Genomic DNA, 113,258 nt, shown 5'->3' on the forward strand with positions numbered 1-113,258 from the left:
ATCACGGCATGGATTCCTCGCTCGTTGAGCGCGCGGACCAGAAGCGTCGACGTCGTGCGCTTGCCGATCGCGCCGTCGGTGCCGAGAACCGTGATGCGCGGGCAGGTGACGTCGAAGATCCGTCCGGAGAACAGATGCAGATCCTTCTTCTCCTTGGGGCGGCGGATGTCGGTGATCGTCACGCCGGCGAGAAGGCTCGCGGCGACGAACTCGGCATCATCGGTGAGGAACTCGTGGAGTCCGTTGATGATGTGCATCCCTCGCGAGATCCCATCGAGCAGCACCGTGCGCTGGTCGGCCGAGAGCAGGCCGTCGGCGGGGGCGACGCCGCAGATCAGGTAGTCGGGAACGTACCCGGCGTGGGCGATGGCAGAGGCGAGTCCGTCGAGGATCGGGATGCCCTTCGAGGCGCCGTCGAGCACCATACCGGCGTCCGCGCCGGCGTGCGTCGTGTCGATGACACTGAGGATCTCGTACTTCTCCGAGTGCCGGACGAGGCCGTTGGCGGTCTTGCCGTCCTGCTCGCCGAACTGGCCTTCGCAGTACACGATGGCCGAGGTGCCGAGGGGGAGCGCGATCGGCGCAGCCCACTCACGTGCGGCAGGGTCGATCGAACGGGGTATGGATGACACGGGCAGGACGCTCCTCGCACTCGCACAGAGGAGGCGACGGAGAACGAAATGGCCGAAAGGCCCGTTGGTCGACAAGAAGTCTTCCCTGACGTCGGCACGCTGCCGACATGCCCACCGTAGCAGTGCCGCCTGGGACTGCGCCGCGAGTCGTGCGGCGCAGCCCTCGACCCACGCTCAGCTGCTCTGGAAGGTGAGGACGCGGTCGATCACGACATCGGGCTTCTTCTCCCCGGCGAGCACCTCGAAGTCCAGATGGTTCTGGCTCGGGGGGAGCGGGCACGTCACGAAGTTCGTGAAAGCGCAGGGGAGAGCGGTCAGGTAGTTGAAATCGATGTGGTCGATGCGCTCGCCCGACTCGTCGCTGAACTGCAGCTCGACGACGCGTCCGGCCCCGTACGTGGTCTTCGCGCTCGTGAGGTCGCGGATGTGCGCCACGGGCTGCACGCCGTAGGACGCATCCTTGCCGATCAGCGCGAGCTCGTACGTGCGTCCGGCATGCTCGAAGGTCAGAGTCCCGATGCGCGCCGTCGTCTCACGCACGCCGGTCTCGACGGTCACCTGCTCCACGTCTTCGCGGACGGCGGGGGTGAAACGAGCGGGGATGCGCCAGGCCGGGTCGTACTCGTACGCGGTGAGGCCCGAGAAGTCCTTGCGGGCGGATTCGCGGGGGTCGCGCACGCGGACGGCGAAGATGCGGTCGCCGTCGTCAGTCGTGCGGGGGATCGTCTCGACCTCGCTCACACCGAAGTAGACCGGAACGCTGCGTCCGTGTCCGTAGGTCTGATTACGACCGGGGACGATCTCGACGGTCGCGGTGGCGTACTCCCCGTCGACCACCAGGTTTGGGCCCTCGGCCGGTGGCGTGTACAGGACCTTGCCGTCCGCGACGCCCCAGGTGCCGGGCAGGCCTTCGAGCACGAGGCCGGTGTCGCCGTCGCGGAGCCAGTGCTGGGCGACGAGTGCCGTCCACCCGTAGGGACGCGTCAGCTCTGCGACCCGGGCATGACGCCACTCCCGCCACTGGCCTTCGAGGTGCTCGTTCGCGGGCATGACTACCGTCCTTCTGCTCGGGGGATGTCGCGACCGTCGGCGGATGCCTGGACGGCCGTGCGGTGGATGAAAGCGCAGACCTGTTCGAACGAATCGGCGCTGGCGGCAGCGATGCCGCGCGGCGTTCCGCCGTTCGAGTAGTGCACGCCGGAGACGGGATGCGTGCGCTCGATGTCGGTGCTGGGCAGGTGGGGGAGCGCGATGCCGTGACCCGCGTCCTCGTAGTCGAGGTGGAGCCGCTCGGCGGAGTGGCCGTGTCGCTCCAGGGTGTCGAGGACGATGCGGGAGGCCATGCTGGACGGCCAGGCGCGATCATCCAGTCCCGACACGCAGAGCACCGGCCCCGCGAAGTTCTCGATCGGGATACGCGACGCGCGTGCCAACCGTCGGTCGTGCAGACCGTCGATGTAGACGTCACGGTGGCGCGTGGGTGGCGGTTCGTCGTTCCACGGTTGCCATGTCACGCCGGAGTTGCCGTTCCAGAGGTGCTCGAGCGGCTCGCCGCCGAGGGTCCAGGTCGGGCCGCTCCAGCCCTCGGTCGGGTCCGCTGCGCCCTGGGCGCCGAAGACGAATGCCCCCGGCACGAACGGCACGCTTGCGAGCACGAGTTCGGGATAGGTCGCGGCGAGCAGCAGCGAGAGCTCTCCGCCGCGGGACTGTCCGCTGACGACGGCGCGCCCGCCCGCAGGGTCGAGTGTGGTCGCGACGTACCTCAGCGCCCGTTCGAAGTACTCCAAGGGTGTGCGGGAGATGTGGTCCGACAGGCCGGGAGCGCGGAAGTATCCGAGAGCGAAAGCCTGTATGCCGCGAGAGGCATACTGCGCAGCCCGCGCCTCGTTGATCCCTCCGCCAGAGCCGTTCAGGACGATCACCGTCGGCAGAGAGCCGGGGAGTGCGGGGCGGAAGAGCGTGCCGACGAGTCCGTCGTGGCGGATCTCCGTGCGCGAGACTCCCTCGCCGCGGAGCCACTGCACGACCTCCACACTGTCCTGAGAGGCCACCGCGCCTTCGTCGTCGACATCGAGATGGCCGGTACCAGGCTCGCTCCACGCGGTCACGGTGGTGCGCAGGGGCGCATCGACGTCGGACGGCTCTGCGGAGCCGGTCGTCCCCGGCTCGCGTCGCTGCGACCAGAACAGCCCCATCGCATCGACGACGCGGTAGTCCCCGGAGACGGGAGCCTGGGTGGATGCATCCACGGACCCGTCGCGGTCGGCCAGGAACGTCGCCTGCGCGGCCCAGTCGCCCCCGTCGCGGCGGGTGACGGCGCGCACGGTGACCAGAGAGCCGGGAGCTGCGCCGCTCACGCTGATCGTGCGGCGCTCCGACAGGGGACCGACCTCAGGGGTGACGTCCAGAGAGCGGGACCGCAGGACACCGCTCATGCGCGGGGCATCCTGGCGACGCGGGCAGACAGCCACGTGGCAGCGGTGTCGTCGATGTCGAGCGCGCCGGGCAGCTCTTCGGGCCCGTCTCCGAGCACGTCGAAGCGCGCGGGGAGGTGTCCTCCGGCCGCACGCCAGTCGCGGTCGAGAGCGGCCGCGGACGCTGCCGTATCGGTGCCCCCCGCACGGGCAGGATCGAAGGCGATGATCACGGCACCACGGCTCATCGGCGCGTCCGGATCGCTGACGCGTCCTCCTACCGCGACGCCGGCCAGCAGTTCGACGACCAATCCGGTCAGCGAGCCCACGAGTCCGGCGGGGAGCACGGCGGCGACCGCGGCAGGATCGACGGTCGGCTCGCCGGCGGCATCCAGCGCGACCCCTTCGGCGAGTTGCGCACCGGAGCGGCGGGCTTCGTGCACGGCGGCGAGGGTGAGCGACGACGTCGCGTAGTCGACGACCAGCGGAGCAGCATCCGCGCGCGGAACGGCGATCGCGAGGGGATTCGTGCCGATCGCGGCGATCCGCGCGCCCCACGGGGCCACGGATGCGGGGGATTGCGCAGCGATGAAGGCGACAGCACCCCGTGACGCGAGCGACCGCGCGGCGACGCCGAGAATGCCGAGGGCGCCCGCCCCTCGGATCCCGATGAGAGCCACACCGTGCGCATCGACACCGACTGCCGCGCGCCGGACTGCCGCTGCCAGCGCGACCACGCCGGGGACGGCCGTGGCGTCGACCGAGCCGATCGGGGCGCCGTCGGCGAGGTTTCTCGCCAGGGTGCCGCCGTCTTCGCGGAGTCGGTCGAGCTCCCGGACGAGCATCCGGATCCCGAACTCGCCGAGACCGAGCTGCTCGGCCTGGACGACCCAGAACGCCGCGAGCGCGACGTCCTCCGGAGCAGCTGCGGGCGCGGCGTCCTGCAGCGTCTGACGCAGATCGGCGAGGAGCTGCGCAGTGGTGACCCTCATGATGCTCCGTTCAGTACTTCACCCAGGGCACGACACGACGCTCGAGGAGTGCCCACAGCCACGTGGCCGCGTAGCCGAGCACGGAGATCGTGACGATGCCGACATACATCTTCGACACGGCGAAGGTGCCCCAGGAACTCCAGATCATGTAGCCGAGGCCGCTGTTCGCGCCGACGAACTCGGACGCCGCGATGATGACGAACGCTCCACCGGTCGCCAGCTTGATGCCGGTGAAGATGGACGGCAACGCGTACGGGAAGGACACGGTCATCCATCGCTGCAGCCGGGTGGCGCCGTTCGCGTTGGCGACGTCGTTGAGAAGCGGTGGGGTCTGCATGACGCCACTGAGCGTGTTGAACAGCAGATAGAAGAACACGCCGATGGCGACGATGACGTACTTGCTGGTCTCGCCGAGTCCGAAGATCAACAGCAGCAGAGGGAAGATCGCCACCTTCGGCACGGGCAGCAGGCTGGAGAAGATCGGATCCAGCAGCAGGCGCAGCGTGCGGACCGATCCGAGCAGCACACCCAGGATGATCCCGGGAATCGCACCCATCACGAAGCCGATCGCGATGCGCGACAGCGTGATGCTGATGTTCTCGAGGAGCACGCCGGAGGCCAGCAGCTCGAAGAACGTCTCCACGATCGAGCTCGGAGCCGGGAAGAAGCGCGCATCGAGCACACCGGTCCGGCTGCAGATCTCCCACACCACCAGGATGAGGAGCGGCGTGTACGGCCCCAGGCGACGGACCCAGACCGAGCCGCGCTCGGCCTTGACCGCATCCTTGAGCTGTCGTTCGATGGCGGGGTCGGCGATCGTGGTCACGAGGCCACCTCCTGTTCCGTTCCGCGCTCCAGCAGTGTCCATAGACGCTCCGTGATCTCGCCGTAGCGCGGATCCCTGCGCAGCCCCGCGATGTCGCGCGGACGCCCGAACGGGACCGCGATGTCGTCGATGATGCGCCCGGGGCGATGTGACATCACGACCACGCGGTCGGCGAGCATGAGCGCTTCGTCGACGCTGTGGGTGATGAACATCACGGCCTTCGACGTGCGTTCCCAGATCTGCAGAAGCTCCTGCTGGAGGGCGACGCGCGTCTGCTCGTCGAGAGCACCGAACGGCTCGTCCATGAGCAGGAGATCACCGTCGTCCGCGAGAGCACGCGCCACCGAGGTGCGCTGGCGCATGCCGCCGGAGATCTGGGCGGGGAAGTAGCCGCCGAACTCCGACAGGCCGACGAGCTCGAGGAGCTGCTCCACGCGCTCGTTCCGTTGCGCACGCGACAGGCCGCGCAGCTTGAGCGGGTAGCCGATGTTCTGCGCCACCGTCAGCCAGGGGAAAACTCCGTGCTCCTGGAACACGACAGAGGGACGGCTCGAGGTCTCGATCGTTCCGAGGCTCGGTTTCTCGAGTCCGGCGGCGATGCGGAGTAGCGTGCTCTTTCCGCAGCCGGAGGGGCCGAGGACGCAGACGAACTCGTTGTCGGCGATCTCCAGATCGATGTCCTCGAGTGCCACCAGGAGCTCATCCTTGCGATCCGCGTTCGGATACGCCTTCCAGAGCCCCCGGACGCTGAGGCCGCTCATTTCCCGGCGGGTGCCAGGTCGCCGCTCTCGACCAGAGCGATCGCGTCGCTCAGGATGTCGTCGCGGTAGATGTCCTGGATGCCGGAGTCGCCGTCGAACTCGAGGGCGTCGCGGTCGCGGAAGAACTGCTCCTGACGGGCGACGTCCATCCAGTCGATCGCGCCGCTCGGGTCCTGCGTGGTGAGTGCGATCGAGGTCAGGGTCTCGACAGGGAGATCGGTGTACTCCGCGATGATCTCCTGCGTGGCGGGATCCTGCCATCCGCCGTCCTCGAGCTCCTTCACGGCCTTGAGGTAGGCCGCGGTGAAGGCGGTCACGGCGGCCGGGTGCTTGTCGACGTACTCGGTGTTGAACACCATCGCGCCGAGCTCGACGCCGGCCTGGTAGTCGATGTCGAGCAGTTCGTGGCCGATGCCCTGCGCGATGACGGCGGAGGAGATGGGCTCGATGGACCAGCTGGCCTCGACGGAGCCGTTCGCGAGCGCGGCAGGGATGTCGCCGGGGCTGAGGTTCACCAGCTCGACGTCCTCGACGGAGAGCCCGACGGACTCCAGTGCCAGGGCGACGGAGTAGATGCCGAAGCCGCCGTCGCCGGGGATGCCGATCTTCTTGCCCTTGAGGTCGGCGGCGTCGGTGATACCCGAGGCGTCGGAGGCGAGAAGGGGGGACGGGTTCGGTCCGGACTCCGGGATGCGCGAGACGCTCGCGATGACGGAGATCGATGCGCCCGACTTGGTGGCGTTGAACAGACCGGCGCCCCAGGTCGCGCCGCCGGCGGTGATGTTGCCCGTGCTCACCTGCTGGTACGTCTCGCCCGAGCTGCCGCCCTTGGCGACGAGCTCCACGTCGACGCCGGCATCTTCGAAGTAGCCCTTCTCCTCGGCGAGGAAGAACGGGGCGTAGTCCGCGTAGGGGGAGTAGAGGAAGGTGATGGGCGGAGCGTCTTCGGCCGTGTCGGTCGCTTCACCGGCGCCGGTGGAGGTGCAGGCGGAGACCAGCAGCGTGCTGGCGAGGAGGAGGGATGCGCCCGCGAGGGCACGGCGGCGAGAGGACATGTCTTGCTCCTGAGGTCGGGTGTCGTGCGCGGGTAAGCACGGGTACCTCGAACCTATCGATCCGCCGATATTTTGGGATACCACGGCGTCACACTGTGACATGACTGTGAGGAGAGGGGGCTTCCGGTTCTCGATGAGCGCGCTCCCGCGCGTCCCGGCAATCCGTTTCGCGGCGGGCGCCGAACCATCGTTGAGCCGCAACCGCGGCGAAGCACAAGGAGGAATCATGCGTTTCATCCCCACCAAGGTCCACGGTGCACTCGACTACATCGTGGGTATCGCGCTCATCGCCGCACCGTGGCTTTTCGGCTTCGCCGGCATGGGCGGTCCCGCCGTCGTGATCCCGATCGTCCTGGGCGTCGGCCTCATCGTCTACAGCCTCTTCACGAAGTACGAATGGGGCCCCTTCGGGTTCATCCCGATGCCCGTCCACCTCGTGTTCGACATCGTCGCGAGCCTCTTCCTGGCGCTGTCGCCGTGGATCTTCGGCTTCTCCGGTGAGGCCCTGAACGTCTGGTTGCCCCACGTCGTCGTCGGCGCCGCCGTGATCGTCGTCGTGATCTTCTCGCAGCCGCAGCCGGCGCCGTCGCGTCACAAGGTCGCCACCGCGTGATCTGCACCCCGGGAGCTCACGCTGTCTCGTGAGCTGCCTCTGATCCTGTGATGACATGAGTCGGGCCGCTGTTCTCCTCGAGAGCAGCGGCCCGACGCTGTCGTATCCGGCACCCGTCACTCGGTGTGCTGCAGCGCCTGGCTGAGCCAACGTGCGTAGAGATGCCACGGCTCTCCCGCGGCGCGGACGGTGGCGATGTGCTCTTGCAAGGGGGAGGTCAAGGTGAACCATTCGCCGCCTTCCCTCAGGGCCGAGAACTCGACGTGTCGACGCTGCTCGACCGTCCTGTCCCCGCGTTCGAATCCGAGCAGTTCGTCATGGCGGATGCGGGCGAGACGTTGACGAGGCCTCCGGCTCGTGCCGATCTTCACCCGTCGATCGAAGCGCAGGTAGTACACGACGTCGATGCGGGGGAGCGGGAGGTCTGCGTCGGGTACGTCGCCGTAGCGCCATCCGCAGACCGCGCACACCCACGCTCGATCGATCAGCGCGCCGGTCGCGCCGCCGCACAGCAGGCAGGGGCCGGGGAGAGCATCGATCGCATCCACGGCGCGAACCTACGGGTCACCACCGACATCGTGGGACGAGAGAAGCCCCCGACGAATCGAGGGCTTCTGATCTGTGGGCGATACCGGACTCGAACCGATGACCTCTTCCGTGTGAAGGAAGCGCGCTACCAACTGCGCCAATCGCCCATGAGCTGTGAGGCTCGACAACCGATACTACCCGACCCGAAGTCGGCCCGATGACCATCCGGCGAGACACGCGCGAGATTCGCTTCGGGTTTGGACACCGGGGAATCATCGGCTAATGTTTCATGAGTGCCCGGGACAACCGGGAACGAAATGCGGATGTAGCGCAGTTGGTAGCGCACAACCTTGCCAAGGTTGGGGTCGCGAGTTCGAGTCTCGTCATCCGCTCGAGTGTAGAGGGTCTTCTTCGGAAGGCTCTTTACGCGTGGGGTCAATCCACACGGTGGCGTGGCCGAGCGGCTAGGCACCGGCCTGCAAAGCCGTTTACACGGGTTCGAATCCCGTCGCCACCTCGTCACACAACTGAATAGCCTTTTTAGGCGCGATTGGCGCAGCGGTAGCGCGCTTCCCTGACACGGAAGAGGTCACTGGTTCGATCCCAGTATCGCGCACAGACAAACCCCCGGTTCTCCGGGGGTTTTTTCGTGTCCTGGCTGATCATCGCGGCTGGTGACATGTCGCGTTCGAACGGCCGGCGGCTCGGCACGTGGATGGCATATCGCCTCCGTCCCTCCTCGGCGCCGGTTCCTTGAAGTCAGACGTTACGTCGCTGTCGCGCGAACACGAGGTCGCCCGCTGTCGCGAGGCCCGCACCCAGCGCGTACGCGATCAGGTCGAGTGGGTCGAAACCGGCGCCGAGGACCAACCGCGCCGGCCAGAAGGAGTCGGCCCACAGGGCGGGAAGCCCGGTCAGCTGGAAGAGCTCGACACACGTGCACAACGCCAGGGCGCATGCTCCGATGACGAGCGCTCCCGACCGCGGGAGCAGGAAAGCCAAGACGAGGTAGACCATGACGGCGTAAAGGGCATCACCGAGCAGGCCGGCGACGGGACCGCTCCCTACGAGGTGCGTGGTCCGGCCGGCGGCGATGACCGCGGCCGCGGCGCCGACAAGCCACACGCGACGGGCACGAACACTCCCGCGCGTTGTTGTCTCCTGCATCCGCTCAGCCTAATCACGAAACCCGCGGAGCTTCTGTGTGCTCCTGCTATGCCATCTGATCGATCAACAGCTCGCCGTGGGCGTTCAAGCTCTCCATCATGCGAGCGATCCGCGCGGCATCGATCCGGGCGACCTTCGGCTCATCGAACGCGAGGATGAGCGGAATGCTCGGGTGGACCCAGGCGGTGAGACGGCCGACGGGGTTCTTGTCGCTGGGAAGCCACGTCATCATGAAGCTCTCCTGCCGCCGCAGCTTGGTGGCGATCACGATCTTCAAGTGCGCCAGAGTCACATCATCGATCTCGATCGGCGGACGAGAGCTGTTGTACTCGAGTTTTCCCATGATGAGCACACTATGAGCGCACGCCAGGCGCGGACAGGGGCTTGACGGGAGCGCAGGCGCTTGCCTAGACGGAAACGGACTCCGCAGGCACGTCGAGTACCTCGTCGACGAGGAGGATCCCTCCGGTGGAGTTCGCCGAGTGCATCAGCTCCTCGATCCACTTCACGTTGATCTCCGGGGGCTCCGGATCGTCGAAGGTGAAGCGCAGAGGAATCGACGGGTGCACCCAGATGGTCGAACGGCCGGGTGCATCCCCCTCAGGATGCTTCCACGAGAGCGTGAAGCTCTCGTTGCGACGCAGTTTGGTGGCGATGACGATCTTCAGGTGCGCGAGCGCGCGATCTTCGATGTGAATGGGCTCAGTGCCGACGCCGTAATTCAATGTGCCCATATGCGTAACCATAGTGTCCTCCGCGGTCCTCGGATGACCGTTCCGAGATCTGCAGGGAGACATGTGGTGGATGATCCCGCCGAATCTGCAACGGCCGTCGCGCGTCATAGTACGTCTGCGCAGCCCGCAGGTCGAGGGGCGTACGGATACCGGTGGACGAGAACAGCATGAGCGGACACTAGACACATACCGTCTGCGGAGGCACCTCATGTATTTCCATGTCCAGGAGTTCATCAACGAGATCGCCCAAGACGACCCGGATCCCGCCGCCGCGAACGCGCTCCAGGAAGGGCTGGGCGGGCAGTTCGGTGAGATGCGCACGATGATGCAGTACCTGTTCCAGAGCATCAACTTCCGCGGACCCGAAGGCAAGCCGTACAAGGATCTGATCCAGGGCATCGGCACCGAGGAGATCAGCCATGTGGAGCTGATCGGCACGACCATCTCTCGACTGCTCGACGGTTCGCCGCAGTACCAGGGAAAGCCCACCGATCCCGTGGACGAGCCGGGAGCCGGGGGCACGACACCGCTGCGCATCGCCGCCGACACCGGCAACATCCACCACTATCTGGTCGGGGCGCAGGGCGCGCTGCCCGTGGATGCCGTGGGCAATCCGTGGTCCGGCAGCTATGTGTACAACTCCGGCAACCTCGTGCTCGATCTGCTCTACAACCTGATGCTCGAGTCTACCGGCCGACTGCAGAAGTGCCGTCTGTACGAGATCACCGACAACAAGATGGCGCGCAGCACGATCTCGTACCTCATCGTCCGTGATCAGGCGCACGAGAACGCCTATGCCAAATCGCTCGAGACGCTCGGAGTGAACTGGCGCACGTCATTGCCGATTCCGAAGACGAACGCGGAGCAGTTCCCGGAGGTGAAGAAACTCCTCGATCTCGGGCTGCAGAGCAAGCAGTACTCGTTCGACCTCACGGCGCAGTCCGAGGCGGGGAAGATCTTCCAGGGCGCGTCGCCGTCGAACGATGGGACCGAGCTCGATGCCAGTGAGCAGGCACCGGCGGGGTCGCCGATGACGATCTCGCCTGAGCGCTTCGAGGAGTTCTCTCCTGGCGCGGATGATGAACTGCGCGCGCTGATCGAGGCGACGGCCGCGATGGAGATGGCCGACATCGACGCGACGTTCGGGCGGATGACGTGACCTCCGGGTGCTGGTCCTGATGGCGACGAACACACGACACTTGAACTGCCGCCCGGCGGACGTCTTCGCGATCCTGGCAGATGGCTGGCTCTACCCGTCCTGGGTCGTCGGCGCGACGCGGATGCGAGAGGTGGATGCGGAGTGGCCGCATCCACAGGCCGAGCTCCACCACTCGGTCGGCGTCTGGCCGTTCGTCCTCGACGACACGACGCGCAGCGTCGAGTGGGTGCCGATGGGACGCGCGGTGATGATCGCCCGAGGGTGGCCTTTCGGCGAGGCCGAGGTCACCATCCGCGTGCGCACCGAGGACGGGGGCTGCGTCGTCCGGATCGATGAGGAACCGTTGAGCGGGCCCGCGCGTCTCATCCCGCGCTTCCTCGCGACGCCGCTGCTCCGCGTGCGCAACACGGAGACGTTGCGCCGCCTCGCGTACCTGGCAGAAGGACGGCACCGGCTGAGCTGACGCGGCGCGCGGGAGCAGTCACTCCTGGCCGCGCGGGGTCCTCTTGACCACGTCATAGGCGGCGAGCGCGGCCTTGCGCGTCTCGCCGAGGTCGACGATCGGTTCCTGAGCGAGCTGGTCTCCGGTCCACTGCGTCACGTAGAGACCCTGCGGGTCGAACTTCTTCGCCTGCAGTTCCGGGTTGAAGATGCGGAAGTAGGGCGCGGCGTCCGCGCCGGAGCCGGCGACCCACTGCCAGTTGAAGGGGTTGCTCGCGCCGTCGGCGTCCACGAGTGTGTCCCAGAACCACTCCTCCCCGCGCCGCCAATCGATCATCAGATTCTTGATGAGGAACGACGCGGTGACCATCCGCACGCGATTGTGCATGAAGCCCGTGCGCCAGAGCTCGCGCATTCCCGCGTCGACGAGTCGGACCCCCGTGTCGCCGCGCTGCCAGGCCTCGAGGTGAGCGGACTCCACGCGGGGCCAGGGGAAGGCGTCGAACTCGCGTCGCAGGTTCTTCGTCGCGAGGTCCGGGAAGTGGAAGAGCGTGTGCCAGGCGAACTCCCGCCACCCGATCTCCGAGAGGAACCCACCCGCGCCATCGGTGTCGACAGCCTCCGCCCAGACCGTGAACGGGCTGATCTCTCCCCAACGGAGACGCGGCGAGAGCAGCGAGGTCGCCCCGGCCGATGGCTCGTCGCGGGCGCGGTCATACGCCGCAAGGTCTTCGTGGAGGAAGGTCCGCAGACGGCGACGCGCTGCAGGCTCTCCGGGCTCCCAGGTCTCACGGAGTCCGGCGGCCCAGTCCGGGCGCGACGGCAGCAGCCCCCAGTCGTCCAGGTCGTCGGATGCCGGAGATGTCCGCGCTCCGTCGATCGTCTGCGGCTCGGCCAGGGGGGCCCGCGGTGACGGCAATGCGAGGCAGGCGCGCCAGAACGGTGTGAACACCGAGTAGTGGGTGCCGCTGCCGGTGGTGACCGTCCAGGGCTCGTGCAGAAGCGACGCCGCGAAGGATCTGACTTCGCGTCCGTCGGCGCGCAGCGTGCTCTTCAGCGCGGCGTCGACCTCACGCTCGGCGCCGCCGTACCGACGATTCCAGAACACTGCACCGGCATCGAGCTCCTGCACCGCCTCGCGCACGACTCGTCCGGCCGGGCCGCGACGGAGCACGAGGGTCGCGCCGCGTTCGCGCAGCCGCTCACCCAGCGAGGTGAGCGAGTGATGCAGCCACCACCGCGCGGCGCCGCCGTGCGGTCGGATCCCTGCCGATTCCTCGTCGAGCACGAACAGCGCGATCACGGGTTCGCCTCGATCGATCGCCGCCGTCAACGCCGGGTTGTCGGCGATTCTGAGGTCGTCGCGGAACCAGACGATCGTGGGAGAGGACATGGCACCATTCTCGTGCAGAGCGGACGGCCTCGTACCGATCAGCGTCGGCGACGAGTGCTCTTTCGGGCCGGCTCACCGGTCGCCCAGATCGCCCAGGCGACCAGCAGGGGCTGCAGGAACAGACGACCGAACCGCCGGGCGTCGGTGTCGAGACCGGGTGTGGAACGACGTGTGCGCCACTGGTGGATGTTCCCGGGTAGCACGGCGACGAAGAAGGCGGCTGTCGCCCACCCGACCCGCTGCCGTTCCTTCGGAAGGGCGATGAGTCCCGCGGCGAGCGCGATCTCTGCCGCACCGGACGCGATCACGATGTCGTTCTTGTCCAACCGGGTGATCCGAGTCGCCCAATCGGGCACCACCACCCGGAAACCGCGCGTGCCGACGAAGTGAAGAACGCCGATCGCGCCGAGAGCGAGGGCGAGGATCCACCGTGCGATTGCTCTGCTCATCCGCTCACGCTACCTCGCGACAGTCCGGAACGAAGTCGCGCGCCCCGGACCGATCGATGGTCCGAGGCGCACGTCATCCGTCCTCTACTCGTTCGCAGGCGCGTGATTCCGTTCCCAGGCGCGGAATCCCTCGGCGATCTCGGGGGAGTGGGTGTGGTGCAGGTAGTGTTCGCCGTCGAGCGGCACGACCGTTCCGTCGTCGACCGCCGCGGCCTGGCGTTCGTGCAGCGCGAGCCAGTCAGGATTGTTCGGGTTGTCGGCGACCACGAAGAGCAGGAGCGGCAGGTCCTCCGGGAACGCGGTGCCGATCGCGTCGGCGAAGTTCGTGCGGATGTGCGCCATCTCGTCCAGGTACGTCGGGCTGAAGGAGTTCCGGTTGCTGATCAGGCCGATCTGCTCGCGCGCCTCATCGGTGTAGGCGGGATCGTCGTAGCCGACGCCCCCGACCGCAGTGAGCACTCGCACCAGACCGAGATTCTTCGCGGCCGCCATGAGTCCGATCGGGAACTCCGTGTCCATATGAGGTTGACCGGGGGCGCTGGTGTCGATGCCGACGAACGCGCTCACCTCATCGGGGTAGCGCTGTGCGAACTCGATGCCGTAGATCCCGGCGATCGAGTGCCCCATCAGCACGTAACGGTCGACGTCCAGGGCCTGCAGAGCCGCGTGCACCTCGCTGACGATGTTCTCGGTGGTGCGCTCAGCCTCGGTGCCGTCGCTGAGGCCATAGCCGAAGGGTTCGATCACGATCACTCGGTGATCCGCGGCCAGATCGTCGACGAGCGGTGCGAAGTCCCACACCGGCGAGGCGGTTCCGAAGCCGGGGAGCAGCACGATGTCCTCCGGCCCGTCACCTGCGATGGAGACGTTCATCTCGTGGCCGTCCACCGTCACGGTCTCGCCGTAGGGTTCGATGCGCTCCTGCTCGACGTTGCTCGCCACGGCGTTCACGACGGTCGTGGTGGCAAGCCCGACCGCCAGTACCGTGCCGATCGCGGCCACGGTGATGAGCGCTCTCTTGGCGAACTTGTTCATCGGTCCCTCTCCCGGAGCACGCGGTGCGCTCCCGTACTCCAGCGTCCCGTGCAGCCGCTGCGCACACATCAACCCGGCGCAGACACCCGCGTACTGCGATCGCGGTACAGGCGTGTCATCCCGGTGGGGGATTCGCGGCCGCGGCAGCGAGGGAATACTGGACTCATGTCGTCGCTCCGCCCCCCGGGAATCGCTGCGCCGTTGAGCGACGCCATCGCCGTGGCGGTCGTCGTGGTCTTCGCGGTGCTGCCGTTCCCTGAGCAGATCTATCGGGCGGGCGGTCTGCTCCTCATCCCCGCGCTCATCCCCGCCGCCGCGATGCTCTTTCGACGGCGTCGGCCTCTCGTCGCACTCGGGGTGAGCCTCGTGTGCGCGGTAGGGCTGGCAGCGGCCGGCGTCGTGGCGCCCAGCGCCCTGCTCGCCGCGGCCATCAGCTGCTACTCGGTGATCGATCGACACGGGCGTCTGATCGGAATCGTGAGCGTGACGGCAGCGGCCGTCGTGGTGTTCTTCTCGAACGGCATCGCCCTCTCCGGCGACCTCTTCGAGTCGACCGCGTTGCAGTTCGTGCTGTTCGTCCTGCTCGGGGGCGCGCTGGGAGATGCCGCGCGCTCACGCCGTGAGTTCGCCCTGGCCATGACCGAGCGCGCGGAGCGCGCAGAGCAGGGGCGCGACGAAGAGGCACGTCGTCGCGTCGCGGAGGAGCGGGTACGCATAGCCCGCGATCTGCACGATGTCGTCGCGCACCAGATCTCGGTGATCAGTCTGAACGCCGGGGTCGCCTCGTCAGCGCTGGAGACGAGACCGGAACGCGCGCGCGAGGCTCTGACGACCATCCGCAGTGCGTCGCGTACGGTGCTGGCCGACATCGGCGGGCTCATGGCGCTGCTCCGCTCGGACGATGCAGAGGACGTGCGGTCGCTGCACCCGCAGAGCGGTCTGGCGAGTCTGGATGCTCTCGTCGAGCGCTTCGCCGAGGTCGGGCTGCAGATCGACCTTGAGCGTGCGGAGCCAGTGGCCGCGCTCTCTCCGGCGAGTGATCACGTCGCCTACCTGGCGGTGCTCGAAGGGCTCACGAATGCGCACAAACACGGCGCGGACGCCACCGTGGCCGTGTCGATCCGGGCGGAGGACGACCATCTCGTCCTGACTCTGAGCAACACCCTCCGCGCGGAATCCTCCGGCGCGACGCTGAGCGGTCACGGACTTCGAGGGCTCCGCGAGCGGGTCACCGCGGTGCGCGGGCAGGTCTCGACCGCCGACACGGACGGGCGCTTCGTCCTCTCCGTGAGCATCCCCACCACCGGAAGCAGCACCTGATGTCGATCTCCATCCTCGTCGTCGACGACCAGCCCCTCGTTCGCCAGGCCGTGCGCGACATCCTGACAGACGGCGGGATCCGCGTCGTCGGCGAAGCGTCGAACGGGCGGGAAGCTGTGGCTCTGGTCACGGAAGAGCGCCCGGACGTGGTGTTGATGGACATCCGGATGCCCGAGATGGACGGTATCGCCGCGACCGCGTCGATCTGCGCAGAACACCGCGGCGGCCAGGTGCGCGTGCTGATCCTGACCACGTTCGAAGAGGACGAGTACGTGGTGGCGGCACTGCGGGCCGGGGCGAGCGGCTTCATCGGCAAGGGCGCGGAGCCCGAAGAGATCGTGCATGCCGTGCGGACGATCCACGCGGGGGAGTCGCTGTTGTCGTCCGCCGCGACGCGAGCGCTCATCCAGCGGTCGGTGCAGGGCGCTGCGCCGACGACGTCTCGGAGGCAGAATGAACTCCTCACACGCCTCACCGCCCGTGAGCGGGAGGTGCTCCTCCTCGTCGCGGCCGGGCGGACGAATCAGGAGATCGCCGCCGAGCTCACGATCTCGCCGCACACGGCGAAGACGCATGTGAACCGGATCATGTCGAAGGTCGAAGCCCGAGACCGCGCACAGCTCGTGATCCTCGCGTATGAGTCCGGGCTCGTCGTCGCCGGGGCCTGACGGCTCGTACCGAGGGGTGAGAGCGGTTCGATACCGCGGTAGCTGTTCGGCAGCCCAGGGGCTGCGTAGCGTGAAGGGCATGCGCTCACCTCTGCCGGCCCTCTCCGCCGCCGTCATCCTGCTGGCCGCGGGATTGACCGGCTGCAGCTCTTTCGATCCCGGTGCCGTGGTCGCGGAGAACCGTGCGGTGACCGATGTGCGAGCAGTCGAACTCGACACCTCCGGTGACCTCACGGTGACGCGAGGCGACGTCCCTTCTCTGAAGGTGATCGCCGGATCCCGCATCATCGAGCAGCTGACCACCGACATCGACGATGGCGTGCTGCGCCTCGGGATGGCGGGTGGGACGCCGGTGCGCACGGGTGCGATCCGATACGAACTGACGGTGAGCGCACTCGCATCGTTGACCGTGCGGGGATCGGGGGATGCCTCCGCCGACTTCACCGGTGCGGATGATGCAGCGATCTCCGTGCGAGGCTCCGGCGATGTCGAGGCACAGGGGATCGACGGGCGGGCCGCCACGCTGACCGTCGACGGTTCGGGCGAGATCACGGTCGAGGATGCGAGGGTCGACAGCATCACCGTCCGTCTCGACGGATCGGGTGCGGTCGCGATCAGCGGCGATACGCAGACCCAGGACGTCGAGATCAGCGGCGACGGCGACTACGAGGCGGGAGACCTGCACAGCGCCGACGCCGTGGTCACGATCCATGGAGCCGGAGATGCCTTGATCACCGCGTCGCGCACGCTCGATGCGCGGATCGACGGGAGCGGCAGCATCTCATACGACGGGGATGCGCAGGTGACGAAGGAGATCTCCGGTTCGGGAGACCTCCTGCGCCGCTGAGACAGCGCCACAACGGTCAGGACCGCCCGGGCATGCGAGTAGCCTAGATCCAGACCCAGATGGAGTGATCAGTGCCTGAAAACGCCCAGCCGACAGACGGCTTCGCCCTGTTCTCTGACCGATCCGTCGTCGCCATGCGCGTCAACGGCATCCTCAAGGACCTCGCGACCACAGTGACCGACACCGACGAGGTCGAGGCGGTCACGATCGACAGCCCCGACGGACTGAGCATCCTGCGCCACTCCACGGCGCACGTCCTGGCGCAGGCCGTGCAGCGGATCAACCCGCAGGCGAACCTGGGCATCGGTCCGCCCATCACCGACGGGTTCTACTACGACTTCGGCGTCGAATCGCCGTTCACGCCGGAAGACCTCAAGGCGATCACCAAGGAGATGCAGCGCATCGTCCGTGAGGGACAGCGCTTCGTGCGCCGTGTCGTCTCGGATGACGAAGCACGCGTCGAGCTCGCCGACGAGCCGTTCAAGCTCGAGCTGATCGGACTCAAGGGCGGGAAGGAAGCGGCCGAGGGGGCATCCGTCGAGGTCGGCGAGGGCGAGCTGACGATCTACGACAACACCACCCGCGACGGCGAGGTCGTCTGGAAGGATCTCTGCCGCGGACCGCACCTGCCCAACACGCGCATGATCGGCAACGGCTGGGACCTCACCCGCATCGCTGCCGCCTATTGGCGCGGCAGCGAGAAGAATCCGCAGCTGCAGCGCATCTACGGCACGGCCTGGCCGACCAAGGACGAGCTGCGCGCCTACCAGCATCGGCTCGAAGAGGCGGCCAAGCGCGATCACCGCCGGCTCGGCAAGGAGCTCGACCTGTTCTCATTCCCCGAGGAGATCGGCTCCGGGTTGTCGGTCTGGCATCCCCGCGGCGGCATGATCCGCGGCGAGATGGAGCAGCACGCGCGCAAGCGCCACATCGAGGGCGGCTACACCTACGTGTACACGCCGCACATCTCGAAGGAGGACCTGTTCCTCACCTCGAACCACCTCGTCACCTACAAGGACGGCATGTTCCCGCCGATCGTCATGGACGAGGAGCGCGACGACGAGGGCAACATCACCAAGCAGGGTCAGGACTACTACCTGAAGCCCATGAACTGCCCGATGCACATCCTGATCTACAAGGAGCGCGCGCGCAGCTACCGGGACCTGCCGCTGCGCTTGGCAGAGAACGGCACGGTCTACCGCAACGAGCTCTCGGGCGCGCTGCACGGCCTGACCCGCGTGCGCGGCTTCACCCAGGACGATTCGCACCTGTTCGTGACGCCGGACCAGCTGGAGGCGGAAGTCGCCAAGGTCCTGGAGTTCATCCTCTCGATGCTCCGCGATTTCGGGCTCACCGACTTCGAGCTCGAACTCTCGATGAAGGACGACGAGAAGTCGAAGTGGATCGGCTCCGACGAGTTCTGGGAGTCGTCGACCGACGCCCTGCGCCGCGTCGCCGTGGCCTCCGGACTCAAGCTCACCGAGGTGCCGGGTGAGGCTGCCTTCTACGGCCCCAAGATCGACCTGAAGACGCGCGACGCGATCGGCCGTACCTGGCAGCTGTCGACCGTGCAGGTCGACCCCAACCTGCCGGAGCGCTTCGATCTCGAGTTCATGGACAAGGACGGGCAGAAGAAGCGTCCGATCATGATCCACCGCGCGCTGTTCGGCTCGATCGAGCGCTTCTTCGCGATCCTGCTCGAGCACTACGCCGGTGATTTCCCGGTCTGGCTGTCGCCCGTGCAGGTCGTCGGAATCCCGGTCGCCGACGATTTCGCCGACTACCTCGGCGACGTGATCCGCACGCTGCGGGACTCCGGTGTACGCGCCGAGCTCGACGCCTCGGATGATCGGATGCAGAAGAAGATCCGCACCCACACGACCGGCAAGGTCCCGCTGCTGCTGATCGCGGGGGAGAAGGACCGCGACGCCGGCACCGTCTCGTTCCGCTACCGTGACGGCACGCAGGAGAACGGCGTGCCGATCGCGGATGCCGTGGCCCGCATCCGTGCGGCGATCGACACGCATGCGCTTGTGCAGACAGCAGGAGATCTGGCGTGAGCCCCCTGCGCGCTGCTCTTCCCGCTCGCGGGCACTCCGGTGTCTGACGTGGAGGACGGCCGGGACTTCGCCGGCGTGCCGGACGAGTTCCAGCGGCTCTGGACCCCGCACCGGATGGCGTACATCCAGGCGGGGCCCGAGCCGCTGCGCGAGGAGTGCCCGTTCTGCGAGGCCCCGAAGCATCCGGACGCCGAGCGTCTGATCGTCGCGCGCGGCGAGACGGCGTATGTGCTGCTTAACCTCTTCCCGTACAACTCGGGTCACCTGCTCGTGTGTCCGTATCGGCACATCGCCACGTACGATCAGGCGACGCCGGAGGAGGTCGCCGAGATCGGCGCGCTCACCCAGATCGGCATGCGCGTGCTGCGCGAGGTGTCGCGCTGCGACGGCTTCAACCTGGGCATGAACCAGGGTGCCGTGGCCGGCGCCGGCGTCGACGGTCACCTGCACCAGCACATCGTGCCGCGGTGGACGTCGGACGCGAACTTCTTCCCGATCATCGCGAAGACCAAGGCGCTCCCGCAGCTCCTCGGTGAGGTGCGGGAGGCCGTGGCCGGCGCCTGGCCTAGCGGACCTGACGCGCCGTGAACTGCATCCGCGGGTTCGCGTAGAACTCCTGAGCCTCGACCAGCAGCAGCTCGCGTTCCCCGGCCTCGAGTGTGGCCTTGAGCAGGTCGTACACGCTCGAGGCGGTGCGCTCGAGCGCGGTCTTCGCGCTGCCGGTCTCGACGTAGTGCGCGGTGAACAGCGCCGCGGTCACGTCACCCGAGCCGTTCGCCTTCATCGGCAGATGAGGCGTCTGCACGATCCAGGCACCGTGCTCATCGGCCGCGAGCATCTCGATCGTGCCCTCTTCTCGGTCGGGCCGCTCGACACTCGTCACCAGGACGGTGCGCGGCCCCATGGCGTGCGCGAGGTCGACCGAGGCGAGAGTGGACTCGAGAGTGTCGGGCTCGGTGTCGGTGAGGAAGCCGAGTTCGAACTGGTTCGGGGTGATGATGTCGGCCACCGGCACGACCTTCTCCCGCAGCAGCACCGGGATCGCCGGTGCGACGAAGCAGCCGGACTTGGCGTTGCCCATGACCGGGTCGCAGGCGTAGATCGCCGCGGGGTTGGCCGCCTTCACGCGCGCGACGGCGTCGATGATCACGTCGCCGATGCCCTCGCCGCCCTGGTATCCGCTGAGGATCGCGTCGATCTGGTCGAAGACGCCGCGCTCCTCGATGCCGGTGATGACCTCACGCACGTCGTCGGGAGCGATCAGCGGTCCGCGCCAGGCGCCGTAGCCGGTGTGGTTGGAGAAGTTCACGGTGTACACCGGGAGCACCTCCACACCGATGCGCTGCAGCGGGAAGACCGCTGCCGAGTTCCCGACGTGGCCGTACGCGACGGCGGACTGGATGGAGAGGATCTTCATCTCCCGATCCTTTCATTCAGGGCGCACTGCTGTGCGCGACGGGGGATCATCGCACTGCCGCGACGAGGTCGGTGACGAGCGTGGCCGCATCGTCGTCGGACAGGTCGTGCACGGTGAGACGTAGGTGGTGGGATGGCTCCGCGCGATCGCCGAGCGCGAACTCATCGCCGGTGCGGGCGAGCCAGCCGCGGCGCATCAGGCGCTCGACGACCAGCCGTGCGGGGCGCGGCAGCTCGATCCAGAGGCTGAGGCCATCCGTCACGGGAGCGTCGATACCGTGTTCGCGGAGGCGCGCCGTGAACGCGGCGTTGCGGGCGGCGTAGTGGGCGCCGGCGGAAGCGACACGGGCCGAGACCTCGGCATCGGTCAGCTGCGCGAGCGTGAGGCGCTGCAGCAGATGGCTCACCCAGGTGGTGCCGGGGCTCAGGCGCATCGCGAGCCGGTCGGCGGTCTCGGGGTCCGTCGCAGCGATCGCGAGGCACATGTCCGGTCCCAGGAACTTCGACACCGAGCGCACCAGCGCGTATCGGCGATGTCCCGGTCCGATGAGCGACTCGTAGGGGCGCTGGGACAGCATCGAGAAGTGGTCGTCTTCGATCAGGAGTACGTAGGGGTGGTCGACCAGCACGGCGCGCAGTTCGGAGGCACGGCGCGCGGAAAGGCTGGCGCCGGTCGGGTTCTGCGCGCGCGGGGTGCAGATGACGGCTCGGACCCCGGCGGCGAGCGCGGTGCGAAGACCTTCGACGGTCATCCCCTCCTCGTCGACCGGGACGGGAACTGCGCGGTATCCGCCAAGACGCACGGTGTGGATGCTGGCGAGGAAGCACGGGTCTTCCAACGCGACGGCGTCATCACGTGTCAGGGCCTGGGCGAGGAGACGTTCGACCGCGTCGACCGCACCGCTGGTGACGGTGATGCGGAAGTCGGCGTGGCTGAGATCGGGGGCGACCCAGTCGCGGGTCCACGCGTCGAGTCCGCGGTCGATCACGGGCTCGCCGTAGAGGACCGGGCGGCCGGCGACGGTGGCCAGCGCGGGGGAGGGATCGGGGATCAGCGCGGGATCGGGATTCCCGGTCGCCACATCACGCAGCACCGTGTCGGAGGCGTACCCCTCCTGCGCCACGGCATCCACACCGGCGATCACGGTTCCTGCCCGTCCTCGTGAGACCACGAGTCCTGCCTGGGCGAGCTGGCGGTACGCCGCCACCGCGGTGTTCCGATTCACCCCGAGTCTGGCCGCCAGTTCACGGACGGGAGGAAGCACGCTTCCCGGCCGGAGTGCTCCGCGCTCACGGAGGGCACGCACGCTGTCGGCGATGTCCGCCGCCGTGGTTCCTCGAATGTCGTCGCTCATGTCAGAACCGATTCTAGGTCGTGCCGGACGATGCTATCTTTTGACATAGATCAAAGTTGACTACGAATCACGCAAAAAGCGCGTCGATCAGTCCCTCGAGAGGAACGCCATGTCCAGCACCGAACAGGCCACCACCGGATCCGCGCGCGTGAAGCGCGGGCTCGCGGAGATGCTCAAGGGCGGCGTCATCATGGACGTCGTCACCGCGGATCAGGCGAAGATCGCGGAAGACGCCGGGGCCGTCGCCGTGATGGCGCTCGAGCGGGTGCCTGCCGACATCCGTGCGCAGGGCGGCGTCTCGCGTATGAGCGACCCCGACATGATCGACAGCATCATCGATGCGGTCTCGATCCCTGTAATGGCGAAGGCGCGCATCGGCCACTTCGTCGAGGCTCAGGTGCTGCAGGAACTCGGTGTCGACTACATCGATGAGTCCGAGGTGCTCTCCCCGGCCGACTACGTCAACCACATCGACAAGTACGGATTCACCGTTCCCTTCGTCTGCGGTGCCACCAACCTGGGCGAGGCGCTCCGCCGGATCAACGAGGGCGCGGCGATGATCCGCTCCAAGGGTGAGGCCGGAACGGGTGACGTCTCGGAGGCGATGAAGCACATCCGCAAGATCCGCGGCGAGATCGCCGCACTGACCGCCCTTCCGAAGGACGAGCTGTTCGTCGCGGCGAAGGAGCTGCAGGCACCCTACGAACTCGTCGCGGAGATCGCAGAGACCGGCAAGCTCCCCGTCGTGCTGTTCGTGGCCGGCGGCGTCGCGACACCCGCTGACGCCGCGATGATGATGCAGCTCGGCGCCGACGGCGTGTTCGTCGGGTCGGGCATCTTCAAGTCGGGCAACCCTGTCGAGCGCGCCAAGGCGATCGTCAAGGCCACCACCTTCTTCGACGACGCCAAGGTCATCGCAGAGGTCTCGCGCGGTCTCGGTGAGGCGATGGTCGGTATCAACGTGTCGGACCTGCCCGCGCCGCACCGCCTGGCTGAGCGTGGCTGGTAACACCCGCGTCGGCGTCCTCGCGCTGCAGGGCGACGTGCGCGAGCACGCCGCCCTGCTCGCGAGCCTGGGCGCGGATGTCGTCCTGGTGCGCCGCCCTGCGGAACTGTCATCGGTCGACGGGCTCGTGATCCCCGGCGGGGAGTCGAGCGTGATCGACAAGCTGTCCCGCACGTTCGGGATGCAGGCGCCGATCCGCGCGGCGATCGCGGCGGGCCTGCCGGTCTACGGCACGTGTGCGGGCCTGATCCTCCTCGCCGACACCGTGCTCGACGGCATCGACGGGCAGGAGTCCTTCGGCGGGATGGACATCGACGTGCGCAGGAACGCCTTCGGGCGGCAGACCGAGTCGTTCGAGACGCAACTCGACGTTCCGGTGCTGGGCGAGCAGCCCGTGCGTGCGACATTCATCCGGGCGCCGATCGTCGAGCGGGTGGGCGCGCAGGTCGAGGTTCTCGCCGCGCTGCCCGACGGCACCGTCGTCGCCGTGCAGCAGGGCGGACTGCTCGGCACGAGCTTCCACCCTGAGGTCGACGCTGAGACCCGCTTCCACGCCCGCTTCCTCGGTCTCGTCGAGACGTTCGCCCGGACGCACGAATCGACGCACGCTTAGGCGTTCAGCACCAGGGCGCGGATCGCAGCCACCGTGCGGTCGATGTCCGCGGTAGTCGTCGCCCACGACGACATCGAGCAGCGCTGCGTCGCTCGGCCTCGCCATTCCGCCCCGGTCACCGCGGCTGTTCCCTCGTCGAGGATCGCGCGACCGAGGACGCGGGTGGCATCGTCGGACTCGAGTCGGAACATCACCTGCGTGTAGTCGACGTCGTTGACGACGTGCACCCCCGGGATGGAGCGCAATCCGGATGCCATCGCCACGGCGTTCGCGTGCAGCCGGTCCATGAGCTGGACGACGCCGGAGCGGCCGAGGCTGCGCAGCGCGGCCCAGGCCGGCACGCCGCGTGCACGCCGGGAGAGCTCGGGTGTCACATCCCACGGGTCGAGCCCCGTGTACATGAGGTAGTCGCCGCCGGTGCGGAACGCGGCGATCGAGTCGGCGGGATCGCGCACGATCGCCATGCCGCAGTCGTAGGGCACGTTGAGGGTCTTGTGCCCGTCGGTCGCCCAGGAGTCCGCCTGCTCCATGCCTGCCGTGAGCGATCGGAGAGTGGGCGTGGCAGCGGCCCAGAGCCCGAAGGCTCCGTCGACGTGCACCCAGGCCTCGTGTGCTCTGGCGATCGGGATCAGTGCCTGGAAGCCGTCGAAGGCACCGGTGTGCACCTCCCCGGCCTGCAGGCAGACGATCAAGGGGCCGGCACCGCCCGCGAGCACCTGCTCCAGCGCAGCCGGGCGCATCCGCCCCTGATCGTCGGAGTCGACGACGATCAGCTCGGCCCTTCCGATCCCGAGGAACCGGGCAGCGCGATCGATGGAGCCGTGGCGGTCGGCACCCACGACGAAGCGGAGCGGTGGGGCGCTGCGGAGCCCGTTCTCGGCAAGATCCCACCCCGCGCGCGACAGCACGGCCTGTCGTGCGGCGGCGAGGCAGGTGAAGTTCGCGAGCTGGCCTCCGGTGACGAAGCCGACGCTGGCCGTGGAGGGAAGCCCGAACAGCTCGAGCATCCACTGCCCGGCCACGCGCTCCATCGCCACCGTCGCCGGGGCCAACGCAGAGGAGCCGGAGTTCTGGTCCCACGCGGAGACGAGCCAGTCAGCGGCGAGGGCGGACGGATGCGTGCCGCCGATCACGAAGCCGAAGAACCGTCCACCGGGGATCGCCACGAGCCCGGGGTCGGCGCGGCTCGCGATCTCCTCGATCACGTCCGCCGGATCCGTGCCGTCGTCCGGCAGCGGGCCGCCGAAGGCATCGAGCATCTCGTCCAGGTTCGCGCGCGGCCACACCGGTCGATCATCGAGCGACCCCAGGAACTCCGTCGCGCGGCGGTGGGCGGCGTCGAGAGCGCGCCTTCTGTCGTCGAAGTCACTCTGGTCCATGCGTCAGGACTACACCCGCGAGCCATCGCGCGCCAGACGGGTATCAGCGGAGACGGCGGTGGGAGAGCAGCCAGTCGTAGAACTCGGGGTTCTCGTACGTCTCGGTCCAGGAATCGTGGCCGACGCCCGCATACCGCGTGAAACGCACGTCGGTGCCGAGTGATCGGAGCTCGGTCACGATCTGCTCCGTAGCGGAGATCGGCACGACATCGTCGGCGTCGCCGTGGAACGCCCAGACGGGCACACTCTGGAGCGGCGCAGCGCTCTGCAACCACAGACCGCCGCAGATCGGCGCGATCGCGGCGAACCGATCCGGATAGCGCACCGCCATGCTCCAGGTTCCGAACCCGCCCATGCTCAGTCCGGTCAACGATATGCGTGCGTGATCGATGCGGTGCGCCGCGACGACCTCGTCCAGCAGCACGGACAGCGTCGAGAGTTCCGTGACCCACTGACTCGACTCGGAGCACTGGGGAGTGACGAGCACGAACGGGAACTCGTGGCCGGCGTCTGCGAGCTTCGGCGGGCCGTGCAGCGCAGCGAGGTCGAGGTCGGAACCGCGTTCGCCCGCACCATGCAGGAAGAGCACGAGCGGCCAGCGTCTATCCGGGTCGGCGTCGTAGTCGTCCGGCAGATGGATCAGGTACCGCAAGGTGTCGGCCGGTGTCGGTTCGTCGTCGCGGAGGTCGGATGAGCGGAGGGCCGGGGCGACGTGTCGGGAACTGCGCATGTCTCCATCCTGCGCCACTCGCGCAGTTCGTTAGACTTGACGATGCCCTGGGCCAAGCCCACGGGCGGATACGACGAGCGGAGACTTATGTCCGGGCATTCCAAGTGGGCGACCACGAAGCACAAGAAGGCCATCATCGACTCCAGGCGCGCCAAGTCCTGGGCCAAGCTCATCAAGAACATCGAGGTCGCCGCCAAGCTCGGCGGTCCCGATCTCCAGGGCAACCCGACGCTGTTCGACGCGGTGCAGAAGGCGAAGAAGACCTCTGTCCCCAAGGACAACATCGACCGCGCGGTGAAGCGTGGCGCGGGTATCGGCGGCGAAGCCGTCGAGTACCTCTCCATCATGTACGAAGGCTACGGACCCAACGGCGTGGCCCTCATGATCGAGTGTCTGACCGACAACAAGAACCGTGCGGCCGCCGAGGTACGAACGGCGCTCAGTCGCAACGGCGGCACGCTCGCCGACCCGGGCAGCGTCGCGTACAACTTCAGCCGCAAGGGCGTCATCGTCGTCGGCTCGGAGGGAACCTCCGAAGACGACGTCATGATGGCCGCACTCGAAGCGGGTGCCGAGGAGATCGAGCCGCACGCCGAGGGGTTCGAGGTCATCACGGAGGCCGCCGACCTGGTCGCGGTGCGCACTGCGCTGCAGGACGCGGGCATCGACTACGAATCCGCGGATGTCGAGTTCGTCCCGAACCTCAAGGTCGAGATCGACGCTGACACGGCCCGCAAGATCTTCCGCCTGATCGACGCACTCGAAGACAGCGAAGACGTGCAGAACGTGTTCACCAACTTCGACCTCACGGCAGAGGTGCAGGCCGAGCTGGAGAACGACGAGGCGTAGGCGCGCCGAACGGCTCGTGTCCTCCCTCCGGCCTAGCCTGGGGGAGTGACCTCCTCTCTGCGTGTCCTGGGCATCGACCCCGGCCTCACCCGCTGCGGTGTCGGCGTCGTCGACGTCGACCGCACCCGTCGCGGGACGCTGGTGCACGTGGGTGTCATCCGCTCGTCACCGGATGCCGATATCGGCGACCGTCTCGCGATCGTCGCCGCGGGTATCCGCGAGGTCATCGCGGAGCATCGTCCGGATGCGGTCGCGGTCGAGCGCGTGTTCGCACAGCAGAACACGCACACGGTCATGGGCACCGCGCAGGCGAGCGGTGTGGCACTGCTGATCGCCGCCGAGGCGGGCCTGCCCGCGGCCACGCACACGCCGAGCGAGGTCAAGGCAGCGGTCACCGGTTACGGCGCAGCCGACAAGCGACAGGTGCAGGCGATGATCGCCCGCATCCTGCGACTCGACGCGCCACCCCAGCCGGCGGATGCGGCCGACGCCCTCGCGATCGCCCTGTGCCACGCCTGGCGTCGGGGGAGTGCCGGTGCCACGGGACAGGCGGCGCTGACACCGGCGCAGCGCGCGTGGGCCGATGCGGAGCGTGTCGCTCGAACATACCTACGATCCGGGTCGTAGGCTGAGGGGATGATCTCCTCCCTGCACGGCGTCGTCCTGCACTCGACCGCCGACCAGGTCGTCATCGACGTGGGCGGTGTCGGGTTCTCCGTGGCCGTGCCCGCCGACGTTCCCCACACGGCGACCATCGGGGAGCGTCTGCTGTTGCACACGAGCCTGATCGTCCGCGAGGACGCACTCTCGCTCTACGGCTTCGCCGACCGGAGCGAGCTCGAGATCTTCGGTCTGCTGATCAGCGTCACCGGCGTGGGGCCGAAGTCCGCGCTCGGAGTCCTCTCGCACATGACGGTGGACCAGATCGCCGAAGCGGTCACAGCGGAAGACGATGCACCGTTCCGACGGGTCTCGGGTATCGGTCCGAAGACCGCGAAGCTGATCGTGCTGCAGCTGGCCGGCAAGGTGCAGCCGGTCGCCCCGAGCTCGAAGCCCGCACGCGCCGGCTCGACCGACGTGGTGACCCAGGTCGCGGCCGCGCTCGTCGGACTCGGCTGGTCCGACAAGGTCGCGACGGAGGCCGCCACGCAGACCGCCTCCGAGGCGACGGACGCCGAGCGCGGCTCGGTCGCGGCACTCCTGCGCCGCACGCTCGCGCTTCTCGGCCCCGCGCAGGGCGGCCAGACGCGTGCCTGACGCCCTCGACGCCACAGAACCGGTCGATGACACCGAGCTCGCTATCGAGGGCGCCCTGCGGCCGTCGAGCCTCGGCGAGTTCGTCGGCCAGCAGAAGGTGCGCGGGCAACTGCAGCTGCTGCTGGAGGCGGCACGCATCCAGAGCCGCCCCGCGGATCACATCCTGCTCGCAGGCCCCCCGGGGCTGGGCAAGACCACGCTGGCCATGATCGTCGCGCACGAGAGCGAACGTCCGCTGCGTCTGTCGAGCGGTCCGGCGATCCAGCACGCCGGAGACCTCGCCGCGTTGCTGTCGAGCCTGGTGCCGGGTGAGGTCCTCTTCATCGACGAGATCCACCGGATGGCCCGCTCGGCCGAGGAGATGCTGTACCTCGCGATGGAGGACTACCGCATCGACATCATGGTCGGCAAGGGCGCGGGTGCCACGAGCATCCCGTTGGAGCTGGCGCCGTTCACGCTCGTCGGAGCGACCACCCGGTCCGGGCTGCTGCCGAACCCTCTGCGCGACCGCTTCGGCTTCACCGGTCATCTCGAGTTCTACGAGGAGTTCGAGCTCGAACAGGTCATCGCGCGGTCCGCGACCGTTCTCGGAGTGGACGTGCCGACGGATGCGCTGTCGGAGATCGCCCGTCGCTCCCGCGGAACTCCGCGCATCGCGAACAGGCTGCTGCGGCGGGTGCGCGACTACGCACTGGTGCACAGCGGGGGAGCCGCCACGATCGCCGACGTGCGCGCTGCTCTCGAGCTCTATGACGTCGACCCGATCGGCCTGGACAGGCTCGACCGCGCGGTGCTGGAGGCGCTCGTGCGCCGGTTCCGCGGGGGGCCGGTCGGACTCAGCACGCTCGCCGTCGCCGTCGGTGAAGAGGGCGAGACGGTAGAGAGCGTCGTCGAGCCCTACCTCGTGCGGATCGGATTCCTCGGCCGTACACCGCGGGGTCGGGTGGCCATGCCGGAGGCGTATGCGCACCTCGGGGTGCCGCATCCCGACGGGACGCTTCGCCTTGATGACCTATAATCGCTGAAGACTTCCCGGATACCTCTGCGCGCCCAATGGCTGGAGTGCGCACCTGAGAAAGGCGCTGCACCCATGCCCATGGAATTCCTCCTCTTCGGACTTCTCGCTGTCCTCCTCGTCTTCATGATCTTCAACACGCGCAAGCGCACGAAGGCGATGAAGGCGGAGCAGGAGGAGAAGGCCACCAAGACCGTCCCCGGAGTGAAGGTGCTCCTTCAGGGCGGCATCTACGGCACGATCGTGGCGTACGACCCCGAGGACCTCGACACTCCGGCGCTCGTGGAGATCGCGCCCGGGACCATCATCGAGGTGCACAGCCAGGCGATCCTGCGCATCGTCGAGCCCAAGGACGTCGTCGTCGAAGAGGTCGTGGCCGATGACGCCGCCGTCGAGGCCGCGCCGGCCGTCGACCTCGAGACGCCGGAAGAGACGCGCGCGCGTCTCGAGCGCGACGCAGACGACAAGTAATCCTCCGCCTCCGCGCGGTACCTCGGAACTCCGGCATCTCAGAAAGCTGAACACACGTGGCTTCATCCTCTCCGGTCCGTCACGCCTGGCGGGTCCTCCTCGGCCTGCTCCTCGTGACGGGCGTGCTGTTCGGCATCAACTCACTCGGCGTCTACGTCTTCACGGACAGCAACGGCGATCCGGCCAGCTCCTGGGCGCCTGAGCTCGCGCTCGACCTCCAGGGCGGCACGCAGATCGTGCTGAGTGCGGAGACCGAGGACGGCGCTGATCCGTCTGCGGAGCAGCTCGACCAGGCCGCGGCGATCATCCGCCAGCGCGTCGACGCCTCGGGCGTCGCCGAGGCGGACATCACGACCGAGGGTGGACGCAACATCGTCGTCCAGATCCCCGGGCCGGCCGACCAGCAGACCCGCGAGCGGATCCAGTCGAGCGCTCAGCTCGAGTTCCGCGCCGTGCTGGCCACGACGGGTGCAGCCACGGAGTTCACGGGCGAAGACGGCATCGCGACGCCGTACCCGAGCCCGGACCCCACCCTCGAGTCCACGCCGACGCCGGCTCCGACCGATGGCAGCGACCTCTCCTGGGTCACCCCGAAGCTGCAGGCGGAGTTCCTCGCCTATGACTGCAGCGACCCGGCGAACGACGCATCGAACGCGCCGAAGGACCAGCCGCTGATCGCGTGCGACCCCAGCGGTCAGACGAAGTACCTGCTCGGCCCGACCGAGCTCACCGGAACGGCCATCGAGGACGCCACCAGCGGTCGCGACCCGAAGTCGGGTGCGTGGCTCGTGCAGCTGACGATGAACGGAGACGGCGCAGACGCCTTCGGCAAGGTCAGCACGCGTCTGAACCAGAACCGTATCGACGGCCTGGCACCGCGCGACCAGTTCGCGTTCGTGCTCGACGGCAGCGTCATCTCGGCGCCGCGGATGAACGGCGTGATCCTCGACGGACGCCCCAGCATCTCCGGCTCGTTCACGCAGGAGTCCGCGACGACCCTCGCCGACCAGTTGAAGTTCGGTGCGCTGCCCCTCAGCTTCACGGTGCAGAGCTCCGACACCATCTCGGCGACGCTGGGAACCCAGCAGCTGCAGATCGGCCTGATCGCCGGCCTGATCGGCCTCGCGCTGGTCGCCATCTACTCGCTGATCGTCTATCGAGCGCTCGGATCGGTGATCATCGCGTCGATCGCGGTGATGGCGATCCTGACCTACATCATCATCTGCATCCTGGCGTGGAGGATCGGCTTCCGCCTCTCGCTCGCGGGTGTGGCAGGCCTCATCGTGTCGATCGGATTCACGGCGGACTCGTTCATCGTGTACTTCGAACGAATACGAGACGAGTTGCGCGACGGCAAGTCGATCACGGCGGCGGTCGAGGACGGCTGGGGTCGCGCGAAGCGCACGATCTACATCTCCAAGTCGATCAACATCCTCGCCGCGCTCGTCCTCTACATCCTGGCCGACGCCACGGTGAAGGGCTTCGCGTTCACGCTCGGTCTGACGACCCTGATCGACGTGTTCATCTTCGTGATCTTCACGCACCCTGTCATGCAGCTGTTGGCCCGCACACGGTTCTTCGGCGGCGGCCACAAGCTGTCCGGGCTCGATCCCGAGGCGCTGGGTGCGGTCTACCGCAGCCGGTCCGCCTATCGCGAGGTCGCGACCGCCACGGTGGGCCGGGGAGCGAAGAACGCCCGTTCGCGAGGCGAGGCCGATCGTCGACAGACCATCGCCGAGCGCAAGCGCGCGGAGGCACTCTCGAAAGACAGATCGACCACAGCCGGAAGTGAGGGAGACGCCTGATGCCTTCCATGAATGAGTTCGGCAACAACCTCTACAGCGGGAAGACCTCGTTCCCGTTCGTCGGCAAGCGCCGTCTGTGGTTCATCATCGCGATCATCCTCGTGGTCGGCTCCGCCCTCGTGCCGCTGATCCGTCCGATCCAGTTCTCGATCGAGTTCACCGGCGGATCGCAGTTCACGGTGCAGGCACCGGACAGCCGCGACCAGGACACCGCGTCCGAAGCCGTGCGGTCGGTCGTGCCCGGCGCGGCGACCAAGGTCGTCATCGTCAGCGACAAGGACGTACGTGTCCAGACGGACCAGATGAGCGCGGCCGAGACGCAGCAGGTGGCGGACGCCCTCGCCAAGGCCTACGACGTCGAGCCCGACGCCGTCACCTCATCGTTCATCGGCCCGGCCTGGGGTGAGAATGTCACGCGCCAGTCCTTGTGGGGACTCGCGATCTTCCTCGCGCTGACCTTCCTCATCCTGGCGATCTACTTCCGCACCTGGAAGATGTCGGCTGCCGCGATCATCGGCCTTCTCGACGTGCTCGTGATCACGGTCGGCGTCTACGCGCTGGCCGGCTTCGAGATCTCGCCGGCGGCGGTCATCGGCTTCCTGACGATCCTCGCGTACTCGCTCTACGACACAACGGTCGTGTTCGACAAGATCCGAGAGAACACCTCGGAGGACGGGGAGAAATCCGCGCGCCTCTTCGGCGAATCGGTCAACCTCGCGGTCAACCAGACGCTCATCCGCTCGATCAACACCTCTGTCGTCGCGGCGCTCCCCGTGGGTGCGGTCCTCTTCATCGGTGCCTTCTGGCTCGGTGCCGAGTCGCTCACCGACATCTCGCTGTCGATCTTCGTCGGCATCCTGGTCGCCACCTACTCGACGCTGTTCGTCGCCGCGCCGCTGTACTCGCTCTTCCGCGAGAACGAGCCGCAGCTCAAGGAGCGCGATGCCCGTATCCGCGAGGCACGCAGCAAGGCGACCGTCGAGGCGTGAGACCTCCGCCTGCGGGGCCGATGCCCCGCAGGCACGCGTAAGATGATGTAGTTCGGAGGTGAGTGGATGGCGGATACGCAGTCGTCTTCGCAGGGGTCCAGCCTGCGACGTCTGGTTCCCCGCATCTTCTCGCGCGCGTCCCGGGTCAACGACCTCGACAACCTGATCCGCACGGTTCGCGCAAATCATCCACGTGGCGACTTCTCCGTCATCGAGCGCGCGTACGCCGTGGCCAAGGAGAAGCACGCCGGCCAGCAGCGTCAGAGCGGCGAGCCCTACATCACCCACCCGCTCGCGGTGGCGCAGATCCTCGCCGAGATGGGGCTCGGACCCCGCGCGATCGCTGCCGCACTGCTCCACGACACAGTCGAGGACACCGGTTACGCCCTCACGGATCTGACGGCTGAGTTCGGCGACGAGGTCGCGATGCTGGTGGACGGCGTCACGAAGCTCGACAAGGTCAAGTACGGCGAGAGCGCGCAGGCCGAGACCGTCCGCAAGATGATCGTCGCGATGTCCAAGGACATCCGGGTGCTGCTGATCAAGCTCGCCGACCGGCTGCACAACGCCCGTACCTGGGGCTTCGTCCCGCCCGAGAAGGCGGCGAAGAAGGCCAAGGAGACGCTCGAGATCTACGCGCCTCTGGCGAATCGACTCGGCATCCAGGCGATCAAGTCCGAGCTCGAGGACCTCTCCTTCGCGGTGCTGCACCCGAAGATCTACAACGAGATCCACAGCCTCATCGCCCAGCGCACGCCGCAGCGCGAGAAGTACCTGAACCAGGTCGTCGAGGAGATCGACGAGGACCTCCGCGATCTCCGTATCCGGGGCAAGGTCGTCGGGCGCCCGAAGCAGCTGTACTCGGTCTACCAGAAGATGGTCATCCGCGGCCGCGAGTTCGACGACATCTACGACCTCATCGGCATCCGGGTGCTGGTCGCCTCCGTCCGCGATTGCTATGCGGTGCTCGGCGCGATCCACGCACGGTGGACTCCGCTGCCCGGTCGCTTCAAGGACTACATCGCCACCCCGAAGTTCAATCTCTATCAGTCGCTGCACACCACGGTCATCGGGCCGGCGGGGCGCACGGTCGAGATCCAGATCCGCACGCACGAGATGCACCAGCAGGCGGAGTACGGCGTCGCTGCGCACTGGATGTACAAGGAGCGGATGAACGGGGGCGGCAAGACGGAGCTGCGCGCGTCCGACAACGACATGGCGTGGTTGGCGCACATCTCCGACTGGCAGGCCGAGACAGCCGATCCCGGAGAGTTCCTGGATTCGCTCCGCTTCGAGATCGGCGCGAAAGAGGTCTACGTCTTCACGCCCAAGGGGCGCGTGATCGGTCTTCCGAACGGTGCGACTCCGGTCGACTTCGCGTATGCGGTGCATACCGAGATCGGCCATCGCACGATGGGCGCGAAGGTCAACGGACGACTCGTGCCGTTGGAGTCGCAGCTCAAGAGCGGCGACGTGGTCGAGGTCTTCACCTCGAAGAACCCGGACGCCGGTCCGAGCCAGGACTGGTTGGGCTTCGTCGCCAGCACGCGAGCACGCAACAAGATCCGCGGATGGTTCACCAAAGAACGTCGTGAAGAGGCGATCGAGCAGGGCAAGGAAGCCATCGCCCGAGCGATGCGTCGACAGAACCTGCCGCTGCAGAAGCTGATGAGCCAGGACTCGTTCGCCGAGGTCGCGCAGCAGCTCCGTTACGAGGACGTCTCCGCGCTCTATGCGGCGGTCGGCGAGGGGCACGTCTCCACGCAGTCGGTGCTCGAGAAGGTCACCGCACTCATCGCGGCCAACGACCCCACGACCGGTGCCATCGATCTGCCCGGCAGCGTCCCCACCCGGGAACCGCGTTCCGGGGATTCGGGCGTGCTGGTGCGCGGGGCGTCGGACATCCTCGTGAAGCTCGCGAAGTGCTGTACCCCGGTGCCCGGTGATGCGATCGTCGGCTTCGTGACGCGGGGGAGCGGCGTCTCGGTGCATCGCTCCGATTGTGTCAACGTCAAGGCGCTCAGCGCCGAACAGGACCGCTTCGTCGAGGTGTCGTGGGCTCCGACGACCAAGAGCGTGTTCCGGGTGCAGATCCAGGTCGAGGCGCTGGATCGTTCCGGTCTGCTCTCCGATGTCACGCGCGTGCTCAGCGAGCATCACGTGAACATCCTCTCCGCGACGGTCAACACGAATGACGAACGGCTCGCGCTGAGCCGCTTCGTGTTCGAGATGGGCGACGCCGTGCATCTGGATCGGGTGCTCAACGCGGTGCGCCGGATCGACGCGGTCTACGACGTGTACCGCGTCACCACGTCCTGAGAGCGAGCCGCTCCAACACGGCGCGCCCGATACGGCTGCCGGGCACCCGGTTCCACTGCTGCATGCATGCGATGCTCTCCCCGACGAGGACCGCGTCGACACGGGCGAGATGTTCGATCCAGGCGATCAGTCGGGCATCCCGATGAACGCCGGTCGCGAGGTCGAGCATGGTGCGCAGCGGCGTCGAGACGTCGATTCCGCCGATGCTCTCGACCTCGGACGGGGACAACGCCCCGTCATGGAAGATCATGCGGCCGCTGAGCTGCGGCCGCACCCGCCGCGGGACCGACCGGCGGATGTGATGCACGGCTGGCGGCGCGTCTCCCGCGCCGTGGATCCACGCGGCGGTCGGACCGGCAGCCGCGGTTCCGGGACGTACGAGGTCCGCGATCGAGCTGGCGCGCACGTCCGCGCTCTCGATGAGGTCTGCCGGGATATAGGCATCGCCGATCTCCACGACATCTCCGTCGAGCCGTGCGGCGCTCAGCTCGGCGAGAGTCAGCCGTCGGCCGGGGACATAAAGAAGCGCGGGGTGCATCACGCCAGTGTGGCGTAGTGCACCCCGCGCTCGGGATCTGTCGTGCGACCTGTGGAGAGCTGCTCAGCCGCCGAGGGCGTTGAGCCAGGTGCGGCGTGCCTCGAGGGCGTCCGCAGCGGTCTTCGCGGCCTTCTTGTCGCCGGCCTTCTCGGCGGCGGCGAGCTCAGACTCGAGCTTCTCGATGGCCTCGAGCAGCTGCGAGCTCATATCGTTGGCGCGCGCCTTGGTCTCGGGGTTGTTCTTCTTCCAGTCGACCTCTTCGCGTGCCTTCAGTGCGTTCTCGATGACACGCAGACGGTCGTCGAGGGCGCGCTCCTTCTCACGCGGGAAGATCCGACCCTGCTCGTCCCACTGTCGCTGGATGTTGGTGAGCAGCGAGCGAGCGCGTTTGATGTTGGGCTCGTCTGCGACGGCCTTGGCCTCTTCGAGAAGGGCTTGACGCGCCTCGATCTTGGGAGCCGATTCGGCCTCCTCCGCGGCGGACTGCTCGGCGCGTGCCGCGTACAGCGCGTCACCCGCCGCCTTGAACCGGGCCCACAGTGCGTCGTCCGCCTTGCGGCCTGCGCGCCCTGCGGCCTTCCACTCGTCGAGGAGGTTGCGGTAGGCGGGGATCCCGTCGGTGCCGCGGGGGGCGAGAGCCTCGGCGCGCTCCACGAGACGCGTCTTGGCGTCGCGGGCGGACTTGTGGGTGTCGTCGAGCTCGGAGTAGAAGGCACGGCGGTGCTTGTCGACCACGGCGCGCGCATCGCGGAACCGCTTCCAGAGCTGCTGCGAGATGCCCTTCGACAGGCGCGGGCCGTTCTGCTGCTGGGCCTGCCAGGCGTCGAACAGCTCGCCCAGCTCAGCGGTGACCTGCTTCCACTGCACCTTGCTCAGGTCGCGCGCGGCGATGGCCTCTGCACGCTCCACGAGCACCGTGCGCTCGGCGATGGCCTTGTCGACCAGTTCCTTCGCCTGCTGCGCTTCCTGTGCCGTGGCCTCCGACAGTGAGGACGTGAGGGCGTTCAGTCGGTCGCGGAGCCCGGCGAGGTCGCCGACCGCTGCCGCATCCGTCGCCTCATCGAGGACGTGACCGGCCTGCTTGACCAGGTCGCTTGCCGCGGCGCCGCCGGCCTGATGACGCTGCTCGAGAGCATGCACCTTGAAGGCGATGTCGTCGAACTTGCGCACGAAGTAGGCGAGGGCCTCGTCGGGAGTGCCGTCGGGGTACTGACCGACGACGCGCCAGGCGTCGCCTTCGCGGACCTCGACCGTGCCGTCATCGGCGACGCGGCCCCATTCGGCGGCGTCGGACTTCGTCGGTGCCGCTGCGGCGGCGGGTGCGACGGCGGCAGGGTTGGGAACCTTGCGTGGCAGCGGCACAGCCGGGGGAGCGGGAACGGGCGGAGTCGGCTTCGAGGGTTCGGTGGCAGACACAGTGATTCTCCTTGCGCGGTAGGGCCGCGGGAGGCGGAAGGGACGAGGTTCAGCCTAGTACGACCGCACCCTTCTGGTGGGGACGAGCGAATGCACATCGCCGTTATCGATCTGTGAGGAGAAAGTTCGACGGTGGAAACACGCAACGTGGTGTTCGGGTAACACAGTGCTCCTATCGTCGCCAGCACGCTGCACTGCTGTCGACGGGAGTCTCCATGAACCATGCTCTGCCCCACGAGATCCTGGTCGTCGGTGCAGGGATGGTGGCGCACCGTCTCGTGGAGAGCCTGTTGAGCCGGAGCGGGAACGCCGTGCGAGTCACCGTCGTCGGCGATGAGGATCGCGTTCCATACGATCGTGCCCGCCTGACGAGTCTCTTCGCGGGGGCGAGCGTCGACGATCTCACCCTGGATCGCTCGATCTTCGAGGACGAACGGGTCGCACTCATCCCGGACGACCGAGTGCTGCGCATCGACCGCAAGGCGCGCACGGTGACGACGCGGTCGCGGCGTCGCCTGGAATACGACACGCTCATCCTCGCGACCGGTTCCTACGCCGCGCGAGCCTCGGCCGAGGGCGCGGACCTTCCCGGGTGCTTCGACTACCGAACGCTGGATGACGCGGAGGCGCTGGCGGAGTTCGTGCGGTGGCGGTCCGAGATGCTGGGGCGCCCGTTGCGCGGAGCTGTCATCGGTGGGGGATTGCGGGGTCTTGAGGCCGCGGGTGCGCTGCGGGACATGGACGTCGAGACGACGGTCGCGGAGTGCGCCGACCGGCTCATGCCGGCGCAACTCGATGCTGCCGCCGGCGAGCTGCTGAAGCGCCAGTTGGGTGCCAGGGGTATCACCGTCCGCACGGATGCGTGGACCACGCGCCTCGATCCCGACGAGTCCGGCGCGGTGACCGCGTTGGAGTTCCACGACGGTTCGTTCCAGCGCGTCGACGTCGTGGTGTTCGCGGTCGGTGTGCGGCCACGCGATGAGCTCGCGCGGAACGCCGGTCTCGACGTGCATCCGCGCGGTGGTGTCATCATCGACGACCGATGCTCGACCTCCGACCCGCGCATCCTGGCCATCGGCGAGGTGGCGAACCACCGCGGACGAGGCGCAGGACTGGTGGCGCCGGGATACGCCATGGCGGAGGTCGTCGCCACCCGGCTCCTCGGCGGCGATGCCCTCTTCACCGGATACGTCGATTCGACGACGCTCACCCTCCCCGGAATCGAGGTCGCGAGCTTCGGCGACGCGATGGCGCACACCCCGCACGCCCTCGAGGTGGTCTCCGCCGCCCCTGAGGCAGGGGTCTACAGGAAGCTCGTGCTGTCCGATGATGCGCGGATCCTGCTCGGAGGCATCCTGATCGGCGACGTCTCGTCGTATGCGGCGCTGCGGCCGCTGGTCGGTGCGCCGTTGCGTGCCGATCCCTCGACATACGTGCAGCCCGGTGCGAGCAACGATGCGCTGTCAGCTCCTCTCTGCCGGCACTTCGAGATGTCGCGTGCCCGCCTCCTCGATGCCGCGCGTCGTGACGGGCTGACGACCTTCAGCGCGATCATCGATCGTCTCGGCGGCGGACGAGGCTGCAACACCTGCAAGACGGCGATCGCCGGCATCCTCTCAGAACTCGCCGATTCTCCGCGGCTCGACCGTGACGACACCGCGCCCAGCCTCTCGAGCGCCCTCGTGTTCCCGGATGGTGCCCCCTCCGTCGTCGCACGCATGCCACGGGGTGAGGTCACCCCGGACGGGCTCATCGTGATCGCGCAGGTGGCGAAAGAGTATGCCTTGCGCGCCAGGATCATCTCCGACCAGGGGATCGCCCTGTTCGGCGCTCGACGAGAACAGCTTCCGCCGATCCGCGCGCGGCTCGCGCAGGCGGGGTTCCTGTGGGACCACTCGCTCACGCCATCATCCGACGCGGTTCCGGAGCACGGAGTCTTCCGTTCGGCCGCGGATGAGCACGACGCGGGTTCTCCGTCGATGGCAAGGGGTGCACGGCAGGCTCGACGGTGACGCGGTCTGCCACTCAGCCCCCACTCCGAGTCGAATCCGCACTCGCCGGCTGTTCGATCGTCGTCGCCGCCGACCGTCGGTCCATCGACAGCGCGGCGGTACTGGAACGGCAGGGCGCGACCGTGCTGGCCTCACCGCCGCTCGGCGTCGCCCCTCGCGCGGACGCAACGGAGGTTCGTACCACCATCGCGGCGTTGATCGCCGCGCAGCCGGAGTTCGTGGTGGTCACGACCTGGGCTGAGTACTGGAATTGGTGGGACGACGCATACGCCGGGGGAAGAGGGGAGGAACTCGACCATGCGCTGCGCGACGCGCAGGTCGTCATCCGCGGGTCCGCAATGTCGGTCGAGTCCCCAGGCCACCAGAGCTCAGTGCTGCGGCCGGCAGAAGAGGTCGCCGCGCATGCGCTGGTGTCCGCGATGGCGGGCAGGCGTGTCGCCGTGCAACGGCAGCGCCCCGTCTCCGACGGACTCGAGGCGATCCTGATCGAGGCGGGCGCCGCCGTGGTGGGCGTTCCCGCGCGAGGGTGGGGACCGCCGCCGGATCCTGCTCGTGTGCGTCGATCGACCGTCCAGGCTGCGGCCGGTGAAGTCGATGCCGTGCTGTTCGCGTCGGCGGCCGGTTCGGCTGCCTGGCTCGCGGTCGCCGAATCGGAAGGAGCGCTCGACGCGGTCCGCCGACGGGCGTCGAACGGGAGGCTGCTCCTCGCCACTCCGACTCCGATCGTCGCCGGCCCCCTGCGTGCGGCGAGGATACCGAGCGTCGTCGCGGAATGCGGGAACCGCGCCGCGCTCGCGTGCGCCGTCATCGCACACTTCGGAGAGGGCGGGGCTCCGTCGCTCCGCACGGACGCGGGGCGGATGGAGGTGCGCAGTGGAGGTGCCGTGATCGACGAGCGGTTCATACCGTTGCCGCGGACCTCTGCCTCTCTACTGGACGCTCTGTTCCTCGCGGAGGGACGCGTGCTCTCGCGCGCGGAGATCGCACGTTCGCTGCCCGGCGCGCCGCGCAGCGGCCATGCGGTGGAGGCTGCGGTGGCACGACTGCGCGACGCGCTGCCTGTCTCCGGGGTCGTGCAGACCGTGGTGAAACGCGGTTATCGTCTCGCGGTCGCTGATCTCTGACCGGGCTGCACAGCGTGGCCTCGCGGGGCCGCACTCGGGATCACTCCGCGGGAGTCTCCGACGGTGTGGGCTCCGAGGTCGGACTGTCGCTCGGCGCGGGCGGCGCGGACGGCTCGACCGTGGGGGTGGGGGACGGTTCCGGCACGGTCACCTGCGCGTGCACCACCTGGCTCGCGATGGCGGCGACGACCAGCAGGCCGCCGACGATGCCGGCGATCGTGTTGTCGCGGATACGGCGGCGGATCTGTCCCTGGTGCCAGTCGCTCCGGGCTGCGTGCAGTCGCGCGCGCTCCGCCTGGGTGCGCTCCTGCGCGCTCTTGGAACCGCGTGCCGCCATGCCCTGCTCCCTTCGCCGACATCGGTGCTCGACGTCGCCTGAGAGCCTACCGTCGTGAACGTCGTGCCCCCGCATTAGCCTGGGAGCATGACGTCTCCTGCCGCGCTGCTCTCCGGGCAGACGCCCCTCGCCGTGCGCATGCGCCCGATCTCGCTCGCCGAGGTCGCCGGGCAGAAGCATCTCCTCCGTTCCGGTTCTCCGATCGTGGCGCTCGCCGACCCCGAGGCGGCGTCACCCGGTGCGGTGTCGATCATCCTGTGGGGCCCTCCCGGCACCGGCAAGACGACGTTGGCACAGGCGATCGCGCGTTCCTCCGGCCGCCGGTTCGTCGAGCTCTCGGCGATCACCGCCGGTGTCAAGGACGTGCGCGAGGTCATGCAGGAGGCGATCACCCAGCGCGATCTCTACGGGCAGACGACGATCCTGTTCCTCGACGAGATCCACCGCTTCACGAAAGCCCAGCAGGATGCCCTGCTCCCCGGCGTCGAGAACGGGTGGGTCATCCTCATCGCCGCGACCACCGAGAATCCGTCGTTCTCGGTCATCTCCCCGCTGCTCTCTCGTTCCCTCCTGCTCACGCTGCAGCCGCTCACCGATGACGACATCGGGCTCCTGGTGGATCGTGCCGTGAGCGATGCCCGCGGCCTCAACGGGGCCGTCACGTTGAGCGACGAGGCGCGCTCGTCGTTGATCCGTCTCGCTTCCGGTGATGCCCGTCGCGCATTGACGGGACTCGACGCCGGAGCGGCGGTCGCGCTGTCGCACGCCTCGGCCGCTGACAAGGAGGGCGACGACGAAGCCGACGAGACGTCGCACACGCCCGAGGTCTCGGCCGACGACGTCGCGCAGGCCGTCGACAAGGCGCTGCTGCGCTACGACCGCCAGGGTGACGAGCACTACGACGTCATCAGTGCGTTCATCAAGTCGATCCGCGGCTCCGACCCCGACGCCGCACTGCACTACCTGGCCCGGATGATCGAGGCGGGGGAGGACCCGCGGTTCATCGCACGCCGCCTGGTCATCTCCGCCTCGGAAGACGTGGGTCTCGCCGATCCGCAGGCCCTCACGATCGCGGTGGCCGCCGCCGACGCGGTGGCCTTCATCGGCATGCCGGAGGGACGCATCCCGCTGGCGGAGGCGACCGTGTACCTGGCGACCACGGCGAAGTCGAACGCCGCATACGTCGGGATCGACGCGGCGATCGCGGACATCCGCAAGGGCGGTTTCGGCCGTGTGCCCCTGCATCTGCGCGACGCGCACTACCCGGGCGCCAAGCGACTCGGGCACGGCCGTGGCTACGTGTATCCGCACGATGCGGAGTACGGAATCGTGCCGCAGCAGTACCTACCGGACGAGCTCGACGGACGCCGCTACTACGAGCCGAAGGCGCTCGGTTCCGAGCGTGACATCTCCGCGCGCCTGGAGCGGATCCGCCGCATCCTCGGCGATCGCTGAGCGGCGCAGGCCGATCTGTTAGACTTGACCGGCTCGAAACCGAGTTTTCGGGCATCTCCTCGTTCACACCCCACCTTTGCCAGCGCCCCGGCGTGCGCTGCTCAGGCAGAACGCGGACGATACGTCCGTGAGTCGTGAAAGACGCGACCACGTCATCGGAAGGACAGCTTCGTGACCACGAAGTCCCAGGACCGCCGCAAGGTGCGTCTGAGCCGTGCCCTTGGCATCCCGCTCACCCCGAAGGCCGCCCGCTACCTCGAGAAGCGTCCCTACGCTCCGGGTGAGCACGGCCGCACCAAGCGCAAGGCTGACAGCGACTACGCCGTCCGTCTGCGTGAGAAGCAGCGTCTGCGCGAGCAGTACGGCATCCGCGAGAAGCAGATGCGCAACACGTTCAACGAGGCTCGTCGTCAGGACGGCCTGACCGGTGAGAACCTGGTCGAGCTCCTCGAGATGCGTCTCGACGCTCTCGTCGTGCGTTCGGGCTTCGCCCGCACCACGGCTCAGGCTCGCCAGCTCGTCGTGCACCGTCACATCCTCGTCGACGGCCAGCTGGTCGACCGCCCGTCGTTCCGCGTGAAGCCGGGTCAGCTCATCCACGTCAAGGCCAAGAGCGAGGGCACCGAGCCCTTCCAGGTCGCAGCAGCCGGCGGTCACGCCGAGGTCCTGCCTCCCGTTCCCGGCTACCTCGAGGTCGAGCTCGACAAGCTCCAGGCTCGCCTGGTTCGTCGCCCGAAGCGCTCCGAGGTCCCCGTGACCTGCGAAGTGCAGCTCGTGGTCGAGTACTACGCGGCTCGCTGATCCAGCGATCGAGCAATTGGCAAGAGGCGTCGGGGGTTCCCGACGCCTCTTGTCGTTTCCGCCTACGATAGGTACACCGCGCCTTCGCGGGTAAAGGGCAAGGATGACGTCATGAAGAGCATGCAGTGGTTCCTGATCGGTGTGATCGGTGGCTTCGTCGCCGCGCACTTCATGAACAAGGACCCTCGTGGCCACGACATCCTCGCCGAGGTCGACGCCCGCATCAACGGGTTCACCGCGATCATCGGCGACGCCTACCGCGAGCAGGAGGCACGGCTCACGGAGCCGGGCAAGAACTGAACCATCGCCGCGCCTCGGCGCAGCATCTTCACGCAAGGACACCCGGCACCTTATGAAAACTGCGGAGATCGCGCAGCGTTACCTCGACTTCTTCGAGAAGAACGACCACCTCATCGTCCCCTCGGCCTCTCTGGTCAGCGAGGACCCCTCCCTGCTGTTCACGGTCGCCGGAATGGTGCCGATGATCCCGTATCTCACGGGTGTCGTCCCCGCCCCGCACCCGCGCATCGCGGACCTGCAGAAGTGCATCCGCACCAACGACATCGAAGAGGTCGGCCGCACGGCCCGTCACGGCACGTTCTTCCAGATGCTGGGAAACTGGTCGTTCGGCGACTACTTCAAAGAGGGCGCGATCCGTTACGCCTGGGAGCTGCTGACGTCATCCGAGTCCGACGGTGGTCTCGGGTTCGACGAGAAGGACCTCTGGGTCACCGTCTACGAGACCGATGACGAGGCCGAGGCCATCTGGCGCGACATCATCGGCCTGAAGCCGGAGCGCATCCAGCGGCTCGGCCGTGCGGACAACTACTGGAACACCGGCCAGCCCGGACCCGGCGGACCCGACTCCGAGATCTTCTTCGACCGTGGTCCCTCCTACGGCAGGGACGGTGGACCGGCCGTCGACGACACGCGCTTCCTGGAGATCTGGAACCTCGTGTTCATGCAGGACTTCATCGAGAACATCCGTGGCAAGACGGAGTTCGACATCGTCGGCGAGCTGCCGATGAAGAACATCGACACCGGCATGGGCCTGGAACGCGTCGCGTTCCTCAAGCAGGGTGTCGAGAACATGTACGAGTCCGACCAGGTGCGCCCGGTCCTGGACCGTGCGATCGAGCTCTCCGGTCGTCGATACGGCGCCGTGCACGAAGACGACGTGCGCTTCCGCGTCGTCGCCGACCACGTGCGCTCCTCCCTCATGCTCCTCTCCGACGGCGTGCGCCCCTCCAACGAGGGTCGCGGCTACATCCTGCGCCGCCTGATGCGTCGCACGGTGCGCTCGATGCGCCTGCTCGGCGTCGACGAGCCGGTCTTCCCCGAGCTCTTCGCCGCCTCGCGCGACGCCATGAAGGAGACCTACCCGGTGCTCGAGCAGGACTGGGCGATGCTGTCCGGCTCGGCGATCGCCGAGGAGGAGACCTTCCGGCGCACGCTGGCCTCGGGCTCCACGATCCTCGACCTCGCGCTCGACGAGACCAAGAAGGGCGGCGGGGCGACGCTCAGCGGCCCTGAGGCGTTCCTGCTGCACGACACCTACGGCTTCCCGATCGACCTCACCCTCGAGGTGGCAGAGGAGGCCGGGCTCTCCGTCGACCGTGCGGCCTTCGACACGCTCATGCAGGAACAGCGTCAGCGGGCCAAGGACGACGCCCGCAACCGCAAGCGCCAGCTCGCCGATGTCTCGGTGTACCGCGACCTGCGTGCGCTCGGCGAGACCGGTTTCGACGGGTACACCGCCCTCGAGGTCGAGTCGCGCATCCTCGGCCTGCTGGTCGACGGCCAGCTGGTTCGCAGCGCCGCAGAGGGCCAGATCGCCGAGGTCATCCTCGCCGAGACCACGCTCTATGCCGAGTCCGGCGGCCAGGTCGCCGACAAGGGCACGATCGTCGGACCCGGCTTCGAGCTGGAGGTGCTCGACGTGCAGCGTCCGGTGCCGGGGCTCATCAGCCACACGGTCGAGGTCGTCCGTGGCAGCGTCGCGGTCGACGATGCCGCCACGACGGTCGTCGACGCCGCCAACCGTCGTGCCGCGCGTCAGGCGCACTCTGCGACGCACCTGGTGCACGCCGCGCTGCGCGACACGCTGGGCCCGACCGCCACGCAGGCGGGCTCGCTGAACCGCGCCGGCTACATGCGCTTCGACTTCTCCTGGTCGCAGGCGCTGTCGGGCGAGACCCGCTCGGAGATCGAGGAGATCACCAATCGCGCCGTGCAGGATGCGCTGGAGGTCACGACCCGCGTCATCTCGCTCGATGAGGCCAAGGAAGCCGGAGCGATGGCTCTGTTCGGCGAGAAGTACGGCGATGTCGTGCGGATGGTCGACATCGGCGGCCCCTGGTCGCGCGAACTCTGCGCGGGCACGCATGTGAGCTCGAGCGCCGAGATCGGTCTCGTCAGCATCGTCGGCGAGTCCTCTGTGGGCGCGTCGAACCGGCGTATCGAGGCCCTCGTCGGCGTCGATGCCTTCCGCGAGCTCGCGGCGGAGCGTGCGATCGTGTCGCAGCTCACCAGCTCGCTCAAGACGCCGAGGGAGCAGCTCCCCGAGCGCATCGCCGACCTCGCCGCCAACCTGAAGGCCGCCGAGAAGCGCATCGCCCAGTTCGAGGCCAAGGAGCGCGCGGGTCAGGTGCCGGCGATCGCCGATGCCGCCGTGCGGGTCGGGGCGTTCCTCGTCGCCGCGCAGTCTCTCGGAGATGTCGCGTCGGCGGATGACGTCCGCGACCTCGTCCTCGGTGTGCGCGAGCGTCTCGGGTCTGCTGCGGCTGTCGTGGCTCTCGGCGCCGTCGTGAACGGTCGCCCTGTGGTCGTCGTGTCGACCAATGACGCGGCACGCCAGGCCGGTGCAAAGGCCGGAGCGCTCGCGAAGCGCGCCGCCGGAGTGCTCGGCGGTGGCGGAGGCGGACGCGACGATGTCGCGCAGGGCGGCGGGACGGACGCTGCGGCTCTGCCCGCGGCGCTGGAGGCCATCTCCCAGGAGCTGCACGCAGCGTGAGCGGTTTCCGCCGCGGAGTGCGGCTCGGAATCGATGTCGGGCGCGCCCGGATCGGGGTCGCGCGCTGCGATCCCGACGGGATGCTCGCCGTGCCGGTCGAGACGGTCGCCCGCTCCGAGGCGTCTCTCGACCGGCTCGCCGAGCTCGGCACCGAGTACGAACCGCTCGAGTTCGTGGTCGGTCTCCCTGTCAACATGCAGGGGAGCGACACGGCCTCGACCGTCGACGCCCGCGAGTTCGCCGCTGCTCTCCAGGCTCGCACCGGGACGCCCGTGCGCCTCGTCGACGAACGTCTGAGCACGGTCACGGCACACGCGGCGCTGCGGTCTTCCGGGAGATCTCAGAAGAACTCTCGTAGCATTGTGGATCAGATCGCCGCCGTCGTCCTTCTGCAGCAGGCGATCGATATGGAGAAGAGCACCGGGAACCCGGCCGGCGCCACGATTCCGCCTGACGAGGAGCCTGCCTGAACATGTCCGAACGCGAGAGTGCTTCCCCCCAGCACGATCCGGACGCCCGGTTGGGCGACCTGTTCGAGAACCTTCCCGATCCGACGCAACAGCTCCCGACGGTGGACAACAGCGCTCCCGTGCCGGGCTCGCGCCGCGCCGCGCGTGAAGCGGCCTCGGCCACGGGGCAGGGCGCTGCCTCTGAGGCCCCTCGCGCCGCATCTTCGGAACCGGCTGCCGCTCCCGTCCGTGCCTCCGCGGATGATGCGGGGCGGGGCGAGCCCTCGGCGACTCCTGTCCGTGACTCCGCGGACGCGGTGGACGCGGCGGATGCCGGTGACACTCCCACCCGCGCGCTTTCGCAGGTCCCGCCGGCGTCGGGCGAGTCGCAGCCGCCGCTGGGCGGAGGGCTCGATGACCTCTTCGCTCCGCATGAAGATGAGCACGCGAGCTCGCGCGCACCCAAGAAGAAGCGGCGGACCGGCTGCCTCGTGGCACTGATCATCGTGCTCGTCATCGTCGGCGGTATCGCGGCGACCGGCGTCTGGGTGATGAACACCTACGGCGACAAGATCAACGAGGCTATGGGCTGGGGCGAGCCCAAGGACTGGGAAGCGGGCCTCGCCACGGGCGAAGCGTTCGTGACGATCAGCGAGGGCGACACCGGTGCGCCGGTGTCCACCAAGCTGTTCGAGGCGGGTATCACCAAGACCGAGGATGTCTTCTACGACTACCTCGTCAAGGAAGAACCCGACCTCACGTTCTACCCGGGCGTCTACAAGCTGCAGAAGAAGATGACGGCCGCAGCGGCCGCTGAGGCTCTGCAGAATCCGGACAACAAGATGGAGAACACCGCTTCCATGTCGGAGGGCGGGACGATCGTCTCGTCGCTGCCGGGGATGGCGGAGTCCCTCGGATTGCCGCTCGCTGATTTCGAGGCCGCCGTCAAGGATCCCTCGGCCTATGGCGTCGATGCGCAGAACCTCGAGGGGTGGCTGTTCCCCGCGGTCTACACCTTCGATCCCGACGTCACGGCCGTCCAGGTGATCCAGCGGATGGTCGACCGCACACGCGAGGCCCTGACGGAGGCCGGAGTGCCCGACGCCGACGCCGAGCGGGTCCTCACGATCGCGTCGATCATCCAGCGCGAGGGACGTACCGACGATTTCGCCAAGGTGTCGCGGGTCATCCAGAACCGTCTCGACATCGACATGAAGCTGCAGATGGACTCGACCGCGCAGTACGGCTACGGCTCGCTGCACGAGGGAGTCGTGTCCAGTTCGGCCGAGGCGCTCGAAGATCCGAACCCGTGGAACACGTACGTGCACACGGGACTGCCGATCACGCCGATCGCCAGCCCGAGCTTCAAGGCCATCGACGCCGCGATGCATCCGGCTGACGGCCCGTGGCTCTACTTCGTGACGATCAACCTCGCCACGGGGGAGACGCAGTTCTCCGAGACCTACGAGGAGCATCAAGCGGGGATCGTGAAGTGGCAGGCCTGGTGCCGGGACAATCCCGACGCCGGATGCTGACATCGTGAACTCGACACGCCTGGCTGTCTGGGGCGACCCGATCGCACACTCGCTGTCACCGGCCCTGCACGCGGCCGCCTATGGGGTGCTCGCGCTGGAGTGGGAGTACGGTCGTCGGCAGGTCTCTGCTCCCGCATTCCGCGAGGCACTGGCCTCGCTCGACGCGTCCTGGCGAGGTCTCTCGCTGACGATGCCCCTGAAGGAAGCGGCCTTCCGCGCCGCCGCGACGCGCGATCGCCATGCCGAACTCAGTGGCGCCGTGAACACACTGCTGCTCGGCACCGAGCCGACCGGGTTCAACACGGATGTGGGTGGCATCGTCGATGCCCTCGCCGAGAACGGCATCACCGCGGTGGGAACCGTGCGCATCCTCGGCGCGGGAGCCACAGCGGCATCCGCCCTGCTCGCGGCGGCCGAACTCGGCGCGACCCGGGCCGACGTGCGGGCACGACGTCCGGAGAAGGCCGCAGGGCTCGTGGCTCTGGGGGAGTCGCTCGGAGTGCGTGTCACGGCCGACCTTATCCATGCCCCCGTCGAGCGAGTGGAACTGACGCTCGCGACCCTCCCGAGCGGGACTGATCTCGACGCGTCCCTCGCGGGCCGGCTGGCCGACGGCGGGGGAGCGCTCTTCGATGCCGCATACGCGCCCTGGCCATCGGCATTGGCCTCTGCCTGGGGGGGACGATCGGTGATCTCCGGCCTCGGGATGCTGCTGCACCAGGCCGTGCGCCAGATCCGCATCTTCCACCACGGTGAGCCCCTCGAGCCTCTGCCTGACGAGGGGCGCGTGCTCGCCGCGATGCGCGCCGCGCTCTGACTTCGCTCCCGACGACCACCGACCACGCCGCCGCACGGTGACACGCGGCGCATGACAGACCGCAACCCATGGGAGACTGGAGCAATGCTCCGCGTGCTCACTGCCGGCGAATCGCACGGCCCAGAACTCATCGCTGTGATGGAAGGACTGCCCTCCGGCGTCCCGGTGTCCTCCGAGGCCATCCAGGCCGATCTCGCCCGACGCAAGCTCGGCTATGGGCGCGGCTCGCGGATGAAGTTCGAGCAGGACGAACTCACCATCTCCGGCGGCGTGCGCCACGGCAAGACGCTGGGCAGCCCCATCGCCCTGCGCATCGGCAACACCGAGTGGCCGAAGTGGATCGAGGTCATGAACCCCGAACCCGTCGAGCTGACCGACAAGTCGCGCGGTCGCAGCGCGCCACTGACGCGCCCACGCCCCGGTCACGCCGATCTGGTCGGCATGCAGAAGTACGACTTCGACGAGGCGCGGCCGATCCTCGAGCGCGCGAGCGCCCGCGAGACCGCCGCCCGTGTCGCCCTCGGCGCGATCGCTCGCTCGTTCCTCGGCGAACTGGGGATCCGTCTCGTCAGCCACACGCTGTCGATCGGTCCCGTGCGGGTACCCGACGGCTCCGCGCTGCCGACGCCGGATGACGTCGACCTGCTCGACGCCGATCCGCTGCGCTGCTTCGATCCCGCCACCTCGGCTCTCATGGTGGCCGAAGTCGACGAGGCCAAGAAGGACGGCGACACGCTCGGCGGCATCGTCGAGGTGCTCGCCTACGGTCTGCCGCCGGGACTCGGCTCCCACGTGCACTGGGACCGCCGGCTCGACGCGCGGCTCGCGCAGGCGCTCATGAGCATCCAGGCGATCAAGGGTGTGGAGGTGGGCGACGGCTTCGAGACCACGCGGCGTCGCGGCTCCGCGGCGCACGACGAACTGTTCGCCACGGCGGACGGCATCAGCCGCGGCTCCGACCGCGCCGGCGGCACCGAAGGCGGCATGTCCACCGGCACGGTGCTGCGGGTGCGTGCCGGGATGAAGCCGATCGCCACGGTGCCGCACGCCCTGCGCACGATCGACATCGCGACGGGCGACGACGCCACCGCGCACCACCAGCGCTCCGACGTCTGCGCGGTTCCGGCGGCGGGTGTCGTGGCAGAGGCCATGGTCGCGGTCGAGCTGGCACGTGCGGTGCTGGAGAAGTTCGGCGGCGACAGCATCCGCGAGACGCGACGGAACCTCGAGGGATACCTCGCCGGCATCCCGGAGGAACTGCGTACAACTCCGGCGTCCGAGGCGGCGCTCATCGCGCATGACGAGCGAGGCTGAGCCCCTCACGCTGGTCCTCGTCGGCCCCATGGCCGCGGGCAAGACCAGCGTGGGTCGGCGCGTGGCTCGACGGCTGCGCGTGGCGTTCATCGACACCGACAAGCGTGTGGTGGCTGAGCACGGACCCATTCCGGAGATCTTCGCCGCGCACGGCGAAGCACATTTTCGCGAGCTGGAACGCGCCGCGGTGGCGAAGGCGCTCGCGGAGGGCGGCGTGATCTCTCTCGGCGGTGGAGCGGTGACCGACGCGGGCACGCGCGAACTGCTGCGCGCGCACCCCGTCGTGTTCCTCACGGTGTCGCCCGATGCGGTCGCCGATCGGATCCGCGGAAGCAGCAGGCCGCTGCTCGCCGGAGAGGACCCGTTGGCTCGCTGGCAGGCGATCTTCGAAGAGCGCCGCGGCTGGTACGACGAGGTCTCGTCGACGACATTCGACACGTCCCGCAGACCGATGCAGAGGATCGCGGACGAGATCGTGGCATGGAGGAGAGAACAGCGATGAGCACGACGACCATCAGTGTCACCGGGAACGACCCCTACGACATCACCATCGGACGGGACATCCTCGACCGTGTCTCTGCGGCGCTCTCGCCCGCCGTGCGGAAGATCCTGGTCGTGCATCCGCCGACGCTGGCAGCGCGGGCCGGTGAACTGCGCGACCGTCTGCTCGCCGACACCGCGAACGGTCCGCGCGAGGTACTGCTCGCCGAGATCCCCGATGCGGAGCAGGGCAAGCGCATCGAGGTCGCCGCCTTCTGCTGGCAGGTCATGGGTCAGGCGGACTTCACCCGCACCGACGCCGTCATCGGATACGGAGGAGGCGCGGTCACCGACCTCGCCGGATTCGTCGCGGCGACCTGGTTGCGTGGCATCGAGGTCGTCCAGGTCCCGACCACCGTGCTGGGTCTCGTCGACGCCTCCGTGGGCGGGAAGACCGGCGTGAACACGGCCGAGGGCAAGAACCTCGTCGGCGCCTTCTGGGCTCCGCGGGCCGTGATCGGCGACCTCGACGAACTCGCCAGCCTGAGCCCGAACGAGGCCACCGCCGGTTTCGCCGAGGTGGTCAAGGCCGGGTTCATCTGGGCCCCCGAGATCCTCGACATCATCGAGGCCGACCCGGCGCGCGCGATCGACACGACCACGGACGAGTTCCGCCGCGCGGTCGAGCTCGCGATCGACATGAAGGCCAAGGTCGTGTCCGACGACTTCCGCGAGGCGGGTCAGCGCGAGATCCTCAACTACGGTCACACCCTCGGACACGCGATCGAGCACTCCGAGCGCTACAAGTGGCGTCACGGCGCGGCGATCTCCGTGGGCATGCTGTTCGCGGCCGAGCTCTCGCGTCTCGCCGGCCGGCTTCCGGATGAGGCCGCACTCCGGCACCGCACGATCCTCGAGTCCCTCGGACTGCCCACCTCGTACCGGGCAGGCGCCTGGCCGGCGCTGCTCGCCACGATGCAGCGCGACAAGAAGAGCCGCGGCGGCATGCTGCGCTTCATCCTGCTGGATGACATCGCCAAGCCGACCGTGCTGCAGGCGCCCGACGAGTCGCTGCTGTTCGCGGCCTACCAGGAGGTCGGGGCATGACCCGCCGTCTCCTGCTCGTGAACGGCCCCAATCTCAATCTCCTCGGCACCAGGGAGCCGGGCATCTACGGCACCGCCACTCTGGCGGACGTCGAACGGCTCACCGCCGATGCGGCTGCGGACGGCGGCTTCGAGGTGCGTGCGGTGCAGAGCAACCACGAAGGCGTGCTGATCGACGCGATCCACGCCGCACGGGAGGATTGCGAGGGCATCGTGATCAACCCCGGAGGACTCACGCACACATCCGTCGTCCTGCGCGATGCGCTCACCGGGGTGGGCCTGCCGTTCGCCGAGGTGCACATCTCCGACGTCTACGCGCGGGAGCAATTCCGGCACCATTCCTACCTGCACGATGTCGCCGCCGTACGCGTGATCGGCGAGGGCGTGGACGGATACGCGAACGCCGTGCGACAGCTGATCGCACTCATCCCGTAGAATCGACTGTCGGTCCTCCCTGTCCTCGCGACGCGGCGGCCGAAAAAACCACACACGAACGGAACCCGCAGCGCATGGCATCTACCGCAGACATCAAGAACGGCGTCGTCCTCAGCATCGACGGTCAGCTCTGGAGCGTCATCGAGTTCCAGCACGTCAAGCCTGGCAAGGGCGGAGCGTTCGTGCGGACGAAGCTCAAGAACGTCGTCTCCGGCAAGGTCGTGGATCGCACCTACAATGCCGGAGCCAAGATCGACATCGAGAACGTCGACCGCCGCGACTACACGTACCTGTACACGGATGGCGACGGCTACGTCTTCATGGATGCCACCGACTTCGACCAGATCACGGTCGGCGCCGCCACGGTCGGCGACGCGAAGAACTTCCTCCTGGAGAACCAGCAGGTCACGATCGCGCTCAACAACGGCAACCCGCTGTACATCGATCTTCCGGCCTCCGTCATCCTCGAGGTGACGTACACCGAGCCCGGCCTGCAGGGAGACCGCTCCTCGGCCGGCACGAAGCCCGCGACGTTGGAGACCGGCTTCGAGATGCAGGTGCCGCTGTTCCTCGAGACCGGCACCAAGGTCAAGGTCGACACCCGCACGGGTGGCTACCTCGGCCGCGAGAAGTAAGGCGTGGGCGCCCGCACGAAGGCGCGCAAGCGCGCTCTCGACATCCTGTTCTCCGCCGACGTCCGTGGCGACGAGGTCACCGTGGCACTTGCCGCAGAGGCAAAGCGTGCCGCGAGTGAGCCCGCCCGTGAGGCATCCTGGCTGTACGCCCGCGAGGTCGTAGACGGCATCGTCGATCACCGCGACGAGATCGACGAGCAGATCACGACGCACAGTCGTGACTGGAAGCTCGAGCGCATGCCCGCCGTGGACCGCGCGCTGCTGCGTATCGGCGTCTGGGAGATCCTCTACAACGACGAGGTGCCCACCGCCGTGGCCATCGACGAAGCGGTCGAACTCGCCAAGGAGTTCTCGACGGACGATTCCGGCGCGTTCGTGCACGGCGTGCTCGCCCGGGTCTCCCGCTCCGCCTGATCCGTCTCGTCCGGGTCATCGTGCCCATGTCGGATACTGCGGGAAGGATGTCGGCATGCCCGCACCTCACGTCGACCTCCGTCATCTCATGCAGATCACGGATGCCGGTGGCTACTCGCGCGGGCTCGCCTACTTCCGTGAGGGAAACGTCCTCGACGTCGTCTGGGACGAGGAGCGGCACGAACTCGAAGCGCATGTGAGGGGCAGCCGCGACGCGACCTACCTCGTGGAGGTCGGCTTCGTCTCGTCGAACGGCAAGAGTCATGCGCGTTCGACCCGGTGCTCGTGTCCTGTCCGTTCCGGATGCAAGCACGTGGTCGCGGCGATCCTCGCCTCGAACGTGCAGGAGTATTCGCAACAGAGCGGGGCCCTGACCGCAGAGCCCGCTGCCGCAGCGCCCCCCGCCGAACCACCCGCGGCTCCGTCATGGCGTGCGCTGGTCGACCAGACGGCCACCGCACAGACGCGCCCTCTGGCGCTCGGGGTCGAGCTGCGCCATCGTGAGCCCCGCGGTGACAACCACTGGGGGCCGCGGACCGTGCGTCCGGCAACACCCCGCGACCTCGCCAGAGGCACCGGAGAGCTTCTCCTGGCGATCCGCCCGTTGATGCGCAGCCATCAGAGCGGATCGTGGATCCAGGGGCATGCCACATGGGACCTCGTGCGACGCGATGCATCGCAGTTCGGACGGGCGCAGAACCGCTGGTTCGGCGACCTTCTCAGCATCTCGCGCGATTCGCTGCTGTCGGGCAACGCCGGCGATTGGCTGGTCGTGGATCAGATCGAGTCCGGACTGCTGTGGGGGCACCTTCGAGCGGGCGCGGCTCTCGGCATCCCGCTCGTGGCCAGCCAGAAGAGCGCGACCGTGCAGCTCGCGGACACGGCGGAGATCTCGGCCACGATCGCCCGAGATGATGACGGGGCGCTGACGGTCGCCGCGGCCGTGTCCATCGACGGCGCGGTGATCCGCACCGCCGAGGTGCATCCGATCGGACGCTCCGGGGTGTATTCCGCCGTTCTCCAGGGCAGCCGTATGCAGCTGACGCTCGCAGAGATGCCGCTGAGTCCGCAGGTGCGTGCGCTGCTCGAGGCGCGGCGCCCGATGATCGTGCCGGTGCAGGACGAGGCGGCGTTCATCGAGGAGGCGTATCCGCTGCTCGCACGGCGCACCGTCGTGCAGACGGTCGGAGAAGTCGCGCTCCCGGCGATCCCGTCCCCGGAACCGGTGCTGAAGGTCGCATTCGAGCGGGGCGACGTCGTGAGCTACTCCTTCGTGTGGTCGTATCGAGGTTTCGGCACCATGCCCTTCGCCCCCAGCCCGTCGGCGGTGCGCGATCCTGAGGCCGAGGAAGTGCGCGGCGCTGAGCTCGAGACGGTGTGGCAGGAGCATATGTCGACACGGTTCCGGGCATCCGGCTCCTTCCACGACATCGATGCCGCGGCCTTCATCGCCCAGGTCGTGCCTGCATTCGAACGCGAGGGCGTCACCGTCGTCACGACCGGGACGCGCAAGGAGTATCGCGAGCTCACCGGCGCGCCCGAGGTCACGGTGTCGACCGTCGAGACCACCGATGCGGACTGGTTCGATCTGGGCATCATCGTGACGATAGATGGCCGGAGCATTCCGTTCGGGCCGCTGTTCTCCGCGCTCAGCAAGGGGAAGAAGAAGCTCCTGCTGTCCGATGGCGGCTACTTCACCCTGAACCATCCGGCGCTCGACCGACTGCGTGAGCTCATCGAAGAGGCGGGGGAACTCGACGAATGGGAGACCGGGCCTCGGATCAGTCGCTACCAGACGGATCTCTGGGAGGAGTTCGAGGATCTCGCAGACGAAGCGCAGCCGGCCGTGAGCTGGCGGTCCACCGCCGAAGGGCTGCGTGAGGCGACGGGTGTGCCCTCGACCCCTGTACCCCCGGGGCTCCGTGCAGAGCTGCGGCCGTATCAGAAGACTGGATTCGACTGGCTCGCCTTCCTCTGGCGACACCGGCTCGGCGGCATCCTGGCCGACGACATGGGTCTCGGCAAGACGCTCCAGCTGCTGACCTTCGTGCAGCACACGCGCGACGAGGGCGAGCGTCGCCCGTTCCTCGTGCTCGCGCCGACCTCTGTGCTGAGCACGTGGAGGACCGAGGCTGCGCGATTCACTCCCGGGCTCCGGGTCGTGGTCGTCGAGAGCACCAGTGGAACGCGTCGCGGGACCCTGGCGGATGCCGCCGCCGGGGCCGACATCGTCGTGAGCTCCTACACGGTCGCGCGACTCGACGATAAGGAGTTCAGCGGCGTCGAGTGGGCAGGACTCATCCTCGACGAGGCCCAGTTCGTCAAGAATCCGAAGACGAAACTGCACCGGGCGATCTCGACGTTCCATGCCGACGTCACGTACGCGGTCACGGGCACCCCGATGGAGAACAGTCTCTCCGATCTGTGGTCGCTGCTGAAGCTCGCGGCCCCGGGACTGTTCCCGTCTGCGCGCAAGTTCCGGGATCGCTACATCCAACCGATCGAGAAGGGCAAGGTCCCCGAGAACGAAGAGGGCGGGGAGTACCGGCAACGACGGCTTGCGCAGTTGCGCCGTCGCATCCGACCGCTGATGCTGCGCCGGACCAAGGAGCTCGTCGCTCCGGATCTGCCCCCGAAGCAGGAGCAGGTGCTCGAGGTCGAGCTCAGTGAGGCTCATCGGGCGCTCTACGACGTGGTGCTGCAGCGGGAACGCCAGAAGGTGCTCGGGCTCCTCGATGACCTGGACCGCAACCGTTTCATCGTCTTCCGATCCCTGACGCTGCTGCGCATGCTGAGCCTTGCGCCGGGGCTCGTGGATGAGAACGACGCTGACATCGGCTCTCGTAAACTCGACACCCTCCTCGAGCGGGTGGTCGAGCTGCAGGCAGAAGGACATCGGGCGCTGGTGTTCAGTCAGTTCACGTCGTTCCTCGACCTCGCGGCGGCACGGCTCGAGGAAGCCGGCATCCCCTACGCCCATCTCGACGGGGCGACGCGGCGTCGGCAGGACGTCGTGGAGGGCTTCCGGGCGGGGGAGCAGCCGGTCTTCCTGATCAGCCTGAAGGCGGGCGGGTTCGGCCTCACCCTGACCGAAGCGGACTATGTGTTCCTGCTCGACCCGTGGTGGAACCCCGCAGCCGAGGCGCAGGCGATCGACCGCACGCATCGCATCGGTCAGACCAGTCAGGTCTTCGTGTATCGCATGATCTCGGCAGGGACGATCGAGGAGAAGGTCCGCGAACTCCAACAGCGCAAGGCGCGCCTGTTCACCGCCGTCATGGACGATGAGGCGCTGTTCGCGCAGTCGCTGACCGCAGACGACATCCGCGGGCTCTTCGAGAGCTGAGGCGCTTTCTCACGGCCCGTCAGACGGCTCGTCCAGCGAGCCGCCGGTAGAATCGAGCGCGTCCAGACGAGGCATCCCGATCGGGTGCCCGGGATGCACAGGAGGAGCGCAATGCGGATCACGGGACTCGGCCACGCCGGGATGTTCATCGAGACGGTCGGCGGCAACATCATCTGCGACCCGGTGCTCGGCCCGTCCTTCTTCGGCTCCTGGTTCCCGTTCCCCGACAACCGCGGTCTCGACTGGGAACGTTTCGGGCGTGAGGCGGACTTCCTCTACATCTCGCACCGTCACCGCGACCACTTCGACCCGAAGCTCCTCGAGCGCTACATCTCGAAGGACATCGAGGTGCTCCTTCCCGAGTACCCGATCGACGACCTCGAGCGCGACATCCGCGCGCTCGGCTTCGAGAACATCACGTACGCTCCCGCCGGGGAGATCATCCAGCGCGGCGAGCTCAAGATCATGATCACGCCGCTGCGCGCTCCCAGCGACGGACCGATCGGCGACTCCTCGCTCAGCGTCGACGACGGCACCGGTTCGATGCTGAACCAGAACGACTCGCATCCGCTGGATCTGGACACGCTGCTCCACTTCGGCAAGCCCGATGCCTACTTCACCCAGGTCTCCGGCGCGATCTGGTGGCCCATGGTCTACGACCTCCCGCTGGACGCGAAGCAGAACTTCGCGCAACTCAAGCGCGACTCGCAGAACAAGCGCGCGATGTACTACATCGACAAGGTCGATGCTCCGCACGTCTTCCCGATGGCCGGCCCGCCGATGTTCCTGCGCGACGACCTTTTCGACTTCAACGGACTGGGCAGGAACGGCGAGTCGATCTTCACGGATCAGAAGCAGTTCCTCGCGCACATGAAGGAGCTGTCTCCGCAGTACGACGGCCAGCTGTTCGTCCCCGGCACGCTCGTGACGGTCGATGGCGGTGAGGTGACCACGGAGCAGACGCTGTACAGCGAGGCCGAGCTCGCGCACATCTTCGATGAGAAGTGGGACTACCTCGAGGAGCAGCAGGCCAGCCGGCAGCAGGAGATCCTCGACGAGGAGGCCTCGCGCGCGGAGATCATCCCGCCGGAGGAGATGCTCGCCGCGATCAAGGCCTGGTGGGAGCCGCTGCTCAAGAAGTCGCGGACCATCCGCCTCGGCGTCGGAGGCAACGTGCGTTTCCGCATCGGGGAGCTCGACATGGTCGTCGACTTCCCGCGCGCCAAGGTGCGCGAGTACGCGGGGGAGGAGTGCGTGTACTGGTACACGATCCCCGCCGATCTGGTGTCGACCAACATCCGCGACCACGAGATCGACTGGTCGAACTCGATCTTCCTGTCGATGCAGTTCCAAGTGGGCCGCAGCGGCAAGTTCAACGAGTTCCTCACCACGTTCCTCAAGTGCCTCTCTGTGGACCGGATCGAGTACGTCGAGAACTGGTATCAGGAGCAGACCGACCAGAACGAGGACGCCGAGATCGGCGACTGGGTCGTGCAGCGCCGGTGCCCGCACCTGCGTGCCGACCTCACCAAGACCGGCAAGGTCGACGAGAACGGCGTGCTCACGTGCAGCATGCACGACTGGAAGTGGGACCTGAAGACCGGCAGCTGCCTGTCGACGAGCGGCCACCCGATCCGTGCGACCAAGGCCGAGGACGTCGCCGAGGAGCTGCTGGAGCCAGCGAGCTGACCGGCGCGGCCTGACGTCGTCCGAGGGGGGACGTCTCCGATAGACTCGATTCACAAGCAACCTTTAACACCGTCCTGTGAGGCGGAGAAGGGAGCGGCCGATGAGCACGCGCACTGTGCTGCAAGAAGCCGATATCTCGCGGGGATTGACCCGCATCGCTCATGAGATCCTCGAATCGAATCGGGGCGCTGAGAACCTCGTCCTGCTGGGCATTCCGACCCGCGGCGTGACTCTCGCACATCGCCTGGGCACGTTGATCAGCACGATCGCCCAGGAGTCCGTCCCCGTGGGCGCTCTGGATGTGACACTGTTCCGCGACGATCTCTCGAAGCACCCGACGCGCTCTCCGCGTCCGACGGAGATCCCCGTCGGTGGCATCGACGGCAAGACCGTGGTGCTGGTCGACGACGTGCTGTTCTCCGGACGCAGCATCAGGGCCGCTCTCGACGCGATCCAGTCGATCGGTCGTCCCGCGGTGGTGCGTCTCGCGATCCTGGTCGATCGTGGCCACCGCGAACTGCCCATCCGTCCCGACTTCGTGGGGAAGAACATCCCCTCCGCCCGCACCGAGCGGGTCAACGTGCGCCTCTTCGAGAACGACGGGGCCGAGGAGGTGACGATCGGCGCATGAGGCACCTGCTCGACACCCACACTCTCGACAAGACCACTGCTCTGCGCATCCTCGATGTCGCCGAGGACATGGCCGACACGCAGTCCCGTGAGGTCAAGAAGCTCCCGACGCTGCGGGGCAAGACCGTGGTCAACCTCTTCTTCGAGGATTCGACCCGTACGCGCATCTCCTTCGAGGCCGCCGCCAAGCGTCTCTCCGCCGACGTGATCAACTTCGCGGCGAAGGGGTCGAGCGTCTCCAAGGGCGAGAGCCTGAAGGACACCGCCCAGACCCTCGAAGCGATCGGTGCGGACGCGGTCGTCGTGCGGCACCCGAGCTCCGGAGCCCCGCAGACCCTCGCGACGAGCGGCTGGATCTCGGCCGGCGTCGTGAACGCGGGAGACGGCACGCATGAGCATCCCACGCAGGCGCTCCTCGACGCATTCACGATCCGCAAGCGCCGCTTCGGTGCGGACAGCCGAGGCAGGGATCTCGCCGGTGTGCGCGTCGTCATCGTCGGCGACGTGCTCCACTCCCGGGTCGCGCGATCGAACGTCTGGCTCCTGACCACTCTCGGCGCCGAGGTCACTCTCGTCGCTCCACCCACGCTCGTGCCGCAGAACGTGTCGCAGTGGCCGGTACGCGTGCTCTACGATCTCGACGTCGCCCTGGCCGACGAGCCGGACGCCGTGATGATGCTGCGTATCCAGCTCGAGCGGATGAATGCGGCGTATTTCCCCACTGAGCGGGAGTATTCGCGACGCTGGGGGCTTGACGCACTGCGTGTGGCCGGTCTGCCGGACGGTAGCATTGTGATGCACCCCGGACCCATGAACCGCGGGCTGGAGATCTCCTCCGCAGCTGCCGATTCCGCCCGATCCACGGTGCTGGAGCAGGTCGCGAACGGGGTCTCCGTCCGCATGGCGGTGCTGTACCTGCTCCTGGCAGGAGAACGAGACGACGAACGAGGGGGAGACCTGTGAGCGAGACCCTCGTGATCACCGGTGCACAGCTGGTGGGCGCGGAGAGCGCCGACATCATCATCGAGAACGGTGTGATCGCCGAGATCGGAACCGGCCTCAGCAGGAGCGGGGCCCGCGTCATCGACGCGAACGGCCTCGTGGCCCTGCCCGGCCTGGTCGACCTGCACACGCATCTGCGGGAGCCGGGCTATGAGGCTTCGGAGACGATCCTCACCGGCACCAGGGCCGCTGCGGCCGGCGGCTTCACCGCCGTGTTCGCGATGCCGAACACCTCGCCCGTCGCCGACACCGCCGGTGTCGTGGAGCAGGAGCTCGCGCTCGGAGAGGCAGCAGGCTACGCGACCGTGCAGCCGATCGGCGCGGTGACCGTGGGTCAGAAGGGGGAGCGCCTCGCCGAGCTGGGGGCGATGGCCTCGTCCCGTGCGAAGGTCCGCGTCTTCAGCGACGACGGCTCCTGCGTGTTCGACCCGCTCATCATGCGCCGGGCACTCGAGTACGTGAAGTCCTTCGGCGGAGTGATCGCGCAGCACGCGCAGGATCCGCGGCTGACCGAGGGCGCCCAGATGAACGAGGGCATCGTGTCGGCCGAGCTCGGCCTCGCCGGTTGGCCGGCCGTCGCAGAAGAGTCGATCATCGCCCGTGACGTGCTGCTGGCGGAGCACGTCGGCTCGAAGCTGCACGTGTGCCACTTGTCCACCGCAGGGTCGGTGGACATCATCCGCTGGGCCAAGAAGCGGGGGATCGCGGTCACGGCCGAGGTCACGCCGCACCACCTGCTGCTGACGGATGAGCTCGTGCGCGGGTACGACGCCCGCTTCAAGGTCAACCCGCCGTTGCGCCGCGAGGAGGATGTGCTGGCCGTGCGCGAGGGCCTCGCCGACGGCACGATCGACATCGTGGCCACGGATCACGCTCCGCATCCCAGCGAGCACAAGGCCTGCGAGTGGCAGGCCGCGGCGAACGGCATGGTGGGCCTGGAGAGCGCGCTGCGCGTGGTTCACCAGTCGATGGTGCAGACCGGTCTCATCGGATGGGACGATGTCGCGCGCGTCATGAGCGCCACTCCCGCGCGGATCGGTCAGCTCGCCGGACACGGCACTCCGCTCGCTGTCGGGCAGCCCGGCCACCTCGCGCTCTACGACGCCTCGGTCGACGGCGTCTTCACGGAGACGGACCTGCACGGACGCAGCGTGAACTCGCCGTACCTCGGCCGCGCTCTGCCCGGACGGGTGGAGTTCACCGTGCACGGCGGCGTCCTGACCGTCGACGCGGGCGCCGTGGTCGAGGAGCTGAACGCATGAGCACACGAGATATCGCCATCGCGATCACGATCGCCGTGGCGCTGCTGGTGCTGCTGACGATGCTGCTCGCCTGGCGACGACGACTGCGACGCGATTCCGCGCTCACGGCTCCGCTCGGCGTGCCGGAGCACGCCGAGGTCGGCCGCCGCGACGAGGTGCTGTACGTCTCGACGACACGGCATGACCAGCCTCTCGAGCGCGTGACCGTGTCACCGCTGGAGTACCGCGCCCGCGGTGAGCTGGCCGTGACCGATCGCGGTGTCGCGCTCTGCCTCGACGGCGCACCCACCGTGTTCCTCGCATCGTCCCGACTCGTCGCGGTGGATCGGGCCACGGTCACGATCGACCGCGTGGTCGAACCCGGCGGTCTCATCCGCATCGCATGGAACGCGGACGACGAGACGATCGTCGATTCGTACCTGCGCCTCGCCTCCGGCGATCCCCGAACCCTCATCTCTGATCTGCAGCGGCTCGTCCCCGCCGCCCCCGACACAGGAGCCACACGATGACCGCGCTGCCCGAACCCGCCGTACTCGTCCTCGAAGACGGCACCCGTCACGTCGGCCGTGCCTACGGCGCCCGCGGAACCACCCTCGGCGAGGTCGTCTTCGCCACCGGCATGTCCGGCTACCAGGAGACCCTGACCGACCCGTCCTATGCGGGCCAGATCGTCCTGCAGACCGCGCCGCACATCGGCAACACCGGGATGAATGACGAAGACACCGAGTCGCGACGCATCTGGGTCGCCGGCTACATCGTGCGCGATCCCTCGCGTGTGGTGTCGAACTGGCGCGCCAACGCCTCGCTCGACGAGATCCTCGTGCAGGACGGCATCGTCGGCATCAGCGGCATCGACACCCGCTCGATCACACGCCACATCCGTTCGGCCGGCTCGATGCGCGGCGGGATCTTCTCCGGTGAGGCGGCCGCACTCGACGCCGAGGAGCAGGTGCGCATCGTGCGCGAAGCTCCTCAGATGGCGGGTCGCAACCTCTCCGCAGAGGTCTCGGTCGACGTCGCCACGATCACCACGGGGATCGGCGAACGCGTGGGGAACCTCGCCGTGCTCGACCTCGGGGTGAAGCAGGCCACGATCGACAACCTCGCGGCCCGCGGGTTCGACGTGCACGTGCTCCCGCAGAACGTGACCATCGATGAGATCCGCGCGATCGACCCGGTCGCGGTCTTCTACTCGAACGGCCCCGGAGACCCGGCGGCATCCGACGGACACGTCGAACTGCTGCGCGCAGTGCTCGACGACGGACTGCCCTTCTTCGGCATCTGCTTCGGAAACCAGCTGCTCGGTCGTGCGCTCGGTCTCGGCACCTACAAGCTGCCGTTCGGTCATCGCGGGATCAACCAGCCGGTGCTCGACAAGACCACCGGTCGTGTGGAGATCACCGCACACAACCACGGCTTCGCCGTGGAGGCTCCTCTCGACGGCGCCTTCGACAGCCCGAACGGCTACGGAAAGGTCGAGGTCAGCCACGTCGGTCTGAACGACAACGTGGTCGAGGGTCTGCGTGCCCTCGACATCCCCGCCTTCTCCGTGCAGTACCACCCCGAGGCCGCCGCCGGCCCCCACGACGCCAACTACCTCTTCGACCGGTTCCGCGACCTGGTCGTGGCAACCAAGAAGGACGCCAAGTAATGCCCAAGCGCGACGACATCCGCTCCGTCCTCGTCATCGGCTCCGGCCCGATCGTCATCGGTCAGGCCTGCGAGTTCGACTACTCCGGCACCCAGGCGTGCCGCGTCCTCCGTGAAGAGGGCGTGCGCGTGATCCTGGTGAACTCCAACCCCGCGACCATCATGACCGACCCCGATTTCGCCGACGCGACCTACGTGGAGCCGATCACCTGGCAGGTCATCGAGACGATCATCGCGAAGGAGCGCCCTGACGCGATCCTCCCGACGCTCGGCGGTCAGACGGCCCTGAACGCGGCGATCCAGCTGCACAACCACGGCATCCTCGAGAAGTACGACGTCGAGCTCATCGGCGCCAGCTTCGAGGCCATCAACAAGGGCGAGGACCGCCAGATCTTCAAGCAGCTGGTGCTCGACGCCGGCGCCGACGTCGCCGACTCCCGCATCGCGCACACCATGGACGAGGTGCTCGCTGCGGCCGGCGAACTCGGCTACCCGCTCGTGGTGCGCCCCAGCTTCACGATGGGCGGCCTGGGCTCCGGGTTCGCCTACGACGAAGAGGACCTGCGTCGCATCGCCGGTGCCGGCCTGCACGACTCGCCGACCAACGAGGTGCTCCTGGAGGAGTCGATCCTCGGGTGGAAGGAGTACGAGCTCGAGCTCATGCGCGACACCGCCGACAACACGGTCGTCGTCTGCTCGATCGAGAACGTCGACCCGGTGGGCGTGCACACCGGAGACTCGATCACCGTCGCCCCCGCCCTGACACTCACCGACCGTGAGTACCAGAAGCTGCGCGACATCGGCATCGACATCATCCGTGCCGTGGGCGTGGACACCGGTGGCTGCAACATCCAGTTCGCGGTCAACCCGGAGAACGGCCGCATCATCGTGATCGAGATGAACCCGCGCGTCTCGCGTTCGAGCGCCCTGGCCTCGAAGGCGACGGGCTTCCCGATCGCGAAGCTCGCAGCCAAGCTCGCGCTCGGCTACCGTCTGGACGAGATCCCCAACGACATCACGGGCGTCACCCCGGCGAGCTTCGAGCCCACGCTCGACTACGTCGTGGTGAAGGTCCCGCGGTTCGCATTCGAGAAGTTCCCGGCCGCTGACGCGACGCTCACGACCACCATGAAGTCGGTCGGCGAGGCGATGGCGATCGGCCGTAACTACGCCACGGCGCTGCAGAAGGCGCTGCGCTCGCTCGAGAAGCGCGGCTCCAGCTTCCACTGGGGCACGGAGGATCGCTCGCTCGAGGAGCTTCTCGAGATCTCGAAGACCCCGACCGACGGACGCATCGTCACGCTGCAGCAGGCGCTGCGCAAGGGCGCGACCGTCGAGCAGGCGTTCGACGCGACCGCGATCGACCCGTGGTTCATCGACCAGATCGTGCTGATCAACGAGGTCGCCGAGATCGTGCGCACCGCGCCCGAGTTCGACGCCGCCACGCTCCGCTACGCGAAGGAGCACGGATTCTCCGACGCACAGCTGGCCGAGATCCGCGGCATCAGCGAGACCGAGGTCCGCGGAATCCGTCACGGTCTGGGCATCCGTCCCGTCTACAAGACCGTCGACACCTGCGCCGGCGAGTTCCCCGCCCTGACGCCGTACCACTACTCGAGCTATGACTTCGAGACCGAGGTCACGCCGTCCGAGCGCACGAAGGTCGTCATCATCGGCTCCGGCCCGAACCGCATCGGACAGGGCGTCGAGTTCGACTACTCCTGCGTGCATGCCTCGTTCGCGCTGTCGGACGCCGGGTTCGAGACCATCATGGTCAACTGCAACCCCGAGACGGTCTCGACCGACTACGACACCTCCGATCGGCTCTACTTCGAACCGCTCACGCTGGAGGACGTGCTCGAGGTGCTCGACGCGGAGGCCGCGAGCGGCACCATCCTCGGTGTCGTGTGCCAGCTGGGCGGCCAGACGCCGCTCGGACTCGCCAAGGGCATCCAGGACGCCGGCTACACCGTGCTCGGCACGAGCCCCGAGGCGATCGACCTCGCCGAGGAGCGCGAGCTGTTCAGCGGCATCCTCGACGCCGCCGGACTCGTCGCCCCGCGCCACGGCACGGCGATCGACGTGGACGGCGCCGTGGGCATCGCCGAGGACATCGGATACCCGGTGCTCGTGCGCCCGAGCTTCGTGCTCGGCGGACGCGGCATGGAGATCGTCTACGATTCGCCCAGTCTGCGCGACTACTTCGTGCGCACCGCCGGCGAGGTCATCATCGAACCCGGCAAGCCGCTGCTGGTCGACCGGTTCCTGGATGATGCGATCGAGCTCGACGTCGACGCGCTGTACGACGGCACCGACCTCTACATCGGTGGCGTCATGGAGCACCTGGAGGAGGCCGGTATCCACTCCGGAGACTCCAGCTGCACGCTGCCGCCGATCTCGCTCGGACGCTCCGACATCGACCGGGTGCGCATCGCGACGCTCGCGATCGCCGAGGGCGTCGGGGTGCGCGGGCTGCTGAACGTGCAGTTCGCGATCAGCGCCGGGGTGCTCTACGTGATCGAGGCGAATCCGCGTGCGAGCCGCACCGTGCCGTTCGTGTCGAAGGCCCTGGGCATCCCGCTCGCGAAGGCCGCGAGCCGCATCATGGCCGGGTCCACGGTCGCCGAGCTGAAGGCCGAAGGCCTGCTGCCCGAGAACGACGGCTCGCGGGTGCCGCTCGGCGCTCCGGTCGCCGTCAAGGAAGCGGTGCTGCCGTTCAAGCGGTTCCGCACCAAGGACGGCAAGATCGTGGATTCCGTGCTCGGGCCGGAGATGCGTTCCACCGGTGAGGTCATGGGGATCGACAAGGACTTCCCGACTGCGTTCGCGAAGAGCCAGGCTGCGGCCTACGGCGGCATGCCGACCTCGGGTACCGTCTTCATCTCGGTCGCCGACTCGGACAAGCGTGCCGTCATCCTGCCTGCTCATCGCCTGCAGCAGCTCGGCTTCACGATCGTCGCCACCGAGGGCACGGCCGAGATCCTCTCGCGCAACGGCATCGCGGTCACGGTCGTCGAGAAGTACAGCGAGACCCAGGAGAGCGGCGCGCAGAACGTCGTCGACCTGATCAACGACGGCTCGATCGACATCGTCGTGAACACGCCGTCGGGCGGCGCGGCGCGCGCGGACGGCTACGAGATCCGTGCTGCGGCTGTCGCGGCCGACAAGGCACTCTTCACGACCATGGCGGTGCTCGGCGCGGCGGTCAGCGGTATGGATGCCGCGCACGAGGGCTTCGACGTCAAGAGCCTCCAGGAGTACGCGCTGGACCGGAAGGCGACGGTGTGAGCGCAGGTTTCGGTGAGCGCGTCCGGACGGCACTCCGCTCGTCCGGGCCGCTCTGCGTCGGGATCGATCCGCATGCGGCTCTCCTCGACGCCTGGGGTCTGACGCAGGACGCCGCCGGCGTGCGGGAGTTCGGGCTGCGTGTGGTCGCTGCGGCGGCCGATCGGGTCGCGATCGTGAAACCGCAGGTGTCGTTCTTCGAGCGGTTCGGATCCGCCGGGTTCGGAGCGCTCGAGGATGTGCTCGCCGAAGCGCGCGCGGCAGGGCTGATCGTGATCGCGGATGCCAAGCGCGGCGACATCGGCTCGACGATGGACGCCTACGCGGCCGCCTGGCTCACTCCGGGTTCTCCGCTCGAAGCCGATGCGCTGACCGCCAGCCCCTACCTCGGTGTGGGCGCACTCGACGGTGCCTTCGCGCTCGCGGGTCAGCACGGCAAAGGCGTCTTCGTGCTCGCGGCCACCAGCAACCGCGAGGCGGAGCCCCTGCAGCGTTCGCGCCAGGACGATCGCTCCGTCGCGGCCGGAGTGCTCGCCGAGGTGTCGCTCCGGAACGCGGCAGCGGTCGCGCCGGGGGAGTGGGGGAGCATCGGTGTCGTCATCGGCGCCACCGTCGACTGGCCCGCTGCGGGTATCGAGACCTTCGCTCCGTCCGCGCCCATCCTCGCGCCCGGATTCGGCGCGCAGGGCGCGGAGCCGGCCGACCTCGGCGACCGTTTCGGCGCGATGGCGGCGAGCGTCATCGCCAGCGAGAGCCGCAGCATCCTCGGTGCCGGCCCCGATGGCATCCGAGCAGCGATCGAAGCGCGCGTCGCGCAGTACCAGGAGGCCGCACGTGGCTGAGACACGAGTCATCCCCGAGGTCGACAGGGCCGCCGCCGCGCGGAAGGCGGTCGAGCGTCGACGTGCGCGCGCGTCGCTCAAGCGGGACCTCACCATGCGAGTGATCACGCCCCAGGCCGTGCTGCGTCGGGCGATCGACGACCCGGACTCCGTCGAGGGCTCCATGCGGATCACGGACTTCCTGCTCGCGCTGCCGGCGATCGGTGCGGGCAAGCGCGACCGCGTGCTCGAGGATCTCCAGATCTCGCCGGTCAAGCGCCTCGGAGGGCTCGGTGCCCGCCAGCGCGTCGTCCTCGAGCACTGGCTCGACGGCCGCTTCCCCCCGCTGTCACCGCGCGGCGCGCGGAGTCGGCTGCTCGTGCTCGCCGGTCCCACAGCCGTCGGCAAGGGCACCGTGGCGGCGCACATCCGTGAGAACCACCCCGAGATCCACCTGTCGGTCTCGGCCACCACGCGTCCGCCACGCCCGGGCGAGATCGACGGCGTGCACTACTACTTCGTGGACGACGCCGAGTTCGACCGTCTCATCGAGCACGGCGAACTGCTCGAGTACGCCGTCGTGCACAATCGTTCCCGCTATGGCACCCCGCGTCCGCCGATCGACGCCGCCCTGGCGGAGGGGAAGACCGTCCTGCTCGAGATCGATCTGCAGGGCGCGCGCCAGGTGCGGGCCGCTGAGCCGGCCGCCACGCTGATCTTTTTGCTGCCTCCGAGCTGGGATGAACTCGTCCAACGACTCGTCGGTCGAGGCACGGAAGGCGCCGAGGAACGCGCCAGACGACTGCGCACCGCGAAGGTCGAACTGGCTGCGCAGAACGAGTTCGATCACCTCATCGTGAACGAGAACGTCGCCGATGCCGCCGCCGAGGTCGTAGAATTGTCTTCAAGCTCTGCACGCTGAGTCTTCTCGCGTGCCCGCAGCACCGTCTTCGCGACGATCCCGTCGCCTGATCAGGAGGTCCACCATGGCCGGACACCACAACAAGGGCATCATCGATCCCCCCATCGACAACCTGCTGGATCGAGTCGACTCCAAGTACGAGCTCGTGATCTACGCGTCCAAGCGTGCGCGCCAGATCAACGACTACTACTCCGACCTGCATGAGGGCAACCTCTTCGACAACGTGGGACCGCTGGTCGACTCCTCGGTCGAGGACAAGCCGCTCACGATCGCTCTGCACGAGATCAACGAGGACAAGCTCCGCCTGCGTCACGCGGAGTGATATTCGGGGCCGCGCCACCCACTCTGTCGGAGGCGCGGTCCAGAATGGGTGTACCAGCCCTTTCCCTGTCTCACCCCGTTCTGGAGCATCGATGAGCGCCCTGCGTCTGTTCACGTCCGAGTCCGTCACCGAAGGGCACCCGGACAAGATCTGCGACCAGATCTCGGACAGCATCCTCGACGGGCTCATCGCGAAAGACCGGGATTCCCGGGTCGCGGTCGAGACGCTCGTGACCACTGGTCTCGTGCATGTCGCGGGTGAGATCCGCACCGAGGCCTACGTCGACATCCCCACGATCGTCCGCCAGGTCGTGAACGGCATCGGCTACACGTCGAGCGACACCGGTTTCGACGGCGACTCGTGCGGCGTCAGCATCTCCGTCGGCGAGCAGTCCACCGACATCGCCCACGGCGTGGACAACGCCCAGGAGCACCGCGACGGCTCGTCCGTCGATCCGCTCGACGGCCTCGGCGCCGGCGACCAGGGCATCATGTTCGGGTTCGCGACGACCGAGACCCCGCAGCTCATGCCGATGGCCGCCTTCACGGCGCACCGTATCGCCGAGCGCCTCACCGAAGTGCGCCGCAGCGGCGAGCTGCCGTTCCTGCGTCCCGACGGCAAGACCCAGGTCACGCTCGGCTACGACGGTTTCACTCCGAAGACGGTCGACGCCGTGGTGGTCTCCACGCAGCACCACCCCGACATCTCGCAGGACGAGCTCCAGCAGCTCGTGCGCGCTCACGTCATCGATCCGGTCCTCGCGAACACCGGCCTCGATCTCGACGACGTGACCTATTACATCAACCCGGCAGGCCCGTTCGTGACCGGTGGTCCCAAGGGTGATGCGGGCCTCACCGGCCGCAAGATCATCATCGACACCTACGGTGGCGCCTCACGTCACGGCGGCGGTGCCTTCAGCGGCAAGGACCCGTCCAAGGTCGACCGGTCCGGTGCGTACGCCACCCGCTGGGTCGCGAAGAACGCCGTCGCCGCCGGACTCGCCGACCGTCTCGAAGTGCAGGTCGCCTACGCGATCGGAGTCGCGCGTCCCGTCGGGCTCTACGTCGAGACTTTCGGCACCGGCAAGGTGTCGGACGATGCCATCATCCGCGCGATCAACGATGTCTTCGACCTCCGCCCGCAGGCGATCATCGAGCAGCTGGACCTGCTGCGTCCGATCTACGCGAAGACCGCGGCATACGGGCACTTCGGACGAGAGCTGCCGGAGTTCACCTGGGAGCGCACCGATCGCGTCGAAGAGCTGCGCCGCGCTGCCGGTCTCTGATGGGGCTTCGGTTCCCATGACAGCGGAGAGCCGCCGCATCGCGCGGGTGCTCCTCGACTCACCGTTGCCGCAGCTGGACCGCCTCTTCGACTACTCGCTCCCCGCCGAACTCGGCGATGCTCCTCTGGGCGCGCGGATCAAGGTCCCGTTGCGCACCGCGGGGCGGGTGATCGACGGATACGTGGTCGAACTCGGTGTCGAAGACGATGCGGATCGTCCGCTCTCCGAGGTCGACAGCGTGGTGTCACCCGTCGCGGTGCTGCCCGAGCGACTGCACCGTCTCGCCAGACGTGTCGCCGACCGAGCAGCGGGGTCGGCGTCCGACATCCTCCGGCTCGTGATACCGAAGCGCCAGGTCCGGGTCGAGAAGGCGTGGACCGGCGATTCCCCCGTCACCGCTCCGGACCCGGAGGCGCTGGCGGGCGCCACCGCCCTGCTCGACGCCTACGACGGTCTGCTCGACGTTCTCGAGAATCACGGACGTGCAGCGGTGGAGGCGATTCCGGGAATCCGCGACGACGGGCCCGCCTGGGCCGCCCTGCTCGCAGCCACTGCCGTGCAGGCGCTGGGGGCGGGGGAGTCGTCGATCCTGATCGTCCCCGACCACCGCGATCTCGACCGGCTGCTCACGGCGCTCGCGCAGATCGCCCCCGATGAGACGATCATCCGCTACGACTCCCGGCAGACGAACCCTCAGCGGTACCGATCGTTCCTGCGCACGCTCGAGGATGCCCCCTGCATCGTCGTCGGCAACCGGTCCGCGGTCTACGCCCCGGTGCGCGCCGGACTCGTCGCGATCTGGGACGACGGCGACCCGCTTCTCGGCGAGCCTCTCGCGCCCTATGTCAACGCGCGCGATGCGGCGCTGTTGCGTCAGGAGCAGGAGGAGAGCGCCCTCCTGTTCGTCGGGCACACCCGGACGACCGATGTCGAGCGACTGGTCGCGCATGGGTGGCTGCGGGATGTGCGCGCGGCCCGACGTGTGCTTCCCCGTGTGGTGTTGAGCACGCCCCAGGAGATGGAGCAGCCGACCGCACAGCGCCTGCCCTCGTCGGCGTTCCTCGCGGCCCGCACGGCGGCGGCCGAGGGGCCGGTGCTCGTCCAGGTCTCCCGCCCGGGATTCTCGCCGTCGCTGGTGTGCGCCGAGTGCCGCGCGCCGGCCCGGTGCGCGCACTGCGGCGGTCCTCTGGGCGCCCGGCACCGTGGCGCAGTCCCGGTGTGCGGCTGGTGTGGACGGGGAGCACGGGCCTGGGCGTGCCCCTCGTGCTCATCGACGAAGCTGCGACTCGCCTCGTCCGGCAGCGAACGCACAGCCGACGAGCTCGGACGCGCGTTCCCCGGAGTGCGGGTGATCGTCGCCGACAGTGCGCATCCGGTCGAGCGCGTCGACGCGAAGCCGGCGCTCGTCGTCGCCACCCGCGGCGCCGAACCCCTCGCCGACGGCGGGTACCGGGCGGTCGTGCTCCTGGACGGTCCGCGCATGCTGCAGGCTCCCGACCTCCGTGTGGGGGAATCGTGCCTGCGCTGGTGGTCGAACGCGGCTGCCCTCGCCGCACCGGGAGCGCCCGTGCATCTGGTCGGCGTCGATGGCGGCACGGCACGCGCTCTCGCGACGTGGAACCAGGCGGGTTACGCGCGGTCGGAACTCGAGAGCAGAGCGCCTCTGCATATGCCGCCGACCGCCCGGGTCGCGTTGGTCGAGGGGACGGCAGCGGCGGTCTCCCGCGCGCTGATCGCACTCGGCGAACTCGCTCTCCCGCCCGATGCCGTGCTGGGGCCCGTACCGGTCGAGTCCGACGACGAGCCTCCGCGCGTGCGCGCACTCGTGCGTTTCGACTACGGCGCCGGCAGTCGCGTGGCGACCGTCCTGCGGGCGGCCGTGGTGGCCGAAGCGGTGGCCAGTCGCCGAGGGCGGGGGCGCAATCCGAGGAGCGCTCTCTCGGTTCGCCTCGATATCCTCGATCCAGAACTTTGATCCTTCCGGAGTACCTTCATGCGCCTCGTCTTCGCCGGCACGCCTTCTGCGGCCGTTCCCACCCTGCGTCGTCTGGCGCGGGACCACGACATCGTCGCGGCCGTCACCCGGCCCGATGCGCCGCTCGGGCGCAAGAGGGTCCTCACCCCGTCTCCGGTGGCGCAGGCCGCCGTGGAGCTCGGCATCCCCGTCATCACCGCGGCGCGGCTGGATGAGGAGGCGACGCAGCGCATCGCGGCACTCCAGCCGGAGCTGGGCGTGATCGTCGCCTACGGGGGATTGGTCCGTGAACCACTGCTGTCGACGCCGGATGCCGGATGGATCAACCTGCACTTCTCGCTGCTTCCGCAGTGGCGCGGTGCGGCACCGGTCCAGCGCGCGCTCATCGCGGGCGATGCGCAGCTGGGCGCGAGTGTCTTCCAGCTCGTGGCCGAGCTCGACGCGGGGGATGTGTTCGCTTCTCGCGTGGTCGATGTTCCGACGGGTGCGACCGCCGACCTCGCATTGGAGGCGCTGGCGATCGACGGAGCCGAGCTCACGGCCGCGGTCGTCTCCGGAATCGCTGCGGGCACGGCTCGAGCTGTTCCGCAGGAGGGCGAGCCGACGTTCGCCCCCAAGCTCTCGCTTCCCGACGGCCTCCTGGACTGGTCGCAGCCTGCGGAGCAGGTGTTCGCGCGCTTCCGCGGTGTGACACCCGAGCCCGGAGCCCACACCACGATCGACGGACAGCGCCTCAAGATCCTCGAGGCTTCACCCGCCACCGACGCCGAACCTCTCGAGCCCGGTGCCATCTCTGCCGCAAAGACGGCGGTGCTGTTCGGCACGGCCACCGCGCCGCTCGCCGTCACGCGCGTGCAGCCGGCCGGCAAGGGAGCCATGAACGCCGCGGACTGGTGGCGCGGCCAACGAGCAGCTGAAGGGGTGCGTGCCGGATCATGAGCGACGGTCAGCAGAACCGATCGAACAGGCGCCCTCAGGGGCGGTCCGGCGGCGGACGGCCGGCTGGTCCGCCGGCCCGGGGGCCACGGGGCCCGGTGCGCACGGTCCAGGCCGCGCGTCGGGTCGCCTTCGACGTGCTGCGCGCAGTATCCGACTCCGATGCCTACGCGAACCTCGTCCTGCCCACGGCGATCGCGGAGGCGGGGTTGGATCCGCAGGACGCGGCGCTCGCGACCGAGCTCACCTATGGCACGCTCCGGCGACGCGGCACCTACGACGCGATCATCGCCGCGGCCGCCGACCGCAGCACGGACGACATCGACCCGGTCGTGCTGGATGCGCTGCGCCTCGGTGTGCACCAGCTGCTCGCAACGCGGGTGGCATCTCACGCGGCGGTGAACGAGTCGGTCAACCTCGTCGCGACCGAGGGCGGTCGCGGGGCCTCGAGCTTCGCGAACGCGGTGCTCCGCCGAGTCACCCGGCAGACTCCGGAGGAGTGGCAGGAGCAGATCGAACGAGAAGCCCGGTCGGACGACGAGCGGCTGGCGTTGCGCTCGGCGCACCCGGTCTGGATCATCCGCGCTCTCCGGCGGGCTCTCGCGGCCGAGGACCGTGTCGACGAGCTGGAAGCACTGCTCGAGGCTGACAACGTCTCGCCCGAGGTGACTCTCGTGGCGCTGCCCGGTCTCGCCGAGCCGGGGGAGCCGCGACGGCCCTATGCCGCCACGGCGTACGGCTCGCCCGGCGGGGATCCCTATCGCATCGTCGCCGGATCAGGCGGCACGGTGCGAGTACAGGACGAAGGCTCCCAGCTCGTGGCGCTCGCTCTCGCGGCGGCAGCGCCGATCGGCGAGGGGGAGCGCTGGCTCGATCTCTGCGCGGGACCCGGTGGCAAGACCGCCCTGCTCGCGGCACTGGCTCACCCGCACGGCGTGATCGTCGAGGCGAACGAGGTCATCCCGACCAGGGCACGCCTGGTGCGCAATGCCCTGCGTGGCGTGCCGGGCGACGTGGTCGTGCACGAGGCGGACGGGCGCGAGTTCGCGGCTTCCCGACCAGGTGAGTTCGACCGCATCCTCGTCGACGCGCCGTGCACGGGACTCGGCGCGCTGCGTCGCCGTCCCGAGGCCCGGTGGCGGAAGAGCCCGGCCGACGTCGCCGAGCTCGTGCCCCTGCAGGTGGAGCTCCTGTCCGCGGCGGTCGAGGCTCTGGCCCCCGGCGGCATCGTCGCCTACGTCACGTGCTCGCCGCATCTGGCGGAGACCACGGGCGTGGTGCAGGACGTGCTCCGTTCACGCGAGGATCTGCGAGTCCTGGACGCGCGCGCCGTCGTCTCCGGGGTGGCGCTCGCGCCGATCGATCTGGCTGACGACGGCCGCTCCGAGCCCGGCACGGTGCAGCTCTGGCCGCACCGCCACGGCACTGACGCCATGTTCCTCGCGCTGTTGCAGCGCACACCACAGGGAGAGTAGAACCATGGATCTGCCCCGCGCCCCCCGTATCAACCCCAGCATCCTCGCCGCCGACTTCGTCAACCTGCAGGCTGACCTCGCCCGCATCGCGACTGCCGACTTCGCGCATGTCGACGTCATGGACAACCACTTCGTGCCGAACCTCACCTTCGGTCCGCAGATGGTCGAGCGCATCCAGGCGACCAGCCCGATCCCGCTCGACGTGCACCTGATGATCACCGATCCGGATCGGTGGGCACCCGAGTACGCGGAGATCGGCGCGGCGAGCGTGACCTTCCACCTCGAGGCTGCCGCCGACCCGGTGTCTCTCGCGCGGCGTCTGCGTGACATCGGCGCCCGCGCCGGGGTCGCGATCAAGCCGGGCACGCCTGTCGAGGGGCTGTACAGCGTGCTGGACGAGTTCGATCAGATCCTGGTGATGACCGTGGAGCCGGGATTCGGCGGGCAGGGATTCATGCCCGAGACCATGCCGAAGCTGCGCGCCCTGGCAGAAGAGGCGCGGCGTCGTGGCTCCCAGGTCTGGCTGCAGGTGGACGGCGGCATCTCCGATGCCACGATCGAGCAGGCGGCCGCTGCCGGGGCCGACACGTTCGTCGCCGGATCCGCGATCTACGGTGCGGATGACATCGAGGCGGCCGTCACTCGGCTCAGGGACCGCGCGCGAGCCGCTAGCCTGGAGGGGTGAAGACTTTCGACGAGCTGTTCGCTGAGCTCAGCGTCAAGGCCGAGACCCGCCCAGAGGGATCCGGCACTGTCGCAGAGCTCGACGGCGGTGTGCACACGATCGGCAAGAAGATCGTCGAAGAGGCCGCCGAGGTCTGGATGGCATCCGAGTACGAGTCCGAAGAGGCGGCCGCTGAGGAGATCTCCCAGCTGCTGTACCACCTGCAGGTGATGATGATCGCGAAGGGTCTCACCCTGCAGGACGTCTACCGACATCTGTGACGCGCTCCGTTCCTTCTCCTTCGAACTGAAAGCTGTTCATGCTGCGCATCGCCGTTCCCAACAAGGGCTCTCTCTCCGAGACCGCCGCTGAGATGCTCGCGGAGGCCGGCTACGCCGGTCGACGCGACCCCAAGACCCTGCACGTCATCGACGCCGACAACGACGTCGAGTTCTTCTTCCTGCGTCCCAAGGACATCGCCACCTACGTCGGATCCGGTGCGATCGATGTCGGCATCACGGGTCGCGACCTGCTGCTGGACGCGCGGATGCCGGGTGCCCGCGAGATCGAGGCGCTGGGCTTCGCCGGCTCCACGTTCCGGTTCGCCGCTCCCTCCGGCCGCTACACGGATGTGTCCGAGCTCGACGGGCTGCGCATCGCGACGTCGTACCCCGGCCTCGTCGACGCGTTCCTCGATGAGCGCGGCATCGCGGTCGACCTGGTGCCGCTCGACGGCGCGGTCGAGTCCGCCGTCCGTCTCGGCGTGGCGGATGCGGTCGCCGACGTGGTCGAGACCGGAACCACCCTGCGTCAGGCCGGACTCGACGTGTTCGGGCCCGTGATCCTCCAGTCCGAGGCTGTGCTCATCGCCGGTCCGGTCGATGCGGATGGTTCCGAGACGCTGCTGCGCCGTCTACGCGGCGTGATGGTGGCTCGCCGCTTCGTGATGATCGACTACGACCTTCCGCTCGCCCTGCTGGACGACGCCGTGAAGATCGCGGGCGGCGTCGAGTCGCCGACCGTCTCGCCGCTGCGCGACCCGGAGTGGGTGGCTGTGCGCGTCATGGTGGCGCGTGCGCGCGTGAACCCCGTCATGGACGCGCTGTACGCCCTCGGCGCCCGCGCCATCCTGGTCACGGCGATCCACAACGCGAGGCTCTGATGACTCTCGCCAGTCGTGTCATCCCGTGCCTCGACGTGGCCGACGGCCGCGTGGTCAAGGGCGTCAACTTCGAGAACCTCCGCGACATGGGCGACCCGGTCGAGCTCGCCAGGCACTACGCCGCGCAGGGTGCGGACGAGATCACCTTCCTCGACGTCACCGCCACGGTCGATGCGCGCGCCACGACCTTTGACGTGGTGCAGCGCACGGCCGAGCAGGTCTTCGTGCCGCTGACGGTCGGTGGGGGAGTGCGTACCGTCGACGATGTCGCGCGTCTGCTCTCCGTAGGCGCGGACAAGGTAGGCGTCAACTCCGCGGCGATCGCGCGGCCGGCACTGATCGGCGAGATCGCCGACCGGTTCGGCGCGCAGGTGCTCGTGCTGTCGCTCGACGTGAAGCGCGCGGACACGACTCCTTCCGGTTTCGTCGTCACGACCCACGGCGGACGTACGCAGACGACGCTGGACGCCGTGGAATGGGCACGCGAGGCCACGGAGCGCGGTGCCGGCGAGCTGCTCGTGAACTCGATCGACGCCGACGGCACCCGTGACGGCTTCGACCTGGAGCTGGTCCGGCTCATGCGCGAAGCCGCCTCGGTGCCGGTGATCGCTTCGGGCGGTGCCGGCGACGTCTCGCACTTCGCCCCGGCCATCAAGGCGGGCGCGGATGCCGTGCTCGCCGCCAGCGTGTTCCACACCGGCGCGCTCACGGTCGGAGATGTCAAGGATGCGTTGCGCGCAGAGGGAGTGGTCGTCCGATGAGTGACGTCGAGACACGGATCGCACAGGTCGCGTGGAATTCCGACGGCCTGGCCCCGGTGATCGTGCAGCAGTGGGACACGCTCGAGGTGCTGATGCTGGCCTGGGTCGACGCGGAGGCGCTGCGGCGCACACTGACCACCGGCCGCGTCACCTACTGGTCGCGCTCCCGTCAGGAGTACTGGCGCAAGGGCGACACCTCCGGCAACATCCAGGTCGTGCACGACGCCCGACTCGATTGCGACGGCGACGCCATCCTGCTCCGCGTCGACCAGACCGGGCCCGCATGCCACACCGGAACGCGCACCTGCTTCGACACGACGGACCTCGAAGCGGTCCCCGGGAGCAGCGCCGTATGAACATCGTCCGACGTGGCCGTTCGCTTTCGGTCTCCGGATTCCTCCTCGCCGGTGCGATCGGGATCATCTCCTCCACGCAGACCTGGGTCACGGTGGAGCGTGCGGATGCCGGCGAAGCGATCCTCGTCCCTGGAGCGTCTGCGCTGGTGCTGCTCGCGCCCCTCAGCCTCGCGGTGCTCGCACTCGGTGCGGCGCTTTCGATCGCGGGACGCCCTGTGCGTCTCGTGTTCGGCGTGCTGGCAGGAGTCTGCGCGGTCTTCCTGGGCTGGTCCACGCTGCAGCTGCTGATCTCGGTACCGGAGTCGGCGATCGGCCCGACGGTGACCGAGGTGACGGGGCTTGCCGGCAGCACCGCACTGGGCGATGTCGTGCAGTCGGCCGTGCCGACGGCCTGGCCCGTCATCGCTCTGTTCGGCTGGGTGATCCTGCTCCTCGCATCGCTGCTGGTGCTGTTCACCTGGCGGAAGTGGAAGGTCGGCGGGCGGCGTTACCGCACCGCGACTGCTGACGGTCCGGCACATGACGGCCCCGTCGACGCGATCGATTCCTGGGACGACCTGTCCCGCGGAACCGATCCCACGCGTTGACACCGATAGACTGAACCCGATCCCGTAGTCGTCCCCGGAGGAGAACATGACCAACCCGATCGCCGACCCCGGCCACGGACACTCGCCGGCGGCCTGGACCGCCGTGATCATCATGCTCGTCGGCTTCACGGTCGGCACGCTGGCGTTCTGCCTGGCGGAGTTCAGCCCCGTCTGGGTCGCCCTCATCTGGGTCTCTGCGGCTCTCATCCCCATCGGAGCGCTCGTGGGCTGGGTGCTCGCACGCGCCGGCTACGGCGTGAAGGGCCCCAAGTACTCTCCGAAGGCGCACTAGTGGTCCTCGCCGACCTGACGGCCGGCGCAGTCGCTGACGCCGAACGTCGTGCGCAGTCGCGTCCGTTGGCGCAGGTCGAGAGCGATGCCCTCGCCCGTCCCGCCGCCAAGGATGCTCTGTCCTTCCTCGCTCCCGCGGATCGAGTGAAGATCATCGCCGAGGTGAAGCGCGCGAGCCCGTCACGTGGTCCGCTCGCGTCGATCCCCGACCCGGCGCTCCAGGCCTCGCTGTACGAGACCGGTGGCGCCTCGGCGATCAGCGTGCTCACCGAGGAGCGCCGCTTCGGTGGCAGCCTCGCCGATCTCGAGGCCGTCACGGCCCGGGTCTCGGTTCCGGTGCTGCGCAAGGACTTCATCGCAACCCGCTACCAGGTGCTCGAGGCGCGTTCCGCGGGTGCCGATCTCGTTCTGCTCATCGTCGCCGGGCTCGACCGTTCGGTGCTGGAGGAGCTGTTCGCGTTCATCACCGAGCTCGGCATGACGCCGCTCGTCGAGACCCACTCCGCAGACGAGCTGGAAGTCGCGATCGACCTCGGCGCGCCGCTGATCGGCGTGAACGCCCGCGACCTCACGACGCTCGAGCTGGATCGCGATCTCTTCGGTCGTCTCTCCGACCGCATCCCCGACACCGCGGTCAAGATCGCCGAGTCCGCGGTGCTGTCACCGGAAGACGTCACCCACTACCGTTCGGCCGGTGCCGACGTGGTCCTGATCGGTGAGGCTCTCGTCACGGGCGACCCTGTCGCCACGTTGACGCGTTTCCTCGACGCCGGATCCATCGCACTGCCCGGCAGGAAGAAGACACCGTGAGCCTGCGCGACCAGCATGGTCCCTACTTCGGTGATTTCGGCGGACGTTTCATGCCGGAATCCCTCATCGCCGCGATCGATGAGCTCACGGCGGCGTACACCGCGGCCGTCGCCGATCCCGAGTTCCGCGCGGAGCTTGCTCATCTGCTGAGCTCCTACGCGGGGCGTCCCTCCGCGATCACCGAGGTCGCCCGGTTCGCCGAGCATGCCGGGGGAGCGCGCGTCTTCCTCAAGCGCGAGGACCTCAACCACACGGGCTCGCACAAGATCAACAACGTGCTCGGGCAGGCGCTGCTCACCAAGCGCCTCGGCAAGACCCGCGTGATCGCCGAGACCGGTGCCGGCCAGCACGGTGTGGCGACGGCCACCGCCGCCGCACTGTTCGGCCTCGACTGCACGATCTACATGGGTGAGGTCGACACCGAGCGCCAGGCGCTCAATGTCGCCCGGATGCGTCTGCTCGGTGCCGAGGTCGTGGCGGTGACGTCCGGATCGCGCACGCTCAAGGACGCGATCAACGACGCCTACCGCGACTGGGTGGCCTCGGTCGAGACGACCAACTACATCTTCGGCACCGCGGCGGGTCCGCATCCGTTCCCCGCGATGGTCCGCGACTTCCAGAAGATCATCGGTGAAGAGGCACGCGAACAGCTCCTCACCGAGGTCGGACGCCTTCCCGACGTCGTCGTCGCCTGCGTCGGCGGGGGTTCCAACGCCATCGGCATGTTCGACGCGTTCCTCGACGACGAGGGCGTGAAGCTCTACGGCGTCGAGGCGGCAGGGGACGGCGTCGACACGCCGAAGCACGCCGCATCGATCGAGCGCGGTCGCCCTGGCGTGCTGCACGGCTCCCGCACGTACGTCCTGCAGGACGAGGACGGGCAGACCATCGAGTCGCACTCCATCTCGGCAGGACTCGACTACCCCGGCGTCGGCCCGGAGCACTCATGGCTGGCCGACATCGGTCGCGCCGAGTACATCCCGGCGACGGACGACGAAGCCATGCAGGCGCTCCGTCTGCTCAGCAGGACCGAGGGGATCATCCCCGCCATCGAGTCCGCGCACGCACTGGCTGGCGCCCTGCGCATCGGTCGCGAGCTCGGGCCCGACGCCGTGATCGCGGTCTGTCTCTCGGGCCGTGGTGACAAGGACATGGACACGGCAGCCCGGTACTTCGACCTGTACGACGCGGCCGCACTCGCGCACGACGTGACCGAGGAGAGCGCCGAGCAGGACGCCGCCTCGAAAGGGGAGCCGGAGCTATGAGTCGCGTCGAACAGGCCATCGCCGCCGCGCACGATGCCGGCCGCAGCGCGTTCGTCGGGTATCTTCCCGTCGGCTTCCCCGACCTGCAGACGAGTATCGACGCCGCGATCACGCTCGCGCGGAACGGCGTCGACATCATCGAGCTCGGCCCGCCCTACAGCGATCCGGTGATGGACGGGGCCGTGATCCAGGAGGCGACGACGCTGGCGCTGGCGGCCGGATTCAAGACCGCCGATCTGTTCACCGCGCTGCGCGCCATCACGGCTGAGGTCGACGTGCCCGTTCTCGTCATGACGTACTGGAACCCCGTGCTCCAGTACGGCATCGATCGTTACGCCGACGACCTCCTCGCCGCCGGCGGTGCAGGTCTGATCACCCCGGACATCACGCCGGAAGAGGCAGGGGAGTGGATCGCCGCCAGCGAGCGCACCGGCCTCGACCGCGTGTTCCTCGCCGCGCCCACCTCCTCGGACGCCCGTCTCGACCTCGTCGTGCAGGCGTCGACCGGCTTCGTCTACACGGTCTCCACCATGGGGATCACGGGCGAGCGCACCGAACTCGATCGTGCCGCCCGCACACTGGTCGGTCGACTGCGTGAGCACGGGGCCACCCGCGCCTGCGTCGGCATCGGCATCTCGACGGCCGAACAGATCTCCGGGGTGTCCGAGTACGCAGACGGCGCCATCGTCGGCACCGCGCTGGTCCGCGCCCTGCGTGACGGCGGAATCCCCGCCCTCGCAGAAGTCACCCGAAACCTGGCCTCCGGCACGTCGTCGGCACGCCCCGTACACGAGAACTAGAATCGCACTCATGTCCCTTGCGCTCCACACCTTCAACGGCGTGCTCGCCAGCATCCCGAGCCCTCCCGTGTCCTACATCGACCTGGGCCCGATCCGCATCCACTTCTACGCGCTGTGCATCATCGCCGGCATCATCGCCGCCGCGCTGATCACGAACCACCGCCTCACCAAGCGCGGAGCGGAGCCGTGGGTCGTGATCGACATCTCGATCCTCGCGGTTCCGCTGGCGATCATCGGAGCGCGCATCTTCCACGTGCTCACCCACCCGAACTTCTACTTCGGCGAGGGCAAGAACACCTGGAACCCCTTCGAGCCCGGATCCGTCTGGGCCATCTGGGAGGGTGGCATCGCGATCTTCGGCGCCCTCATCGGTGGTGCGATCGGTGCGTACCTCGGCTGCAAGTGGACGGGCATCCGCTTCTGGACGTTCGCCGATGCCCTCGCCCCCGGTCTTCTGCTCGCACAGGCGATGGGCCGCTTCGGCAACTGGTTCAACCACGAGCTCTTCGGTCTGCCGACCGACCTGCCCTGGGGCCTGGAGATCGAGTCGACGAACTCGGCCTTCCCTCCCGGCCTGCCCGAGGGCACGCTGTTCCACCCGACCTTCCTCTACGAGGTGCTGTGGAACGGCCTCGGCGTCCTCGTGCTGCTGTGGCTCGGCCGCAAGCTCTTCTTCCAGTGGGGTCGTCTGTTCGCGATCTACCTGATCTGGTACAGCGCCGGCCGCGTGGTCTGGGAGTCGATCCGCATCGATCCGAGCGAGATCATCCTCGGTCTGCGCAGCAACGTCTGGGCCGCCATCATCGGCATCGTGGTGGGCCTCGCGATCCTCGTCGTACAGACGCGCCGTCACCCCGGACTGGAGCCTTCGCCGTACCAGCCGGGTCGCGGACGGAAGGATGTCGACGCTGATGTAGAATCACAGGACAATCCCTCCGATTTCGTGGACGTGAGCGAGCCTCCGTCCGAAGAGATCACCGCTGGAGCCAGCGCCACAAGCACCGCTCCCTCGGACGCGGAAGGCTCGCGATAGCCTCTGGTCCGCGAGGACCCCACTGCATTCGCCCGGCCAATGACGTCCCCGGGTCATCTGAAGATCTGAGGACGGTACCGCATGGCATCGAGCGACCTCCGCTCACCTGTCGGGATGGATTTCCCGGCGAAACAGGGCATGTACAACCCTGCGTTCGAGAAGGACGCCTGTGGCCTCGCCATGGTCGCGACGCTGCGCGGCACGGCAGGGCACGACATCATCGCTCTCGCCCTGGAGGCGCTGCGCAACCTGGAGCACCGCGGAGCTATCGGCTCGGATGCCGGTACCGGTGACGGTGCGGGCATCCTGACGCAGATGCCCGACGAGTTCCTGCGGGCGGTCACGAGCTTCGAGCTGCCTCCGGTGGGGGAGTACGCCGTGGGACTGGCGTTCCTTCCGCGTGATTCCAGCGAGCGCCGCCAGCAGAAGGCCGGCATCGAGAAGATCGCCCGCTCCGAGGGACTTCGCGTCCTCGGGTGGCGCGAGGTCCCGACGGTCAACGAGCACCTCGGCAAGCTGGCCGACGAGGCCCGCCCCGCATTCGAGCAGCTGTTCGTCAGTGCCGGTGGCGCGACACACTCCGACGCGCCGCTCACCGGCATCGCGCTGGACCGCGTCGCCTATCGTCTGCGCAAGCGTGCAGGCCATGAGCTCGGCGCGTACTTCGTGTCGCTCTCCAGCCGCACGCTGGGCTACAAGGGCATGGTCACGACGCTGCAGCTCGAGCCGTTCTACCCGGACCTGCAGGATGAGCGCTTCGCGTCGGAGCTCGCGGTCGTGCACTCCCGGTACTCGACCAACACCTTCCCGTCCTGGCCTCTCGCGCAGCCGCTGCGCATGCTCGCGCACAACGGCGAGATCAACACGGTCGGCGGCAACCGCAACTGGATGCGCGCGCGTCAATCGCAGCTCGAGTCCGAGCTGCTGGGCGACGTGTCACCGCTGCTCCCGATCTGCACCGACGGCGCCAGTGACTCCGCGTCGTTCGACGAGGTGCTCGAACTCCTGACTCTCACGGGTCGCAGCCTGCCCCACGCGATCATGATGATGGTCCCCGAGGCCTATGAGAAGCAGTCCGACATCTCGCCGGAGCTGCGTTCGTTCTACGAGTACCACTCGAACCAGATGGAGCCGTGGGACGGCCCCGCCGCGCTCATCTTCACCGACGGGACGCTCGTCGGAGCGACCCTCGACCGCAACGGCCTGCGTCCCGGCCGCTGGACCGAGACCACCGACGGCCTGATCGTGATCGGTTCGGAGACCGGTGTGCTGAAGTTCGAACCGGAGCGCATCAAGCGCCGCGGTCGCCTGCAGCCGGGCAAGATGTTCCTCGTCGACACGGCCCAGCGCCGCATCATCAGCGACCAGGAACTCAAACAGGATCTGGCCACCATGCACCCGTGGCAGGAATGGCTCGACGCCGGCGCCGTGCGCCTCGCCGACCTGCCCGAGCGCGAGCACATCGTGCACCCGCCTGCCTCCATCACCCGGCGTCAGCGCACCTTCGGTTACACCGAGGAAGAGGTGCGCATCCTGCTGACCCCGATGGGGCAGAACGGTGTCGAGCCGCTCGGCGCCATGGGATCCGACACTCCGATCGCGGTGCTCAGCAAGCGTCCTCGGCTGTTGTTCGACTACTTCACGCAGCAGTTCGCGCAGGTCACGAACCCGCCGCTCGACTCGATCCGTGAAGAGGTCGTCACCAGCCTGAAGCTCGGTCTCGGACCGGAGAGCAACCTGTTGTCCTGGGGCCCCGAGCACACCCGCACGGTGTCGCTCGACTTCCCGGTGATCGACAACGACGAGCTCGCGAAGATCCGCCACATCGACAAGGCGCTCCCCGATCGCTCCAGTGTCACGATCCGTGGTCTGTACCACTTCGACGCGGGTCCCGAGACCCTGCAGGACCGTCTCGCCGAGATGTGCGCCGAGGCCGACGCGGCCATCGAGAGCGGTGCCGAGTTCATCATCCTGTCGGACCGCGACTCGAACAAGGACCTGACGCCGATCCCCTCGCTGCTCATGGTCTCGGCGATCCACCACCACCTGATCCGCCGCGAGAACCGCATGAAGGTCGGTCTGATCGTGGAGGCCGGTGACGTCCGCGAGGTCCACCACGTCGCCACGCTGATCGGCTACGGAGCCTCCGCGATCAACCCGTACCTGGCGATGGAGACCGTGGAGCACCTCGTGCGCACCGGCTACATCAACGGGATCACGCCGGAGAAGGCCGTCCGCAACCTGATCTACGCCCTCGGCAAGGGCGTGCTCAAGATCATGTCGAAGATGGGCATCTCCACCGTCTCGTCCTACGCCGGTGCGCAGGTCTTCGAAGCAGTGGGGCTCAGCCAGGAGTTCATCGACGCCTACTTCACCCGTACCGAGTCCAAGCTCGGCGGCATCGGGATCGAAGAGATCTTCGCGGAGAACCAGGCGCGGCACGACTACGCCTACCCGGAGGACGCGGCGGCGCGGGCGCATGAGCGCCTGTGGACCGGTGGCGAGTACCAGTGGCGGCGTGACGGCTCTCCGCATCTCTTCAGCCCGGAGACGGTGTTCAAGCTGCAGCACTCGACCCGTACCCGGCGCTACGACATCTTCCGCGAGTACACCAAGCTCGTCGACGACCAGGCCGCAGAGCTCAAGACGCTGCGCGGACTCTTCACGCTGCGCACGGGAACTCGCAAGCCGGTGCCGCTCGACGAGGTCGAGTCCGTGTCCGACATCGTGAAGCGCTTCTCGACCGGTGCGATGAGCTACGGCTCGATCTCCCGTGAGGCGCACGAGACGCTGGCGATCGCGATGAACAGCATCGGCGGCAAGTCCAACACGGGTGAAGGCGGCGAGGACCCCGACCGTCTGGTCGACCCCGCGCGCCGCAGCTCGATCAAGCAGGTCGCGTCCGGTCGATTCGGTGTCACCAGCCTCTACCTCACCGAGGCGGATGACATCCAGATCAAGCTCGCGCAGGGTGCCAAGCCCGGCGAGGGCGGGCAGCTGCCGCCGACCAAGGTGTACCCGTGGGTGGCGCGCACGCGCCACGCGACCGCCGGCGTCGGTCTCATCTCGCCGCCGCCGCACCACGACATCTACTCGATCGAAGACCTCAAGCAGCTCATCTTCGACCTGAAGCGTGCGAACCCCGAGGCGCGCATCCACACCAAGCTGGTCAGCCAGTCGGGTATCGGTGCGGTCTCCGCGGGTGTGGCCAAGGCGCTCAGCGACGTCATCCTGGTCTCCGGGCACGACGGCGGCACGGGCGCGAGCCCGCTCAACTCCCTCAAGCACGCGGGAACGCCCTGGGAGCTCGGTCTCGCCGAGACGCAGCAGACGCTCATGCTCAACGGCATGCGCGACCGCGTGGTCGTGCAGGTCGACGGTCAGCTCAAGACCGGTCGTGACGTGATCATCGGCGCTCTGCTGGGCGCGGAGGAGTTCGGCTTCGCCACGGCGCCGCTCGTGGTCAGCGGCTGCATCATGATGCGCGTGTGCCACCTCGACACCTGCCCGGTGGGTGTCGCGACACAGAACCCTGCGCTGCGCGAACGCTTCACCGGCAAGCCCGAGTTCGTCGTGAACTTCATGGAGTTCATCGCGGAAGAAGTGCGTGAACTGCTCGCCGAGCTCGGTTTCCGGTCGATCGACGAGATCGTCGGTCGTGCCGATCTGATCGAGGTCAACGCGGCGGTCGACCACTGGAAGGCGGACGGACTCGACCTGAGCCCGATCCTCGACGGTCCCGCCTTCCCGGCCGGCGAACCGCGCCGTAGCGGCCGCACGCAGGACCACGAGCTCGAGAAGCACTTCGACGTGCAGCTCATCGACATCGCGAAGGGCTCGCTCCTCAACGGAGAGCCGGTCGTCGTCGAGCTGCCGATCGCGAACACCGAGCGCGCCGTCGGCACCATGCTCGGTCACCAGGTGACGTCGCGTCACGGTGCAGACGGGCTGCCGCGCGAGACCATCGACGTGACACTGCACGGCACCGCCGGGCAGTCGCTCGGTGCGTTCCTGCCGCCGGGCATCATCCTGCGACTCGAGGGCGATGCGAACGACTACGTCGGCAAGGGCCTCTCGGGTGGTGACATCACCATCCGTCCGCCGCGCGGCTCGGCGATCACCCCGCAGGAGAACGTGATCGCGGGCAACGTGATCGGTTACGGTGCCACGTCGGGAACCATGTTCATCTCCGGTGTGGTCGGCGAACGCTTCCTGGTGCGCAACTCCGGCGCCACCGCGGTCGTCGAGGGCGTGGGCGACCACGCACTCGAGTACATGACCGGTGGCCTCGCGGTGATCCTGGGCACGACGGGACGCAACTTCGGCGCCGGCATGTCCGGGGGAGTGGCGTACGTGCACGCGCTCGACACCGGCAAGGTCAATTCCCAGTCCCTCGGCAGCGGCGAACTGCTCCTCGAGCAGCTCGACCGTGCCGATCTCGAGGTGCTCCGCAGCCTGTTGGTGGAGCACGTCGAGCGCACCGCGTCTCCGCTGGCATCCGAACTGCTCTCGCGGTTCGAGGTCGCGGCGACCGAGTTCGTGAAGGTGCTCCCGCGTGACTTCGCCGCCGTGCGGAGCATGCGTGAAGAAGCAGTCGCCGAGGGGATCGACCCCGATGGCGACATCGTCTGGAACCGCATCCTGGAGGTGACCGGTGGCTGATCCCAAAGGTTTTCTGAAGGTCACCGAGCGGGAGGTTCCCGCCCGGCGTCCTGTCCCGGTCCGCATCATGGACTGGAAAGAGGTCTACGAGCCCGGAGACCAGGCCGTCCTGCGCCGTCAGGCCGGGCGGTGCATGGACTGCGGCGTGCCGTTCTGTCACTCGGGATGCCCCCTGGGCAACCTGATCCCGGAGTGGAACGACCTGACCTGGCGTGGCGAGGGTCGCGCGGCGATCGATCGCCTGCACGCGACGAACAACTTCCCCGAGTTCACCGGGCGTCTGTGCCCGGCACCGTGCGAGAGCTCCTGCGTGCTCGGCATCAACCAGCCGGCTGTCACGATCAAGCAGATCGAAGTCTCGATCATCGATGAGGCCTTCGCCAAGGGATGGGTCGAGCCGCAGCCGCCGGCCCGCCTGACCGGCAAGACGGTCGCCGTCGTCGGATCGGGCCCCGCCGGACTCGCCGCGGCTCAGCAGCTGACGCGTGCCGGTCACACCGTCGCCGTCTTCGAGCGCGACGACCGCATCGGCGGCCTGCTGCGCTACGGCATCCCTGACTTCAAGATGGAGAAGGGGCAGCTCGAGTCCCGACTGCGTCAGATGCAGGAAGAGGGCACCCGCTTCCGTGCCGGTGTGGAGATCGGCAAGGACATCTCCTGGCCCGACCTGCGCGCCCGCTACGACGCCGTCGTGATCGCGACGGGATCCACGGTGCCGCGTGACCTCTCCATCCCCGGTCGCGACCTCGATGGCGTGCACTTCGCCATGGAGTACCTGGTCGAGTCGAACCACGCCGTCGCCGGCGACAAGGTCACCGACCAGATCAGCGCCGAGGGCAAGCACGTCATCGTGATCGGTGGCGGTGACACCGGTGCGGACTGCATCGGCACCGCGCACCGTCAGGGCGCGCTGAGCGTCACCAACCTCGCGATCGGCACGCAGCCGGGCACCGAGCGCCCCGACCACCAGCCGTGGCCGATGATGCCGACCGTGTTCGAGGTCTCCTCGGCGCACGAAGAGGGCGGCGAGCGGGTCTTCCTGGCCTCCACCGTCGAGTTCCTCTCCAACGAGGTCGGCGAGGTGCGGGCGCTCCGCGTCGCCGAGACCGAGTACATCGACGGACGCCGTGTTCCCAAGAGCGGCACCGAGCGCGAGATCCCCGCGGACCTCGTCCTCATCGCCATGGGCTTCACCGGACCGGAACAGGACGGCTACACCGAGGAGACCCGTCCGCAGACGACGGACCGCGGTGCCTTCGTGCGCGACTCCTCGTACGAGTCGACCGTCCCCGGCGTCTTCGTGGCCGGCGACGCCGGTCGCGGCCAGTCGCTCATCGTCTGGGCGATCGCGGAGGGCCGTGCGGCCGCTGCGAACGTCGATCGCTTCCTCATGGGCAGCACCGTGCTGCCCGAGCCGGTGCGCCCGAGTGATGTCGCGCTCGGCCTTCAGCCCGCGTAGGCTGAGCCGCGGCGCTTGCGCCTGTAGTACCTTCCCCCACCACAACCCTGGAGTATCTGTTGAGACGCGCGAAAATCGTCGCCACCCTGGGCCCTGCCACATCCACCTATGAGACCGTCCGCGCCCTGATCGATGCGGGTGTGGATGTCGCACGCCTGAACCTCAGCCACGGTGACTACTCCGTGCATGAGAACAACTACGCGAACGTCCGTCGCGCTGCCGATGACGCCGGCCGCGCCGTCGCCATCCTGGTCGACCTGCAGGGCCCGAAGATCCGCCTCGGCAAGTTCGAGGCCGGCCCCTACGAGCTCGCCGAAGGCGACATCTTCAAGATCACGACCGAAGACATCATCGGCAACAAGGACATCTGCGGCACGACCTTCAAGGGCCTGCCCCAGGACGTCAAGCCCGGCGACTTCCTGCTGATCGACGACGGCAAGGTCCGTGTCGAGGTCGTCGAGTCCGACGGTGTCACCGTGACCACCAAGGTCATCGTCGCCGGAGCCGTCTCGAACAACAAGGGCATCAACCTGCCCGGTGTCGCCGTCAACGTCCCCGCGCTCAGCGAGAAGGACGAGGACGACCTCCGTTGGGGTCTGCGCATCGGAGCCGACCTCATCGCGCTGTCGTTCGTGCGCAACGCCGAGGACATCACCCGCGTGCACGAGATCATGGCGGAAGAGGGAGTCAAGCTCCCCGTCATCGCCAAGGTCGAGAAGCCGCAGGCCGTCGATGCGCTCGAGGGCATCGTCGACGCGTTCGACGCGATCATGGTCGCCCGTGGTGACCTGGGTGTCGAGCTGCCGCTCGAGGCCGTGCCGATCGTGCAGAAGCGCGCGGTCGAGCTCGCCCGTCGCAACGCCAAGCCCGTCATCGTCGCGACGCAGATGCTCGAGTCGATGATCAGCAGCCCCGTGCCCACGCGCGCCGAGACCTCGGACGTCGCCAACGCGGTGCTCGACGGTGCGGACGCCGTGATGCTCTCTGGTGAGACCAGTGTCGGGGACTACCCGGTCGTCGTCGTCGAGACGATGGCACGCATCATCGAGTCCACCGAGGAGCACGGCCTGGAGCGCATCGCGCCGCTCACCACGAAGCCGCGCACGCAAGGTGGTGCCATCACGCTGGCGGCCCTCGAGGTGGCGGAGTTCGTCGACGCGAAGTTCCTCTGCGTGTTCACACAGTCGGGTGACTCGGCTCGTCGTCTGTCGCGTCTGCGCTCGCGCATCCCGATGATCGCCTTCACCCCGGACCCCCACATCCGTCGCCGCATGGCGCTGACCTGGGGTATCCGCTCGAAGCTGGTCGAGATGGTGCAGCACACCGACCTCATGTACATCCAGGTCGATGAGTACCTGCTCAGCAGCGGTCTGGCCCAGGAAGGCGACAAGGTCGTGGTGATCTCCGGATCCCCTCCCGGGATCGTGGGCTCGACGAACGACATCCGCGTCCACAAGGTCGGGGACGCCGTCAACGGCGCCGCTCCGATCTACAAGGAAGCGACCGTCTGACCTGACGGAACAGCGAAGGGGCGGGGCCATCGGCTCCGCCCCTTCGTCGTGCGTGGCGGCCTTAGCGGCACGTCGTCGACGGCGTCCGTCCGGACGTCACCGTGGACAGCCAGAGCAGCATCTCGGGGAGCGCTGCGTAGGCGGCGAGCCCGTGGTTGACGCCCGGGTACCGGTGGAAGGCGATGTCCGCCCCCTGTGAGCAGAGCAGCGCGACGTAGTCCTCGGTCGCCTTCGGCTCCACCAGCTCGTCGGCCAGCCCCTGTCCCACGAAGACGGGGACGGTGAGGGGCTCCGCTCCGGCGCTGTTCTCCTTCAGCAGCGTCGCCCAGGGTTCTGTGGTGGACGGATCGCTCCTCACATACCCTCCGATGAGCGGATCAGCGATCGCATGGATCTCCTTGTTCTGCGACAGCAGGCACAACGCGGCCATGTCCGGCGTCGCCGCGGTGCCGGCAGGGGTGAGGATCGCCGCGATCTCGCCGTCGGGGTACCTGTCCCCGTACGCGGCCTCATAGGCGGGGATCGCGTACGAGGCGATCGTGACTCCTGAGACGTTCACGATGTCGTCGCTCATCAGCTCGCTGAGGTTCGCCGCCGGCGCGGCCACGGCGACGCCGAGGAGCGTGAGCTCCGGCGCGTACGACGCGGCGCGTTCGGCGGCGAACAGTGCCGCCTGCCCGCCCTGGGAGTGCCCCCACAGCACGAGCCGGTCCCCGGCGCGCGCTCCATCGATGTTGCGCGCGGCCCGCACGGCGTCCAGCACGCTGTTCGCCTCGGGGATGCCCAGCAGATAGGCCGAGGGGCCGGCGACACCCATCCCGGGGTAGTCCGTCGCGACGATCGCGTAACCCTCCGCCAGGAACTCGTGGAGCCCTTCGATCAGCTGAAACGGATCCACGGCGAGCGACGGAGCGCAGTGCGCCGCTGCGCCTGTCGTCGGATGCCCCCATGCCACCACGGTGCGCCCCTCCGCCGGCGCGGGCGTGTCGGGCACGATCACCACCGCGGACACCGGGATGTCCTCACCGTGCAGGTCGCGCGAGTGGTAGATCACGCGCCAGGCCGCCGAGCCGAGGGGTGCGCTGGCGATCTCCTCGACGCGGATGATGTCGCCGGGATCGCCGGCGGCCGGGGGAGTGGCCACGGTGTAGAAGGCCGGGTCCGTCTCCAGGTCTGCCTCGCCCTCGATATGGCGGCGGATGGCATCGGCGCCGAGTGCCCAGACGAGGAGCGCGACGACCACGCCTGCGACGAGGAAACCACGTCGGGCTCCGCGCGTACGGTGCCAGATGTCCGCTGAATCGCGGGGATGCATGAGAGATTTCTACCGCATCACGCGCGTACTGTGTGTGCCGGCGGTGGGACTCGAACCCACACGCCCTTTCGGACAAAGCATTTTGAGTGCTCCGCGTCTGCCATTCCGCCACGCCGGCTCGTGTGTCGCGTCTACGACTTTAGCGCAGCGCAGCGCATGCCGACGGCGCCGGGCGGTGCGTGGCCGCCGCGGGGAGCCACTCGACTAGGATGGGTCTGTGACCGAGGAAGATATGGCAGAACAGCCCACGGCATCCGCCCCGCGACGCGTCGTCGTCGCCGAAGACGAATCGCTGATCCGTCTCGACATCGTCGAGATCCTTCGCGACAACGGATTCGACGTCGTCGGAGAGGCCGGTGACGGTGAGACGGCCGTGGCACTCGCGACGGAGCTGCGCCCCGACCTCGTCATCATGGACGTCAAGATGCCGCAGCTCGACGGCATCAGCGCCGCCGAGAAGCTGCACAAGGGCAACATCGCGCCCGTCGTGCTGCTGACCGCGTTCAGCCAGAAGGAGCTCGTCGAGCGGGCGAGCGAGGCAGGCGCACTGGCCTATGTCGTGAAGCCGTTCACGCCGAACGACCTTCTTCCCGCGATCGAGATCGCGCTGGCCCGCCACGAGCAGATCATCACGCTCGAGGCCGAGGTCGCCGACATGGTCGAGCGCTTCGAGACCCGCAAACTCGTCGATCGGGCCAAGGGCCTGCTCAACGAGAAGATGGGCCTGAGTGAGCCCGAGGCCTTCCGCTGGATCCAGAAGGCGTCGATGGATCGTCGCCTGACGATGCAGGATGTCGCCAAGGCGATCATCGAGCAGCTCGCGCCGAAGAAGTAGTGCACCGTCTCGACGCGGATCACACGCTGCGTCCGGTCGAGACCGGTGACGGCGCTGCGCTCGCGCGCGCGTATCTCCGCAATCGTGCGCACCTGGCTCCGTGGGAGCCGGTGCGCGATGTGGACTTCTTCAGCGAGACCTGGCAGGAGCGAGACGTCATCCAGTACGTCTCGGATGCTCCCGCAGGCCGCAACGTACGTTTCGTCATCGTGTCGTCCGACGGCTCGATCCGGGGTCGCGTGAACCTGAACAACATCGTGCGCGGCGCGTTCCGCAGCGCGGATCTCGGCTACTGGGTCGACGCGGCGCTGCAGGGTCGCGGACTGGCCACACGATCGGTGGAGATCGCTCTCGGACACGCGCGGGAGGAGTTGGGGCTGCACCGGGTGCAGGCGGCCACGCTCGTGCAGAACGCGGCGTCGCAGCGCGTGCTCGGCGCGAACGGCTTCGAACGGATCGGTCTCGCCCCGCGCTATCTGCGGATCGCGGGATCCTGGCAGGACCATGTCCTGTTCCAGCGATTGCTGGAGGAGCCGGTCAGCGCGCTGCCGGCGCATCCTTGATCATGTTGGTGATGCGGATCGTGGAGCAGCGCCTGCCCTGATCGTCGGTGACGACGATCTCGTGCACCGTGATGCTGCGCCCGAGGTGCACGGGTGTGCACACGCCGGTGACGACGCCCGATGTGGCGGAACGGGTGTGGGTCGCATTGATGTCGACGCCGACCGCGAGGCGGCCGGGACCGGCATGCAGATTCGCGGCCATGGACCCGAGCGACTCCCCGAGCACGACGTAGGCGCCGCCGTGCATGAGACCGACGGGCTGCGTGTTGCCCTCCACCGGAAGCGTCGCGACGCAGCGCTCGAGGCTGAACTCGAGGAACTCCATGCCCATCTTCTGGGCGAGAGCGCCCATCCCGCGGGCGGTGGCCCAGTCGAGTCCTTCGCTCGTGGCGACGTCGCTCATGAATCCTCCTCAGCGGGTGTCTGTCGTCCTCGTTAGGCTGACAGGGTGACGGACTCCGCAAAGCCTACCCTCATGGTCGTCGACGGCCATTCGCTCGCCTATCGTGCCTTCTTCGCCCTGCCGGTCGAGAACTTCACCACGAAGGACAACCAGCACACAAACGCCATCTACGGCTTCCTGTCGATGCTGGTGAACCTCATCAAGGCCGAGCAGCCCACCCACCTCGCCATCGCGTTCGACACCTCTCGGCACTCGTTCCGCACCGATGTGTACCCCGAGTACAAGGCGACCCGTTCCGAGACGCCGCAGGAATTCCGCGGACAGATCCCGCTGCTGCAGGACTGCCTCGCCGCGATGTCGATCCAGGTGCTCACGAAGGAGGGCATCGAAGCGGACGACATCCTCGCGACACTCGCCTCCCAGGGAGCGGAGCAGGGCTACGACGTGCTCGTGGTGTCGGGAGACCGCGACACGATCCAGCTCGTGAACGATGACGTCACGCTGCTCTACCCCTCGGTGCAGGGCGTCTCTCAGCTGAAGCGCTACGACCCCGTCACGGTGCAGGAGCGCTATGGAGTGCGTCCCGAGCAGTACCCCGACATCGCCGCCCTCGTCGGCGAGACCAGCGACAACCTCCCCGGCGTGCCGAAGGTCGGTGAGAAGACCGCGGTCAAGTGGCTGACGCAGTTCGGGTCGCTCGACGATCTGCTCGCTCGGGCCGAGGAGATCAAGGGAGTCGTCGGCGGCAACCTGCGCGAGCACATGGACGATGTGCGTCGCAACCGACAGCTCAACCGGCTGCTGACCGACGTGGAGCTTCCTGTCGCGCCCGACGACCTCGCCGTCGCGCCGATCGACGCGCAGGCGGTGCGCGACATCTTCGCCCGGCTCGAGTTCCGCACGTTGCTGCCGCGCGTGTTCGAGGCTGTGGGTGCCGGCGAGGTCGCTGATGACCCGGCATCCGCCGTCGTGCTTCCCGAGCCCGTGCAGGTGACGGCTTCGGAGTTCGTCGCGTGGGCCGACGCACAGGAGCAGGAGCTCGCGCTGCGTCTCGTGACGCAGGGCGGCATTCCGGTGCGCATCGGCGCTTCCTCGGCCGCCGAGCTGCGCGAAGTCGACTGGTCCGCGGAGGGGGCGGAGACGCTGCGCGCGTGGCTGGAGTCCGACAGCGCGAAGGTGCTCCACGACGCGAAGCCCCAGGTGAAGGCGCTCCTGCGTCAGGGTGTCCGCCTGGGCGGTCTCTCGTACGACACGAGCCTCGCGGGCTGGCTGCTGCGTCCGAGCTTCCCCGACAAGTCGCTGGGTGACCTGGTCGAGCGCTACCTGGGCGAGAAGCTGCCCGAAGCCGACCCCTCGCAGCTGGTTCCCGAGACCGAAGGGGCGACCCCGTCGCAGGAGGCGTGGTTCGCTCGCCGTGTGGCGGAGGCGCTCCGCGAGGACATTCCGGAGCCGGTGGCGAAGGTGCTCGTCGACATCGAACTCCCGACCCTCCTGACCCTGGCCGACATGGAGGTCGCCGGCGTGGCTGTCTCGCACGAGGTGCTGTCGACCTTCTCCGGAGAGCTCGCGACGCGGGCCGAGAGCATCGCCCAGGAGGCGTTCACGACGGTCGGTCGTGAGTTCAACCTCGGGTCGCCGAAGCAGCTCCAGGAGGTTCTGTTCGAAGACCTGCAGCTTCCCAAGACCCGCAAGACGAAGACGGGGTACTCGACGGATGCCGCGGTCCTCGCCGACCTGCAGGAGACGAACCCGCACCCGTTCCTGAATCTGCTGCTGCAGCACCGCGAGGCGACCAAGCTCCGCCAGATCATCGAGTCCCTCGACACCGCGATCGGCGACGATCACCGCGTGCACACGACGTACGTGCAGACCGGCAGCCAGACCGGCCGTCTCTCGAGCACCGACCCCAATCTGCAGAACATCCCGGTGCGTACCGAGGAGTCGCGTCGCATCCGCAGCGCGTTCGAAGTGGGGGAGGGCTACGAATCCCTGCTCACCGCCGACTACTCGCAGATCGAGATGCGCATCATGGCGCACCTCTCGGGCGACGAGGGGCTGATCGAGGCGTTCAACAGCGGCGAGGACCTGCACCGCTTCGTCGGTGCCCGGGTGTTCGGCGTGGAGCCGAGCGAGGTGACCTCGGCCATGCGGACCAAGGTCAAGGCGATGTCGTACGGCCTCGTCTACGGGCTGTCGGCGTTCGGTCTGTCGAAGCAGCTGCGCATCGAGCAGTCCGAAGCCAAGCAGCTGATGGTCGAGTACTTCGCGCGGTTCGGCGCGGTGCGCGACTACCTGCGCGCCTCGGTCATGAAGGCCAAAGAGGTCGGCTACACCGAGACCATCTTCGGTCGCCGGCGCCCCTTCCCCGATCTTGCGAGCCCCAACCGTGTGCTGCGCGAGAACGCTGAGCGCGCGGCCCTCAACGCGCCTATCCAGGGTAGTGCTGCCGACATCATGAAGATCGCCCTGCTCCACATCCACGAGGACCTCCGCTCCGAGGGACTCGCATCGCGCGCTCTGCTGCAGATCCATGACGAACTCGTGGTCGAGGTCGCGCCCGGGGAGTGGGACGCCGCAGAGCGCATCGTGCGCGCGCGGATGGGTGATGCGGCGGAGCTCACGGTCCCGCTCGACGTGCAGGTCGGGCGTGGTCGCGACTGGAACGAAGCCGCGCACTGAGGTCTGCGGTCGCCGGAGTGACGGGGATAGGCTGGAAGGTATGACTTCAGCCCCCCGCACTCCCTCCGCCATCGACAAGGTCGCCGATGAATGGGTCGACACCATCGCGGTGCTCGCACCGACCCTCGGCACCTACATCGGACGCAGCGAGGCGAACGACCGCTTCGGCGATCTGAGCCCGGCAGGGCATGACGAGATCGCGGCGGCGACGCGCAGGACGCTCCAGCAGCTCGACGCTCTCGAGCCCTCCGATGCGATCGACGAGGTGACGAAGACCGACCTGAGCTCGGAGTTGCGGCTCGACCTCGAGTTCCACGATGCCCAGTGGCACCTGCGCGACCTGAACGTGATCGCCTCGGCCGCGCAGGACGTGCGTGCGGCCTTCGACCTGATGCCGACCGCGTCTGCGGACGACTGGGCTGTCATCGCGACTCGTCTCGCCGCCGTGCCCGAGGCGCTGCGCGGCTACACCGAGACGCTGCGTGCCGGCATCGCGGCGGGAGTGACCCCTGCGCGTCGGCAGGTGACAGAGGTCGCCACCCAGATCGACCGTTACACGGCTGATGACGGCTTCTTCGCCGCATTCGTCGCGGATGCGGCGCCGGAGCAGGGCCAGCTTCCTGCGTCCCTCGCGCGCACGCTCGCCGACAACTCGGCAGCGGCACGCGTGGCCTATGACGGGCTGCGTCGCTTCCTCGCCGAAGAACTGGCGCCGGCCGCGAACGAGGTCGACGCCGTCGGGCGAGAGCTCTACGCGCTGAACTCGCGCCGCTTCCTTGGCGCCACGATCGACCTCGACGAGACCTACGAATGGGGCAGGGAAGAGCTCGCCCGCATGGTGGCAGAGCAGACCGCGATCGCGAACGAGATCCTCCCCGGTTCATCGGTCGAGGAGGCCGTCGCGCACCTCGAGTCCGACCCGGCACGCAAGCTGGTGGGAACGGAGGCGCTGCAGCGCTGGATGCAGGAGACGAGTGACCGCGCGGTCGAGGAGCTCGGCGCCTCGCACTTCGACATCCCTGAAGCGATCCGCACGTTGGAGTGCATGATCGCTCCGACGCAGGAGGGCGGGATCTACTACACGGGCCCCACCGATGACTTCTCGCGTCCGGGGCGCATGTGGTGGTCCGTGCCGGAAGGCGTGACGGAGTTCGACACCTGGCGCGAACTCACGACCGTGTACCACGAGGGCGTACCCGGTCATCATCTGCAGATCGCGCAGGCGGTACACAACCGTGCCGAGCTCAACTCCTGGCGACGACTGCTTGCCGGCACCTCCGGCCATGCCGAAGGCTGGGCCCTGTACGCGGAGCGTCTGATGCAGCAGCTCGGGTATCTCGATGACCCCGCCGATCGGCTCGGCATGCTCGACGGCCAGCGCATGCGCGCCGCTCGTGTCGTGCTCGACATCGGCGTGCATCTGGGCAAGCCGCGCCTGGACGGTACCGGCGTCTGGGATGCGGAGTACGCACTCGACTTCATGCGCAAGAACGTCAACATGTCGGACCAGTTCGTGCAGTTCGAGGTCAATCGCTACCTCGGCTGGCCCGGACAGGCGCCGTCCTACAAGGTCGGCCAGCGCATCTGGGAGCAGGTACGCGACGCGGTGCAGGAGTCGCAGGGCGACGAGTTCTCGTTCAAGGACTTCCACAAGCGCGCCCTGGACCTCGGAGGCGTCGGTCTCGACACGCTGCGCACGGCACTGCTCCCGCGCTGACGGGAATGCCGGTCGGTCCGCCATTGTTTATTCACCTGAATAGGAAGGGCTGACATGGCTATCGAATTCGGGCTGGACACTTTCGGCGACATCACCCGCGACGCGGACGGAGAGCTCCTGACCGGAGCGCAGACGATCCGCAACATCGTGGCGCAGGCGGAGCTGGCGGATTCCGTGGGCGTGGACTTCTTCGGCGTGGGGGAGCATCACCGCCCCGAGTTCGCCGTCTCGGCACCGGAGATGGTCCTCGCGGCGATCGCTGCACGTACGGAGCACATCCGTCTGGGAACAGCCGTGACGGTGCTGTCCTCCGATGATCCGGTGCGGGTGTTCGAACGCTTCTCGACGCTGGACGCCGTCTCGAACGGGCGCGCGGAGGTCGTTCTCGGCCGGGGCTCCTTCATCGAGTCCTTCCCTCTGTTCGGCTACGATCTGCGGGACTACGACGCCCTCTTCGAGCAGAAACTCGAACTGTTCGTGGAGCTCCTGAAGGAGGAGCCCGTCACGTGGTCCGGGACGATGCGGGCTTCACTTGACAACGCGAACGTGTTCCCGAAGACCGAGAAGGGGCTGCGGACCTGGGTCGGCGTCGGCGGAAGCCCGGAGTCGGTCGTTCGAGTCGCCCGCCACGGCCTGGGCCTGATGCTGGCGATCATCGGCGGATCGGCGGCGCGTTTCCGTCCCTTCGTCGATCTGTACCATCGTTCCGTCGCCTCCTTCGGCACTGCCTCTCACCCGATCTCGGTGCATTCCCCGGGACACATCGCCGACACGGACGCTGAGGCCTGGGACGCGGCGTACTCCGGATTCGAGGCGATGAACAACACCATCGGCCGGGAACGCGGGTGGCCCGTCTACAGCCGTGCTCGGTTCCAGAACGACATCGGTCCCGAGGGGGCGATCTACGCAGGATCTCCCGATCGCGTCGCGGCGAAGATCGCCGAGACCGTCACCACGCTGGGTCTCGGACGGTTCGACCTGAAGTATGCGACCGGAACCCTCTCGCACGAGTCGATGATGCGCAGTATCGAGCTGTACGGCACGGAAGTGATCCCGCGCGTGCGGTCGCTGCTCGCCAAGAAGGCCTGAGCGCTCGAGGCACGGGCGTCGCTCTACGATGAGGAGCATGGCCACCCACGATCTGCCGAGCAGCGCGTCGCTCGCAGCCCGTCTTGACGACCTTCCGTTCACTCGGCGACACCTTCGGCTTCTCAGCGGATCGGGTGTCGGCTGGGCGTTGGACGCGATGGATGTCGGCCTCATCTCCTTCATCCTCGCGGCGCTCACGCAGCAGTGGGATCTGACGAAGGGCGAGGCCGGATGGATCGCCTCGGTGGGTTTCATCGGGATGGCGCTGGGTGCGACGCTCGGGGGCCTGCTCGCCGACCGCTTCGGGCGACGCCAGGTGTTCGCGCTCACCCTGCTCATCTACGGCGTCGCGACGGGTGCGAGCGCACTCGTCGGGGGTATCGTGGCGCTCCTCGTCCTGCGGTTCCTCGTCGGCCTCGGCCTCGGCGCGGAACTGCCCGTCGCGTCGACGTACGTGAGCGAGTTCGCGCCCGCGCGGATCCGAGGCCGACTGATCGTGATCCTGGAGGCGTTCTGGGCGGTCGGTTGGACTGCTGCGGCGCTGATCGGATTCTTCGTGATCCCGGCGTCCGATGACGGATGGCGGTGGGCGTTCGCACTCGGAGCGATCCCGGCGATCTATGCGTTGATCGTGCGGTGGGGGCTTCCCGAGTCGCCGCGGTGGCTCGCCTCTCGCGGGCGTATCGCCGAAGCGGAGCGCATCGTCTCCGCCTTCGAAGCCGATGCCGGTGTCGTGCGGGAGCCTGCGATCCGCAAGGAACCGGCGTCTCGCGCGATGGCGGCAACCGTCCGGGCACGCCTGGCCACTCTGTGGAATGCGGAGTTCCGCGTGCGGACGCTCTGCCTGTGGGCCGTGTGGCTCTGCGTGAACTTCGCCTACTACGGCGCTTTCATCTGGATTCCCAGCATTCTGGTCGATGCCGGATTCGATCTCGTGCGCTCCTTCGGCTTCACGCTGATCATCACCCTCGCCCAGCTTCCCGGGTACGCGGTCGCCGCCTGGCTGATCGAAGTGTGGGGGAGGCGCACGACACTGTCGGTCTTCCTCGTCGGCGCAGCGGTGGCCGCCGTGTTCTTCGGGACGGCCACGACGGAGCCGGCGATCATCGGGGCCGGCATGGCCCTGTCCTTCTTCACTCTCGGCGCCTGGGGCGCGCTGTACGCCGTCACTCCGGAGATCTACCCGACCTCGTTGCGCGGAACCGGCGCCGGCTGGGCGGCCGGCGTGGGACGCCTCGCCTCGATCATCGCTCCTCCCGCGGTGCCTGTTCTCCTGGTGGCGGGTGGGGCTCCGCTCCTGTTCGTCATCTTCGGCGCGTGCTTCCTCCTCGCGGCGGCCGCGGCCTGGGGGCTGACGGATCGCAGCGGCCTCGCGCTCGACGACCGCTGACGCCGTCGAGCCGCCAGCAGGAATAGGCTGGTCGCGTGACTGACGTGCGTTTCGTGGCCATCGGCGACTCCTTCACGGAAGGCGTGGGCGATGTCCTCCCGGACGGCCGAGAGCGTGGCTGGGCTGACCTCGCCGCACAGGGCTGGGCCGACGCGGCGGGGCACCCGATTCAGTACGCGAACCTCGCCATTCGCGGCAAGCTCGCCTGGCCGATCGTCGAGCAGCAGCTGGAGCCCGCCTTGGCGCTCCGTCCGACGCACCTCTCCTTCAACGGCGGCGGCAACGACATGCTCCGTCCGCGCACAGACCTCGAACACATCGCGGACGCGTTCAGCCGGGTGCTCCGGCGCTGCGATCAGGAAGGGGTCACGCTGATCCTGCTCTCCGGCGCGAATCCCAGTGGGCAGCTGCCGATGGGCTCTCTGGTGCAGAAGCGGGGCGACCTGCTCTCCGAAGCCGTCCTGCGCCGCGTGCAGGATCGCCCTGATGTGGTGCGCGCACTGAACTGGCCGGATCAGGAGCTGTCTCGTTCGCAGTACTGGTCCGAAGACCGCCTGCACATGAACAGCGCCGGACACCATCGCGTGGCTGCCCGAGTCCTGCACGGTCTCGGCTACGAGCCACCGGAGACGTGGTGGTCGCCGACCGCGGCGGGCGCGGCAGGTCCGTCCGGTCTCGCGTACTACCGGGAGTTCGTCGGACCGTGGGTGAAGCGGCGCGTGACGCGCACCTCCTCGGGAGACGGCCGCGCGGCGAAGTACCCGACGTGGGTGGAGAGGACACCGGCGTGACCCGATTCGCCGGGCGGCGAATGCCCCGAAGGATCGGGCAGCTTCTCGTCGGACTCTTCCTGTACGGGATCGGGATCGCCTTCATCGTGCGCGGCGCGATCGGTGCCGCCCCGTGGGACGTGCTGACCCAGGGGATCGCTCGGCACGTGCCGCTGACGTTCGGGATGATCACGATCCTCGTCAGTGTGGTCGTGCTGCTGCTGTGGATCCCGCTGCGCCAGCGCCCGGGGGCCGGCACCGTGCTGAACGCCCTGCTCGTCGGACCGGCAGCCGATGTGGGCTTCCTCCTCATCCCCGAGACCGATTCGCTCTGGATCCGCATCCTGTTCTTCGTGATCGGACTGCTCCTGCTGTCGGCGGCCACCGGTTTGTACATCGGAGCGGCCTTCGGACCGGGTCCGCGGGACGGTCTCATGACCGGTCTGCACCGTCGCAGCGGCTGGCCGATCTGGATCGTGCGCACAGGGCTGGAGGTGACCGTGGTCGCTGTCGGCTGGGCGCTCGGCGGCAATGTGGGCATCGGAACGGTCGCTTTCGCCCTGCTCGTGGGTCCGCTGTGCCAGTTCTTCATGCGCATGTTCCGCGTCCAGCTCGATCGCGCGCCGACAGACGGCGTATCGGAGGCGGCCGCGACAGCACAGATCCACACCCCCGACGGAGCGACGCCGTGACCGACATCGAGATGGCACGCATCCCCGGTGGCGAGGTCGTCCTGCACGATGCGCGCGAGAAGACTCGACGGAGCGTGGAGCTCCGGCCCTTCGAGATCGGCGTCTTTCCGGTGACGGAGGAACAGATGGCCGAGGTGCTCGGCGTCCCCTCGCGGCACCCGCGACGCCCTGCAGCCGACGTGAGCTGGTTGCGCGCGGTGCACTTCTGCAACGCGGCATCGGAATGGGAGGGGTTCGACCCCGTCTACCTGTTCGACGGTGAAGTGGTCACCTGGGACGTGACGGCAGACGGCTACCGGCTCCCCACCGAGGCGGAGTGGGAGTTCGCGTGTCGTGCCGGCTCCACCGGCCCGCACTACGCCCCGCTGGCCGATGCCGCGTGGACGGGCGCAGATGGTACCGCGACTCCCCAGGACGTCGGAGGCAAGCTGCCGAACCTGAACGGGCTGTTCGACATGCTCGGCAACGTGTGGGAGTGGTGCTGGGATCTGCTCGATCCCGCTCGCTACGACGAGTACCGGGTGTTCCGCGGTGGTGGTTTCGCGGATGATGCGTGGAGCGTGCGCGCCTCGGTGCGACGCGGGGGCGCCCCACGCATGCATCACGAGGACGTCGGACTACGCCTGGCGCGCGGGGGCTTCGACACTGCGGATGAGGCGCAGGGATGGTCGGCACTGGCCGATCGGGAACGTGCGGCGGCGGGCGAGGGGCCCACCCCGTCCGGATGGACGCCGCGCGGGCGCTGACGCCGCTCCTTTTGCCTCGGGATGCGCCGGGATGACAGGCTGGATCACATGACCTCCCCGTTCTCTCTCATCGTCTCCCAGGGCCGCGTGGCCGATCGCACGGATGGTGCACTCATCGGCGCACGACGCACGGCCGAGGCGCTCGGGACGCTCTTGGACATCACGCCGACAGTCATCGGCTCACCGTCTGCGGCGATCACCGACGACTGGTCTACCGCGCTGCCTGCCGCGGAAGCGACGCTCACGGGGCTGCGCGACGCCGTCCGCCACGCGATCGACGCGGGGAGCATCCCGCTGTTGGCCACCAACACGTGTGCGGCGAGCCTGGGCACACTGCCGACGGTGGCCGAGCGCCACCCCGACGCCGTCGTGCTCTGGATCGATGCGCACGGCGACTTCAACACCCCGGCATCCACCGACTCCGGCTACCTCGGAGGCATGGTCCTCGCGGCCGCGTGCGGTCTGTGGGACAGCGGGCACGGCGCCGGCCTGAACCCCGAGCAGGTGATCGTCGTGGGCGGACGGGACATCGACCCGATCGAGGGCGAGCTGTTGTCGCGAGCAGGGGTCACCGTGGTGCCTCCCACGGAGAGCACCCCGGAGCGCATCACAGAGCTCGTCGCCGGACGTCCGGTCTGGATCCACGTGGACTGGGATGTGCTCGAGCCCGGATACATCCCCGCTGCCTATCGTGTGGGGGCAGGCCTTCTGCCGCACCAGATCGCCGCGATCTTCGCGGCTCTGCCCGTCGCGGCGGTGCGGGGGGTCGAACTGGCCGAGTTCGAAGCCGGTGACGTGGAGGTGCCGGAGCGTGTCAGCATCGAACTCATCCTCGAGACGTTCCAGCACCTGCTGCGCTGACGCGGCCTCATCGACACGGTGCGGATGCTAGCGGCGACGCTCGGGGTCGAGTCCCACGCGGATGCGTGTGCGTTTCCGCTCGATCAGAATGAAGATCACGCCGATGATCCAGAGCGGAACCGGCATCAGGAAGGCCAGCCGGAAGGCGTCGAGTGAATAGGTGTCCGGTGTGCCGGCGCCTTGCAGGTCGAGCGCCAGACCGATCAGGAAGATGGCGATCAGCGCGGCGATGAAGCCACCGGCATTGGTCACACCGGTCGCCGTGCTGAGCCGGTGCGACGGGTTGTGCGTGCGGGCGTGATCGAACGCGATCATCGATGCCGGCCCACCGGTTGCGAGTGCCACCCCGAGGACGTACAGCAGCCAGAGCGGCGCCGGTTCGGGGAGCGCGATCACGACGAGCCACGCCACCATCTGCACGCCGACGGCGGGGAGCACGAGCGCGAGCGAGCGATGGTTGGGCAATCGTCGGGAGAGATCGCCGATCACCGGGCCGAGCGCCATGCCCGCGACGACATAGACCGAGATGATCCCTGCGGCGTGGGCGGTGTCGAGTCCTTGTGCAGCTGTCAGGAAGGGCATTCCCCACAGCAGCACGAACGCCGTGCCGGCGAACGGAGTCGTGAAGTGCGACCAGAAGGCGAGACGCGTGCCGGGATGCGCCCATGCGGCACGGATGCCGACGCCGGTGTCGATCGCCGAGGTGACGACCCGGATGACTCCGGTATCGGTGTTCACGGTGACGTCTGCGCCACGCTCGGGCGGGTGGTTGCGGATGACCACGGCGACCAGGATCGTGAAGAGCACGCCGAGCCCGGCGATGCTGCCGAACGTGATGCTCCAGCTGGTGGCGTGCAGCAGCGCGGCGAGCGGCACCAGAGCGATGAGCTGGCCGGTCTGTCCGAGGATTCCGGTGAACTGCACCATGAGCGGTCCTCCTTGCGCGGGGAACCAGGTCGCCACGAGCCGGAGCACGGCCGGGAAGATGGCGGCGTCGCCCGCACCGAGCAGCACGCGCGCGAACACGGCGATGCCGATGCTCGGCGACAGTGCCATGGTGAGCTGTCCGGCGGCCATCAACAGCATCCCGATGGTCATGATCGGCCGAGATCCGAAGCGGTCCAGGAGCACGCCGATCGGGATCTGCATGCCCCCGTACACGGCGAGCTGCACGACGGCGAACAGGGCCAGCGTGGATGCATCGGCCTGGAAGCGGTCGGCGGCCTCGACTCCGACGGCTCCGAGCGAGGTGCGGTTGGTGATGGCGAGGATGTAGGCGGCGACGCCGACCGACCAGATCACCCATGCGCGCCACCCCGGCGTCGAGACGGGGGAGAGAGGGACGCGCTGCACCCTCCCACGCTACTCCTGGAGATCGCGGCCCCGTGCCACCGGAGAGCGTCGACGCTGGATGGGCCTGCCGAAACGAGAAGAGGTGCTCCGCGACGGGGTCGCGGAGCACCTCTTGGGGTGTGAGGAGAGTCAGCCCGCGCAGAGCGTGCTGAGGGCCGTGGACGACTCCTGCACGTCAGCCATGATCGTCGTCATCTCAGACGCCGCAGCGGTGTCCTGGTCGACGAGGACCTTCGAGAGCACATCGCGGAGGGCGCCGAAGTCGTCGTAGACGTCGCCGACGGCTGCCTTGACCTCGGGGTTTCCGACGGACTCCGCAGCGGCGCCGATCGCGTCGACCGTCTTGCTGAATGCGTCGACGGTGCCCTGCGGGTCGGCGGCAGCGGCGGACACGTCGAGCGAGGACAGTTCCTGGGAAGCGGCCTGCACCTTCGTGCCGGCTTCGGTGCACGCGTCGGCGACGCTCTGGTCGGTGTTCTGCTCGGGCGCAGAGCTCTCGCTCTTGGTCGACGAGTCATCCGTGGCGCTCGGCGAACCGGAGCAGGCGGTGAGTCCGAGGACGGCGACGGCGGCGATGGTCCATGCGGCAATACGACGGTTCATGAAAATTCCCCCTTCATGGGCGCTGCCAGTCGACAGCGCCGGTGTGCAAACGGGAGCCAGTTAACCACATCCGGGTGACGTCACGGGGGATGCCACGCGATGGCAGTGCCGGCCTGGCGGTGCGCGTCCACGCCGGGGGAGTCGACGAACTACCGTGGAGAGGTCGTCGATCCGGCGACCATCAGTGCATTCGAGCCCAGAGGAGGTCGTCGATGTCAGAAGGGGTCTTCATCCGTGAGGCGGACATGACCGGTCCCGACGCAGCGATCGTGGGCGACCTCGTGGGCACGTACCTTCGTCAGACGGAGGAGGAGAAGGCGCAGCGCGGATACGGCACGAGCGCCGCGGACCCGCTGCCTGATCGGTACCGGCGCGAGGTGGAGGAACCTGCGTCCGCCTACCGCGGTCACCGGGTTTATCTCGCCGAGGTCGATGGACGAGCGGCAGGAGTCGTGATCGTGCACGAGGTCGACGGCAAGACGGAGATCAAACGGCTGTGGACTGATCCGGGGGCACGCGGCCGAGGTGTGGGTGGCGCACTGCTAGACGCCGCGATCGCATCGGCGGACAGGCCCGTGCGGCTTTCCGTCTGGGAATGGCGTGCTCCCGCGGTCGGCCTGTACGAGTCGAGAGGTTTCGTCCGCGTCGACTCGTGGGACGAGCGCCCCGGCCTCGTCTGCATGGTGAGGAGCGACGGCGCACTCGGCTGAACCCGAGCGCGGTGCCCGCCGATCAGTGCACCCCGTGCGAGCTTTTCTCCACGACCGGCGCAGGGCGACGCACCACCAGCGACAGCAGTGCGGCGATCGCGCAGAGCGCGGCCCCGCCCCACCAGGCGTAGGTGTAAGTGCCGAAGGTATCGCGGATGACACCGGCACCCAGTGCCGCAGCGGCTGCGCCGATCTGGTGGGCCGCGAACACCCAGCCGAAGACGATCGTGCCCCGATCGCCGAAGATCTCGCGGCACAGCACCGCTGTGGGCGGCACCGTCGCGACCCAGTCCAGACCGTAGATCACGACGAACAGGACCATGCTCGGGTGCACGACGTCGGACAGGAGCCAGGGGAGGAGCACCAACCCCACGCCACGGAAGGCGTAGTAGGTCACCAGCAGGATCCGAGGGTCGAACTTGTCGGTCAGCCATCCGGAGGCGATGGTTCCGGCGATGTCGAAGATGCCGACCACCGCAAGGAGGCCGGCTGCCGTGGTGGTGGCCATCCCGTGGTCGTGCGCGGAGGGGATGAAATGGATGCCGATGAGCCCGTTCGTGGTCGCTCCGCAGATCGCGAAGGCGAACACCAGTGCCCAGAACGACGGCTTTTTCGAGGCGAAGACGAGGCCGTCGAGTGCCCGCTTCGCGGCGTTCCCCGTGGTGCGGGGAGGGGGAGTGTAGGTGAGCGGGTCGGCGCCGAGCGGAAGTACTCCACGGTCCGCCGGGTGATCGCGCAGCACCAACCAGACGACAGGGACGGCGGCGATCGCGACACCGGCGACCAGCAGGGAGGCGATGCGCCAGCCGGAGCTCTCCGCGAGCGCGGCGACGGGAGGCAGGAAGATCAGTTGTCCTGTGGCCGAACCCGCGGTGAGGATTCCCATGACGAGCCCCCGCCGCCGCACGAACCAGCGGTTGGCGATCGTCGCGGCGAAGACGAGCGCCATGGAACCGGTGCCCAGGCCGATCAGCACACCCCAGAAGAGCAGGAGCTGCCACGACGCCGTCATCAGGACGCTTCCCCCCGCCCCGAGGGCGACGAGCGTCAGCGCGGCCGCGACGACCTGACGGATGCCGAAGCGGTCCATCAGCGCTGCGGCGAAGGGTGCGGTGAGACCGTACAGGAGCAGATTGATGCTCACGGCCAGCGACATGATCGTGGTCGACCAGCCGAACTCCTCATGCAGCGGCACCATGAGCGCACCAGGGGCGGCGCGGAACCCCGCGGCGGCGAGGAGCGCCAGGAAAGCGACGCCGGCGACCCACCAGGCGGGGTGGATCCGACGCCGAGAGGCGATCCCGTCGGGGGTGCGCGCAGCATCGGCGGGATCGCGGGGAGTCGTCATCGTCGGGGCCTCATCGTCAGCGGTATCTAACTTTCGTGAAGAAAGCTACACTAGTTTCGATACCCACCGCCACCGAAGGGGAGTGCGATGCCGTTGCGGTCTGATTGGTCTGCCGAGTTCTGTCCGGTCCGTCGCTCGCTCGACGTGCTGGGAGATCCGTGGGTGCTGTTGATCATCCGCGATGTGCTGCACGGCCATGGCAGATTCGACGCATTGCGCGACAACCTGCAGATCTCCGAGCCCGTGCTCAGCCGTCGACTCGCCGCGATGGTCGAGGCTGGGCTGCTCATGCGTGTCGACTATCTGGACGGCGCTCGGACGCGGCAGGGCTATGCGGCCACCGAAGCCGCCGCCGACCTCCTGCCGATCCTCCAGCAGCTCGCGGTCTGGGGAGAGCGACATACTCCGATGCCCGAGGGGGGAGCGCATATGGCGATGGTCCACGAGACCTGCGGGCAGGAGACCACCGACGGCGGGGTCTGCAGCTCCTGCGGAGAGCGACTCACGCCCGAGCAGATGACCTGGGTGAAGCCGTGGAAGAACATCCGCGACCGGCTCCAGCCGGCCGGCACGCTTCGCTGATCAACCGCCGGGGCAGTCGCAGTCGCTCCCGCTGTAGCACTGACAGGGGAGCGGCCGGTAGTCCGAACTGTCGACGCTCCTTCGCAGGTCGAGCTCATTCAGGCCGACGTCGATCGATGCGCTGTCGCCCTGGAGGTCGTCGCCGAGCGCCTGGCCCACGTCGCCGCAGTCAGCAGGCAGAGTGTCGATCCGTGACCCATCGGGAGACACCAGCAGATCGAAGCACACACGGCCCTCGTCGCTCATCGTGAAGAATCCGCCGCCCCGCGAGACATCGGTCTTCGTCGTCAGCGTGAGAGCCGTTCCTTCGTCGGTCTTCGCCAGGTCGATGAGCGTCCATACACCGAAAGGGACCTCGAGCGTCGGGTCTGACAGTGCCGCCCGCGCGTCGGCGATGCCCCCTACCTCGGATATCACGGCCTCAGGATCTGCGGCGAGTTCTTCTCGGAACTGCCAGGTGGCATCCTGAGCGCCTTCGACCATGTCTGCGAGCTCGGATCTCAGTTGCCGTTCCATCTGCGACTCCGGGCTGATCCAGGCACATCCGTAGATCACACCGGCGGTGACCAGCACGATAGCGGCGACACCGGCGAGTCGAGCCATCGTTGCCTTCTTCACGAGGACAGCGTGGCATAGCACGCATTCCGATACCGGAATATCGGATGCGTCGTCCTTCTCAGCGTTCCCGAGCGTCGCGGCTGTGAGGGGAGCGGAGCGCATCGTCGAGCACGCGATCGATCCAGTCGTGTCGCGGTAGTGCGCTGATCTGCTCGCGCGTGAACCACCCGAGTTCGCGGATCTCATCCCGGTCGGGAGTGGCGGCGCCGACGAGGGCACACTCATATGCCGTGGTGACGTACCCCACGCGGTCGCCGTTGGGGTAGGTCGCCATCAGCGAGTCACCCCCGTACGCACCGACGATCCTCACGATGCGGATCTGTCCGCCCGACTCCTCGTGAACCTCCCGAACCACAGCCTCCGCTGGGTCTTCTCCGGGCTCGACGCCGCCGCCGATGAGGCTCCACAGACCCGAGTGCGCATGGCGAGCGAGCAAGAAGTGCTCACCCTCGCGGATCACCGCTGTCACACCGGGAAGAAGGAGGAGATCGTGACCGATCCGCTCCCGAATGCCCGCGACATAGTCAGATATCGGCATGGGGTCAATCCTGCCGTCGGCCGCGTTCGGCGTCACGTGCAGCGCTTTCCGTGTCGGAGCTGTCGATCGAGGGGAGTGGTGCACCTGCGCCGGCATCGTCGAACCAGTGGTGCCACCGTTCGTCGGGTGCCGCAGCGGGCGCGGTGCGCATCCCGAGCACGATCGCCAGGACACCCAGAAAGGCGACTCCTACCGCCGGCCCGCAGAGGCTGAAGATGGCGCCGAAGCTCGCCACCGCGGTGCCGAGCGGTGCCGCGGAGAAGAACGCCAGTCCGATCGCGTACGTCACCGGCGTCCAGACCATGACCCACAGGGGCGCCCAGCGCCATGGAGAGGGGATGACCCTCGCGCGGGCGATCTCGACGACAGAGATGACGGCCAGCACGAGCAGGATTCCGAAGTACGCGGTCGCGACCAGCACCCACGCGTCTTCGGCCGCGTTCGGATCGCCCGTGTTGTCTGGAAGGAGCGTGAACCAGTACGACTGCGTCATCGGAGCGATCGCCAGAAGGATCGTCGCGAGGGTACCCACGACACGCCGCGCGGTGATGCTCCCCCCGCGGCCTATGCCGATCACGAGGAGAACGACCGCCGCAGTGAAGAGCCAATCCTTGCCGGGGGAGAGGCCCGCCAGCGGTCCGCGTGCGGCAAGTCCGACCGCCACCGACAGGAGCAGCAGCACCCCGCCGGCCACCCAGGTGAGTCGCTGCGCCCGCAGTGTTCTCAGATCCATACTCGCGTCGTCACCCACACGATCACGATAGCCGGACGCGCTCTGAGGACAGCACCCGTGTTCATCGCGCCCGCCACCCGCGCCGCGTGTTGAATGGACGGATGCAGGAACCCCAGACGCCCGACTCTGCCGAAAGGCTCTCGGCTCCCACCCGTCGGGGCTTCCTCATCGCTGCGGGCGCGGGCGTGACCGCGACCGCTGCGGGCATCTGGCTCGCTGCAGGCCCACTGGCGTCAGACGGTGCGGCGACCGCCATGGATCCGAACAATCCGAGAGCGCTACCCGAGTACGCGCCTGTCTACCAGCGCGCGGTGAAAGGACTCGAAGCGCCCCTGGGGTTCGAGGACTGTGCGCATCCCACGGCACGTGCGGGCCGCGACACGGCGGGAAGCGATCGTCACGCCGTGACGCCCGTCATCGACCGGTTCATCATCCACCACACCGGCACGACGAAGGACCAGTTGGAGTTCCTCTCTCGGTGCAACAAGCGGTCCTCCGCACCGACCTTCTATCTGCGGCACGACGGTTCCGTCATCGAGCTGATACGGCCGGGCGCGAAACCTTCTTCCTCCGGCGCGGACTGGAACTGGCGTTCCTTGGCAGTCGAGACACTGGACCAGACGGGAGCGCCGGAATACACCGTGACGGCGGCGCAACTGGAGGAACTCGCGCAGATGGTCGCGTGGCTCGCGACGTACGACGGCAAGAGTCTGGACGGCGTTCCGGTGTCGTTCACGATCGACAGGGAGCACGTCATCAGCCACCGAGAGACCTGGTCAGGCACGGAGTGCCCCGGCCCGTATCTACAGGCTCGCCTCGACGACATCGTGTCGCGCGCACAGCAGATCTTCACCGCGAAGCCCTCCACGTAGCCCACCCGCGTGCGCACGGCGTCATATGATCACGGTGTGATCCCGCGCCCACTTCAACCGGACCTCAAGACCGCCGAAGCGCGGTATGACGCTGTGCTGGACGAGCTGCACGCGTACGCGCGATTCGTCGATGAGCACGGCGACGAGAAGGGAACCGAGTACGAGTCGATGTCGTCCCGGATCCAACAGATGACGGGAAAAGACACCAGCCCGTTCAACCTCGCGGAATGGTGGGAAGCCGAAGGCGCCGAGGTGCTGGCCTTCCGGCTCTCGCTCCCAGATCCCCCGGCCGTCACACTCAGAAGCGACGATGTCCGCGCCATCGTGCGCTGGCTCAAGACGACCCGGCTGCCGCGTTCAGGTTCGTTCGCCGAAGAGTTCGAGCTCTATCTCGACGACTACTACTACGAACTTCTCCGCAAGAACTGCAGCCGCTATGACCATCGGGTGGTGTTCGGCTCCCGGCGGAGCCCGGACGGCACGCGAACGGAGATGTCGGTCGAGGAAGCGGTCGAATGGTTGCTGCCATCCCGCCATCCGTGAACGTTCAGGGAAGGTGTATGGATAGCGGGGAAGCGTTGCCTGCTTCTTCGTGATTGTGAGAACTGCGGTCAGTTCGATTCAAACTGACATAATGTGCATTATCGGCTACGATTCGAGCGGGGTGAGGGGAACCCAGCGCGTTCAGCGGTCAGCTGCGCCGGGGTCCGTCTCTCACGCGTTCACATCCTCGGCGAACCGCTCATGCACCGACGTACGCCGCGAGATGCTCACCTGTCAGCGTCGACTTGTCGGCCACCAGTTCAGCCGGCGTGCCTTCGAAGACGACACGTCCGCCGTCGTGTCCTGCGCCCGGACCGATGTCGATGATCCAGTCGGCATGAGCCATCACAGCCTGATGGTGCTCGATCACGATGACCGTCTTGCCGGATTCCACGAGACGATCGAGCAGCCCGAGGATCTTGTCGACATCGGCGAGGTGAAGGCCGGTGGTCGGCTCGTCCAGCACATAGATGTCGCCCTTCTCGCCCATCTGGATCGCCAGCTTCACACGCTGACGCTCGCCGCCCGACAACGTGGACAACGGCTGGCCGAGTGACAGGTAACCCAGCCCGACGTCATCCAGCCGGCCGAGGATCGCTGTCGCGGCAGGGATCTTCGCCTCGCCTTCGGAGAAGAACACGCGAGCCTCCGACACCGGAAGGTCGAGGACTTCTGTGATGTCCTTGCCCGCCAGCTTGTACTCCAGCACGCTCGCCTGGAAACGCTTACCCCCGCAGTCCTCGCACGGCGTCTCGATCGAGTCCATGAATCCGAGTTCAGTGATGATCACGCCCGCGCCCTTGCAGGTCGGACACGCGCCCTCGGAGTTGGCGCTGAAGAGCGCCGGCTTCACGCCGTTCACCTTCGCGAAGGCCTTGCGGATCGGCTCCAGGAGGCCCGTGTAGGTCGCCGGATTGCTGCGGCGAGAGCCCTTGATGGCTCCCTGGTCGATCGCGACGACGCCCTCTCGGCGCGTCACCGATCCGTGGATGAGCGAGCTCTTCCCCGATCCGGCGACGCCGGTGATCACCGTGAGAACACCGGTGGGAATGTCGACGTCGACGTCCTGGAGGTTGTTCTCGGTCGCGCCGCGCACCTCGATCGCTCCAGCGCCGCTGCGTACGGATTCCTTGAGCGTGGCGCGATCCTCGAGGTGCTCCCCGGTGAGCGTGCCGCTGGCCTTGAGGCCGTCGACCGAGCCTTCGAAGCAGATCTCGCCGCCCGCACTTCCGGCGCCGGGTCCGAGGTCGACCACATGGTCTGCGATCACGATCGTCTCGGGCTTGTGCTCCACGACGAGCACGGTGTTGCCCTTGTCCCGCAGCTTCACCAGCAAGCCGTTCATGCGCTGGATGTCGTGCGGATGAAGGCCGATCGTCGGCTCATCGAACACGTAGGTGATGTCCGTGAGCGAGGAGCCGAGATGACGCAGCATCTTGATCCGCTGCGCCTCTCCCCCGGACAGCGTCCCTGACGGACGTTCCAGGCTGAGGTACCCGAGCCCGAGGCTCACGAACGCGTCGAGGTTGGCGCTCAGCGCTTCCAGCAGCGGGCCCGCGCCCGGCAGATCGAGCCCGCGGACCCAGGTGGCGAGATCCGTCACCTGCATGCGGCAGGCGTCGGCGATGCTGACGCCGTCGATCTTCGAGGAGCGCGCCCCCTCGGTGAGCCGAGTCCCATCGCATTCCGGGCACACCGCGAATGTCGCGACGCGCTCGACGAAGGCACGGATGTGCGGCTGCAGCGCGTCGAGATCCTTCGAGAGCATCGACTTCGTGATCTTCGGGATCAACCCCTCGTACGTCATGTTGATACCGGAGATCTTGACCTTGGTCACCTCGCCGTAGAGGAAGAGGTGGCGCTGCTTCTCGCTGAACTCCGAGATCGGCTTGTCACCCGGGTAGAACCCCGCCTGCGAGAACCCCTTCACCATCCACCCGTCGGCGGTGTAGCCGGGCACCATGATCGCGCCATCGTCGAGCGACTTCGACTCGTCGACGATCTGGGTGAGGTCGAGGTCAGACACCGCTCCCCTGCCCTCGCAGCGCGGGCACATGCCGCCGAGATAGATCGCGTCCTTGACGATCTTCTTCTCGCCGCCCGGTCCCGTCATGACACCGCTTGCGCGCTGCGTGGGAATGTTGAAGGAGAACGCCGTCGGTCCCCCGATATAGGGGGTGCCGAGCTTGCTGAACAGGATGCGCAGCATCGCGTTCGCGTCGGTGACGGTTCCGACGGTGGAACGCGGGTTGGCGCCGAGCCGCTCCTGATTGACGATGATCGCGGTGGTCAGGCCCTCCAGTACGTCGACATCCGGACGTGGCACCGACGGCATGAACCCCTGCACGAAGGCGCTGTAGGTCTCGTCGATCATGCGGCGGGATTCCGCCGCGATGGTGTCAAAGACGAGCGAGCTCTTCCCCGAGCCGGAGACGCCGGTGAACACCGTCAGACGGCGCTTCGGTATGTCGACGCTGATCTCTTTGAGGTTGTTCTCGCGTGCGCCTTGAACTCGGATCAGGTCGTGGCTGTCTGCGGCATGTGACGGAGAGGACATCGCCATCCTTCGGGGTGAGGGCTGAGGTTCAGCCGGCCTGGTTGATGCGGAGCAGGTTGCCCGCCGGGTCGCGGAACGCGCAGTCGCGCACACCGTACGGCTGATCCATCGGCTCTTGGACGACATCGGCCCCTTGAGCCACGAGCTGCTCGAAGAGCTGGTCGAGGTCGTCGCTCGCGAGGGTCAGCGCGCCATAGCTGCCCTTGGCGATGAGCTCGAGGATCGTGCGGCGCTCGTCTTCGGTGATCCCGGGGTCCGTTGCCGGCGGGTGCAGCACGATCGAGGTCTCCGGCTGTCCGGCCGGCCCCACCGTCAACCAGCGGAGACCGTCGTAGCCCACGTCGTTGCGCACCTCGAATCCGAGGGCGTCTCTGTAGAACCCGAGTGCCGCATCGGCGTCGGTGTGCGGGAGGAAGGCGTAGTGGATGTTGATCTTCATGGTGCTCACGTTAGATGCGCGTCGGTGCGCGGTGCTTCTTGATTCCTGATCGGCCTCGTGACGTGCTTCGCCTGGAACACGGGGATCCCCTCCACATTCGCGGCTCGTTCACGGTACACGCTGGGTGGGACACCGACCAGTTCCGTGAATCGGGTGCTGAAGGTGCCCAGCGACGAGCATCCGACTTCGAAACAGACCTCCGTCACGCTCAGATCGCCTCGTCGCAGGAGCGCCATCGCCCGCTCGATGCGCCTGGTCATCAGGTAGGAGTACGGAGATTCTCCATAGGCGTCGCGAAATCGGCGACTCAGATGCCCGGCCGACATGTGCACGCCCTTCGCGAGAGCCTCCACATCGAGAGGGTGCGCGTACTCCCTGTCGATGCGATCCCGCACTCTCCTCATCACTGCGAGCTCGCGCAGGTGAGCGTCTTCGTCCGGAGTCACGAGATGATCCTGCCATGACGGCGCGTCTCGCTCCATGACCTTCGGCGACGCGCTGCGCCACTCCTCCCCCATAGCCCTCGGCCCGAGCGCTACTCTGAGGGCATCCCTCACAGGATCTTCTCAGAAAGGGGTCCCCATGTCCCAAGCAGTCAATGAAGCGAAGTCGCTGTTCAAGTCGATCCGCATCACGCTCGCGGTCTCCGGTGTCATCGCACTGATCGCCGGAATCGTCCTCCTCGTATGGCCGGTCAAGTCCGCAGTCATCGTGACCGCGATCTTCGCGTCGTACCTCGTCGTCGCCGGTGTCGTCTACATCGGTCTCGGCATCTTCTCGAAGGTCAAGGGCGGTTGGGCGCGCGTCGGACACATCGTGCTCGGTCTGCTCTACATCGTCGCCGGTGTGATCGCCTTCGCGAACCTCGGCGTCGCCGCAGCCACGCTGGCCCTCGTCGTCGTGATCTTCATCGGCATCAGCTGGATCGTCGATGGAGTCGTCGCGCTGACGCTCCTCGGACAGGACGGTTCCCGCGTCTGGACGCTGCTGTACGCGCTCCTGAGCATCATCGCCGGAATCATCGTGCTGTTCTCGCCCCTGATCGCCGGTCTGGCCTTCTGGCTGTTCCTGGGCATCTCGCTCATCGCGCTCGGCATCGTGCAGATCGTCCGCGCGATCACGATCGGCAAGGAAGCGAAGGGCTACGTCGCCTCCGTCCAGG

General features: G+C 68.0%; 109 protein-coding genes and 5 tRNA genes (2 of these 114 cut by a window edge). 80 read left to right on the forward strand and 34 right to left on the reverse strand.

What is annotated here, in order from left to right:
• The 7 genes from FB560_RS08345 to FB560_RS08375 all read right to left on the reverse strand — a co-directional run.
• Positions 1–632: the 5' portion of a DUF1611 domain-containing protein gene (locus tag FB560_RS08345; protein ID WP_229673160.1), read on the reverse strand. The gene continues 523 nt to the left of window position 1, outside the view; 632 of the gene's 1,155 nt are visible here — the first part of the coding sequence; the start codon lies at positions 630–632; the stop codon falls past the left edge of the window.
• 174 nt (positions 633–806) lie between these two features.
• Positions 807–1,682: a DUF1684 domain-containing protein gene (locus FB560_RS08350; protein ID WP_141871936.1), complete on the reverse strand. Its 876-nt coding sequence runs from the start codon at positions 1,680–1,682 to the stop codon at positions 807–809.
• Between the two features lie 2 nt (positions 1,683–1,684).
• A complete protein-coding gene (locus FB560_RS08355; protein WP_141871937.1) occupies positions 1,685–3,067 on the reverse strand; it encodes an acyl-CoA thioesterase/BAAT N-terminal domain-containing protein in 1,383 nt (460 codons plus the stop codon).
• Positions 3,064–4,038 carry an Ldh family oxidoreductase gene (locus FB560_RS08360; RefSeq protein WP_141871938.1) on the reverse strand — a complete coding sequence of 325 codons (975 nt, stop codon included), beginning with the start codon at positions 4,036–4,038 and terminating at the stop codon, positions 3,064–3,066. The genes FB560_RS08355 and FB560_RS08360 overlap by 4 nt, the downstream gene beginning before the upstream one ends.
• A 10-nt stretch (positions 4,039–4,048) precedes the next feature.
• Entirely contained in the window at positions 4,049–4,864 is an 816-nt protein-coding gene (locus FB560_RS08365; protein WP_229673158.1) for an ABC transporter permease, read from the reverse strand.
• Positions 4,861–5,625 (reverse strand): ABC transporter ATP-binding protein, encoded by a 765-nt coding sequence (locus FB560_RS08370; protein WP_141871940.1) that lies wholly within the window; start codon positions 5,623–5,625, stop codon positions 4,861–4,863. The genes FB560_RS08365 and FB560_RS08370 overlap by 4 nt, the downstream gene beginning before the upstream one ends.
• On the reverse strand, positions 5,622–6,680 hold the full coding sequence (locus tag FB560_RS08375) for an ABC transporter substrate-binding protein (RefSeq protein ID WP_141871941.1): 1,059 nt from the start codon (positions 6,678–6,680) through the stop codon (positions 5,622–5,624). The genes FB560_RS08370 and FB560_RS08375 overlap by 4 nt, the downstream gene beginning before the upstream one ends.
• Positions 6,681–6,906: 226 nt before the next feature.
• Here FB560_RS08375 and FB560_RS08380 point away from each other — a divergent pair, with 226 nt between their 5' ends.
• Entirely contained in the window at positions 6,907–7,293 is a 387-nt protein-coding gene (locus tag FB560_RS08380) for an SPW repeat domain-containing protein (RefSeq protein WP_141871942.1), read from the forward strand.
• Between the two features lie 116 nt (positions 7,294–7,409).
• On the opposite strand, the gene FB560_RS08385 is transcribed toward FB560_RS08380, so the two are convergent.
• Complete coding sequence (locus FB560_RS08385) at positions 7,410–7,841, reverse strand: GIY-YIG nuclease family protein (RefSeq protein WP_325058547.1); 432 nt, start codon at positions 7,839–7,841, stop codon at positions 7,410–7,412.
• A gap of 74 nt (positions 7,842–7,915) precedes the next feature.
• Positions 7,916–7,988: transfer RNA gene (locus FB560_RS08390), tRNA-Val, on the reverse strand.
• Positions 7,989–8,140: 152 nt separating this feature from the next.
• Between FB560_RS08390 and FB560_RS08395 the strand changes: the two genes are divergently transcribed.
• The 3 genes from FB560_RS08395 to FB560_RS08405 all read left to right on the forward strand — a co-directional run bounded on the left by FB560_RS08395 (position 8,141) and on the right by FB560_RS08405 (position 8,437).
• Positions 8,141–8,213 (forward strand) — tRNA-Gly (locus FB560_RS08395).
• A 54-nt stretch (positions 8,214–8,267) separates the two neighbouring features.
• Positions 8,268–8,338, forward strand: a tRNA-Cys gene (locus FB560_RS08400).
• Between the two features lie 27 nt (positions 8,339–8,365).
• Positions 8,366–8,437 (forward strand) — tRNA-Val (locus FB560_RS08405).
• Positions 8,438–8,580: 143 nt separating this feature from the next.
• Here the strand turns inward: FB560_RS08405 and FB560_RS08410 are convergent.
• From FB560_RS08410 to FB560_RS08420, 3 genes are all read right to left on the reverse strand, one after another.
• Positions 8,581–8,988, reverse strand: a complete 408-nt coding sequence (locus tag FB560_RS08410; RefSeq protein WP_141871943.1) for a ribosomal maturation YjgA family protein — start codon at positions 8,986–8,988, stop codon at positions 8,581–8,583.
• A gap of 46 nt (positions 8,989–9,034) precedes the next feature.
• A complete protein-coding gene (locus FB560_RS08415; RefSeq protein WP_141871944.1) occupies positions 9,035–9,331 on the reverse strand; it encodes a DUF7882 family protein in 297 nt (98 codons plus the stop codon).
• 64 nt (positions 9,332–9,395) lie between these two features.
• On the reverse strand, positions 9,396–9,722 hold the full coding sequence (locus FB560_RS08420; RefSeq protein ID WP_141871945.1) for a DUF7882 family protein: 327 nt from the start codon (positions 9,720–9,722) through the stop codon (positions 9,396–9,398).
• A gap of 208 nt (positions 9,723–9,930) precedes the next feature.
• On the opposite strand from FB560_RS08420, the gene FB560_RS08425 reads away from it, so the two are divergent.
• On the forward strand, positions 9,931–10,881 hold the full coding sequence (locus tag FB560_RS08425) for a manganese catalase family protein (RefSeq protein WP_141871946.1): 951 nt from the start codon (positions 9,931–9,933) through the stop codon (positions 10,879–10,881).
• Between the two features lie 19 nt (positions 10,882–10,900).
• Positions 10,901–11,344 (forward strand): SRPBCC family protein, encoded by a 444-nt coding sequence (locus tag FB560_RS08430; RefSeq protein WP_141871947.1) that lies wholly within the window; start codon positions 10,901–10,903, stop codon positions 11,342–11,344.
• An 18-nt stretch (positions 11,345–11,362) separates the two neighbouring features.
• On the opposite strand, the gene FB560_RS08435 is transcribed toward FB560_RS08430, so the two are convergent.
• The 3 genes from FB560_RS08435 to FB560_RS08445 form a co-directional block, all read right to left on the reverse strand.
• A complete protein-coding gene (locus tag FB560_RS08435; protein WP_141871948.1) occupies positions 11,363–12,715 on the reverse strand; it encodes a cryptochrome/photolyase family protein in 1,353 nt (450 codons plus the stop codon).
• A 38-nt stretch (positions 12,716–12,753) separates the two neighbouring features.
• A complete protein-coding gene (locus tag FB560_RS08440) occupies positions 12,754–13,164 on the reverse strand; it encodes a DoxX family protein (protein WP_141871949.1) in 411 nt (136 codons plus the stop codon).
• Between the two features lie 84 nt (positions 13,165–13,248).
• Positions 13,249–14,199: an alpha/beta hydrolase gene (locus FB560_RS08445; RefSeq protein WP_141871950.1), complete on the reverse strand. Its 951-nt coding sequence runs from the start codon at positions 14,197–14,199 to the stop codon at positions 13,249–13,251.
• A gap of 165 nt (positions 14,200–14,364) precedes the next feature.
• Here FB560_RS08445 and FB560_RS08450 point away from each other — a divergent pair, with 165 nt between their 5' ends.
• The 5 genes from FB560_RS08450 (at position 14,365) to FB560_RS08470 (ending at position 19,682) form a co-directional block, all read left to right on the forward strand.
• Entirely contained in the window at positions 14,365–15,519 is a 1,155-nt protein-coding gene (locus FB560_RS08450; RefSeq protein ID WP_141871951.1) for a sensor histidine kinase, read from the forward strand.
• Complete coding sequence (locus FB560_RS08455; RefSeq protein ID WP_141871952.1) at positions 15,519–16,187, forward strand: response regulator transcription factor; 669 nt, start codon at positions 15,519–15,521, stop codon at positions 16,185–16,187. Before FB560_RS08450 ends, FB560_RS08455 begins: the two co-directional genes overlap by 1 nt.
• Before the next feature lie 79 nt (positions 16,188–16,266).
• The gene (locus FB560_RS08460; protein ID WP_170198090.1) at positions 16,267–17,034 is read left to right on the forward strand and encodes a GIN domain-containing protein; all 768 of its coding nucleotides are present in this window, start codon (positions 16,267–16,269) and stop codon (positions 17,032–17,034) included.
• A 134-nt stretch (positions 17,035–17,168) separates the two neighbouring features.
• Positions 17,169–19,094: a threonine--tRNA ligase gene (thrS, locus tag FB560_RS08465; protein ID WP_229673235.1), complete on the forward strand. Its 1,926-nt coding sequence runs from the start codon at positions 17,169–17,171 to the stop codon at positions 19,092–19,094.
• A 39-nt stretch (positions 19,095–19,133) separates the two neighbouring features.
• Positions 19,134–19,682, forward strand: coding sequence for an HIT family protein (locus FB560_RS08470; RefSeq protein WP_141871955.1), 549 nt, complete (start codon positions 19,134–19,136; stop codon positions 19,680–19,682).
• Here the strand turns inward: FB560_RS08470 and pdxY are convergent.
• Both pdxY and FB560_RS08480 read right to left on the reverse strand, forming a co-directional pair.
• Positions 19,660–20,511: a pyridoxal kinase PdxY gene (gene pdxY, locus FB560_RS08475; protein WP_141871956.1), complete on the reverse strand. Its 852-nt coding sequence runs from the start codon at positions 20,509–20,511 to the stop codon at positions 19,660–19,662. The genes FB560_RS08470 and pdxY overlap by 23 nt on opposite strands.
• 46 nt (positions 20,512–20,557) lie before the next feature.
• Positions 20,558–21,865, reverse strand: coding sequence for an aminotransferase class I/II-fold pyridoxal phosphate-dependent enzyme (locus FB560_RS08480; protein ID WP_141871957.1), 1,308 nt, complete (start codon positions 21,863–21,865; stop codon positions 20,558–20,560).
• 109 nt (positions 21,866–21,974) lie between these two features.
• Between FB560_RS08480 and pdxS the strand changes: the two genes are divergently transcribed.
• Complete coding sequence (gene pdxS, locus FB560_RS08485; protein ID WP_141871958.1) at positions 21,975–22,874, forward strand: pyridoxal 5'-phosphate synthase lyase subunit PdxS; 900 nt, start codon at positions 21,975–21,977, stop codon at positions 22,872–22,874.
• The gene (pdxT, locus tag FB560_RS08490; RefSeq protein WP_141871959.1) at positions 22,864–23,484 is read left to right on the forward strand and encodes a pyridoxal 5'-phosphate synthase glutaminase subunit PdxT; all 621 of its coding nucleotides are present in this window, start codon (positions 22,864–22,866) and stop codon (positions 23,482–23,484) included. The genes pdxS and pdxT overlap by 11 nt, the downstream gene beginning before the upstream one ends.
• On the opposite strand, the gene FB560_RS08495 is transcribed toward pdxT, so the two are convergent.
• Together FB560_RS08495 and FB560_RS08500 are read right to left on the reverse strand one after the other, a co-directional pair.
• Positions 23,481–24,863, reverse strand: coding sequence for a pyridoxal phosphate-dependent decarboxylase family protein (locus FB560_RS08495; RefSeq protein WP_141871960.1), 1,383 nt, complete (start codon positions 24,861–24,863; stop codon positions 23,481–23,483). The genes pdxT and FB560_RS08495 overlap by 4 nt on opposite strands.
• A gap of 43 nt (positions 24,864–24,906) precedes the next feature.
• Positions 24,907–25,593, reverse strand: a complete 687-nt coding sequence (locus FB560_RS08500) for a carboxylesterase family protein (protein WP_141871961.1) — start codon at positions 25,591–25,593, stop codon at positions 24,907–24,909.
• Between the two features lie 87 nt (positions 25,594–25,680).
• Here FB560_RS08500 and FB560_RS08505 point away from each other — a divergent pair, with 87 nt between their 5' ends.
• The 8 genes from FB560_RS08505 to FB560_RS08540 all read left to right on the forward strand — a co-directional run bounded on the left by FB560_RS08505 (position 25,681) and on the right by FB560_RS08540 (position 34,298).
• Positions 25,681–26,442, forward strand: coding sequence for a YebC/PmpR family DNA-binding transcriptional regulator (locus FB560_RS08505; protein WP_141873179.1), 762 nt, complete (start codon positions 25,681–25,683; stop codon positions 26,440–26,442).
• A 45-nt stretch (positions 26,443–26,487) separates the two neighbouring features.
• Positions 26,488–27,069, forward strand: coding sequence for a crossover junction endodeoxyribonuclease RuvC (gene ruvC, locus FB560_RS08510; RefSeq protein WP_141871962.1), 582 nt, complete (start codon positions 26,488–26,490; stop codon positions 27,067–27,069).
• A gap of 9 nt (positions 27,070–27,078) precedes the next feature.
• On the forward strand, positions 27,079–27,699 hold the full coding sequence (gene ruvA / locus FB560_RS08515; RefSeq protein WP_141871963.1) for a Holliday junction branch migration protein RuvA: 621 nt from the start codon (positions 27,079–27,081) through the stop codon (positions 27,697–27,699).
• Positions 27,692–28,717 (forward strand): Holliday junction branch migration DNA helicase RuvB, encoded by a 1,026-nt coding sequence (gene ruvB / locus FB560_RS08520; protein WP_141871964.1) that lies wholly within the window; start codon positions 27,692–27,694, stop codon positions 28,715–28,717. The genes ruvA and ruvB overlap by 8 nt, the downstream gene beginning before the upstream one ends.
• Before the next feature lie 72 nt (positions 28,718–28,789).
• The gene (locus FB560_RS08525) at positions 28,790–29,185 is read left to right on the forward strand and encodes a preprotein translocase subunit YajC (protein WP_407662551.1); all 396 of its coding nucleotides are present in this window, start codon (positions 28,790–28,792) and stop codon (positions 29,183–29,185) included.
• Between the two features lie 56 nt (positions 29,186–29,241).
• Positions 29,242–30,990: a protein translocase subunit SecD gene (gene secD / locus FB560_RS08530; protein ID WP_141871965.1), complete on the forward strand. Its 1,749-nt coding sequence runs from the start codon at positions 29,242–29,244 to the stop codon at positions 30,988–30,990.
• Complete coding sequence (gene secF, locus FB560_RS08535) at positions 30,990–31,979, forward strand: protein translocase subunit SecF (protein ID WP_141871966.1); 990 nt, start codon at positions 30,990–30,992, stop codon at positions 31,977–31,979. Before secD ends, secF begins: the two co-directional genes overlap by 1 nt.
• Before the next feature lie 66 nt (positions 31,980–32,045).
• Positions 32,046–34,298 carry a RelA/SpoT family protein gene (locus FB560_RS08540; RefSeq protein WP_141871967.1) on the forward strand — a complete coding sequence of 751 codons (2,253 nt, stop codon included), beginning with the start codon at positions 32,046–32,048 and terminating at the stop codon, positions 34,296–34,298.
• On the opposite strand, the gene FB560_RS08545 is transcribed toward FB560_RS08540, so the two are convergent.
• Together FB560_RS08545 and FB560_RS08550 are read right to left on the reverse strand one after the other, a co-directional pair.
• Positions 34,285–34,836 carry a hypothetical protein gene (locus FB560_RS08545; protein WP_141871968.1) on the reverse strand — a complete coding sequence of 184 codons (552 nt, stop codon included), beginning with the start codon at positions 34,834–34,836 and terminating at the stop codon, positions 34,285–34,287. The two genes, FB560_RS08540 and FB560_RS08545, sit on opposite strands and share 14 nt — an antisense overlap.
• Before the next feature lie 63 nt (positions 34,837–34,899).
• Positions 34,900–36,252 (reverse strand): DUF349 domain-containing protein, encoded by a 1,353-nt coding sequence (locus tag FB560_RS08550; RefSeq protein WP_141871969.1) that lies wholly within the window; start codon positions 36,250–36,252, stop codon positions 34,900–34,902.
• A 215-nt stretch (positions 36,253–36,467) separates the two neighbouring features.
• Here FB560_RS08550 and FB560_RS08555 point away from each other — a divergent pair, with 215 nt between their 5' ends.
• Both FB560_RS08555 and FB560_RS08560 read left to right on the forward strand, forming a co-directional pair.
• Positions 36,468–38,264, forward strand: a complete 1,797-nt coding sequence (locus tag FB560_RS08555) for an FAD-dependent oxidoreductase (RefSeq protein ID WP_188895180.1) — start codon at positions 36,468–36,470, stop codon at positions 38,262–38,264.
• Positions 38,261–39,388 (forward strand): uroporphyrinogen-III synthase, encoded by a 1,128-nt coding sequence (locus FB560_RS08560; RefSeq protein WP_141871970.1) that lies wholly within the window; start codon positions 38,261–38,263, stop codon positions 39,386–39,388. Before FB560_RS08555 ends, FB560_RS08560 begins: the two co-directional genes overlap by 4 nt.
• Before the next feature lie 40 nt (positions 39,389–39,428).
• Here the strand turns inward: FB560_RS08560 and FB560_RS08565 are convergent, their stop codons facing one another.
• Entirely contained in the window at positions 39,429–39,725 is a 297-nt protein-coding gene (locus FB560_RS08565) for a hypothetical protein (protein WP_141871971.1), read from the reverse strand.
• A gap of 87 nt (positions 39,726–39,812) precedes the next feature.
• Between FB560_RS08565 and FB560_RS08570 the strand changes: the two genes are divergently transcribed.
• The 42 genes from FB560_RS08570 (at position 39,813) to pyk (ending at position 88,140) form a co-directional block, all read left to right on the forward strand.
• Positions 39,813–41,180 (forward strand): replication-associated recombination protein A, encoded by a 1,368-nt coding sequence (locus tag FB560_RS08570; RefSeq protein ID WP_141871972.1) that lies wholly within the window; start codon positions 39,813–39,815, stop codon positions 41,178–41,180.
• Between the two features lie 171 nt (positions 41,181–41,351).
• Positions 41,352–41,981, forward strand: coding sequence for a 30S ribosomal protein S4 (gene rpsD, locus FB560_RS08575; protein ID WP_141871973.1), 630 nt, complete (start codon positions 41,352–41,354; stop codon positions 41,979–41,981).
• Positions 41,982–42,092: 111 nt separating this feature from the next.
• Positions 42,093–42,281, forward strand: coding sequence for a hypothetical protein (locus FB560_RS08580; RefSeq protein ID WP_017830547.1), 189 nt, complete (start codon positions 42,093–42,095; stop codon positions 42,279–42,281).
• 52 nt (positions 42,282–42,333) lie between these two features.
• On the forward strand, positions 42,334–44,994 hold the full coding sequence (gene alaS / locus FB560_RS08585) for an alanine--tRNA ligase (protein WP_141871974.1): 2,661 nt from the start codon (positions 42,334–42,336) through the stop codon (positions 44,992–44,994).
• Positions 44,991–45,464 (forward strand): Holliday junction resolvase RuvX, encoded by a 474-nt coding sequence (gene ruvX / locus FB560_RS08590; protein ID WP_141871975.1) that lies wholly within the window; start codon positions 44,991–44,993, stop codon positions 45,462–45,464. The genes alaS and ruvX overlap by 4 nt, the downstream gene beginning before the upstream one ends.
• Before the next feature lie 2 nt (positions 45,465–45,466).
• Positions 45,467–46,978, forward strand: a complete 1,512-nt coding sequence (gene mltG, locus FB560_RS08595; RefSeq protein WP_141871976.1) for an endolytic transglycosylase MltG — start codon at positions 45,467–45,469, stop codon at positions 46,976–46,978.
• Positions 46,979–46,982: 4 nt separating this feature from the next.
• The gene (locus FB560_RS08600) at positions 46,983–47,795 is read left to right on the forward strand and encodes a shikimate dehydrogenase (protein ID WP_325058548.1); all 813 of its coding nucleotides are present in this window, start codon (positions 46,983–46,985) and stop codon (positions 47,793–47,795) included.
• Between the two features lie 84 nt (positions 47,796–47,879).
• Entirely contained in the window at positions 47,880–49,109 is a 1,230-nt protein-coding gene (gene aroC, locus FB560_RS08605; protein WP_141871978.1) for a chorismate synthase, read from the forward strand.
• The gene (locus FB560_RS08610) at positions 49,093–49,611 is read left to right on the forward strand and encodes a shikimate kinase (protein ID WP_141871979.1); all 519 of its coding nucleotides are present in this window, start codon (positions 49,093–49,095) and stop codon (positions 49,609–49,611) included. The genes aroC and FB560_RS08610 overlap by 17 nt, the downstream gene beginning before the upstream one ends.
• On the forward strand, positions 49,608–50,696 hold the full coding sequence (gene aroB / locus FB560_RS08615) for a 3-dehydroquinate synthase (protein ID WP_141871980.1): 1,089 nt from the start codon (positions 49,608–49,610) through the stop codon (positions 50,694–50,696). The genes FB560_RS08610 and aroB overlap by 4 nt, the downstream gene beginning before the upstream one ends.
• Positions 50,693–51,130 carry a type II 3-dehydroquinate dehydratase gene (gene aroQ / locus FB560_RS08620; RefSeq protein ID WP_141871981.1) on the forward strand — a complete coding sequence of 146 codons (438 nt, stop codon included), beginning with the start codon at positions 50,693–50,695 and terminating at the stop codon, positions 51,128–51,130. Before aroB ends, aroQ begins: the two co-directional genes overlap by 4 nt.
• A gap of 74 nt (positions 51,131–51,204) precedes the next feature.
• Entirely contained in the window at positions 51,205–51,765 is a 561-nt protein-coding gene (gene efp / locus FB560_RS08625; RefSeq protein WP_141871982.1) for an elongation factor P, read from the forward strand.
• 3 nt (positions 51,766–51,768) lie between these two features.
• Positions 51,769–52,179, forward strand: coding sequence for a transcription antitermination factor NusB (gene nusB / locus FB560_RS08630; RefSeq protein ID WP_141871983.1), 411 nt, complete (start codon positions 51,769–51,771; stop codon positions 52,177–52,179).
• Between the two features lie 55 nt (positions 52,180–52,234).
• Positions 52,235–55,525, forward strand: a complete 3,291-nt coding sequence (locus FB560_RS08635; RefSeq protein ID WP_229673156.1) for a DEAD/DEAH box helicase — start codon at positions 52,235–52,237, stop codon at positions 55,523–55,525.
• Positions 55,526–55,636: 111 nt separating this feature from the next.
• Positions 55,637–57,214 carry a Rieske 2Fe-2S domain-containing protein gene (locus FB560_RS08640; RefSeq protein ID WP_141871984.1) on the forward strand — a complete coding sequence of 526 codons (1,578 nt, stop codon included), beginning with the start codon at positions 55,637–55,639 and terminating at the stop codon, positions 57,212–57,214.
• A 100-nt stretch (positions 57,215–57,314) separates the two neighbouring features.
• On the forward strand, positions 57,315–57,845 hold the full coding sequence (gene pyrR / locus FB560_RS08645; RefSeq protein ID WP_141871985.1) for a bifunctional pyr operon transcriptional regulator/uracil phosphoribosyltransferase PyrR: 531 nt from the start codon (positions 57,315–57,317) through the stop codon (positions 57,843–57,845).
• Positions 57,842–58,807 carry an aspartate carbamoyltransferase catalytic subunit gene (locus FB560_RS08650; RefSeq protein WP_141871986.1) on the forward strand — a complete coding sequence of 322 codons (966 nt, stop codon included), beginning with the start codon at positions 57,842–57,844 and terminating at the stop codon, positions 58,805–58,807. Before pyrR ends, FB560_RS08650 begins: the two co-directional genes overlap by 4 nt.
• Positions 58,804–60,108, forward strand: a complete 1,305-nt coding sequence (locus FB560_RS08655) for a dihydroorotase (RefSeq protein ID WP_141871987.1) — start codon at positions 58,804–58,806, stop codon at positions 60,106–60,108. The genes FB560_RS08650 and FB560_RS08655 overlap by 4 nt, the downstream gene beginning before the upstream one ends.
• Positions 60,105–60,617, forward strand: a complete 513-nt coding sequence (locus FB560_RS08660) for a PH-like domain-containing protein (RefSeq protein ID WP_141871988.1) — start codon at positions 60,105–60,107, stop codon at positions 60,615–60,617. The genes FB560_RS08655 and FB560_RS08660 overlap by 4 nt, the downstream gene beginning before the upstream one ends.
• Positions 60,614–61,759: a glutamine-hydrolyzing carbamoyl-phosphate synthase small subunit gene (gene carA / locus FB560_RS08665; RefSeq protein WP_141871989.1), complete on the forward strand. Its 1,146-nt coding sequence runs from the start codon at positions 60,614–60,616 to the stop codon at positions 61,757–61,759. The genes FB560_RS08660 and carA overlap by 4 nt, the downstream gene beginning before the upstream one ends.
• On the forward strand, positions 61,759–65,046 hold the full coding sequence (gene carB, locus FB560_RS08670; protein WP_141871990.1) for a carbamoyl-phosphate synthase large subunit: 3,288 nt from the start codon (positions 61,759–61,761) through the stop codon (positions 65,044–65,046). Before carA ends, carB begins: the two co-directional genes overlap by 1 nt.
• A complete protein-coding gene (gene pyrF / locus FB560_RS08675) occupies positions 65,043–65,885 on the forward strand; it encodes an orotidine-5'-phosphate decarboxylase (RefSeq protein ID WP_141871991.1) in 843 nt (280 codons plus the stop codon). The genes carB and pyrF overlap by 4 nt, the downstream gene beginning before the upstream one ends.
• Positions 65,878–66,786, forward strand: a complete 909-nt coding sequence (gene gmk / locus FB560_RS08680; RefSeq protein WP_141871992.1) for a guanylate kinase — start codon at positions 65,878–65,880, stop codon at positions 66,784–66,786. The genes pyrF and gmk overlap by 8 nt, the downstream gene beginning before the upstream one ends.
• A gap of 64 nt (positions 66,787–66,850) precedes the next feature.
• Complete coding sequence (rpoZ, locus tag FB560_RS08685) at positions 66,851–67,108, forward strand: DNA-directed RNA polymerase subunit omega (RefSeq protein ID WP_045280265.1); 258 nt, start codon at positions 66,851–66,853, stop codon at positions 67,106–67,108.
• A gap of 91 nt (positions 67,109–67,199) precedes the next feature.
• Positions 67,200–68,393 (forward strand): methionine adenosyltransferase, encoded by a 1,194-nt coding sequence (gene metK / locus FB560_RS08690; protein ID WP_141871993.1) that lies wholly within the window; start codon positions 67,200–67,202, stop codon positions 68,391–68,393.
• A gap of 16 nt (positions 68,394–68,409) precedes the next feature.
• Positions 68,410–70,368 (forward strand): primosomal protein N' family DNA-binding protein, encoded by a 1,959-nt coding sequence (locus FB560_RS08695; protein ID WP_141871994.1) that lies wholly within the window; start codon positions 68,410–68,412, stop codon positions 70,366–70,368.
• A gap of 18 nt (positions 70,369–70,386) precedes the next feature.
• On the forward strand, positions 70,387–71,307 hold the full coding sequence (fmt, locus tag FB560_RS08700) for a methionyl-tRNA formyltransferase (protein ID WP_141871995.1): 921 nt from the start codon (positions 70,387–70,389) through the stop codon (positions 71,305–71,307).
• Complete coding sequence (locus FB560_RS08705) at positions 71,304–72,779, forward strand: RsmB/NOP family class I SAM-dependent RNA methyltransferase (protein WP_141871996.1); 1,476 nt, start codon at positions 71,304–71,306, stop codon at positions 72,777–72,779. The genes fmt and FB560_RS08705 overlap by 4 nt, the downstream gene beginning before the upstream one ends.
• Positions 72,780–72,783: 4 nt before the next feature.
• Positions 72,784–73,464 carry a ribulose-phosphate 3-epimerase gene (gene rpe, locus FB560_RS08710; RefSeq protein WP_141871997.1) on the forward strand — a complete coding sequence of 227 codons (681 nt, stop codon included), beginning with the start codon at positions 72,784–72,786 and terminating at the stop codon, positions 73,462–73,464.
• Positions 73,461–73,724: a phosphoribosyl-ATP diphosphatase gene (locus FB560_RS08715; RefSeq protein ID WP_141871998.1), complete on the forward strand. Its 264-nt coding sequence runs from the start codon at positions 73,461–73,463 to the stop codon at positions 73,722–73,724. Before rpe ends, FB560_RS08715 begins: the two co-directional genes overlap by 4 nt.
• 38 nt (positions 73,725–73,762) lie before the next feature.
• The gene (gene hisG / locus FB560_RS08720) at positions 73,763–74,605 is read left to right on the forward strand and encodes an ATP phosphoribosyltransferase (RefSeq protein WP_141871999.1); all 843 of its coding nucleotides are present in this window, start codon (positions 73,763–73,765) and stop codon (positions 74,603–74,605) included.
• A complete protein-coding gene (hisF, locus tag FB560_RS08725; protein WP_141872000.1) occupies positions 74,605–75,366 on the forward strand; it encodes an imidazole glycerol phosphate synthase subunit HisF in 762 nt (253 codons plus the stop codon). The genes hisG and hisF overlap by 1 nt, the downstream gene beginning before the upstream one ends.
• On the forward strand, positions 75,363–75,722 hold the full coding sequence (hisI, locus tag FB560_RS08730) for a phosphoribosyl-AMP cyclohydrolase (protein WP_141872001.1): 360 nt from the start codon (positions 75,363–75,365) through the stop codon (positions 75,720–75,722). The genes hisF and hisI overlap by 4 nt, the downstream gene beginning before the upstream one ends.
• The gene (locus FB560_RS08735; protein WP_141872002.1) at positions 75,719–76,309 is read left to right on the forward strand and encodes a Trp biosynthesis-associated membrane protein; all 591 of its coding nucleotides are present in this window, start codon (positions 75,719–75,721) and stop codon (positions 76,307–76,309) included. The genes hisI and FB560_RS08735 overlap by 4 nt, the downstream gene beginning before the upstream one ends.
• Positions 76,310–76,355: 46 nt before the next feature.
• Positions 76,356–76,601, forward strand: coding sequence for a DUF6704 family protein (locus tag FB560_RS08740; RefSeq protein WP_141872003.1), 246 nt, complete (start codon positions 76,356–76,358; stop codon positions 76,599–76,601).
• The gene (trpC, locus tag FB560_RS08745) at positions 76,601–77,410 is read left to right on the forward strand and encodes an indole-3-glycerol phosphate synthase TrpC (protein WP_141872004.1); all 810 of its coding nucleotides are present in this window, start codon (positions 76,601–76,603) and stop codon (positions 77,408–77,410) included. Before FB560_RS08740 ends, trpC begins: the two co-directional genes overlap by 1 nt.
• The gene (gene trpB, locus FB560_RS08750) at positions 77,407–78,675 is read left to right on the forward strand and encodes a tryptophan synthase subunit beta (RefSeq protein ID WP_141872005.1); all 1,269 of its coding nucleotides are present in this window, start codon (positions 77,407–77,409) and stop codon (positions 78,673–78,675) included. The genes trpC and trpB overlap by 4 nt, the downstream gene beginning before the upstream one ends.
• Positions 78,672–79,475 carry a tryptophan synthase subunit alpha gene (trpA, locus tag FB560_RS08755; RefSeq protein WP_141872006.1) on the forward strand — a complete coding sequence of 268 codons (804 nt, stop codon included), beginning with the start codon at positions 78,672–78,674 and terminating at the stop codon, positions 79,473–79,475. The genes trpB and trpA overlap by 4 nt, the downstream gene beginning before the upstream one ends.
• Before the next feature lie 10 nt (positions 79,476–79,485).
• Positions 79,486–80,508, forward strand: a complete 1,023-nt coding sequence (gene lgt, locus FB560_RS08760; RefSeq protein ID WP_141872007.1) for a prolipoprotein diacylglyceryl transferase — start codon at positions 79,486–79,488, stop codon at positions 80,506–80,508.
• 81 nt (positions 80,509–80,589) lie between these two features.
• Positions 80,590–85,170, forward strand: a complete 4,581-nt coding sequence (gltB, locus tag FB560_RS08765) for a glutamate synthase large subunit (protein WP_229673152.1) — start codon at positions 80,590–80,592, stop codon at positions 85,168–85,170.
• Positions 85,163–86,629 (forward strand): glutamate synthase subunit beta, encoded by a 1,467-nt coding sequence (locus FB560_RS08770; protein WP_141872008.1) that lies wholly within the window; start codon positions 85,163–85,165, stop codon positions 86,627–86,629. Before gltB ends, FB560_RS08770 begins: the two co-directional genes overlap by 8 nt.
• Positions 86,630–86,688: 59 nt before the next feature.
• Complete coding sequence (gene pyk / locus FB560_RS08775; RefSeq protein WP_141872009.1) at positions 86,689–88,140, forward strand: pyruvate kinase; 1,452 nt, start codon at positions 86,689–86,691, stop codon at positions 88,138–88,140.
• Between the two features lie 61 nt (positions 88,141–88,201).
• On the opposite strand, the gene FB560_RS08780 is transcribed toward pyk, so the two are convergent.
• Positions 88,202–89,455 (reverse strand): alpha/beta fold hydrolase, encoded by a 1,254-nt coding sequence (locus FB560_RS08780; RefSeq protein ID WP_141872010.1) that lies wholly within the window; start codon positions 89,453–89,455, stop codon positions 88,202–88,204.
• Positions 89,456–89,490: 35 nt separating this feature from the next.
• Positions 89,491–89,573 (reverse strand) — tRNA-Leu (locus FB560_RS08785).
• Positions 89,574–89,687: 114 nt separating this feature from the next.
• Here FB560_RS08785 and FB560_RS08790 point away from each other — a divergent pair.
• Positions 89,688–90,290: an ANTAR domain-containing response regulator gene (locus FB560_RS08790; protein ID WP_141873184.1), complete on the forward strand. Its 603-nt coding sequence runs from the start codon at positions 89,688–89,690 to the stop codon at positions 90,288–90,290.
• Positions 90,290–90,853 carry a GNAT family N-acetyltransferase gene (locus FB560_RS08795; RefSeq protein WP_141872011.1) on the forward strand — a complete coding sequence of 188 codons (564 nt, stop codon included), beginning with the start codon at positions 90,290–90,292 and terminating at the stop codon, positions 90,851–90,853. The genes FB560_RS08790 and FB560_RS08795 overlap by 1 nt, the downstream gene beginning before the upstream one ends.
• Here the strand turns inward: FB560_RS08795 and FB560_RS08800 are convergent.
• Positions 90,828–91,256, reverse strand: a complete 429-nt coding sequence (locus FB560_RS08800; protein WP_141872012.1) for a hotdog fold thioesterase — start codon at positions 91,254–91,256, stop codon at positions 90,828–90,830. The two genes, FB560_RS08795 and FB560_RS08800, sit on opposite strands and share 26 nt — an antisense overlap.
• 45 nt (positions 91,257–91,301) lie before the next feature.
• On the opposite strand from FB560_RS08800, the gene polA reads away from it, so the two are divergent.
• Genes polA through FB560_RS08840 form a run of 8 tightly spaced genes read left to right on the forward strand, consistent with a single transcriptional unit; the run spans position 91,302 to position 101,200 of the window.
• Positions 91,302–93,935: a DNA polymerase I gene (gene polA, locus FB560_RS08805; protein WP_188895178.1), complete on the forward strand. Its 2,634-nt coding sequence runs from the start codon at positions 91,302–91,304 to the stop codon at positions 93,933–93,935.
• 40 nt (positions 93,936–93,975) lie between these two features.
• Positions 93,976–95,652, forward strand: coding sequence for a DUF885 domain-containing protein (locus tag FB560_RS08810; RefSeq protein WP_141872013.1), 1,677 nt, complete (start codon positions 93,976–93,978; stop codon positions 95,650–95,652).
• A gap of 54 nt (positions 95,653–95,706) precedes the next feature.
• A complete protein-coding gene (locus FB560_RS08815; protein WP_141872014.1) occupies positions 95,707–96,741 on the forward strand; it encodes an LLM class flavin-dependent oxidoreductase in 1,035 nt (344 codons plus the stop codon).
• 37 nt (positions 96,742–96,778) lie between these two features.
• A complete protein-coding gene (locus FB560_RS08820) occupies positions 96,779–98,131 on the forward strand; it encodes an MFS transporter (protein WP_141872015.1) in 1,353 nt (450 codons plus the stop codon).
• A gap of 44 nt (positions 98,132–98,175) precedes the next feature.
• Complete coding sequence (locus FB560_RS08825) at positions 98,176–98,922, forward strand: SGNH/GDSL hydrolase family protein (RefSeq protein ID WP_141873186.1); 747 nt, start codon at positions 98,176–98,178, stop codon at positions 98,920–98,922.
• Positions 98,919–99,593 (forward strand): membrane protein YczE, encoded by a 675-nt coding sequence (gene yczE, locus FB560_RS08830; protein ID WP_211349957.1) that lies wholly within the window; start codon positions 98,919–98,921, stop codon positions 99,591–99,593. The genes FB560_RS08825 and yczE overlap by 4 nt, the downstream gene beginning before the upstream one ends.
• On the forward strand, positions 99,590–100,339 hold the full coding sequence (locus FB560_RS08835) for a formylglycine-generating enzyme family protein (protein WP_188895174.1): 750 nt from the start codon (positions 99,590–99,592) through the stop codon (positions 100,337–100,339). The genes yczE and FB560_RS08835 overlap by 4 nt, the downstream gene beginning before the upstream one ends.
• A 48-nt stretch (positions 100,340–100,387) precedes the next feature.
• Positions 100,388–101,200, forward strand: a complete 813-nt coding sequence (locus FB560_RS08840) for an arginase family protein (RefSeq protein WP_141872016.1) — start codon at positions 100,388–100,390, stop codon at positions 101,198–101,200.
• 27 nt (positions 101,201–101,227) lie between these two features.
• Here FB560_RS08840 and FB560_RS08845 read toward each other — a convergent pair whose 3' ends face one another.
• Both FB560_RS08845 and FB560_RS08850 read right to left on the reverse strand, forming a co-directional pair.
• Positions 101,228–102,553: an MFS transporter gene (locus FB560_RS08845; RefSeq protein ID WP_141872017.1), complete on the reverse strand. Its 1,326-nt coding sequence runs from the start codon at positions 102,551–102,553 to the stop codon at positions 101,228–101,230.
• Positions 102,554–102,682: 129 nt separating this feature from the next.
• Positions 102,683–103,156, reverse strand: a complete 474-nt coding sequence (locus FB560_RS08850; protein ID WP_141872018.1) for a hypothetical protein — start codon at positions 103,154–103,156, stop codon at positions 102,683–102,685.
• Between the two features lie 212 nt (positions 103,157–103,368).
• Between FB560_RS08850 and FB560_RS08855 the strand changes: the two genes are divergently transcribed.
• The gene (locus tag FB560_RS08855) at positions 103,369–103,866 is read left to right on the forward strand and encodes a GNAT family N-acetyltransferase (RefSeq protein WP_141872019.1); all 498 of its coding nucleotides are present in this window, start codon (positions 103,369–103,371) and stop codon (positions 103,864–103,866) included.
• Between the two features lie 22 nt (positions 103,867–103,888).
• Here FB560_RS08855 and FB560_RS08860 read toward each other — a convergent pair whose 3' ends face one another.
• Positions 103,889–105,214, reverse strand: coding sequence for an MFS transporter (locus FB560_RS08860; RefSeq protein ID WP_141872020.1), 1,326 nt, complete (start codon positions 105,212–105,214; stop codon positions 103,889–103,891).
• A gap of 87 nt (positions 105,215–105,301) precedes the next feature.
• Here FB560_RS08860 and FB560_RS08865 point away from each other — a divergent pair, with 87 nt between their 5' ends.
• Positions 105,302–105,796 (forward strand): winged helix-turn-helix transcriptional regulator, encoded by a 495-nt coding sequence (locus FB560_RS08865; protein ID WP_141872021.1) that lies wholly within the window; start codon positions 105,302–105,304, stop codon positions 105,794–105,796.
• On the opposite strand, the gene FB560_RS08870 is transcribed toward FB560_RS08865, so the two are convergent.
• The 3 genes from FB560_RS08870 to FB560_RS08880 form a co-directional block, all read right to left on the reverse strand.
• Entirely contained in the window at positions 105,797–106,399 is a 603-nt protein-coding gene (locus FB560_RS08870) for a hypothetical protein (protein ID WP_141872022.1), read from the reverse strand.
• 73 nt (positions 106,400–106,472) lie between these two features.
• On the reverse strand, positions 106,473–106,988 hold the full coding sequence (locus tag FB560_RS08875) for an NUDIX domain-containing protein (RefSeq protein ID WP_233444084.1): 516 nt from the start codon (positions 106,986–106,988) through the stop codon (positions 106,473–106,475).
• Positions 106,957–107,685 carry a hypothetical protein gene (locus FB560_RS08880; protein WP_141872023.1) on the reverse strand — a complete coding sequence of 243 codons (729 nt, stop codon included), beginning with the start codon at positions 107,683–107,685 and terminating at the stop codon, positions 106,957–106,959. Before FB560_RS08880 ends, FB560_RS08875 begins: the two co-directional genes overlap by 32 nt.
• A 101-nt stretch (positions 107,686–107,786) precedes the next feature.
• Between FB560_RS08880 and FB560_RS08885 the strand changes: the two genes are divergently transcribed.
• On the forward strand, positions 107,787–108,557 hold the full coding sequence (locus FB560_RS08885) for a peptidoglycan recognition protein family protein (protein ID WP_141872024.1): 771 nt from the start codon (positions 107,787–107,789) through the stop codon (positions 108,555–108,557).
• A gap of 36 nt (positions 108,558–108,593) precedes the next feature.
• The gene (locus tag FB560_RS08890; RefSeq protein WP_141872025.1) at positions 108,594–109,100 is read left to right on the forward strand and encodes a hypothetical protein; all 507 of its coding nucleotides are present in this window, start codon (positions 108,594–108,596) and stop codon (positions 109,098–109,100) included.
• 199 nt (positions 109,101–109,299) lie between these two features.
• Here the strand turns inward: FB560_RS08890 and FB560_RS08895 are convergent, their stop codons facing one another.
• Genes FB560_RS08895 through FB560_RS08905 form a run of 3 tightly spaced genes read right to left on the reverse strand, consistent with a single transcriptional unit; the run spans position 109,300 to position 112,500 of the window.
• Positions 109,300–111,657 carry an ATP-binding cassette domain-containing protein gene (locus FB560_RS08895; RefSeq protein ID WP_141872026.1) on the reverse strand — a complete coding sequence of 786 codons (2,358 nt, stop codon included), beginning with the start codon at positions 111,655–111,657 and terminating at the stop codon, positions 109,300–109,302.
• Positions 111,658–111,685: 28 nt separating this feature from the next.
• Positions 111,686–112,105 (reverse strand): VOC family protein, encoded by a 420-nt coding sequence (locus FB560_RS08900; protein WP_211349958.1) that lies wholly within the window; start codon positions 112,103–112,105, stop codon positions 111,686–111,688.
• A complete protein-coding gene (locus tag FB560_RS08905) occupies positions 112,102–112,500 on the reverse strand; it encodes a helix-turn-helix transcriptional regulator (protein WP_407662566.1) in 399 nt (132 codons plus the stop codon). The genes FB560_RS08900 and FB560_RS08905 overlap by 4 nt, the downstream gene beginning before the upstream one ends.
• Positions 112,501–112,678: 178 nt before the next feature.
• Here FB560_RS08905 and FB560_RS08910 point away from each other — a divergent pair, with 178 nt between their 5' ends.
• Positions 112,679–113,258, forward strand: partial view of an HdeD family acid-resistance protein gene (locus FB560_RS08910; RefSeq protein ID WP_141872029.1) — the 5' portion only. Its footprint extends 17 nt past the window's final position; 580 of the gene's 597 nt are visible here — the first part of the coding sequence; it begins with the start codon at positions 112,679–112,681; its stop codon lies beyond the right edge, outside the window.

This window comes from Microbacterium saperdae, from assembly GCF_006716345.1.
GTDB classification, from domain to species: Bacteria; Actinomycetota; Actinomycetes; order Actinomycetales; family Microbacteriaceae; genus Microbacterium; species Microbacterium saperdae.

Excerpts from the sequence above, each read along its gene's own strand:
- FB560_RS08640 (WP_141871984.1), top strand. The coding sequence starts at position 55,637 with ATGCGGATCACGGGACTCGGCCACGCCGGGATGTTCATCGAGACGGTC.
- carB (WP_141871990.1), top strand. The coding sequence starts at position 61,759 with ATGCCCAAGCGCGACGACATCCGCTCCGTCCTCGTCATCGGCTCCGGC.
- FB560_RS08780 (WP_141872010.1), bottom strand. The coding sequence starts at position 89,455 with ATGCATCCCCGCGATTCAGCGGACATCTGGCACCGTACGCGCGGAGCC.
- FB560_RS08480 (WP_141871957.1), bottom strand. The coding sequence starts at position 21,865 with ATGAGCGACGACATTCGAGGAACCACGGCGGCGGACATCGCCGACAGC.
- FB560_RS08495 (WP_141871960.1), bottom strand. The coding sequence starts at position 24,863 with ATGGACCAGAGTGACTTCGACGACAGAAGGCGCGCTCTCGACGCCGCC.
- FB560_RS08360 (WP_141871938.1), bottom strand. The coding sequence starts at position 4,038 with ATGAGGGTCACCACTGCGCAGCTCCTCGCCGATCTGCGTCAGACGCTG.
- FB560_RS08790 (WP_141873184.1), top strand. The coding sequence starts at position 89,688 with ATGGCAGAACAGCCCACGGCATCCGCCCCGCGACGCGTCGTCGTCGCC.
- FB560_RS08375 (WP_141871941.1), bottom strand. The coding sequence starts at position 6,680 with ATGTCCTCTCGCCGCCGTGCCCTCGCGGGCGCATCCCTCCTCCTCGCC.
- FB560_RS08850 (WP_141872018.1), bottom strand. The coding sequence starts at position 103,156 with ATGAACCGTCGTATTGCCGCATGGACCATCGCCGCCGTCGCCGTCCTC.
- hisI (WP_141872001.1), top strand. The coding sequence starts at position 75,363 with ATGAGTGACGTCGAGACACGGATCGCACAGGTCGCGTGGAATTCCGAC.
- FB560_RS08370 (WP_141871940.1), bottom strand. The coding sequence starts at position 5,625 with ATGAGCGGCCTCAGCGTCCGGGGGCTCTGGAAGGCGTATCCGAACGCG.
- thrS (WP_229673235.1), top strand. The coding sequence starts at position 17,169 with ATGCGCGTCAACGGCATCCTCAAGGACCTCGCGACCACAGTGACCGAC.
- pdxS (WP_141871958.1), top strand. The coding sequence starts at position 21,975 with ATGTCCAGCACCGAACAGGCCACCACCGGATCCGCGCGCGTGAAGCGC.
- FB560_RS08505 (WP_141873179.1), top strand. The coding sequence starts at position 25,681 with ATGTCCGGGCATTCCAAGTGGGCGACCACGAAGCACAAGAAGGCCATC.
- lgt (WP_141872007.1), top strand. The coding sequence starts at position 79,486 with ATGTCCCTTGCGCTCCACACCTTCAACGGCGTGCTCGCCAGCATCCCG.
- FB560_RS08455 (WP_141871952.1), top strand. The coding sequence starts at position 15,519 with ATGTCGATCTCCATCCTCGTCGTCGACGACCAGCCCCTCGTTCGCCAG.
- FB560_RS08580 (WP_017830547.1), top strand. The coding sequence starts at position 42,093 with ATGAAGAGCATGCAGTGGTTCCTGATCGGTGTGATCGGTGGCTTCGTC.
- FB560_RS08440 (WP_141871949.1), bottom strand. The coding sequence starts at position 13,164 with ATGAGCAGAGCAATCGCACGGTGGATCCTCGCCCTCGCTCTCGGCGCG.
- FB560_RS08570 (WP_141871972.1), top strand. The coding sequence starts at position 39,813 with ATGACGTCTCCTGCCGCGCTGCTCTCCGGGCAGACGCCCCTCGCCGTG.
- FB560_RS08425 (WP_141871946.1), top strand. The coding sequence starts at position 9,931 with ATGTATTTCCATGTCCAGGAGTTCATCAACGAGATCGCCCAAGACGAC.
- FB560_RS08735 (WP_141872002.1), top strand. The coding sequence starts at position 75,719 with ATGAACATCGTCCGACGTGGCCGTTCGCTTTCGGTCTCCGGATTCCTC.
- FB560_RS08885 (WP_141872024.1), top strand. The coding sequence starts at position 107,787 with ATGCAGGAACCCCAGACGCCCGACTCTGCCGAAAGGCTCTCGGCTCCC.
- FB560_RS08420 (WP_141871945.1), bottom strand. The coding sequence starts at position 9,722 with ATGGGCACATTGAATTACGGCGTCGGCACTGAGCCCATTCACATCGAA.
- FB560_RS08695 (WP_141871994.1), top strand. The coding sequence starts at position 68,410 with ATGACAGCGGAGAGCCGCCGCATCGCGCGGGTGCTCCTCGACTCACCG.
- FB560_RS08565 (WP_141871971.1), bottom strand. The coding sequence starts at position 39,725 with ATGGCGGCACGCGGTTCCAAGAGCGCGCAGGAGCGCACCCAGGCGGAG.
- alaS (WP_141871974.1), top strand. The coding sequence starts at position 42,334 with ATGAAAACTGCGGAGATCGCGCAGCGTTACCTCGACTTCTTCGAGAAG.
- FB560_RS08350 (WP_141871936.1), bottom strand. The coding sequence starts at position 1,682 with ATGCCCGCGAACGAGCACCTCGAAGGCCAGTGGCGGGAGTGGCGTCAT.
- FB560_RS08435 (WP_141871948.1), bottom strand. The coding sequence starts at position 12,715 with ATGTCCTCTCCCACGATCGTCTGGTTCCGCGACGACCTCAGAATCGCC.
- fmt (WP_141871995.1), top strand. The coding sequence starts at position 70,387 with ATGCGCCTCGTCTTCGCCGGCACGCCTTCTGCGGCCGTTCCCACCCTG.
- metK (WP_141871993.1), top strand. The coding sequence starts at position 67,200 with ATGAGCGCCCTGCGTCTGTTCACGTCCGAGTCCGTCACCGAAGGGCAC.
- FB560_RS08430 (WP_141871947.1), top strand. The coding sequence starts at position 10,901 with ATGGCGACGAACACACGACACTTGAACTGCCGCCCGGCGGACGTCTTC.
- FB560_RS08635 (WP_229673156.1), top strand. The coding sequence starts at position 52,235 with ATGCCCGCACCTCACGTCGACCTCCGTCATCTCATGCAGATCACGGAT.
- FB560_RS08460 (WP_170198090.1), top strand. The coding sequence starts at position 16,267 with ATGCGCTCACCTCTGCCGGCCCTCTCCGCCGCCGTCATCCTGCTGGCC.
- ruvA (WP_141871963.1), top strand. The coding sequence starts at position 27,079 with ATGATCTCCTCCCTGCACGGCGTCGTCCTGCACTCGACCGCCGACCAG.
- pdxY (WP_141871956.1), bottom strand. The coding sequence starts at position 20,511 with ATGAAGATCCTCTCCATCCAGTCCGCCGTCGCGTACGGCCACGTCGGG.
- aroQ (WP_141871981.1), top strand. The coding sequence starts at position 50,693 with ATGACCCGCCGTCTCCTGCTCGTGAACGGCCCCAATCTCAATCTCCTC.
- FB560_RS08555 (WP_188895180.1), top strand. The coding sequence starts at position 36,468 with ATGAACCATGCTCTGCCCCACGAGATCCTGGTCGTCGGTGCAGGGATG.
- gltB (WP_229673152.1), top strand. The coding sequence starts at position 80,590 with ATGGCATCGAGCGACCTCCGCTCACCTGTCGGGATGGATTTCCCGGCG.
- FB560_RS08410 (WP_141871943.1), bottom strand. The coding sequence starts at position 8,988 with ATGCAGGAGACAACAACGCGCGGGAGTGTTCGTGCCCGTCGCGTGTGG.
- pyrR (WP_141871985.1), top strand. The coding sequence starts at position 57,315 with ATGAGCACGCGCACTGTGCTGCAAGAAGCCGATATCTCGCGGGGATTG.
- FB560_RS08810 (WP_141872013.1), top strand. The coding sequence starts at position 93,976 with ATGACTTCAGCCCCCCGCACTCCCTCCGCCATCGACAAGGTCGCCGAT.
- FB560_RS08540 (WP_141871967.1), top strand. The coding sequence starts at position 32,046 with ATGGCGGATACGCAGTCGTCTTCGCAGGGGTCCAGCCTGCGACGTCTG.
- FB560_RS08740 (WP_141872003.1), top strand. The coding sequence starts at position 76,356 with ATGACCAACCCGATCGCCGACCCCGGCCACGGACACTCGCCGGCGGCC.
- FB560_RS08525 (WP_407662551.1), top strand. The coding sequence starts at position 28,790 with ATGCCCATGGAATTCCTCCTCTTCGGACTTCTCGCTGTCCTCCTCGTC.
- rpe (WP_141871997.1), top strand. The coding sequence starts at position 72,784 with ATGGATCTGCCCCGCGCCCCCCGTATCAACCCCAGCATCCTCGCCGCC.
- FB560_RS08840 (WP_141872016.1), top strand. The coding sequence starts at position 100,388 with ATGACCTCCCCGTTCTCTCTCATCGTCTCCCAGGGCCGCGTGGCCGAT.
- FB560_RS08380 (WP_141871942.1), top strand. The coding sequence starts at position 6,907 with ATGCGTTTCATCCCCACCAAGGTCCACGGTGCACTCGACTACATCGTG.
- FB560_RS08870 (WP_141872022.1), bottom strand. The coding sequence starts at position 106,399 with ATGGCTCGACTCGCCGGTGTCGCCGCTATCGTGCTGGTCACCGCCGGT.
- FB560_RS08905 (WP_407662566.1), bottom strand. The coding sequence starts at position 112,500 with ATGAGGAGAGTGCGGGATCGCATCGACAGGGAGTACGCGCACCCTCTC.
- FB560_RS08545 (WP_141871968.1), bottom strand. The coding sequence starts at position 34,836 with ATGCACCCCGCGCTTCTTTATGTCCCCGGCCGACGGCTGACTCTCGCC.
- FB560_RS08895 (WP_141872026.1), bottom strand. The coding sequence starts at position 111,657 with ATGTCCTCTCCGTCACATGCCGCAGACAGCCACGACCTGATCCGAGTT.
- FB560_RS08800 (WP_141872012.1), bottom strand. The coding sequence starts at position 91,256 with ATGAGCGACGTCGCCACGAGCGAAGGACTCGACTGGGCCACCGCCCGC.
- FB560_RS08445 (WP_141871950.1), bottom strand. The coding sequence starts at position 14,199 with ATGAACAAGTTCGCCAAGAGAGCGCTCATCACCGTGGCCGCGATCGGC.
- FB560_RS08650 (WP_141871986.1), top strand. The coding sequence starts at position 57,842 with ATGAGGCACCTGCTCGACACCCACACTCTCGACAAGACCACTGCTCTG.
- secF (WP_141871966.1), top strand. The coding sequence starts at position 30,990 with ATGCCTTCCATGAATGAGTTCGGCAACAACCTCTACAGCGGGAAGACC.
- FB560_RS08500 (WP_141871961.1), bottom strand. The coding sequence starts at position 25,593 with ATGCGCAGTTCCCGACACGTCGCCCCGGCCCTCCGCTCATCCGACCTC.
- FB560_RS08415 (WP_141871944.1), bottom strand. The coding sequence starts at position 9,331 with ATGGGAAAACTCGAGTACAACAGCTCTCGTCCGCCGATCGAGATCGAT.
- FB560_RS08610 (WP_141871979.1), top strand. The coding sequence starts at position 49,093 with ATGACGAGCGAGGCTGAGCCCCTCACGCTGGTCCTCGTCGGCCCCATG.
- hisG (WP_141871999.1), top strand. The coding sequence starts at position 73,763 with ATGCTGCGCATCGCCGTTCCCAACAAGGGCTCTCTCTCCGAGACCGCC.
- aroC (WP_141871978.1), top strand. The coding sequence starts at position 47,880 with ATGCTCCGCGTGCTCACTGCCGGCGAATCGCACGGCCCAGAACTCATC.
- mltG (WP_141871976.1), top strand. The coding sequence starts at position 45,467 with ATGTCCGAACGCGAGAGTGCTTCCCCCCAGCACGATCCGGACGCCCGG.
- FB560_RS08820 (WP_141872015.1), top strand. The coding sequence starts at position 96,779 with ATGGCCACCCACGATCTGCCGAGCAGCGCGTCGCTCGCAGCCCGTCTT.
- hisF (WP_141872000.1), top strand. The coding sequence starts at position 74,605 with ATGACTCTCGCCAGTCGTGTCATCCCGTGCCTCGACGTGGCCGACGGC.
- FB560_RS08865 (WP_141872021.1), top strand. The coding sequence starts at position 105,302 with ATGCCGTTGCGGTCTGATTGGTCTGCCGAGTTCTGTCCGGTCCGTCGC.
- FB560_RS08355 (WP_141871937.1), bottom strand. The coding sequence starts at position 3,067 with ATGAGCGGTGTCCTGCGGTCCCGCTCTCTGGACGTCACCCCTGAGGTC.
- FB560_RS08880 (WP_141872023.1), bottom strand. The coding sequence starts at position 107,685 with ATGGATCTGAGAACACTGCGGGCGCAGCGACTCACCTGGGTGGCCGGC.
- FB560_RS08660 (WP_141871988.1), top strand. The coding sequence starts at position 60,105 with ATGAGCACACGAGATATCGCCATCGCGATCACGATCGCCGTGGCGCTG.
- FB560_RS08815 (WP_141872014.1), top strand. The coding sequence starts at position 95,707 with ATGGCTATCGAATTCGGGCTGGACACTTTCGGCGACATCACCCGCGAC.
- FB560_RS08860 (WP_141872020.1), bottom strand. The coding sequence starts at position 105,214 with ATGACGACTCCCCGCGATCCCGCCGATGCTGCGCGCACCCCCGACGGG.
- rpoZ (WP_045280265.1), top strand. The coding sequence starts at position 66,851 with ATGGCCGGACACCACAACAAGGGCATCATCGATCCCCCCATCGACAAC.
- FB560_RS08855 (WP_141872019.1), top strand. The coding sequence starts at position 103,369 with ATGTCAGAAGGGGTCTTCATCCGTGAGGCGGACATGACCGGTCCCGAC.
- FB560_RS08705 (WP_141871996.1), top strand. The coding sequence starts at position 71,304 with ATGAGCGACGGTCAGCAGAACCGATCGAACAGGCGCCCTCAGGGGCGG.
- trpA (WP_141872006.1), top strand. The coding sequence starts at position 78,672 with ATGAGTCGCGTCGAACAGGCCATCGCCGCCGCGCACGATGCCGGCCGC.
- efp (WP_141871982.1), top strand. The coding sequence starts at position 51,205 with ATGGCATCTACCGCAGACATCAAGAACGGCGTCGTCCTCAGCATCGAC.
- carA (WP_141871989.1), top strand. The coding sequence starts at position 60,614 with ATGACCGCGCTGCCCGAACCCGCCGTACTCGTCCTCGAAGACGGCACC.
- aroB (WP_141871980.1), top strand. The coding sequence starts at position 49,608 with ATGAGCACGACGACCATCAGTGTCACCGGGAACGACCCCTACGACATC.
- FB560_RS08450 (WP_141871951.1), top strand. The coding sequence starts at position 14,365 with ATGTCGTCGCTCCGCCCCCCGGGAATCGCTGCGCCGTTGAGCGACGCC.